Raw genomic sequence first — 80,841 nt, forward strand, 5'->3', positions numbered from 1 at the left:
TCGAACTGACTGACTGTGATCCACTTAGGTTCTAATGCTTTCAAGCCGAAACTACCAAAGGAGATTTCCGCACCACGTTTTGCGTTACCCTTGATGCGGCCTTTATGCATCTTCCTGTGTTTCGTTCTCTTGGGCTGTAACATCTTAAATTATGTTAAATGTTAATGTTAATTGTTAAAAAGATTATCTACGGCCACCACCACGGTTATCTCCACCTCTTCTTTCGCCGCCGCGGTTATCGCCGCCTCTTCTGTCGCCACCTCTTCTTTCACCACCACCGCGATGACCATGACCTTCACCACCTGTGCGGCCTTCGCCATCCTTACCGGAGATAGCATTCGGATTCAGATCGCGCTCACCCAGTACTTCACCTTTACAGATCCATACTTTGATACCGATCTTACCATATACTGTCTGTGCGAACAGAGAAGAGTAGTCGATATCCATACGGAAGGTGTGCAAAGGTACACGACCCTGCTTCATTTCTTCTGAACGTGCGATTTCAGCACCACCCAGACGACCACCAACTTTAATCTTGATACCTTCAGCTCCCATTCTCATTGCAGTAGCAATCGCCATCTTGATCGCACGTTTGTAGTTGATACGGCTTTCAATCTGCTTAGCGATAGTTTCAGCTACGATATTGGCATCTATTTCAGGACGACGGATCTCCAGAATGTTGATCTGAACGTCTTCTTTAGAAGTCAGTTTCTTAATTTCTTCTTTGATGCGGTCTACCTCTCCACCACCTTTACCTATGATGATACCAGGTTTAGATGTATGGATGGTGATGATCAGTTTACCTAAAGTTCTCTCGATCACTACCCTGGAAATGCCACCTTTATTGATACGGGCATTCAGGTAAGTTCTGATCTTGTTATCTTCGATCAGTTTGGTAGCAAAGTCTTTCTTGCCGCCATACCAATTAGAGTCCCAACCTCTGATGATACCTAACCTGTTACCAATAGGATTTGTTTTCTGACCCATGTTCTGGTTTATTTGTCTATTAGATAAATAGTTTAAGTTTCAATTATTTCGCTTCCGCTACTTTGCTGTCTACTGCAATGGTTACGTGGTTGCTTCTTTTACGAACACGGTAACCTCTACCCTGCGGAGCTGGACGCATTCTTTTCAGGATACGACCGCCATCAACGAAGATGGTTTTAACGATCAGATTCGCATCTTCAACGCGTACACCTTCATTCTTCACTTTCCAGTTAGCAACAGCTGATAACAGCAGTTTTTCCAGAGGTACACTTGGGTGCTTAGGATGGAACTTTAAAACATTCAGCGCTTTCTCAACTTCCATACCACGGATCAGGTCTGCGAGCAGACGCATTTTGCGGGTAGATGTTGGATTATTATTAAGCTTAGCTACTGCTTCCATTGTTATTATAAATTTGAGTGTTTGAGGTCCGAAGTCCGGGGTTCGAGGTGTTTCACGCAGCAAACCTCGAGCTTAAAACTTCAAACGAATGACTACATTTTCTTGTTAGCGTGTCCTTTAAAGTTGCGGGTTGGTGCAAATTCACCCAGTTTATGACCTACCATAAACTCAGTAACGTATACCGGAATGAACTTGTTACCATTGTGTACCGCAAATGTATGGCCCACAAAATCAGGTGTGATGGTAGAACGACGGCTCCAGGTCTTGATTACAGTACGCTTGGTGCCTTCATTCATTTTATCTACTTTCTTTCCTAATTTCTGGTCAACGTAAGGACCTTTTCTAATGGAACGACCCATGTCTTTTTATTTTTATTCTACTTTAACCGTTCCGCTCCTGGCTATCCGCCCGAAGCGGAACTGGTAAAAGCTTTATGAATTATAATTTTTTGCCGTTTTTCCTGCTGATGATCAGTTTATCGGAGCTCTTCAGCTTACGAGTCTTCAGACCTTTCGCATATTTACCTGTTCTGGATCTTGGGTGACCTCCGGAAGATCTACCTTCACCACCACCCATTGGGTGATCTACAGGGTTCATGGCCACACCACGGTTACGTGGCTTAATACCTCTCCAACGGTTAGCACCCGCTTTACCAATTGATTGCAGGGCGTGGTCAGAGTTAGAAACGGTACCTACAGTAGCAGCACAAGTGATCAACACTTTACGCAGCTCACCAGAAGGCATTTTCAATACGGCATATTTTTCTTCCTTGTTGCTCAGCTGTGCATAAGTACCCGCACTTCTAGCGATCGCACCACCTTTACCAGGCTGCAGTTCGATATTGTGGATAACGGTACCCAGTGGCATATTCTTCAGCGGCAGCGCGTTACCTACTTCAGGAGCAGCATCAGGACCGCTTACTACGGTAGCCCCAACCTGTAAACCCTGAGGAGCCAGGATGTAACGTTTTTCACCATCTGCATAGCTCAGCAGTGCGATGAATGCACTACGGTTTGGATCGTACTCGATCGTCTTAACTGTAGCAGGAATTGTATGCTTGTCGCGTTTGAAGTCTATGATACGGTAATGTTGCTTGTGTCCACCACCGATGTAGCGCATAGATCTTCTACCCTGTACGTTTCTACCGCCGGTTTTGGACTTAGCCTCCAGCAGGCTCTTCTCAGGAGTATCCGTGGTCAGCTCAGCGAACGCGTTGCCAATTTTCCAACGGGTACCGGCTGTCATCGGTTTAAATTTCTTCAGTGCCATGATCTAGTAATTGTTTAACTAGTTGCTTTATTTATAAATGTGATCTGCATATACATCCATCATGCTGCGTTGCCGCAGCTATGAGCACTATATGTTAGCATACAGATCTATAGATTCTCCTGCAGCCAGGGTTACAATTGCTTTCTTGTAAGAAGGCTTCTTACCAGCAATGAAACCAGCTTTGGTAAAGCGGAATTTGCTTTTACCAGGCATAACGGCAGTGTTCACTTCTGCTACTGCAACGCCATAGAACTCTTCAACTGCTTTCTTGATTTCCAGTTTGTTGGATTTCTTGTCTACGATGAAGTAGTAACGGTTGAATTTATCAGTGGCTTTGTTCACTTTTTCACTTACTACCGGTCTGATTAAAACGTCTGAAAGTTTCATCTTTTATCGCTTTGAGTGGCAGGCTGACCTGCCAGCTGTGTGATTTAAATTTGACAATTAAGCTTCTACCGGCTCTTCAGTGAAGATTTTAGCAGCACTCTCAGTAATGATCAGTGTATTGCTGTTCATGATATCATAAGTGTTGATATCGCTCAGCATTACGCTATCTACTGTAGGAATGTTACGCAGAGACAGGTATACATTATCATTGTATTCTGGCAGAACAACCAAAGTCTTACGGCCATTTACATTTACGTTCAGTTTCTCGAGGATACCCGCAAACTGTGCAGTTTTAGGTGTAGCCAGGTTCAGATCTTCCAGAACGATGATGCTGTTTTCTTTCGCTTTTACAGACAGTGCAGAAATCTTAGCGAGATCTTTTACTTTTCTGTTCAGCTTAATGTCATATTTGTGTGGTTTTGGACCGAAGATGGTACCACCACCTTTATACAGTGGGTTACGGATGTTACCTTTACGGGAACCACCAGTACCTTTTTGTTTGTGCAGTTTACGGGAAGCACCTTTCACTTCAGCACGGGTCTTTACCTTGTGGGTACCCTGACGCTGAGCAGCAAGGTATTGTTTAACAGCCAGGTAGATCACGTGGTTGTTAGGCTCCACTCCGAAAATCTCTTCAGGAAGCTCAATTGTTCTTCCGGTTTTCTTACCTTCTATATTTAAAATATCAAGTTGCATATTACTTCTGGATTAAAACGATTGAACCAATGTGGCCGGGAACGGAACCACTTACCAGGATATAATTTTTCTCAGCGAAAATTTTAACGATTTTCAGGCCTTTAACTTTCACCTGCTCGTTACCAGTCTGACCAGCCATACGCATACCCTTGAACACGCGGGAAGGATAAGAAGATCCACCTACGGAACCTGGAGCTCTGCTTCTGTCGTGCTGACCGTGTGTAGCTTCACCCACACCGCTGAATCCATGGCGTTTAACAACACCCTGGAAGCCTTTACCTTTGGAGGTACCGACTACATCAATTATTTCTCCTTCTGCAAATATTTCGGTGGTAATGGTTTCACCAAGAGCTTTTTGTACATCCGGGTTGCGGAACTCTTTTACAAATCGTTTAGGGGAGGTGCTTGCTTTCGCGAAGTGATTGATTTGTGCTTTGGTAGCGTTCTTTTCTTTTTTCTCGCCAAATGCTACCTGAATAGCGTTGTAACCGTCAGTTTCCTGAGTCTTAACCTGCGTTACTACGCATGGACCGGCTTCGATGATGGTCACAGCAGTCTGCTTACCATTCGGTTCGAAGATGCTGGTCATGCCGATCTTTTTGCCAATAATACCTTTCATGTTGTTATATATTATACCCAGCGCCTGGGGGTGGATCTAGCTATCCCCAGGATAGGCGGTTTAAATGCTTTATTGGGCGGCCACCCAGAAGGCGTGACCTATATTTTTTATGTTGTGGCGTTTACATCTGACAAACGGAGAGTACTTTCCCCTGTGAGATCCTGTTATAAGACCCCACTGCCAGCAAAACTGCAGTCATAAGATTAAATCAAACCAGGCAGGCCTTTTGCCCACCTGCTGATGTCCTACGCTTTGATTTCTACTTCCACACCGGAAGGCAGATCTAACTTACTCAACGCGTCTACAGTCCTTGAAGAAGAAGTGTAGATATCCAGTAAGCGCTTGTGTGTGCACAACTGGAACTGCTCACGAGCTTTCTTGTTAACGTGTGGTGAACGCAGCACCGTAAAAATTTTCTTTTCAGTTGGTAAAGGAATTGGACCTGTTACCACGGCACCAGTGTTACGCACTGTTTTAACGATCTTCTCAGCAGATTTATCTACCAGATTATGATCGTAGGACTTCAGCTTGATTCTAATTCTCTGAGACATATGCAATGAACTTCTACTTTTTACCCTTACAATTTGGGAGGGCAAAGGTAATCAGTATTTTTGTATTCCCCAACAAAATCGGGGAAAAATAATGGGAAATTTTACTGAAATGTAGAACACCGGCGGATTTGAGGCAAATGTTAATTTGTGTAAAAGTATAGGAAAGGGCCGTAACCGGCTGTAATATAATTATTTACTGTGGAAAAATACTCCAGGCCCCCATGTAAACCACTTTTCCCCCCTTCCCTATATAAAAGCCAGCCAGTACCCCCTAAAAAAAACAAGCCGCCGGAAAACCGGCAGCAAGTCCTGTCTGGGAATGCAATAAGCAATATTTCCTAACCTGTCAGCTTCAGAGAGGTAACTTACCCAACAAACGCTGAATCAGACCAAGAACTAAAGCCAATACCTGGTTCAATAAATCCATAGATGTTTTTGAAGGCTTTTCATAAGGTTATGCCTACTCTGTTACTTGGTTTTCGGCAATCCCAAATGCCCCTCACACAGGGAACATTGAACTAAAATTAGCCGCAGCAAATCAATTAGTAATGGTTCATTTCATTCATTTTGAACGGTTTGTTCATTTCGTTCAGTGCTCCAAAACGGCCTATTCATTTTTTCCAGCCCCCTCTCCCGCCAACCCGCTTCAATCCCCTACCATCCCAGCTCACACTGATCAGATAGCCCGTTCATTATGAAAAAAAGCCTCCCCGGTTCTCACCAGGAAGGCAATAAGTTGGAAAATGTCTTTTGTTGCGTTGTACATTTTCCGCGGAATCAGTGGCGTAATTAATTACAGACCACCCAGCAGAGAATTCAACAATGCGATGATTGTTGCCAGTAATTGGTTCAGCAGATCCATGTTGATGGCTTTTCACTGGTTACGCCTACTCTGTTAATGGTTTTCGGCAATCCCATTTCCTAAAATTAATATGCAGTAATTATATTTCATTCGTTCATTTCATTCATTTTCAACCACTTCTACACATCCCGTTCAATCAATTCCCATTCAGTCAGCACCCAAAATGACAATCCCCACATATTCCCCCACATAAAAAAGGCCCCGGTTACTACCAGGACCTTTCAAACTTGTTAAATGCTTCAGGGAATTACAGGCTACCGAACAGTGTATACAAGAACCTGGTCAGCGCTGCGAGAATGGTTGCGGTCATGATCTTAGTTTTTCAGAGGGTAACGCCTACTCTATCTGTAACTGGTTTTCGGCAATCCCAGCAAACGCCCGTGGCGACGTCTTATTTCATAAAGATAATAGTCCCCCCTGTTAAATCAGTCATTCATTCCATTCATTATCAATTAGTTCATTCAAACCATTCAAAACTAAAAGGCCGCCTACAGACCCAAAAATCCGTAAGCAGCCCATTATAATAACTTATCGTGCTTAGTTCATATTACGCTTCTCCTCTCTATACAATTCTCTCGCCTTCGCACTTGGCAGGAAGATCTGGAAACCTACCCCCAGGTTCAACTGCTGTGCTGTTGTAGAGTTTCCCCCACCCACTATAATGTTGTACTTCAGCAGTGTTTCCAACGCTACATTTGGCGTAATGAAATAGGAGATACCAGGCCCTACACCCAGCTCTACACCATTTGTTGAAGCACCACTCGCAGGATTTGTACCACCAAAACCCGCATTCGCTTCTACAAAGAACCTTGCACGCCTGGAGAACTCCAGCTTCTGCACATTCTTATCTGTTGGATAATAACGTGCTAATGCACCAAGACCATAACTTACATCCGATCCAGCCCCCTTACTGGTGGCCAATCCGAAATTCACATAACCACCCACGGCCAGTCCGTCACTGATAAACCAGGCCGCCTTGGGATTGAGGTTAAAATTAAACTGGGTACTGCCCTTCTGAAAGTTCAGTCCAAGATCCGTAATGTCAGATCCAATCAAAATGTTTCCTTTCTGGGTTTGCGCAAATGCCGTGGTGCTAAAAAACAATACCGTCATCAGGGCCAGGGTTAATGCTTGGAGTTTGTTCATGTTCAGTTTTTTGAATTTTTATGATTAATACTTGCCATCGGAGCATCTGAACGATGCCCTATCGAACAAAAAAATACATGCAATCTGAAATGTGTCTCGCTTTGCTAATGAAACTTGAGCCAATAAGATAATAGGATAAATAAGCAGGAACCTTGGGGAACAATTAGGGTATACCAAATTCAGTGCCAGACATCAACAAGATAGTTGCGAATATACTGAAAATGAGTTAAATAAGTATAAAGAAAATGAGAGTAAACGGGGCATTAACTGCAATCGATCACAACTATTAGTCAGTAAGTTGTTCCTGCAGCCACTCAATATGAGGCATAAACTGACCTTTACGTTGAAGATATGCCAACACGCTGTCCAACCGTCCCTCCAATCTGGGGTTCAGCACACGCGATGTGGGGGACACGGCCAATTCACTACTATTAAAACGCAGGGAAATTACGTCCCGGCCACCGGTCAACAACCTGGTTATCCACAACGGACGGATCTTTTCTGCATATATTTCGTACAGCTCGTCCATTATTGTCATAGGACGAACCTGCTGACCACCCGCATGATATAAGTACCCTGCCACCTTCAGTGCCCTGTAATCAGGCGTTGTACCAGCCGGCATCCGGCAACCATATACACGGCTACCTGAAATCTGTTCAATAATGCTTTTCTCCATGCATCCATAAGCCCCTACTTCATGTACACGGGCCACCTGCCGTACGATCAAAGGGTACGCCTGCGCCCAGGTGGACGTCATAAAAAATGTAGCCCTCACCTGGTACCTGTCCAGTAATATCAATGTTTTCTCCAAACCCTCCCGGGCTTGCTGGAGCCCTTCTTCCAGGCCTGGCTGCTGACTAGTTCCTGCCTGCACATGCAGTTCTTCCAGATCGATACTGATCAATATCCGGGGCGTATTCATTCGGCTGTAAGTGAACTTTAGTATATATAGACAGTGTTGGTTGTATGCTACCCTGATAGCTCTGTAGTTAAAGACGGAATGTAGTGACCATTCCCCTATCGGGAAGCGTAAGCATAAAACGTGGTGCCGGTATAGATGTTACAAATCCTTATAAACAAAAAATCCCGTTCCGAGTGACCGGAACGGGACCATATTTCAATCAGATACTAATCATGATGATTATGCATTCACTTTACCTTTAGCTTTTGCCATTTCTTCTTCAGCAACAGCATTTGGAGCAGGTGAGTAGTGAGAGAACTCCATGATGGAAGTAGCACGACCAGAAGACAGGGAGCGCAGCTGAGTTACATATCCGAACATTTCTTTCAGAGGTACTTTCGCTTTAATTACCTGTACACCATTTCTCATTTCCATACCTTCCAGCATACCACGACGACGGTTCAGGTCACCTGTTACGTCACCCATGTATTGGTCTGGAGTCTGTACTTCTACTTTCATGATTGGTTCCAGCAGTACTGGTTTAGCTTTACGACCAGCTTCACGGAAAGCCTGTCTTGCAGCCAGTTCAAAGGATACTGCATCGGAGTCAACCTGGTGGAATGAACCATCGAACAGACGAACTCTCAGGTTATCCAGCGGGTAGCCAGCCAGTACACCCTGGTTCATAGCAGACTCGAAGCCTTTCTGTACCGGAGGAACGAATTCTTTAGGGATGGAACCACCGAAGATATCGTTGATGAACTGGAATGATTTTCCTTCATTCTCTTTCAGCCATTGCTCATCAGCAGGGCCGAGTTCGATCTGGATGTCTGCGAATTTACCGCGACCACCTGTTTGTTTCTTATAAACCTCACGGTGTTCAACCTTCAGGGTGAATGCTTCCTTGAAAGCAACCTGAGGTGCACCCTGGTTAACTTCTACCTTAAACTCGCGACGCATACGGTCAACGATGATTTCCAGGTGAAGCTCACCCATACCGCTCAATACGGTCTGGCCGGTTTCTTCATCAGTTTTAGCCTTCAGGGTAGGATCTTCTTCTACCAGCTTAGCGATAGCCAGACCCATTTTGTCCATATCCGCCTGAGTTTTAGGCTCGATAGCGATGTGGATAACTGGTTCAGGGAAGGTCATAGATTCCAGTACGATAGGATTTTTTTCATCGCACAGGGTATCACCTGTCTTGATATCTTTAAAACCAACAGCAGCTCCGATATCACCAGCTTCGATGAAGTCGATTGGGTTCTGCTTGTTAGCGTGCATCTGCATGATACGGCTGATACGCTCGTTCTTACCAGTACGGGTATTCAGTACATAAGAACCAGCATCCAGTTTACCGGAATAAGCCCGGAAGAATGCCAGACGACCTACGAAAGGATCGGTCATGATCTTGAACGCCAGTGCAGAGAATGGTTCCTTTACATCAGGCTTACGCTCGATTTCGTTACCATTGTCAGGATCTGTACCTTTAACCGCTTCGATATCTACTGGTGAAGGCAGGTAACGACATACGGCATCCAGCATTTTCTGTACACCTTTATTTTTGAAAGAAGAACCGCACAGCATTGGGATGATAGCAATATCGATCGTTGCTTTACGGATAGCTTCGTGAATTTCAGCTTCAGAGATAGTGTTTGGATCGTCGAAGAATTTCTCCATCAGCTTGTCATCGTATTCAGCAACTGCTTCTACGAGTTTCGCTCTCCATTCTTCTGCTTCGTCCTTCATGTCAGCAGGGATCTCGATCTCCTGGTAAGTAGCACCTTTACCTTCTTCATCCCAGATGATACCTTTCATGGTGATCAGGTCAACCACGCCTTTGAAAGTATCTTCAGCGCCGATAGGCAGCATCAAAGGAACCGGGTTAGCGCCCAGCATTTCCTTCACCTGTTTTACCACGTTCAGGAAGTCAGCACCGGCACGGTCCATTTTATTTACGAAACCAACACGTGGTACACGGTAACGGTTAGCCTGGCGCCAAACGGTTTCAGACTGTGGTTCAACGCCGGATACAGCGCAGAACAGTGCTACCAGACCATCCAATACGCGCAGGGAACGTTCTACCTCAACGGTGAAGTCCACGTGACCTGGAGTATCGATGATGTTGAATTTGTATTCTTTTGTATCTGGCTGGAGTTTACCCTGGGTAGTAGGGAATTTCCAGAAACAGGTAGTAGCAGCAGATGTGATGGTAATACCTCTTTCCTGCTCCTGCGCCATCCAGTCCATGGTGGCTGCACCTTCGTGCACTTCCCCTATCTTGTGGGATTTACCTGTATAGTACAGGATACGCTCTGTGGTAGTGGTTTTACCCGCATCAATGTGCGCCGCAATACCAAAGTTTCTCTGAAATCTTAAGTCTGCCATAATATTAAAATGACTGTATAATAATGCAATTTGGGGGGCAAAGGTAAATCATTTTTGCTAATAAATAAAACAGGCAACTTTGCCAAATTGTTATTTCAGCAGCAACTTACTTTTGGTCCCTTTGGTTACAAGGTTTAAAAAATTGGGTATATATGAGAAAAGGAAAAACATCCCCCAGTATAGCCCAGAGGATGTTTCCCTTATATCTTTATAAACCATCTACCGTAAAACGGCAGTAGATTTAGATCCTGAAGTGGGAGAATGCCTTGTTAGCTTCAGCCATACGGTGAGTATCTTCTTTCTTCTTGAAAGCAGCACCTTCACCTTTTGCAGCAGCTACGATTTCAGCAGCCAGCTTCTCAGCCATGCTCTTACCATTCCTTTCACCTGCATAACGGATCAACCATTTCATAGACAGGGAGATCTTTCTGTCAGGACGAACCTCAGAAGGGATCTGGAAGGTAGCACCACCAATACGACGGCTTCTAACTTCAACGGCAGGAGTTACGTTTGTGATCGCTTTCTTCCACACTTCGTAACCATTATCATTAGTGATAGTGCTCACTCTGTCGATCGCATCGTAAAATATCCTAAAGGCAATGCTCTTTTTGCCCTGCTCCATCACGTTGTTAACAAACCGGGTAACCTGTTTGTCGTTAAAGCGAGGATCCGGAGCCAAAGGCATCTTTTTCGCGGCTTGCTTTCTCATTTATTTGGAAAATTTCAAATAGTTATTATAAATTATTTCTTAGCCTTTTCCTTTTTGGTACCATACTTGGAACGGCTCTGCTTTCTGTCTTTCACACCAGCAGTATCAAGGCTACCACGAACGATGTGGTAACGCACACCTGGTAAATCTTTTACCCTACCACCACGGATCAGTACGATAGAGTGTTCCTGCAGGTTGTGTCCTTCACCAGGGATATAAGCGATTACCTCTACTTTATTGGTCAAACGCACCTTTGCAACCTTACGCAGTGCAGAGTTTGGCTTCTTAGGAGTGGTTGTGTACACACGTGTACAAACACCGCGACGCTGTGGACAGCTATCTAAAGCCCTGGACTTGGACTTAGCCCGGATAATTTCTCTTCCTTTTCTTACTAATTGTTGTATAGTAGGCATTCTACCTAGATTTTTTTTCTTGTCGGTTTACAATGACATCCAAATCACCCAGAATGGGAATTTGGGAGGGCAAAGGTAACACGCTCCTTGTTAATAACAAAATGTTTTGAACATTTTTTTGAGGAAATCCTTGTCAGATCCTGCTAAGTACTTCGACGATTTCGCTCCATTCCATGTCCAGTGTAGATTCTGGCATATTTCGACCCGCTCTGCTGTACCAATACCGGGCATTTCCCCGGTCACCTTCTTTCCTGTGGAGATAAGCATGTACCCAGGCTGCTGTATCATCTCCCATATGTTCGATGATGTCATGTGCCTTTTGCCAGTTACCCTTACCATCCCACCACAAAGCCTTCAAATAAGGAGAAATCCCCTCAGGAGGGGCGGCCTGATCCAACGACGAGATAAAAGATGCCATGGTCATAGGGCGCAAAAGTACAAAATTGACGCGTGATTTCATTGAAATAACTCCCGAAAAATATAGATAACCCGTACTCTTCCTGCTTATAAAAGGCAGATATCCCGCAGATATCCCGCCTTTATATAGATGCGGAATATAGGCGGCTTATAGGCGGGTTATCTGCGGGTTATCTGCGGAATATCTCAAAAGAAATACTATGGAAGCACCGAATAGCAGGTATTCAGGAAATAACACAAATAAAAAAGCCTGTATCCAGGATACAGGCTTCAGGTTATATAAAAGAGAAAGACCATCTACTCGCGCAGATGGCCTTCCAATTCAACACAACTAAGACTATTTTGAATAAGTTCCTACCTTGTAATTCCAGTGACGGGTATCTTCCGATTTTCCCGTACGGATCGCATCCAGTCTTTCCAGCAACTCATTTCCTACTTCATACTTTGTAGGATCCAGCCTGATCTGGTGCTCTTTGTAATCCAGTTCCTGTACATATGCCACACTGGCAGCCGTACCCGTACCAAATACCTCGCGCAGCGTACCGGCCTCATATGCCTTTACCAACTCCTCTATACTTACCGGCCTCTCCTCTACTGTCAAACCCATATCTTCCAATATAGACATCACAGCGGCGCGTGTTACCCCTGCGAGAATCGTGCCTTGATTCAAATCAGGCGTTATGGCAGTGTTACCTATTATAGCGAACACATTCATTGTTCCACACTCCTGTAAGTACTTGAATTCCAATCCATCTACCCACAATATCTGGTCATAGCCCTGCTTGCGCGCCTGCATGGTCGGGTACATCGCCCCACCATAGTTACCCGCTGCTTTAGCTGCACCAACACCACCAGGGAATGCACGAATATATTTATCCTGTACCAGTAATTTAATAGGTTTATTAAAATACGGACCGGATGGTGAGTTAATAATAACAAATTTATACGTATCTGATGGCCTTACGCCAATAAATTCATCAGCGGCAATCATAAAAGGACGCAAATAAAGAGAACAACCCTCATTTGTTGGTATCCAATCTCTGTCCAGATCGATCAAAAGCTCCATCCCACCTATGAAAAGCCACTCAGGCACTTCGGGCATCCCCATACGCTCTGCCGACTTGTTAAACCGCGCATAGTTGTCGTATGGACGGAAAATCATCGGGTTCCCCTCCTGGTCTTTATAAGCCTTGATGCCCTCAAATATTGCCTGCCCATAATGCCATGCCGCATTGGACGGACTCACTGAAAGCGGGCCGAAAGGCAGGATCTCTGCATCTTTCCACTCTTTTCCATCAAATTCTGCCACCAACATATGGTCTGCATACTGCTTACCGAAGGTAGGGCTATTGAGGTCTACTTCCCCAATCCTTGAATTTTTTATCCGGGTCACCTTAATTTTTTTTAAGGCGCCTTCTCCTACCTTGTTTTCTATTTGATAATCTACTCCCATCATAAAAAAGTGCTGTTAATTTGTTTTGGATGTATGATATGTTGGCGAAATCTAAAGCCGGAAATCGCTCATCTGAAAATGAATACACTTAAATTTGCGCAAGCCGTCAGATGCAAATAAAGCAAATTTTTCCCCAAAGGGGGCCATTACATTCAATTTAAACTATATATGCATGTCTTTTGATCAAGTACAGCTGGACCCCTATTTCCTGGCCAGGATCTTTACCCAGCCTATCATACCGGGGAAAAAGGCACCTGTTGCCACCACTCCTGCTGTCATTCCGGAGGTGAAATTTTTAGGTGAAAATCAAAAAAACATTGCACTGTTCATACAAAATGAGGGAGGCGCTTACTTAAACGAAGAATTATTCAACCTCCTCACCAATATTTTAAATGCCTGTAAACTAGGCATGCAGGATATAGCCCTGATAAATGTAGCTCATTATCCTGCCATGGCCTTTACATCCTGGCAATCAGCCATCTCTATGAAGCAGGCTGTACTTTTTGGCGTGCCGCCAACCGCCATGGGTATCGAGGATTTTCCTGCTTACCAGATGATCGCTGCCAGTGGCTGCCAGTTGTTGTATTCTGATGATTTACAGTTGATCGCACAGGATAAAATGCTGAAAGGAAGACTATGGAACAGCCTGAAACAACTGCTGGGCATTTAAATATGTAACTTGCATTCATGAAGCTAGTATTCGCTACCAACAACGAAAATAAAGTAAAGGAAATCCGCTCCATGCTGGGCGACGCGTTCGAGATCATCACCCTCCGGGAAGCAGGCATCGACATCGATATTCCGGAACCACACCCTACCCTCGAAGAGAATGCCCGGGAAAAATCGATGACCATCCATAACATGACCCATCAAAACTGCTTCGCTGAAGATACAGGACTGGAAATTCATGCACTGAACGGCGAACCCGGTGTACGCTCCGCCCGATATGCCGGTGAGCAGAAATCCCCGGAAGATAATATTGATAAAGTCCTCTCTGAACTGAATGGCAATACTCATCGCCAGGCACAATTCAGAACTGTGATCTCCCTCATTCTCGATGACAAGGAGTACCAGTTCGAAGGCATCTGCCCAGGTACCATTCTCACCGAACGTAGAGGTGGCAAAGGCTTCGGCTACGATCCCATCTTCGTACCCGATGATGCCGATGTCTCCTTTGCCGAAATGGACATGGCCGGCAAAAATAAGTTTAGCCACAGAGCCAAAGCTTTCCAACAACTAATTGCCTTCCTGAAGGCTCACTGATAATTTAAATAAATGGCCAGAGTAAAAATTGACCTTCCCGAACAACTGGATTTTCACACCCAACTCCCTGTCAGGATTGGGGATATCAACTATGGTGGACATGTAGGTAACGACGCCATTCTCTCTATCATTCACGAAGCACGCCTTCGCTTTCTTGCCAGTTTCGGGTATGGCGAACTGGATAAAGATGGCCAGGCTGGCCTTATCATGGCCGATGCCGCCCTCGTATATAAAGGCGAAGGCTTCCACGGCGATATCTTTGACATCGCTGTAGGTGCCGGCGACTTTACCCCGTTTGGCTTTGACCTGTATTACCGCATCACCACTATCCGTGAGGATAAAACCATCCTGATCGCAGAGGCAAAATCCGGTATGATTTACTTTGATTATAATACCAGGAAAGTAGCCCGCCTGCCCGAAGCATGGAAACAAACTCTTTCACCTGTTAAATAAATATCGCGCATGGACTTTGAGCAATTGAAGAGCATTATCACCAACCGTAGGAATATCAAACCGTTCGCTATGAACGGCAAACAGATTCCGGACGAACAAATTCAGGCCCTCCTTGAACTGGCCGACTGGGCCCCCACACATGGCTACACTGAACCCTGGTATTTTCCAGTGTTTGGCGGCGAAGCCGTTAAACGCTTTTGTGCGGATCATGCCGAGCTTTACAAAGCCAATACTACCCCTGAGAAATTCATTCCGGGCAACTACGAAAAACTGAAAACGCAAGGCGACCTGGCCTCTCATATCATCGTACTCTGTATGAAAAGAGGCAACAAACCAGCGATCCCTGAAATTGAAGAGATTGCTGCGGTATCCTGTGCGGTACAAAACCTTTGGCTAGGCGCTACCGCCCTGGGACTAGCCGGCTACTGGGGTTCCGGTGGTATGACCTTCTCTCCTGCCATGAAAGCATACCTTTCCCTGGGAGAGGAAGATAAGGTACTGGGCATTTTCTACCTGGGTTATACTGATGAACCCCTGCCTGAAGGCAGACGCTTAAAGCCACTGGCAGAGAAGATCAAATGGGAGAAATAATCTTCCTGCTGCTGCTCATGGCAATAACAGAAATTAAAGAGATTGGCATGCACCAGTCTAAATAAATCCCGGTAAAACAAAATCCGGTACTTTTATTGATGTGGCTTTGGATGGATCACAACCGCTCAAAGCCACATTCTTTTTAATCTGCTAATACATGAAGGTCAGATTAACCTCACTACTCCTGCTATGCTTGTGTCATGTGGCTTTGCTACACGCACAAACCCCTGCGACCAAACCCCTGGACAGCGCCACCCTTAGCAAAATCATTTCACAACAGGTGAAAGACAGCACCTCGGGCAAACCCAAACTACATCTTTCCGATACCTCAGTGGCTGTGTTGATCACACGGCTGGAAAGCTATACGCTCATGCTCAATGAGGTGATGAGTATACTGAAGCGGGGACTGGATACCACCGAGATCAGTGAACGGCTGCCACTTATCGATTCTTCGTTGAATGTGGTCAAGCGGGACATTACTGCCCTGGGAAGTACCCCGAATGTAATGGACTTATATACAAACAGGGTCCTGCTCGTACAACTGGAATGGCGGCTCGATAACTGGCAAAACCAGTTATTTAAGTACTACGATAAATTAGTGAACATCACTGATACCTTACAACAATTGCGGCGGGATACTACCATGCGGGATATACCTGCTGAAGATGAACTACGGGATATCTACGTAGGGCAAATGGCCACCCTGATCAACAAATGGCGACAGGTGGACAGTGCCAATAAACGCAACCTGTTATTCTTAGGTCTATTACAGAATAAGGTAGCCAGGCGATATTTAGAATCGACCAACCTGCTGGAAGATATGGATTTCCAGTTGTCACGCTACAGTACACGCATGTTCAACAAAGACTTCAGCTACCTCTGGGAACCACCCCTGCCGGGAAAGAAAGGACCCAAATTCCCCTACGTGCTGCGACGCTCAGTAGCCAAGAACCTGCATGTATTGCAGATCTTTTTTGCCATCAGGAGACCCATGATTACTTTTTGGTTGCTGGCGGCTATAGCCTTTGCATGGTGGGTGATTGCCAACAGACGCCGCATCAGGAGAGATCATGCGGAGCAGGAAGCTGAGACGATCCTGCAACAGATCCGCTATATAATTGTGCATCCGGTAGCAGGTAGTTTATTACTGGTGTCGACTTTTTCAGCGATGTTAAATATTCAATACCCTATACTATTTACGGAGATCACGTGGGGTATTGCAATGGTAACGGCCTCCATCATTGTGAAGAAGTATTTGCCCGGACATTTGTTCAGGAGATGGTTGTTGCTCATCTTGTTGTTAGTAGTCTACTGTGTAAACAACCTGTTGATCCAGGTAACATTCACTGAACAATGGGGCATTTTTACCGGTGCCATCCTCGGGGTAATCCTTGGATATTACCTGTTGCATAGTATTGAGCAGACAAAATTGCCACTACCAAAGTACGCTAAACATGCAGTATGGATCTTTATGATCATGAGTGCCTTCTCGTTGCTGCTGGTGACCCTGGCGCGGGTGACGGCGGCTAAGATCTTTGGTGCTGCAGGTGTGGTGAGTATCGCAATGTCGCTGGCGATCGTGCTGACCGTGGAGATCCTGATGGAAGCAATCTACCTGCATGTAGAGGCAAATAAGCATTCGAGTACGTTCGTGTCGTTTTTGGACTACCAGCACATCAAGTCACGGTTGAAGTCTATCCTGTATGTAATAGCAACGGTAGGATACCTGGTGCTCATAGCCAGGAACCTATATATCTATGATGCCCTGTATGAGCTGGTGGCAGATATGTTGGCAGCAGAAAGAAAGATCGGCAGTTTTACTTTCTCCTTTGGTGGGGTGATTGTGTTCCTATTGATTATCTGGGTATCCTCAGTCGTGAGCCAGTTATTAACATTCCTGTTAGGATATACAGGGAATAATGTGCCTACCCGGAAAGGATGGGGTTCTTATATGTTGCTGTTAAGACTGGCGGTATTGGGAGCCGGTGTGTTACTGGCTTTTGCAGCATCCGGGATACCCTTGGATAAGCTGGCGATTGTCGTAGGGGCGTTAGGTGTAGGTATTGGTTTTGGTTTGCAGAATATTGTGAATAACCTGGTGTCGGGGATCATCCTGGCATTCGAGAAGCCGATAGAGGTGGGTGATACGATTGAGTTAGGCACGCGTACAGGTGTAGTGAAGGAAATCGGGATCAGGTCCAGCAGGATCTCGGCAGGTGATGGCTCGGAAGTGATCGTGCCGAATGGGGAGCTGATAGCGCAGCAGTTGGTTAACTGGACATTGAGCAGCAGGTCGAGAAGGGTGGATATAAGTGTAGGCGTCACATATGGTGCGGATATTAATAAAGTGATACAGGTGATGAAGCAGTGTTTACAGCAGCATGAAGGGGTCATGACGGCGCCGGAGCCCACGGTGTTACTGAGTAATTTCAGGGATGGAGCGATGGATTTCCAGGCGTTCTTTTGGATAAATGACCTGGGACAGGCGGGCAGTATGAAGAGTGCTGTGCTGACGGCGATATATGCATCTTTGCAGGAAGCAGGGATTACGATAGCGCATCCTACTCCGCAGCAGGTACAGATTAATATGGATCCGATGTTCTGGCAGCAGCATCAGCCACCACCACCGCCGGTGGCTTAGGTTAGCAGGTGGCCTGCCGGGATATACCACCCATATTTGAATAGATGATGTGTTGAACACAAGTGACGTGACAAGCATATAACACCTACCTTGCATACATCAGACAGATGGTGTTTTGAATACCAGGTGGCCGACCGGCGTATGTAGTCCCGTATTCCCGTGGATGAATCTACCACGAATATTACCTGCTGATCTCTTTGTACAGGAGCAACTTCAACAGCTGCACCACTAAGAGTGGAAAACCTGCCACGGGAATGCAGGCCAATGCCCTCATTGTACCGCAGAACATCATCTGGGGTCTGCTATCCCCCTTTCCGGTAATTATCCCATCATGCTACTTTTCGTAAATCGGCAATGGTATGCGTTCCACGATCGCCAGGACCAACTGTCGTTCCACACGACCTTTCGACTGGCGCCCCTTTACTATCGCAAGGACCAATGCATAGCCACATCTGGCACACTGTATGATGTACCAGTTGATAAAGCTAAGATTATGAAAAACTTACAACTTGCATTACTGGGTTTTGCCATCATGCTGTTAAGCAGCTGTGAAGTCGTGGGCGGTATTTTTAAAGCCGGTGTCTGGACAGGAATTATTGCTGTAGCTGTGGTGGTGTTCCTGATCATATTCCTGATCTCCCGTGGCCGGAAGTAATGTGCCTGTAGCCAATGCATGCTGGCAGCACCAGGAATAGCAAAGACACAGATAGCACATTCAGTAACATTACTACTTACTGATAGCTTCTACAGGAATGATGCGGCTACTGTTCCCTTCTACAGCAGCAGGTGCCTCGCCGGCAGCTCCATCTGAAGCAACAGGTCCGCTGATATATCCATTGGCATAGAATTCCTCCTTGATGCGGGACCAGATCCATGCACGGCCCTTGCCTGATTTAAGCAGCCATTCATGCTTCATTGCGGAGATCTTATCATCGAAGTTCTCAAGATAGATCACCTCCCAGGGTCTGTATTGCAAGGTACCTTTCTGGCGCCCGTGCACATTGTGAAAGTGAAATCTTTTAACAAGATCAGTGGTGTGTCCGGTATAGATCTTCTGGTACCTACGGGAAAAAAGGATATAAACGGTGTACATATTAATGGTTATGCCATGAAACACAAAAGGTTACCCTGTTTCGGAGGTAACCTTTTGTATTCCTGTATTTCATAGAGCCACAAAGATACTTATTTTATCCGGGCAAGGCGGGCATAAATTTCCATCATACCTGTCTGTCCTAACAAATCTTTGTCAGCCTTACGGCCTACCAGCCCTGTTTTATCACTTTCGGTCGCCCATACTTTGTCGGCATCTTCCTGCATCGCATTGATATACTGCCGGTTACCATCCACAGCATACAAAGCTTCGTATCCTCTGAGCAGCACTGCGTTGAACCAATAAGAATATGGGAACCTACCCTGCCGGAAGAAGTGAGCATAACTGCCGGCTGCTATATGTTGGGCAGCTTCAAGGTAATGTTTATCATGCGTAATGTGATATAATTTAACATTGGCCTCCAGCATCGTCCCCGCATTGTAGGTATACGTAGCGGAATCGATTTTGAGCGATGGCACATGGATCATGTCATAATAATAACCTTCAGGAGCCTGCAGGTATTTGTTCACCCAGTTATATAGCAACAGGGCAGTGTCAAGATAGCTCTTCTGGCGGGTTGCATCGTATAACTGCAAGGCTACCAATACACCCGGGCCATTGGAGCAGGTGTTCTTACCCCCTTTATCTCCTTCTTTCCAGTATAGACCACCACCGGATATGGTATCAAACCCCGTCATCATAAATTTATAAATTTCCGTGGCTTTCTCCAGGTACCATTTTTTCCTGGTGCGCTTGTACGCATCCATGTAAGCGATGGCGATCCACTGATTGTCATCATAAAACCGATCGCCTCCCTTCTCTTTTACAACATAAGAGTCATAGCCAGGAGCCGGTGGCTTTTTGTCGTAATACGCATTAATAGCAGTAATAACGGTAGGCATGTAATGCCTGCCCGGATGAATGGCTTCCATTTCATTGGCGGCCTGGATCAAACCACACAAAGGCCAGAGATAGGAATGAGGATTTTCATTCTTCTCCCTGTTAGTGGTTTCATAATAGAGTTTGTTGGGAGCGTCATACAGGTTTTTAACAACTGCTGACCATAGGGTATCTGCATGTGCTTTGTTGGCAGATGACTGTGCAGAAACGAAAAGGCTGCTATGTAGACATAGCAGCATCATGAGACCTGAGTATTTAAGCATGCGTGTGGATTTTTAGATCTCCGGCCTGGGCCGGAGATCTAAAATTAATTAATCAATTCCAGTTCTTTTAATCAATCAAATCCAATTCCTTTAGCCTGGCAACAGCTTCTATTAACATGGATCCGCTGAGTTGGGTAGTCAGATCTGTTGTGGTAGCCATACCTGTCCAGCTGGTATTAAAGATCACCTGTGGACGGGAGGTGCCCTGCAGCCACATGGTTTGTGCATTCAATAACAATGAATTTGCAAATTTCGCCTGATCGGTGCTGGAGATACTACCATCCGTGATCAACAGCATGAGGTAGCGTACCAGGATCCCTTTGAAGAGGCCACCATCTCCCCCACCCTCATCCTTGAAGATATTATTGTTGGTGAACTCACTGCCCAGCGAGTTATTGGCAGTTCGCAATGCATCGGAGAGATAGGTATTATCTCCTGTGAGTTTATATAATTCCACTGCTGCACCAATGAACACTCCCTGGTTGTAGGTAAACTTCCAGGCCTTGTTTGTACCACTGGCATCCAGGCCATCCCATACCAGTCCCGTCGTTGGATCTACAAGGTTATTCTTTTGCCATTGATAGATCTTCTTTGCCCAGGCCAGGTCATCGCCATTATGATCCAGCTGGTAAAAGCGGGAGGCAATGATACTGGCTGGCGCATTGGCGGGCGTATTCTTATTCTGACGGTCCTTATTCCAATAGATGCCACCTCCGAAGTTATCGTCCCATCCTCCTTTGATATCGTTCCACAGGGTGGTAGCAGCCGTTTTGTACCTGACATCACTGGTCGCTTCGTAGGCACGCAGGCAAGCCAGTGTCATCCATTCCATATCATCATAGAAGTGATTGATGATGGTATTGCCGTTTTTTACCTGTACGCCATCCAGCAATTTGTCCATGCGTGATTTGATTGCAGCATCACCGGTACGCAGGTACGCATCTACCAGCAGATCCAGTGCATGTGCATTGGGCCAGTAGTTAAATGTCTGATCACTGCTATTATTTTTATTAAAATAATTGCCACTCTGATTGTACCAGCCACTGATCAGTGATTTCTCTGTAGAATCAGCGATAGCAGGCCAGTTATATACATAACTCACCGTGCCAGCGCCTGGCCCGGGACCATCGTCCACGGGTTCTTTCAGGCAGGAGGTAAATCCTGTGATGAGTAAGGTGCCAACAATTATCAATTTGCGCATAATTCAATAATTTATTTAATGATCACTTCGTGGGTATACGTCTTGTTTGGGGAGAAGTATACATTCACATCACAGTTTTTAGTATCCACGTCACCACTGAATTTGAAACAGTAGTTGTACTGATCACTGTTAGTGATCAGGTGCATTTCCCAGAAAGACAGGGGTGTTGCAGCTGTTGGACGGCTGTTGTCAGCATTGGAAGAACCCCACCATTCGTAGCCGGCAGTGCCATCAGCAGCGGTTACGCTCAGGCGGAATTTATAACGTTCATCACGGCCCCATGATTCCTGGTGGAAGTTGATCAGTTTATTTTTAAATGACCATACGCCATTGCTCACATAATCCAGTGGATACATGATCTTATTTTCAGGTGCGAACCACAGGCCCATACCAGTAATCTCAGTAACAGTGGCTGCTGCGTTGTTGAAGTCGAGCTGCAGGCGGTACACTTTGGTACCCGTAGTTTGTGTGCTTGCGCCATCTTGTTTTACAGCCCCTCCATCAATATAGAAAGTAGTCGGTGTACCGGTATTCCTATCCGTGAAATGGTAAGTACCATTCTTAAGGGAAGTATAAATTTCGAATACACCTGCTGAAGTAGATTTCAGTTTCATAGCAGCTGCCAGGTTATCACCGGCTTCAGTAGCGGATCCTGTCAGGTATACATCTACCGGGATTTCAGCAAATCCATTAGGTCTTTCCACTTCGATGGTACGTGTTTCGGCAGCCTTCTGGATATTGTATCCTTTTGACGCGTTCACCGTCCATTTCAGTTTACCTACCGCCAGTGACGCAATGCCTGCTTTGGCAGCGATGGAGTTCAGGTCTTTGTGAGACAGGGTCAGTTTGTTGTTCACACCTCCGCCATCAGAAGCGACAGTCGCCAATGGTGCAGAGAAGTCGCCACTTTCCTTATCGAACACTACTTCGTACAGTACCAGTGAACCATCTTCGGCGCGCGCCTGCTCCCATTCGAAGGTAACAGAGGCGCTGGTAGTAGGTTGCAGCTTGATGTATTTATCATCCACCGGTGCGCTCAGCGCAGGTACCGGCTTCATATTCGTATTGAGTTTATAGTCGTCCTTTTTACAGCTCACGGCCAGCAGGGACATGATGGCTAATATATGCAGGAAGTATGTTTTCATGTTTTGCAGCATTTTTAAAATAAGTGGAAATTCTACCAACCCTGGTTTTGCCCGAGGTTACTGTTTTGGTCACGTTCGAATGTAGGCACTGGCCAGAGGTAATGCTTTGGATTGTTGAAGATCCTGTTCTCCACAATGATATAACCATTCGCATCTTTATTGAAGGCACCACCTGACACTTTGATTCCCCTCACTGGTCTGGCCATTACCTGGTCTGCAATTTTCCAGCGACGGATATCGAATGGGCGGAGCCCCTCAAATGCCAGTTCTGCACGTCTTTCGCGGCGTACGATTGTTCTGAGCTGATCAGCAGTTGCTGAAGGAAATTCAGTGGCCCCTGCATCATTAAAACCAGCACGTATCCGCAATGCACGCACGGTGGTATTCCAGACATTTGCATCCAGCTGCCCCAGTTCATTCTTTGCCTCTGCATACATCAGCAATACTTCTGCATAGCGAATCATGATCAGGTTCAGGCTGGAGTTGTAGTTACTGGCGGTAGGATCATAATATTTATAGAAGTAATAACCGGTAGGTGAAGCACCCTGGTCATCCACGCTGTTGGTAGCAGGATTAGATCCCGGCTGTGTAAGAATAGTTTGTACAGTACCGTTAAAATCAGTGATTGTGGAACCATCGTGCAGGATAGTTGCATTAAAACGAGGATCCCTGTTGCTATAAGGATTATTCTCATTGTAACCGGAACCTGATTCAGAGATCCCTTTACCATTCAGCATCACATAATCATCTACGAGATCCTGTGTAGGCACCAGCACACTTCTCAGCAATGCAACGGTTTGTGGCAGGAAGCTACGTTGTGTAGCATAAGTACGGCCGCCACCATATTGCAGATCGAGCATCACTTCGCTGTTATATTCGTTGTTCACACTGAAAATATTCCTGTAGCTGGATTGCAGGCTATACGTGCCGTTATCAGTTCTGTTGATGAGTTGTTCACAATCATCTACTACAGCCTGCCACTCTCCTTTATACAGGTGAACACGTGCACTGAAAGCAATGGCAGCGCCGCGGGTAATGCGGCCTCTGTCCTGGTCTGCATAGGCAGTGTTTACGGGCAGGTCATTGCGAATAGCGGCCAGCTCTGCCTGCACGAAATTGAGGATATCAGCTTTGGGTGTGCGGCCGATGGTTTTGGCATCACTGATGGTGATGAGGTTGGTATAGAAAGGAACATCTCCATACCAGTCAGCCAGCTGAAAGTAGGAATAAGCGCGAATAAAACGGGCTTCAGCGAGTATCCTTTTTTTCAGGGTAGAATCCATCGCCGGCACCTTATCAATGTTCGTGGTCACGATGTTACACTTGCGGATACAGGTGTAGCGGTAAGACCATTCATTCGTGACCCTGGCATTGGAAGGATCGTAAGCGCCATCAGCAATGGCGGTCACATTGTCAAAGCCGATACCGTTTACATAAGCGTTGTCGCTCAGGGCTTCGTTACCAAAGAAATAGCCATCGTTCGACATGTTTTCGTAACAGCTGTTCACTGCTGCGATGGCATCATTGGCATCCCGCCAGTAGGCCTCCTCGGTATATTCGCGTGTGATAGGCTGATCCAGCTTGCGGCAGGAATACAGCGTAGTCGCACTTATGAGTAATATCAGTAGTCTTTTCATACGTTTAAAATTTCAGGTCTATACCGAAAGAGAAGGTAGCTGCATTCGGATAGCTACGTCCTGCAATAGCGTTGTAATTGGAAAAAGACAGCTTGTCGTCGAACTGTGTGAACTCAGGATCTACACCCAGGTCGTGGAAGCGACGTGGTGTGAAAGTGATCAGGTTCTGACTGGTAAAGTATATCCGTGCCCCCTGTACCTTGATGCGATCGGTAAAGCGCTTGGGCAGGCTGTAACCGAATTGCAGGTTCTTGAGGCGCAGGTAGCGGGTGTCGAATAACCAGTAATCTGAATAAGCGAAGTTGTTCGCATCTGCTGCTCCAATTGTAAGACGTGGATAGGAAGCATCCGGATTGGTTGGCGTCCAGCGATCCAGGTGTTGTACAAAAGCGTGGTCTTCATTGTTATGGAAAGCCTCTACGATATCACCACGCAGGAACTGTGTACGTTTACCCACTCCCTGCCAGAACATGGAGAAGTCAAAGTTGCGCCAGTTAGCACTATAATTAAACCCGAATGTATAGCGTGGGAATGGGTTACCGAATACATAACGGTCATTGGCATCGATCACACCATCACCATTGCGGTCTATATATTTAATGTCGCCTGGCATTACCTGTTGGTTATAGGCGAATGGCACTTTAGGTGCATTCTTGATATCGTCCAGGTTCTGGTACAGACCATTGGATTTGTAACCATAATAAGAAGCGATCGGGAATCCTTCTTTGATGATATAGGTGAAGTCAGACCCCTGGATACTCTGTTCGCCGTATTTGATCACCTTGTTCAGGTTGTCAGATAAGTTGGCGCCGATAGTATGATTCACAGGGCCTGTTTTAGCATGGTAGGAAACGGAGATTTCCCATCCGCGGTTTTCCACTTTACCTACGTTCTGGAGAGAGGAACCGATACCTGCTGTACCGGGTACTACCTGGAAGAGGTAGATGCCTGTTGTCGTTTTATTGAAGTAGTCAAAGCTGGCGGAGATCTTGTTATTGAACAGATCCATATCTACACCATAGTTGCTCATGGTAGAAATTTCCCATTGCAGCGTTTCATTGTAAGCGGAGAAGTCGGCACCGGGAGCAGGGGCGTTATTGAACGCATACTTGCCGGAGTTGAGCGTTACGCGGGCCAGGTAGTTGAAACCGCCGATGTTGGAGTTACCCACTTGTCCCCATGAGTAGCGCAGCTTGATATTACCGTACTTATCCCTGAAATCCTGGAAGATCTTTTCATCCGTCACTCTCCAACCCAGGGAGAATGCAGGGAAGAATTGCCAACGGTGGCCGGGAGCCAGTTTGGAGGAACCATCGTAGCGCCAGGTAAATTCAGCGAGATACTTATCGTTGTACACATAGTTTACCCTACCAAAGAGAGAATTCAATGCATAAAGGTTAGGGTTGCTGATATCATTGTACGTACCGATAGTAGAATAATCAAAGCTACCATCGGGTTTAGGGATATAGCCGCCACCGATAGACCATTGGTTATCCAGGTTGGTAGTACCATAGCGGTTGGCTTTGATACCATAAAACTCATTCACCGCATCACTGCGGGCACCTACCTGTGCTTTTACATAGTGCTTGCCAAACGTGTTTTCATATTCAGCAGTGGCATATACGTTGGTATTGTTGTCCTTGTATTCAGATTCTGAATACTGGTTGTAAATCGGTGGGTTAGCAGTGGTGTAGTAAGGTGCGTAGCTATACTTATTCACCCTGTTGATATCGTTGGTAATGGTGTAATTGCCGGAAGCATTGAAGTTGAGCTTCAGGTGTTTTATGGGTGTAATCGTTACATCCAGGCCACCGAGCAGGTTATCTTTTTCTACGAGGTCGAAGCCCTGCAGCGCCAGTTGGGCGAAGACGTTGTTACTGTTCAGCGCAGGAACGACGAAGTTGCCCAGGGAGTCTTTTACAGGATAGATCCTTGGTGTGCGCATAGCATCGCGCATCAGAATACCGATATCGGCAGATTGGCGGCGGAAGAAGGATTTAGTATACGCGATGTTTGCATTTACTTTTACGTATTTGCTTACATCCACGCCGAGGTTAGCTCTGGCGTTGTAACGTTTATAGTAGAAGTCCTGATCGACGTATTTGTTCTGCAGCATGTTGCCCTGGTTCACATACCCGAGGGAGATGAGGTAGCTGCTGCTTTTTCCGCCACCGGTGAGACTTAAGCTATGATTTTGCTGTGGGGTATAGTTCCGGATCATTTCATCCATATAGGAAGGATAGGAGCCTTTACGTTTCCAGTAAGCAATTTCGTCCGGAGAATACTGCGGTGTTTTACCGGAGTTCACCAGTGCTTCGTCTTTCAGGGTCATATATTGCCATGCTTCCACGTTGCGTGGCAGGGTGGTAGGTGTTTGCCAGCCATACATACCGTTGTAGGTTACGGAAGGCTTGTCATCTTTGGAGCCGCGTTTGGTGGTAATATAGATCACACCGTTAGCAGCCTGGGAACCGTAGATAGCAGAAGAGGCAGCATCTTTCAGTACGGAGATGCTTTCCACATCGTAAGGGTTGAGGTTCTGGAGGCCATCCCCACCGGTTTGCACACCATCGATGATGATAAGGGGTGAGTTGCCGGTAAGACTGCCTACGCCACGGATATTGAGTGTCAATTTAGCACCTGGTTCAGCATTCTGTTGTTGCAGGATCAGGTTGGGGGCAGTACCCTGGAGGGCCTGGAACATATTTGTCACAGGGCGGCCTTCAATATCTTTGGTCGAAATGGTATTGATAGCCGCAGTTACCTGGGTTTTCTTTTGTGAGCCGTAAGCTGTGATCACGATCTCTCCCAGGTCCTTGGAATCGGCGGTGAGCATTACGGTAATATTAGTTCTGCCATTGATCCCCACCTCCGATGGGATGTAGCCAACGGAAGAGCAAACTAAGGTACCATTGGCTTGCCCAGCTGGGATCTTTAGCGTAAAAAAACCATCATCATTTGTAGTGGTGCCGAGGCTGGTACCTTGCAGACGTACGTTAACATTAGGAATGCCGACGCCTTTTGCATCTACGACCTTACCACTCAGGGAGATGTCATTAGCCTGGTAGGTAGCGGCTGGCTGGCGGCCCTGGCGGAGGATGATTTTGTTATTGATTTTTTCGAAGCGGATGTCCAGCGGGGAGAGGATGAGTTTAAGTACATCGTCGAGTTGCTGGTCTTTGACATTGAGGGTTACTCTTTGTCCTGCTTTGACTTCGTCGTTGGAGTAGACGAAGACGAAGGGAATCTGTGCTTCGATTTTTTCCAGCACCTGTCCCAGTCCTTCATCATTTACATGGAGGGAGATGCGGTTGTCAGCTGGTTTTTCGGCTGCATTGACCTGCTGTGTGCCTGAGTAGCGGCCGGCGTTGGAGGCAAAAGCCATCTGGGCGCGCAGATCGAGTATGTTCATAACGACCATACAGACGAACATAGGCAGGAAAAGGGAGCGGAAAGTAGCCGGAATAGTAAAACGTAGCGGTCTTTCTTTCATAACGCTATTTTGGTTTATTGTGTATGTGTATCAGTAATACTTATAGTGTAGGAGGCGGCTAAAAAGGGCTGACGTGGAAGCCCTTTTTAGTGATGCCTGTACCTTAACGTGAATTATGAATTTATTTTCTTAGTCAGCTATGCTTTGTTTTAATTGTGTTTGCTACTTATGAACAATGATCTTTTGCACATGCAATTTCATTTATCAGCCGTGTGTATTTACAGTTGTTGATATTTCCAGAACAGCCTTTACCAGTTTATCGGGAATGTGCTGCCGGTGTTGTTTATTGAAATGCCAGGGACAGCATTTACCCGCTAATCAGTAATGTGCTGTGGTTTGTTTATCGAACCTTACCGGGACAGCATTTACTCGCTAATCAGTAATGTGCTGTCGGTTATAGTATAATGGAATGACCTGGACCTGGCGAGATAATACATGATATCCTGCAGGTTGTTGTTCTGGAATGAGCCCGTCAGCCTGTAGTGCCGTGGTGCTTCATCAATAAAGGAGATCTTTTTACCAAAGGTCCTTTCCAGCTCAATGCCTATTTCTTCCATTGTTTTATCTCTGAAAACGAGCCGGCCTTCGGTCCAGGCTTTATCATCTTCAGCAGCTGTCTGTTCTTTAATAATTGCTTGTGCAGCAGCAGGCTGATAGGTCACTTTTTCATCTGGTGTGATGAAGATGGTATCCTTATTATCAGCAGGAATAAAGGCTACTTTGCCGGTTTGTACGGATGTTTGCACCGCTTCATTCTCATAAGCACGGATGTTAAAAGAAGTACCCAGTACATGTACACTTCCTTTGGCCAGATGAATGATAAAAGGTCTTCCCGGGTTGGGTGCGATATCAAAAAATGCTTCCCCGGTCAGGTACACTTCTCTTGAGTTGCTATTGAACACTTCAGGATAGGTGAGTTTACTGTCTACATTGAGCCAGATCTTACTACCATCGGCCAGTTCGATAGAAGCGCGGGTTGCTTTGCCATTCTGGCGATGCAGCCATTGCATAGTGTCGTTAACTGCCAGGTGAGTGACTGGTGTGTGTGCCTTGTCTACATACAACAACCCGGCACCGAATATCAGCATAGCAGCAGCTGCGACACTGAGCCATTTCCACACCTTTACTTTTGGCTGAAGTGTGGGGGTGGTATGTATACGCGCCATCGTTTTCTGCAGGGCGAGTTCAGTATCTGCAGCAGCGTGGTAAGGCGCTTCGGTGAAATAGGATTGTAACAGGTTGAATTGTTCCCGTAGATCGTCGTTTTCGAGCAACAGGCTGTCCAACTCCTGCAGCTCTTCGGCGGTAGCTTCTCCAGCCAGTTTCCTGGCGGCTAGTGTATTAAAAAGTTCATCGTTGATCATATGTGAGAAGCCGGTTGTATAAGAAGGACAGAGATATTTTAAAAACTACTTACAATGCGTTTGATTTTTTTTCTTTTTGTAAAGAATTTCACCTGCATTGCCTGGTGAGTTTTATCTCTCATGGATTGAGGTGAGTTACTTCTTTTTCACTTTTTGCGAGATGAATGGACCAATCACTTCATTTAATCTTTTCATCGCCCGGAATAACTGTGTTTCGACAGTTCGCGGGGAGATATTCAGTATTTCCGCTACATCTTTATACTTAAACCCTTCTTCCTTGATCAATTTAAATACCCGCCGGCACTGATCCGGGAGGCGGTTTACTTCCTGGTCCATTTTGAAGAGGATCTCTTTCCATTCCATATTTTTAGATGGATCGGTCGTAGTGATGCCAGCCAGGCCAGAATCGTCATTGAGTGGAGTGACCCTGAGATTGGAATATTGTTCAAGATAATTGAGTGAATGATTTTTGACTGCCACGAACAGGTATACTTCCAGGTTGGAAATAGTGCCCAGTTCGGCACGGCGATTCCAGATCTTCACAAATACATCGGAAACGATTTCCTCCGCGGCTTCGCGCGTGGATACATATTGCATGCAGAAATGCAGTAATCGTTCATAATAGTGACGGAATAGCGCCGCAAAAGCTTTTTCATCGCCATCATCAGCTATCTGCTGTTGCCATAAACGGATGTTTTCATTGTTGCTCATACCCTGCTGACAGTACCGGATGCGATATACATGATTTTTGCCCCTTTCATAATGTGGAATATGGCTAGTTAGGCCATTTAATATAGGACAGAAAAAATAGGTAAATTACTGACAGAGAAAGAAAATATTTTTTGAGTGGCATTCCGGCTTCCTGCGGAAGCCAGGTGTACTCAGTACAAAAATGAGTATTCCGGCGGCAAAAGAATAAACTCTAAACCCGCTTCCAGTCTACACTGCGGTAGAAATATCAATCATTAATTGAAATGTTAATATAGCAAGAATTATATGTGTGAATCGGGGGAAAAAGCTTAACTTAGTAGTGTTACCCAAGATTATCAAACTTCAAATGATTAATGTCGGCGATATTTAATACCATATTAGCAATTATAGCTGTTTTCAGCTTGCTGGCTACCCTAGCATTACCTATTATTAGTGCCTGGAGGGAATCAGCCAGGCTGAAGAAATACAATACTCATCCTCCGAAGGCTTTGGTATTGGAGGACCGAACAGGAAAGGTAGTAGTACTTGAACTTGAGAAGCAGAATGATGCACAAGAGATTCTTCGCACGATGGATGTACTACTAGGCAAGTGACCCAAATACCAGACATTCAATTCAATCCTATAAAACCATTTTCATTCCTTGGATCAAGCAAACTCATTGGTTGCTAACCCATCCACAGAGGCTCTCAATAACCAGAACCAGCAACCAAGCACTACATCTGCCAGTATAGCTGGCGCAAGCAGTGGTACCCTGCTCGTACTACTAGCTAGTAATCTCCCTGATAATTATCCTTTAAAGTCCTGGCTTGTTATTATAGCTCCAAGTGTTTCTATAGCCTTCTCTTTAATCTGGAAGTTCCTTATACGGGAGAAGAATGCGTATTACAAACGGAAACGGGTAGTGAAATTTAAAAAACTACTCCGGAAGAAAATAGAAGAAGCATTGAGTGATGGGCTTATTTCTTCTGACGAAGCAGCAACTTTGAGAAGAAAAATGATAGAGATCGAGCTGCAAAGCATAGACAACCTTGCTAACAAGATCAAAAACATTGAATTTGAAGAGTAGGCTATTCCGTTTGAATACTTTGGACCGGATTGGTCAGCGCGGCAGTCATTGCTTTATGGCTCACGGTGAGCAAGGCAATGGCTACCGAAGCGACCATCGCGGTCAGGAATACTGTTGCATCAACATCCGTACGCAGGGTGAAGTTTTGCAGCCAGTTGTTCATGAGCCACCAGCCAGCTGGTGCTGCTATCAGGAAAGCTATGCCGACTAAGGCAAGGAACTCTTTCCAGAAGAGATAGAGTATATGTATGACAGATGCACCCAATACTTTACGAATACCAATCTCTTTCTTCTTTTGTACTGCCATGAAAGAGACCATTCCATATAAACCTAAACAGGAGATGAAGAGTGCAATGCTGGCAAAAAGCCGGTAGAGCAGGGAGAGTTGTTTTTCCTGCTGATAATAGTTTTCCATTTGGAGAGAGAGGAAACTACCATTGAAGACATAGCCAGGAAAAGCTTTCATCCATTCATTTTTCAGCACGTTCACCATTTTAAAATCTGTAATCCGTACACAGGTAAGCCAGCAGGCTTCCCGCCATGGCATGACAACTGATGGGCGTACACCTTCTCTCAGAGAATTGTTCGCGAAGTCTTTTATCACACCAACGATCTCGTACCAGTCTTTGTTTTGATCACCAATTTTTATTGTATGACCAATCGCGCCTGCAGGGTCTTGATATCCTAATGCCTTTGCAAAAGTTTGGTTGATGAGCAGCTCACGAACGCTCTTTCCATCCTGGTAATTACGCCCGGCTATGAGTTGCAGGCTGAAGGTTTTTAGATAATCAGCATCCCCACAACGAATGTCGATATTATAACTACTGGGGGTAGCTCCCTGATCAAAATAAAATACATCCATCCAGTTGCTGTTGGCAGCGGGTGGCATGTTGGCCAGGGTAATACTGATGATACCTGCATATTGCCTGAGGCGGTTTTTAAGTGCGTCGGCTCCGTTCAGGTCGTAATTACCAAAACCCGGGACGGTATAGACGGCATCTTTATTAAAGCCCAGGTCTGCGGATTGTAATAAATGTACCTGCGCCATAGAGACAATGACACCAATGATCAGGATCTGAGAGATGGCAAATTGAGTGATGATCAAGCCACGACGCACAGAGAGACCACCGGGTTTGAATGCTTTGAGCGGTTGGTAACCAGATAATATAAAGGCAGGGTAAATACCTGCGCATAAGGTAATAGTCATGAACAATATTCCTGTGAAGAGGAAATTTTCTGTGCTGCATACGGATGTTGGCAGGCTTGTGAACTGGCGTAACCCAGGCAGGGATAATTGAGCAATGCTGAGCGCTAACAGGATGGCGATAGCAACAAGAATAGCAGTTTCAAAGAGGAGGTGGCCGATGAGTTGTATTCTCGTGCCACCCAATACTTTGCGGATACCAATTTCTTTGGAACGGACGGTGCTTTGGGCCGTGGTGAGGTTAATGAAGTTAATGATGGCCATGAGCAGGATGAGTACACCGATAAACGCAAGCGTGAGCAACCTGGTATAGCTGGAAATATGAGGAACAATATAGCCGAAACGGTTATCGAAGTGGTTTTCTTTTAATGGAAGCAAGAGCAGGGTTCTTACTTTGATGGTTTGATTGGCATAATGTTCTTTGCTAAAAGTTCTGAGTCGGTGGCTGATAACAGCAGTGTCTGTATTGGGGGATAATTGTACAAAGACCTGGTGATGACCGCTGGCTCCGCTCCAGTCGTCTTTTACATAGCTATAATCGTCAGGATGCTGAAGGAGGGTGGCGAAGGAGATGGCCATGCGGATAGGGAAGTCAGTGTTTGCTGGGGCATTGTCTAAGATGCCGGTTACTTTCAGGGGGTATTTATTATCTAATTTAAGCAGTTGGCCGAGGGCTTTCTGCCAGGAGCCAAAGTATTTTTCAGCGGTGTTTTTATCTAAGGCAATCGTGTTAGGCGCGGATAATTCCGATGGATTACCGGCAAGCCATTGCTGGTGAAACATATTGAACCAGGCGGGTTCTATGAAGTAGGCCCCGTGGTCTTCTCTGAAGCGGTTACCGTTGGCAGAAAATTGAGTGCCTTCGAGCATTTGGAGTGTAGCGATGGATTGCATTTGGGGGAACTCAGCCTTGAGGGCGTACGGAACACCACCAGATACGCCGGAGTTGTATTGGACGCCAGTGGAGTAGTCGGTTTGAGTGACGATACGGTAAATATTGTGATAGGCGGGTTGTTGGGTATCAAAAGAAGTTTCGAAGCGGATAATCATGAAGACGATAAGGGCAGCTGCGATACCGATGGCAAGGCCAGCGATGTTAAGAGCCGAGGCTTTTTTGAAACGCAGGAGGTGACGGATGGTAATTTTCAGCATGGATGATGGGCAGCGAGAATGGTGCCGGGAAGGAAACTGGTGATAACCAGAGATTTGCAGTAGTGAGATGTTCGTTTTTGGTGGTTGCGATGTCCGGTTTTGAACAGGCCGGTTAAGATCGCTTCCCTACGATATCTGATCCATCATTTCCTGGTACTTTTTTTAAATGACGATCTTTGTCTCCAATAATGGGTTTTTATTTTACAATCCGCTATGATGCAACGATCCGGCATCTTTACATTTAAACGAACAGTCAGCTTTTCTTTGCAAATTTCTCCCGCTGGCCAAGGTACAAGCCCCCTATTACTAAGATCGTTCCGACATATGTAAACCACGTAATTGCTTCATGCAATAAAATGGCCGCATAAATAAATCCAAACACCGGGCACAAAAACAACCACAGTGATGCCCGTACGGCATCCCTTTTTACCAGGTAGAAAAAGAGTTGTAAAGCGGTAACAGAAACAGGGAGCACCAGCCACAGCAAGCCACCCCAGAAATTGATATCGTATCTGGTAGTCGAAAAATCAGCCGTAAAGCAGGTAAACGGCAATAGTAACAAGCCACCTAAAAACACCTGCCAACCATTGATGATAAGATTGGGCAACTCCCATTTGATGCGGGAATAATAGACGGTAGCAGCCGAGACAGACAGCATGCCGGTAAGCAATATAATCAGGCCGGCTGCTGAACCATGGCTTTCCGCCAGTAGCGGATAAGTAGCGACTGCAACACCGGCTAAACCCAGCAGCATACCAGTGACTTCAAACCATCGTAATGGCCGCTTCAGCCATAATGCAGATATCGCCATAATGAACAAAGGGTTCGTTGCAGTAGCCAAAGTACCGATACCAGCAGATACTGACTTCATGGAAATGACATATAAACTCAGGTACAGGGTGGTATTTAAGAATCCAAATATGAGCAGCTGCCCCCACTCCTTTCCCTTCGGCAATCTATGTTTTCCATTTTGAATAAGATATGCAAAGAGCAACATACCTCCTCCTGCGAGAAAAAAACGAAAGTTAGCTAATATTAATGGCTCGGCTGATCTGATACCAATCTTGGTAGCCACGCTGGCACTCGCCCATAGCATGGCGAATAGGATACCGAATACAATTTGACGCATTTAATAAATCCTGGTTACTGTTCAAAGGTAACATCTTTTAGGGCATGGTCATAGACAGGTTGATTCTTCAAGAAGCTTAACCCGGTTGTTATCGCCATTGGTTTTTATATTGTAAAAATAAAGCCGCGGTTGATGACTGCCGCTAATAGCAGTAGCCATCAACCGCGGGAAGAATAGCCTGCGGCGAACTCTTAAAGCGAAACAGGTCATTAACTATCTGTCGTGACCGGAAACATCTGTTGTGACTGGAAACATTTGCCGTGACGGGTTATTCCTTCCCGAACGTCACCCCTTTCCAATCGTCTGTTCTAAACGGACACGCCGGTAGCCCTGCGCCATTATATAAATTTCCCTCCGGATTATTTGCCCAATCATACCTCACCGCCACAGGATGTGGCACCTCATCGCTCCACACCACTACCTGGTTCCCCTTAATCGTGGCCTGTGCCCAATGAAATTGTTTGTCCTCCCCGGCAATTGCAAACCCTTTCAGGTTACCACCTTTTCTAACCTTTAATCCGTCATTGGTATTTTTAAAGTTCAGTGTGACTTTATTTCCAGCCACCTGCTTAGACACATACATAGGGCCGGAATAAGCAACCTTTTCCCCATATACCTGTGCCCGTGCAATCAGTGCCAGCCTATGCCCTACTTCCTGTTTGTTTTTAGGATGTATATCTTTCGCATCGCCGATATCGATCGCCGAAGCCATACCCGTAGCTGGTAATGCCAGTGCTTTGGATTGTGCCTCCCGCAACTCTGCCCAGTCGGACTCCACAGGTTGAGCATCTACATCCTTGTAGTTAGCCAGCTGCACAAAGTAGAAAGGGAAATCCCCCTGCTTCCATTGTTTGCGCCAATCTTTAATCATGAGGGGGAACAATTCGCGATACTGATATGCCCTGCCAGCATTACTCTCGCCCTGGTACCATATCACTCCACGAATTGTATAAGGAATTACCGGATGAATCATTGCATTATATAAAAGCGTGACTTTATTAGGGTTAGATGGGGTTTCGGGTGTGGAAAGTTGTTCGAACTTCTTCACGGAATCTGCAAATGCAGGCATTTTCTTCAAAGATTCCCCACTCGTCCACGCTTCTGCTACAGTACCTCCCCACGAAGTGAGGATGATTCCCACCGGTACCTGTTCGTAACCATTGATTTCACGGGCGAAAAAGTAACCAACAGCTGAAAATTCAGGTACACTTTGCGGCGTACAAGCCTGCCATCCCCCTTCCCATATTGCTGCATCATCCAGGGGTACGGTACTGGTTGTACGTTTTAACATCATGAGGCGGATATCAGGATAGTTCGCAGCCTTTACTTCCTGCTCATTGTTATGCACTTTACCCCAGCCCTGTAGCGGCATTTCCATATTAGACTGGCCGGAAGCAATCCACACTTCACCTATTAATATATTCTCCAGGTGAATGGTGTTCCTTCCTTTTACTAACATTTCATAAGGGCCGCCAGCTGGCATTGCAGGAAATGTAACCTGCCATTTGCCTTTTTCTGTTGCAATAGTTTTGACTGTTTTCCCCTTGAAAGTAACAGCTACCGCCTCACCTTTATCTGCCCATCCCCAGATGTGTAATGGTTTATTGCGCTGCAAAACCATATTGCTTCCAACTAAAGCAGGCAATTTAATATCAGCATAACAAAAAGTTGTAAATAGTGACAGCACCGATAACACAATGGTACTGAGCAACGTGGATGATCGCATGAAATGAGTTTTTAAATGATTGCTACAAGTTAATAAAAGTTTGGCACGAAATTTTTATAACAGGATTTTATAAAATGAAACTATCATGGCAAACGGTATCATCACTTTAGAATTTGACATCAAAGCGCTTCACTATTTGAATTCAAATAGCAGCTTTATCAAAGCAACAGCAGATGCCAATGGTAATATCGACATTGCATCAGCAGCCTTACAATATTATAATACTACCAATACTCATTTCGATATGGAACTGGAGAGCGAAGAAGATGTGGATAGATTTAAACATGTAGCGCGTCGCTTTTTCAGTTGCTTTAGTGAGAACTAATTTATTCTTCAGGTTAGTTCCTGTAAGAGCTAACTGAAACGGCTCCCGTAAGAGCCAGGTTCCCGTAAGAACTACAAACTCAAAAAGTTCCCGTAAGAACTTCCCAAAAAGACATTATTCGTATAGTGCAAGCAGTTTTCATCCCATTGTAACTTCCAAATTTCATCCATTTTACCCCGGATTTTCATCCATTTCACCCTGAAACTTTCATCCATTTCACCCCGGATCTTTCATCCATTTCGCCCTGAAACTTTCATCCATTTTACCCGCATTTTTCATCCATTTACCGCCCCAGGATTCCTTCCGGTAATGATCTTATTTTTCGTCCGGTTGTGCCCCAAAATTTTCATCCGATTGGTCATGCCCCATTATTCATTGTTTCCCCGTTTCGTTCATTGTTCCCCAAAACCCCAAACATTCATTGTTTCCTTATTCTATCCATTTTATTTTCCTCAATAAGCATCCATTCCCAAAAAAGTGAGCAGCCTGCAAAGATAGTTTGCAGGCGCTTTTTTTATATGCAAACAGGGCCTGGCAATCGCCAGGCCCTGTTCATTAAACAATGCAATGTAGGTAAAGGAATAAATAAGATTTTAAAAAGAAAGGTCGCCAGGAATGACAACCTTTTTCTACCATATCCTAATAAAAACCAAGCTCTTAACAGTATATGACCATGCTCATATACATATATATTGAATAAATTATTTCAGATTGCTGTTTAGTAATAGAGAAGTCGTAGAATAGTATAACATAAGTGCACTACAAATATAAACAAGCCCTGTATCGTGACGTGTAGTACAATTACTACACCCTAAAAACAAAGATGGGGAAGCCGTAGAAAGGCCTCCCCACCACAATACAGCTGATTGCTGCTAATTATTTACCTAGCTTTTTTGATAACATTTCCATAAAATAACCTCCTACTACACTTCTCGCCTGGAACCCTACCATCTTTCCATCAGTCGTCTCATGCCAGTCAGAAATAGGTACACGGCTGGTGGTTTCCTGTGCATACCTGTAGATCGGTGTGATCAGTGCTTCGAAGTCAGACTGATTGTCTGTCAAAGTAGCTGTCCATACAATCCAGTCAGATTTAGTGTAAGTCTTACGGCTATCCAGTGGCAAACCATATTTTTTCTGCTGTGTCAGGTAATACTTAATCTCCTTATCATATACCGCTTTAGGGAACAGATCCAGCCCCAGCACTTTATCCCATACCAGATTGTACTTCTGGCTCCAGCTACCTTTGCGCTCAAACGCCAGTGTGTAATGGTCACCGTCATCTGCCAGCTTCATCCAGGCGGGCACCATGTTTTTTGCCGCAGTTCTGAATTTCTCAGCGGTTGTTTTATCGCCCAGCTGATCTGCCAGTGAGGCGTAGCAACCCAACCCTACAATGGCCTTTACGGAGAGATTAGCGTTCCTCGCCAGGTGACCTGCAAAGTCATCCGTACACAGCTGGTTAGCAGGGTCGAAACCTTCTTTCAACAGGTATTCAGCCCAGGTGGTCAGGGTTTTCCAATGCTTTTTCGCGTAGTCTGCATTGCCTTCGGCCTTTGCGATGGCAGCAGTCAGAATAATCATGTTACCAGATTCTTCAACAGGCATCCCTTCGCCATATACCTGCCCATTGGCGAGGGGATATGTACCCAGGTCATGCGCGGCATAAGGTTCCGTGTATTTGCCACTTTCGCTGAAATAGAAGATACCATTGGTCATTCCCTTCATCAGATCCGGGTTGTAGATGAGGAACAAAGGAGCTGATGGATAAGTTACATCCACCGTATTGATACATCCATTGCTGAAGTTCTCTTTGGACAGGAACAGGATCTCACCTTCAGGACTCTTCACCAGTTTGTGCGCAGCGATACTCTGGCGATAGCCGAGTACACACATCTTAGCATAAGTGTCACCACCAGCTTTCGTGGCATCGGCGTACATCTGTTTATCAAAAGTGTTGCAACGCTCCAGTATGGATCCGTAGTCTTTGCTGGCGGCAGCCAGTTCTTTTTCGATGGTAAAGGTATCATCCTTTTTCCACCATGGACGCAGGTTGTTACCAAAGTACTGAATGCTGTAGATATCATCGTAGCCAATCAGTATTACCTGTTCTTTCGTTGCTGCGCCTACTTTGCCCAGGTTCACAACTGTGTTCAGTGACAGTTGCTTACCGGAAGTCACTGTTTTGGGCTTGCCTGTACCAGCGAAGGATGCAATGGCGTCGGCATCAGAGGTCACCGTCTGGACAGCATTTGCTTCTTTAGGTACTGCTACATACAGGTACCCCCAGTCTATGCGAAGGTCATCACCTTTCTTCGCGAGGATTGCCTGCTCTTTTGTACCTGTTTTCAGGATAGAGAGGCCATTGCTGGTGAACTGTTGTGCAGTCACTTCCTGACCTGCAGTGTTGGTAGCCAGCGTGGAAGCAGCCCCGAAGTACACCTGTACATCGTGCGCTGCGCCATCATTTGACTGCACTTTGTAGCTAATGTAAGATACCGGACGAGACATCAGGTCCAGGTCATTTAGTAATAAAGGAGAAAGGAAGTTCAGTATGAGATCTACTTTACCACAGGTAAAGGTATAGGTCGTCTGTGTAGCGGAGAGCTGCACACTCTTTTGAACTGCCGGCTGCACCGCATCTGCCAGTGCGTTCTTTGGTTGTATGGAGATTCCTGCGTCGAGATAAGCGCCTCCCTGTGTGTTGGTAACATGTATGGCCATTACATTTTTACCTTTTTTCAGGAGCTTCTTTACATCATCGCTGATCGGGAAATATTGCATATGATTCAACCAGCCTTCATAACTATACGCCTTTGTACCGTTAATATATACTTCAGCGTTATCATCATGATTGACCTTCAGGAAGAGGGGCGCTGACGGAATGTTATTCAGGTTGAATGTGCGGCGTACCCATATATCCCGGGTATTCCATTGAGTACCGGGCATATGCTTGTCGTTGGTAAACGGCGCTTCGCCTGTCTGCCATCCTTTTTCAATGAAAGCAGGAGACATCCAGTCAGCAGCAGGGGCTGTTTCGGTAAAAGAAGCCGTGTATTTCCTTTCGTCTGCTGCAGGTACAATACCGTCAAAGTGTTCCCCCTGACGACCCAATACACGATAAGTGGTGCCATCTACTTTTATCATCCCTACTATTGGCTGCTCTGCACCAGTCCAGTGACGGGTAGCAGAGGCAGTCAGGTCATCTGTTGCAGACCAGATGCTGAAATAAGGATCATGTGTGACCAGTGGATAGGCAGGTGCCTGTTGTTGCTGCGCGTGAAGTTGCTGAGCGAGCAACAGCGCGGCAATACCCAAAAATTTGTTCATGGTTTTGTGGAGCTTTATATTGATTAAAATATACGCGAACGTGGACGCAAAGCCATTGCTGGCTGCGGAAGTGTTGAGACGCATGGACCTGACTTTGAATAATGACGTGGATCTATCTTCTTCGTTTTTCATTCACACAGGGTGAAAAATAGGGATTTTATTCTAAATAAAAGGTAGGTTGTACGCTTATTTTTTTGTTGCGTAAGCTAAAAGTGCACTTCTGCAAAAGACAGAAGTGCACTTTGACAAGGGCCGTGTACCGGCTAACTATTTTAATTTATACATCTCGCTACCTGCCAGCAGGAAACATCCCAGTCCGTAATCTTCAAAATCCGGGATCTTATCAAAGGTAACCGGCTGACCATCTGAAGGCTGCTTACCTGTGCTTTGCACAAATCCCAGCATTCCATTGTCATGTACACAATCTTTTACCAGCGTATTCCATGCCTTCACCACTACCGGGTAATAAGTTTTTTTATCCAGGTAACCTTTACGGATGCCCCAGGCCATACCATATATAAACAAGGAAGTACCTGTCAGCTCCTTACCTCCATAGTTGCCCGGATCGCGCAGACTTGCATTCCAGCAACCATCCTCCCTCTGTAAGGGTAACAGGGCCGCTGCCATGTCCTGAAAGTCATGCAGGAAGATCTTATGGTATGATGTATTTTCAGGCAGTTGTTCCATTGTTCTCACCAGCGCAGCCAATACCCAGCCATTACCCCGGCTCCAGTAGCAGTTTTGTCCGTTCGGTTCTTTGTAAGGCGGGATGAAGTCTTTATCTCTCCACCACAGGTGCTCTTCGCTATTGTACAATCCATCTTTTGTCCATTCGTACATCTCATACATACGATGATAGTAAGCGGTGTCTTTGTATATTTTTCCCAAACGGGCCATCACCGGCATTGCCATCTGTATGGCATCAATCCAATGCCAGTCATCAATTTTAGCTGTTTTCAACATTGTATCAATAGAAGCTTTGATATTGGCAATGCGTTCCGGCTTTTTATCTATCAGGTACAGATCGATGTACGTTTGCCCGCAATCCTGATCATCCGCATTACGGGTTTTTATGCCGTTACGCAGGTTCCAGTTGTGCTTCTCCCCCCACTGAACGGCATAATCATAGTAAGACTTTTTAGGGTCTATACTATACAAAGCCATGAGCCCTTCATAGTACACACCACGGGTCCAGATATTAGAAGGCCATGTTTTATTCAATACGATCTCTTTCCCGGCATCCGGCCACTTGTCCATAAAATACTGGTTTGTCTTCGTCATTGCTGCCAGCGTCGTTTTCTTTGGAATGAGGGTTTGCTGTGCCTGGGTATTGACGGCCAATAGCATGGTAAAGAACAGAAAATACTTTGTCATTGTGGATTTATTTAGATTTATCAGGGCATAGGCTGCAGGCCTTCCCATTTTACTTTCCATCTGCCATTTTTAGGAATACCGGGTTCTTTGACGGTACACCCATCGTATCCTGCACACATGAGCGCTACAGCTGTTAATAACCCACCATTGCCGGGCAGGTACAGGCGCAACCTGTCATCCTGGTAATTGTGTCCGTTGCGTAGCCAGGTATTTGTTTTGATCTGCATGAACAGGGCATCAATCGCCCTTTCGGGTTGCCCCAGCCTTACTGCCGTCATGCAGGTAAGGGGGAAGTCCCACCCCCAGGTATCTTTCCAATCCCAGCTGGTCCATATTTTATCGAGTGTATGGCGCATGACAGCGGTATCCAGCGCAGGGCTTGCAGGCAGCATGCCCAATGTACCCAGTACTGCGGGATGATCCGTCATGTAAGATGGCCGGGTATAGCTGTCAGGCGCACTTTCTGCCGCGAGGTATACGCCCTCCTGCCGGGGAAGTGACGACAGATCCTGTAATACTTTATCCCATCCAGGATGGCGGGGCAGGCCGGCTCTTTCCCGCCATCGCTGAGCAGTTTGTAGTCCCCACCGCCAGTAGGCCAGTTCGTATGTCGGGTTATAAGTTTCTTCGGGTTTAAACCTTTCCTGGGCAGGAATGAGCCCTTTGCCTAATATATAGCGATGGGTGGCACTGTCATACCAGGCATAGGACGCCATGAAATCGGCCGTGGCAGCGACCAGCGACTGATACCTGGCTAGTACTTCCGGATGCTGGCGGTATAATAGCTCTGCCATGTAAATGAAATGTGGTTGCTGCCAGATGAGGAAAGCACCTACAGAAGAGGGGCTTTCATTTCCTGCAGGATCTGTCATCTTCTGCCAGCGAATACCTTTATATCCCTGTCTTTGAGCGATCGCCCGGGCTTTGTCTGCCACTGTTGCGTACCATTGCAGGCTCTTTTCCATGAGATCAGCCCTGCCCCAGAGGGGAAAATGAACCTCATGCCACCAGTACATTTCAAGATGGGGCTTACCATACCAGCTGTTGTAAGTCAAACCCGTTTCCTGTGGTGGCATAGTACCTGCACATTGTATGGCCATGAGGTACTGTGAAAGGATCACTCTCCGTTCCAGTTCAAAAGCGCGGGGGTCTGTACTTCCGCTAAAATCAACTGCTCCTCCCCTTTTCCAGAATGCCTGCCAGTATTGGCGGCTGTCATTTTCAGTTTGGGTAAAAGAAGGAAGGGCCGGTGCTTCATGGGGAGAAAATTGAATGGTGATCTCCCTGTCGGGGGTCAGCAGGAACTCATGGGGATGTGGGTTGGCTATGCTTGCAGGGGAATAATTCAGGTAATAACGGGTTGTATCTAACTGGTGGATGATCAGACCGGGTTTAATGACAGATGACAGGTGCCTGTCGGGATGTTGGTAGTTAGTACCAGCATCTGCAAACCCGCCTGTAGGGTACGGCAGGCGAATACGAATTTTCAGTCGCCCCTGCTTTACCAGCGGTGAAATGACTTTGACAGCTATCACGTCTTTGCGGGGATGCACGACTGTGCGGACTTGTACGGGTACGCCTTCTACTGTAAAAGCACTGCGGATCTCGCCGTTCCAAAGGTCTAACACCTGATTTACCTGCCGGATGTCAGTGAAGGTAGCAGGTTGTCCATTCTTTTTCAGGATCAGCAACCCCACATTTCCCAATTGCAGGCGGTGTACATTCTGGCGAAAGTAATCGACAGCCGGTGTATTCTTTTTCTGTACTGCGTAGGTAATATCGCGCCCGTGCAGGTGATAAGACTGGTAAGTATCTTCAATTTTAGCCCCTGCGATATTGGGGAAGCTATGCCATCCCCAGCCGGATTGGGTGCCCAGGGGGATACCGTTGCTGTAAGTTTCAGGAAAAGTCTGTAACCCTGTAACGTCTACGGTAAAGGCGAAATTGCCATTGCCCAGGGAGAGTGCAGCCAGGGTATCTGCCTTGTGCAGGATCACATTATGCCGCGCTACAAGCGCCTGTCGATTGATAGGCGTTTGTGCACATACCATAAAGTATGTACAGGTCAACAGGAAAGTAAGGTAGTTTTTCATTCGTGGAATACTTAAAAATACGTCTTTATGAAAACGTTTGCATAAAAAGTTGACTTTTCAAATATGCGAAATGAAGAGAGTAAATGTATCCTATGCTGTCTTTTTACTATTTTAGCTAATATGAAAAAGTTACTCTTTTGCTGCCTTATGCTTAGCCTGAAGGCGGTTTGCTATGCCGAAGAAGGTACCCCACCACAGGAAAGATATATTTTAGTGATTCATGGCGGTGCTGGTACTATTACCAAACAAAACATGACCCCTGAAAAGGAAGCCGCTTACACAGCCGTGCTGAAAGAGGCCCTGATTACGGGTTTTAAAATGCTGAAAGCCGGAAAAAGCAGTGTGGATGCGGTAGCAGCTACCATCAAAGTCATGGAAGACTCTCCCCTCTTCAATGCGGGCAAAGGTGCTGTATTCACCCACGATGGTAAAAACGAAATGGATGCGGCTATTATGAATGGTAAAAGTCTGCAGGCAGGTGCTGTAGCCGGGGTGACGACTGTAAAGAATCCGATCGCTGCCGCAAAAGCAGTGATGGAGAAATCTGAGCACGTGATGCTGGCAGGCCGGGGAGCTGAGCAGTTTGCCAAAGATGCAGGCCTGGAGATCGTCGATCCCAAATATTTCTGGACCCAGGATCGTTGGGATGCGCTGCAAAATGCACTGAAAACTGATACAGCCAAAACAAAACCAGACCACAGTTATACACCGGCAGGAAAGCTGGGTATTGAAAATGTGGATAACAAGTTCGGTACGGTAGGTGCAGTGGCGCTGGACAAAAACGGTAACCTGGCAGCAGGGACATCTACAGGCGGCATGACGAACAAAAAATATGGTCGTATAGGTGATTCGCCCATCATTGGTGCTGGTACTTATGCAAATAATAAAACTGCGGCGGTGTCCTGTACGGGTTGGGGTGAATATTATATCAGGGATGTTGCTGCGTATGATCTTTCTGCTATGATGGAATATAAAGGAATTGGTCTGGACCAGGCAGCGAAAGCGGTGATTGAAAAGATCGGCGTGCTTGGTGGCAGCGGAGGATTGATTGCCCTGGATCAGGCAGGTCATGCAGTGATGCCGTTTAATACGGAAGGGATGTACAGAGGTACGATTACTGAAGACGGACAGATTGATATTGAGATCTACAAGCAGCAATAAAGGGTAATGACTCAGTGTGAATATTAAAAGCCAGCATTCAACGCCTGCTTTTTATGCAACACAACCTGAGTCGGGACTTATATATGCAGAAAGACTGACTAACAGGCCACCATCTTTGTAGGGGAATGGTAATAATACCTTGTTAGTCAGTCTTTTTATGCTTTCAAAAGGATAGTTAATCCGGGTTTTTCAACAATGATATTGGGTTTAATATTTTCTGAAAACATTAGTTCAGAAAGCTGAATTTGTTTTCGAAGACTTTCCCAATAACTGGTACTGGTCTTTGTGCTTCATTAGAAGCGGTTATTATTCCAAATATCAGCAGAATCAATGGAAGAAGGCCGGCAATACTCAAGAGCATTCCTAAAGAAGGGATGACACTCGCGACGATGTTTACAATAATTCCAATAGCAACCCCGGCGATAAACACCCCCAAGGCTTGCGCAAGATGGTAACGAACCAACGGTGACCGTTCAGGCGTTTCCTTATACTTGACGTATGCAATTACCCAACCAATAATTGTACAATAGGCGACGATAGCTAATGTTTTGTCCTTCATGATATGATCAATTTTTTCGTGATTGATGATGTCACAAAAGTATTCCCCCCAGGTATGTGCAGCTATTTTTGTGCTACTACGGAAGTACTACAAGCGAAAAAAACAGCGTCTACGAAACATCTACAAACAACACAATCAATTCAGGATCATACTATTAAAACTACTCCCCTTTATTAATATTATGACTTTCAGCTTTGGCAGCCTGGTTATCGCGTGTATTTTTCTGCACTGCGATAGCACCAAAAATGCTCAGTAAAAATGCAAATGCATAGAATCCTTTTTCGCTTGGCAGCAAGGTGGCGTTCCATAAACCAACGGCCAAAAGCACTAAACAAAGCAATGTAGAAAACCAGCTAATACCATAATAAATATCAGTAACGGGAATTCCTTCTAACCTGTCTCGTACACATTTTTGTACAGAAACCCCGGCAAAAAGGCCATACATCAGTATCGTGAAATAGTATCCTTTTTCGTTAAGTTGCATTTGGGCATTCCACAGGCCGACAATGTAGCCCAATATGCCAATAAGCAGCGCAACCCAGGATGCGGCAATAAATGCCATCGATGGTTTTTGTTTCATTATATCAGTAAGTTTCTATATAAGATACAAATTAACCCTAATTATCAGGGGCCTGAAATAGCTGATTTCAGGGATAAAATCTGGGAATTTTATAATATCATGAAAATCATGCCTCTCTAAAGTGACGATTTTAAATACTCATTCTATTTTGATAATTTTATATCAATACAATTATCCATGCATCAGGAAACACACGTAAACAGTTCGAATTTTGTAAGAGATGTAATCATCGGCATGTCCGACGGACTCACTGTACCCTTTGCCCTGACTGCCGGATTGAGTGGGGTACTGGACACCAACCATCTCATTATCGTATCAGGCATTTCTGAAATTGCAGCTGGCTGTATTTCGATGGGATTGGGTGGATTTCTGGCGGGCCAAACGGAGATAGAGCACTACGATTCTGAACTGAAACGGGAGTATGAAGAAGTGGAAAGGGTACCCGAAACGGAAAGAAGTGAGGTGGAAGCCATCTTTATAGATATGGGTGTGGATAAAGAGCTGAGTAAACAGGTCACTCTACAGATCAGCCAGGATAAAGACAAATGGGTGGATTTCATGATGCGCTTTGAGCTGGGGCTGGACAAGCCTGACAAGGACAGGGCCATTAAATCGGCATTGACCATTGCGTTCTCTTACCTGGCCGGTGGGTTTATTCCCTTATTCCCTTACCTGGTCACATCCAATAATCAGCAGGGGTTCTATTTTTCCTGTGTTATTACGGTGATGGCCCTCGTCGTATTCGGCTATTTTAAATCGAAAGTAACCGGGCAACCATTATTAAAAGGCACATTGAAGGTAGCGTTCACAGGCATTATAGCCGCTGTGGCAGCTTATGCACTGGCGAAAATCGTAAGCTGATTTACATCACGACTTTGCCCACTGACCGACTGTTTGACCCCATTGAACTACATCGCATGATTTGGTGTTCTTTCTGGTTTTAGTTTTGTATTGAAACATGGTAATGACTCGTGTAGACTGTTGAAAAATTGAATGAGCGTCAGGATCATGTAGTCAACTAAACAAGAAAGAGAATGTTATTCATTTAAAATCACCCAATCATGAGACGTATTGTTTTAGCCCTGTGTTCGTGTTTGTTCTTGTTGAATAGTTGTACCACGACAACGACTGTACAGGGTACCACCTCATATGATAATGGTTCTATCACTTACCAGACTTTTTACGATGACCTCTCTCCTTATGGTAGCTGGATAGATTATCCTGGTTACGGCCATGTGTGGAGTCCGGCTATGGATGGTGATTTCCGTCCTTATGCGACCAATGGTCACTGGGTATATAGCAATGAAGGCTGGATGTGGGCATCTGACTTCCGCTGGGGATGGGCGCCATTTCACTATGGCCGCTGGTTCTACGATGATGGCTACGGATGGCTGTGGATTCCGGGATATGAATGGTCGCCGGCATGGGTTACCTGGGGATCTGTGGATAACTATTACTGCTGGGCTCCCCTGGGACCAGGCGTGGGTGTAGGTGCTGCCTACGGCTCCTGGAGACCACATGACTACTATTGGAACCAGGTGCCGAGAGATCACATTTATGATAATGATCTTTCAAGAGTAGTGTCTCGTCCTAATGCTGCTGACAGGATTTCTGTGATTAACAATTTTGCTACCACACACGGTCATAATTTATATTATTCACAGGGACCTAATGTGGCAGAGGTACAACGGTATACTAACAGGACCATCACACCGATGGCTATACAGAATACCCGCGTACGGGGCAATGCTGTACAGACAGGCAATAATATGCAGGTATACAGACCACAGGTACAAAACCCGCTACCCAGACAGTATAGGAGTTTTGAAAACAACAGCACTCATCCTGTTATGCAAATGCAGGACAGACCAATGATCCAACGATCTGAACAGATCAGGAATGTGAATAGTCTGCCAATGCGTACAGCGCCGATGATGTCTTTTCCATCTTCTCCATCGGGCGGCAGGGTGAGAAGGTAAATAAAAGAGCCTGTATCTTTTCTTTTTCAGATACAGGCTCTTCTTATTGCAGGCGTTTTATAGAATTCTCAGTATGTAGTTAAATCGTGATACACTTTCCTGATGACCTATCGTAACAACTTTCTGTCTTCGTCGCTGAGCGGCACTACATGACTCACCAACGCTACTATTTCTTCCTTCATTCCCGCTTCCAGCAGTAGTCCCAATAAACCCACATTGATACGTTGCTGCTCTTTGTTGAGTCCCTGGAACAGGCGGGGCTCTATGCAATACAGATTCTTCACCACTTTGAGCAGTGCCTTTTTCTTCCTGCCATCGTTCAACTTAGGAATGATGCCATTCTTCTCATAGTTATCCAACAGCTTCTCTGCCGCTTCGCCATCTACAAATGTCTTTTGACGCAATCTTACCAGTTCATGCAGGTGATTCATCAGTGTTTTGAATACGCCATGCTGACGGGTACGTTCAAACAGGTTCTGAGACAATTCATTGTCCTGTGGATTAAACGCATCGAAGTAGCGGGATTCTACATATACACTATGATAGAAGCCGATTGCATTATTATTGAACGAAGTGAGGTCTTTGAATAACTCCTTCTGGTGAGAATTGAGAAAGTAAAAAAAGAATTTGTCGCCAATACGTTCAGACCACCTTACAAAGGTAATCTTGAAAAAGTGGTCCTTGCCCTCTGCATCCTTTAGTGGTAATGTCCCGATATCTGTCTCAGCAATCAGCTGTTGATAAGGCAAGGGGGCGCCATTGATGCGGATCTGGTATTCTTTCTCCCGGTTCAACATCAGGAACCAGCCAAACTCTCTCTCAAGAAAGGTTCTGAATTCATCAGACTGAAAGGAGAACCCTGTTACATCAAACAGGTCTGTGAAAGTAACGATCGTACCGGTAGTGCCTTTTGACAACTCCCGCTTATTGTGTGGATCGAAATAGTCTTTCGTATTCCTGCTGATTGTGATTTCGTAGGCATTGAGCTTACCGGTGGTCTGGTCTTTATAGACCGTTTTCCACAATGCTTTCCCGCTAAAGGCAGAAAAGGAGAACCGACCGCGACCTTTGTTTCCTTTGATAACGGAGGAGGTCTTCTGAAAAGTGGCCTTTTTAATAGAGTCGTTGAAATTGCCGAAGGTCTCTTTCAGCTGGTCGTAGTCGATACCAGTGCCATTGTCGGTGATTGACAGACTATGGATGGTATCTATTTCATTTGTTTCAAAAGTGATATCGATAACGGATGCTGCTGCGTCAAAACCATTCCAGATATATTCTGCCACCGCCTCCATATAGTCCCGGGGAAGGCCGGAAGACTGAATACCGGTATCTGTAACAGACACTTTTTCTTTCATATTACGTGCGCATTTAAGTGGGCAAAAGTAACATAAAAGCCTTATTCATTTACTAATATAATCTTTCCGATATGTTGGCTGCTTTCCATGAGGGCGTGGGCTTCCGGCGCTTTATCATATGAAAAAGTCGCATATATAACTGGCTTATATTTCCCCGTGTGTATAAGTGGCCATACTTTCTCCAGCAGCTCCTGTGACAGGGCTTTTCGAAAGGCATAATCGCGTGGGCGGAGGGTGGTGCCTGTGATAGTCAGGCGCTTTTGCATCATACTGGCAATGTTCAGTGCTGCCATGTTGCCCCCCATGGCATTGATATAAACCAGCCGGCCTTCGGTGTTGAGGAGCTGGATATTCTTGTCCAGGTAGTCCCCTCCCACCATATCGAGTATGACATCCATACCTGTACCGGCGAAAGCTTCTTTAAAATCCTGTTCCTTATAGTTGACATAACCGGCGGCCCCAAGTTCCAGGCAGGCCCTGCCTTTTTCTTCAGACCCAACGGTGACATATACATTTGCATCAAAGGCGTGCCCCAGCTGGATAGCGGCGATACCGATACCGCTGCTGCCACCATGTACCAGCAGGTTCTCTCCGGGTTGTAGGTGTGCCCGCTGAAATACATTGGTCCATACCGTTGCAATTACTTCGGGCAGGCTTGCGGCTTCTGCAAATGAGAGTTTTTCAGGTATGGGCAGACATTGTCCTTCCTTAGCGGAGACGTAGGTAGCGTATCCACCACCTGCAATCAGTGCACATACTTTATCGCCGGGTTTCCACATCGTTACACCGGGGCCGCATTCTTTTACAATGCCAGCCACTTCCATTCCCAGAATTTCCTGTACAACGCCTGGAGGAGCCGGGTATTTTCCCTTGCGCTGAGAAACGTCTGCCCTGTTGAGACCAGCCGCTTTAATCTCAATCAGCACTTCTTCTGCACCCGGAATGGGGGTAGGGTATTCCTGTAACTTTAGTACTTCTGGTCCTCCAGGTTGGGTAATAACGATGGCTTGCATAAATTACGCATTTAAAATAGGTGCATCTTTCAATTTCTCTTTAATTGCATCGGGCAGGAAAGGTCTGCCGCCACTTGCGGGTACACAGGTACCTGTAAATACTGCCTTGGTAACTACCTTGTTATTGAGCATGATCTTCTGCTCAAAATGGATCTGTGGCTTGCCACTTCCATCTGCCATCAGCTGACAGGTAACTGTAAATTTATCATCTCTCTTCAATGAGCGGACAAACTGAATGGTATACTGAGACAGGACCATATTGATGCCTTTCTGCGCTTCTTCTTCCAGACTGAAGCCTAATACATCTTTTATAAAGTCGTGCCTGCAATATTCCATGTAGAAAGGATAGTATAACCCGTCCATGATGTTCTGCACGTCGATGTGTTCTGGTTTAACGGTGTATTCTTTTACGTATTCCATTGTGTTGGTCCTTTTTCAGTTATAGGCAAATCTACATGAAGGATTCTGATAATATTTCCTTTCTGTCAATATTTGTTTTTGTAGAATTTTTACTAAACTTTTATTCAATCGGTTTTGTTAAATTTAGTGCACTTACTATACCTATCTCTTCCCTGGTCTTTTCCTATATCGACAGCAGTGACACCACAATGAGAATATTATGAGAATGGCCAACATTATCGTGCTGCATCAGTATCCGGCTATGGCAGAGAGATTGATAAAGACACTTTACCACCGGCAGTTTGATTTTTATGTACACCTCGACAAAAAGGTAGACATAGGTCCTTTTCGTTTTTTAGCCACCCTGCCGAACACCTTTCTTGTACAGGAACGGAAAACTGTAAATTGGGCAGGGTACAGTCAGCTTGAAGCGATAGGGGCCTCTCTGCGTGCTATATTTTCCAGTGGCAGATCCTATGACTACGTAAATTTGCTGAGTGGGCAGGACTATCCCATTAAACCTGTTGGTTACATATATGATTTTCTAAATACTTATACGGGGCATTCTTTCCTAACTTCCGAAACGCCGCCCAGTGCCTGGTGGGAGCATGCCCATCAGCGATATACCCGGTATCACCTTATTGAATATGGGTTCAGGGGGAAACACCGCCTGGAAAATCTGCTCTCCGCTATCTTACCTACCCGGGACTTCCCTTTGCCTTATCAATTATATGGAGGGCCGTATGCCGCCTATTGGACACTCAGTGGAGAGGCTGCTTTTTACCTCAGTCATTTTTTGTCGGAAGGGAAGTTTCACTCATTTTTTAAACATACCTGGGCACCGGATGAGTTCCTGGTGAACACCTTATTGATGAACAGCCCGTTTTCAAACATGATTATCAATGACAATTACCGGCATATAGACCGGTCGCCCGGCGGGTCTCATCCCAAAATATTGACGATGGCAGACCTGGGTAGTCTACAGCAAAGCAGCCGCTTATTTGCCAGGAAATTTGATCCGAATGTCGACAACCAGATACAGGACAACATTGATGAAACAATCCTCTATTCAAAAAATTGGGTGTAACAGATGAAACATGAAGAAAGCTGGGACTGGGAGATTAATGCCAACACAAAATGGTTTGACTGGAATCTCCGCGAAATTGTCAGCTACAGGGATCTTTTATTCCGCTTTGTAAGGCGCAACCTGATTGCAAGTTACCAGCAAACCATCCTGGGGCCTTTCTGGGTATTTATTCAACCGGCCCTGACCACGCTTGTTTATTATATCATTTTCGGGAAGGTAGTAAAGATTTCTACAGGCGGAATACCGCCTGTTCTGTTCTACCTGTCAGGCATTCTTTTCTGGAGCTTCTTCTCTGATTGTCTGAATGGAACGATGTACACGTTTCTGCAGAATGCCAATATTTTCAACAAGGTTTATTTTCCGCGGTTAGTAGTACCGGTGAGCAATGTCATTTCCCATAGTATCAGGATAGGGATTCAATTGTTGCTTTTCATTGCTATTTACCTGTATAATGCCGCCACGATAGGACTGGCAGGCAACTATTACATATTCATCACCCCATTTCTGTTATTGCTGACCGCAGGATTTGGGCTGGGTGCAGGCCTTATCATCAGTGTATTTACAGCGAAGTACAGGGATCTGGATTATGCACTGCAATTTTTGCTTCGACTCTTCATGTTTGCAACGCCAGTGGTATATCCGGCATCGATCGTTCCTGAAAAGTACCAGTTTCTGTTCTGGCTAAATCCACTTACTGTGATCATTGAAACATTCAGGGCGGCTTATTTTTCCAATGAACCCGTGCATTATCTCAGGCTGGCACTTGGAACGATAGTCGTGCTGGCTTTACTTGTAGTGGGCATTACGCTTTTCAAGAAGAAGGAACTCAAAATAATGGACGTAGTATGATTGCTATAAAGGTTGAAAACATCTCTAAGCTGTATCGCTTAGGTAATACGGGCACCGGCCGGTTGCGGGAAGATATCCGCTTTTGGCTAAAGCGCCCCAATGCCACCAAACACCTGCTATGGGCACTAAAAGATATCAACTTTGAAATCAGCCAGGGAGAGGTAATGGGCTTCATTGGTAACAATGGGGCAGGAAAATCCACCTTGCTAAAGATCATTTCCTCCATCACGACCCCTACTACCGGAAAGATCTCAGGCAAGGGAAGTATAGCCAGCCTGCTTGAGGTGGGATCAGGGTTTCACGGGGATCTGACCGGGCGTGAAAATATCTTTCTCAACGGTAATATTCTGGGGATGAAAAATCATGAAATAAAAAAAAGTTTCGATGAGATCATTGCCTTCTCAGGTGTGGAGGAACTAATTGATACACCGGTCAAGCATTATTCAAGCGGAATGTATATGCGGCTGGCATTTGCAGTGGCAGCGCACCTGAACCCGGAAATATTGATTGTAGATGAAGTACTGGCAGTGGGGGATGTAGAGTTCCAGCGCAAATGCCTGGGAAAAATGAAAGAAATCTCTGACCGGAAAGGGAAAACAGTCTTATTTGTAAGTCACAATACGCAGGCATTGCAAAACCTTTGCGATCGCGTCATCACTCTACATAAAGGGCATATCATTGATGCGGGCAGGCCAGCGGAGGTGATCACCAATTACTTAAAAAGTACAGACAACAATTTCCTGGAGCAAAGTTATGATACGCCTGAATCGGCGCCCGGCAATGATTATATCAGGATCAGGAAGATCGCCATTCAGTATGATACTGAGATATTCGACATCCGTACGCCTTTTTCTACAAAGTTCGAATTCTGGTATAATGATCCTGCTCCCGGTAGCCTGATTGTAGGTATTCATTTATTCAACATGGCCGGGGAGTGTATTTTCGATGTCGCCTCAAAAGGTGCGCAACTTCATCCAGGGCTAATAACCGGCGAATGCCAGATACCCGGCAATTTCCTGAATAATGGTGCTTATTATCTATCCATAGTATTCGTCAAAGATACTACGCAGCGGCTCTTCTATTTTGAAGGATGCCTGTCTTTCAACGTGGAAGATTTCAGAGAGAACACCGCCTGGTTTGGGAAATGGATGGGATACGTCCGGCCAGCATTTCCAGTAGTTTTAAATCAGCAGCATGTACTATAAAATACACCATATACAATTAGCAGCGGTAGACGACTTTGCTGTTGGAAAGGGCCGGCATTATGTTGTTGTATGGTCCGGACAAATTCCATTAGGACATGTCTGGCTTACTTCGCCGGCAAATATTGCTGAAAAGATCAGGGATGCCATTCAACCTGCACTGAATTATTACAATGAGCATGGATCTTCATTAACGCCACCCCATAAAGGAGTCAGGTTATCTGTTATTATTTGTACCCGTCACCGGCCACAATCCCTGAAGAATTGCCTGGAAACATTATTGAATGGACCTGACCGGGACTTTGAACTGATTGTGGTGGACAATGCACCGGGAAATGATGATACCCTGCTGGTAGTGCAGCAGTTTCCACAGGTACGCTATGTTCGCGAAGACAGGCAAGGGCTGGATATAGCCCGCAATACGGGGGCGAGAACCGCCACAGGGGATATTATAGCCTATACAGATGATGATGTGCGTATTCCACATAACTGGATCACGAACCTGAAGGCCTCCTTTGCAGATCCACTGATTATGGCTGTGACAGGACTGGTGATTCCCCTTTCGCTGGATACCCGGGCACAGTATATATTTGAAAAGAAGTGGGGATTTAACAAAGGATATCTTCCGCGGCGATTTAATCACCAGTATTTTATTGACAATCTTGCATATGGCGTACCGGCATGGGATATTGGAGCGGGAGCAAATATGGCATTCAGAAGGGAAGCCTTTCTGGTAGCCGGATTATTTGACGAAAGACTGGATGTAGGTGCTGCGGGCTGTAGCGGAGATTCGGAGATGTGGCACCGCATTCTGGCAGAAGGATGGGATTGCCGGTATGTACCGGAGCTGTATGTATTACATGAGCATCGTTCTACTGGTGCAGGTTTGCGTAAACAGCTTTTTGGATATATGCGCGGGCATGTGAGTGCATTGCTTGTACAACATGAAAACTACCGGCATCCGGGAGAGTTAAAGCGATTGCAGGAAGGTCTGCCTCATTATTATAAACAGCGCATACTGTCGTGGATAAAAGGTAACAGGGAAGAATATATCCGGCACATTATTACGGAGATCAGGGGATGTCAGTCTGGTGTCCGCTTTTATAAAGCCCATCAACATCTGCGACGACAGGATATACAGACGTTTCCTTCTTTATTGTTTCAACCTGTCGAAATCACAGCAGCAACGCTTGTGTCGGTAGTGATCCCCTGTTATAACCATGGTCAGTATCTGCGGCAGGCCATTGATAGTGCATTGGGGCAAAGCTGGTCACATATGGAAGTAATAGTAGTGGATGATGGTTCCAGCGATGATACAGCAGCTATCTGTAAGGCATACGAAGGCCGGGTGCAGTACATTCGTGTTGCACGTGTGGGGTTATCTGCCGCCAGGAATATTGGTGTGCAACATAGTCATGGCGCATTTGTAATCTTCCTGGATGCGGATGATTATTTACTTCCGGGTGCCACGGAAATCAATCTCTTTTATTTCAGGCATTATCCGCATCTCGCATTTGTATCGGGTGCACATATCAGAGTAGATAGTAGTGGGGATCTTCTTTCGGAGGAGTATCAAAGTGGTAGCGGCTATCTCTCCTTATTGCAGGGAAATTTCATAGGGATGGAAGGCTGTATTCTATACAGGAGAGATCTGTTCTTTCATTTTCATTTCGACACACAGCTGAATGCGTGTGAAGATTATGACATCAATCTAAAAATAGCAAGGGTGTTACCCACCTTTCATCATAAAGATAAAATTGCCGCATACCGGATTCATGGGCGGAATATGTCTGCCAACAGGCAAATGATGTTGACACTGGCTCAGGAAGTATTAAGCAGGCAGATACCAGTATTATCAAATGAAGCAGAGCGCTGTGCTTTGCAGGCAGGACTACAAAACTGGGTAACTTATTATGAAACAGCTTAACAGGATTCCAGCGGAGCCGCCTGCTATTAAGCCACTGGCAGCAGCAGCGCAAAGACCTCTGTGGTCGGTGATGATACCTACTTACAATTGCAGCCAGTACCTGGAAGCTACCTTAAAGAGTGTGCTGGAGCAGGATCCGGGGCCGGCGCTGATGCAGATAGAGGTAGTAGATGACTGTAGTACAGATGGGGATATTGCGGCATTGGTAGCCACTATCGGGCAGGGACGGGTATCATTTTACCAGCAGCCGGAAAACAGGGGGAGCCTGCGCAACTTTGAAACTTGTCTGAACAGGGCAAAGGGCCACTTTGTGCATTTGCTGCACGGTGATGATCTGTCAGGGCCGGGCATCTACGAGCAAGCGACCCGGTTATTTGAAGCATATCCTGATGCAGGAGCTATTTGCACGGGCTTCTCCTACATCAATGAGCAAGGGATAGAGATAAATAAAAGTCCTGCTTTACAGGCTGAAGCGGGGATTATTCACGATTGGCTCGCGCAGATCGCAACAGGACAGAAAATGCAGCCTCCGGCGGTATTGGTAAGAAGGAGTGTATATGAGCAACTGGGTGGGTTCTTTGGCATTCATTATGGCGAAGACTGGGAAATGTGGGTACGTATAGCGGCACATTTTCCGGTGGTCTATACCCCTGACAGGCTCGCCTTTTACAGGGTGCATACGACTAACATCACCAGCAGGTATTTTTTGTCTTGTCAGCACATCCTGGATATAGCCAAAGTGATTGAGCTGATACAACCTTATTTACCTGCCGGGGAAAGGGCACGATTGAAAAGGCAGGCACGTTATAACTGGTCGCTGTATTTTGCGCGTACCAGTGATATGACGTATCATAAATATAAAGCGCCTGTGCAGGCGCTTAACCAGGCAGGCAAAGCTTTCAGGATGCATCAGAATAAAGTGACGTTGTTTTTTTTAGGTAAGATCCTGTTGAAAATAATGCTTCGGTACAAGCAGTAAATTTGGTATTTTCCTGATATGAAATTATTGACAGAAGCAGAGTTAATCTGGTCTCCCATTGTAGCAAATAACAGGATGAATCGCAAACGGGTAGCGAATGGGGTGAATAGTTATGAGAAGGAATTGTTTTTTAATCCAACAACATACCTGAATGATTGCCTGTCGAAACGCGGTGTAGTAAAATGGCTGGATCTATGTTGCGGCGAAGGCAATGCACTGATTCAATATGCTCAGGGCCTGACACAGCAAACAGGCGTTACATTGAAAGGGATTGACCTGGTAGATCAATTTCAGGAGATTCCTGAAGCTGTCAATTGTCTGACATTCGAAGTCAGATCATTGCTGACCTGGGAGCCGACGGAGCAATACGACTTGATTTCTTGTGTACATGGTATTCATTACGTGGGCGATAAGCTACTTGTGTTAGCGAATATATTAGCGGCATTGCAGCCAGCAGGGATATTTGTTGCAAATATTGATCTGAATAATATCCAGGGGATAGATGTAAGGCAGTTGTTTGCACACAATTCAATTGATTATCATGCCAGAAGAAAGCTCCTGACCTGTAAAGGACCCCGCCATATTGATATCACCTGGACCTATTTAGGTGCTGATGATCAAACCGGGCCGAATTATACAGGTCAGGAAGCAGTAACCTCTTTCTATTCATTGGCTACATAAGGCTGCTTATCGATCTTTCTGTAAGCCCATCCAAAAATGAGCGGGAAGACCCACAGCGAAAAAATCATGGCACAGAGTATACCACCAATCACCACCCTTGCCAATGGCCGGGAACTTTCAGAGCCAATACCGTGGGAGATGGCAGCGGGGAATAAACCTATTGCTGCCATGAGGGCTGTCATCATCACAGGACGGATCCTGGAATTCACCCCCAGTTTGATTGCGGTGTAGAGTGACTGATGCTGCCCTTTCATGACCTCGAGATTGTGTTTAAAAATGGTGATCAACAATACCCCGTCCTGTATACAGATTCCGAATAAGGCAATAAAACCAATACCGGCAGAAATACTGAAATTGGTACCTGTAACGTGCAGGGCGATGATGCCCCCCATGATGGCAAAGGGTACGTTCAGGAATACCAGCCCGGCATCTTTCAGGTTACCAAACATGGCAAACAGCAACAGGAAGATCAGTGCGAGGCTAACAGGTACCACCTGTGCAAGCCGCCGGGTAGCACGCTGCTGGTTCTCAAAATCCCCTTGCCAGACCATACTGTAACCGCGTTTCAGGTTGACTACCCTGGCCACTTTCTCTTGTGCTTCTGCAATGGTACTCCCCATATCGCGTCCTCTGACGGAGAACTTAAGGGCCGAATAACGTTCATTGTCATCCCTGAAGATGAGGCAGGGTCCGGTTTTTTCGGAGATATTGGCAATTTCCTTGACAGGTACTTTTGAACCGGAAGCTGTAGGGATGAGCAGGTTACCGATATCTTCTGGCGTACGCCGGAACTGTTCATTCATGCGAATACGGATATCGAACTCGCGAATACCTTCGTATAAACTGGTGACGGCTTCACCGCCGATAGCCATTGCAATCACGGCATTGGCATCGGCTGCAGCAATACCATATACAGCCATCTTGCGCTGATCAAGGTTAATATCCAACTCCGGTTGCCCGATGTTGCGGATCACGCCGAGATCTTCTACTCCGTTTACACTGCGCATTACATTGTACGCCTTCATCAGCTGGTCTTCCATATAATTGAGAGAGTCCCCAAAGATCTTGAGACAAATAGATCCTTTTACACCGGATACAGCTTCTTCCACGTTGTCCATGATTGGTTGGGAAAAATTCAGCTCCGCGCCGGGTATAACCGATAATTTATCATTCATCTGGTCCACCAGTTTTTCGTACGACACTTTGGGATTCCAGTCTTCTTTGGGATACAGGATCACGTCGAATTCATTATTGTAAAAACCTGCTACATCCGTTCCATCGTCCGGCCTGCCGGTCTGGGATACAACATATTTTACCTGTGGAAAACCCTGCACTATTTTCCTTGCCTGGTTAGCAATCTCCACCGATTTATCCAACGAGATACTGTAAGGCAACTGGATCCTCAGCCAGATAGACCCTTCGTTGAGTTCAGGCAGGAATTCTGTACCCAGGAAGCGGAAGGAGAAGATGCCAATGCCCATGGCAATGAATGCCCCTACCACCACGATTTCCTTTCGTTTAAAAGCAGCGACAAACCCACCCAGCATTATCTTCGTGAGGAAATGCACCACAGGGTTATGTTTTTCGTGTACATTCTTCCTGAGTAATAAATGGATTAATACAGGCACCAGCGTTAGTGTGGTAATCAATGCTCCCAGCAAGGCGAACCCCAGGGTATAAGCCAATGGGGAAAACATCTTGCCTTCTACTTTCTGAAAGGAAAAGATGGGTAAGAGGCCTGTTACAATAATCAGTTTGGCGAAGAAGATAGCTTTTCCCAGCTGTGCACCATTCCGCCTGATCAATCCCATCTTCGCCACTTTATTAAATCGCGCCATTCCCATTTCACCCGCCTTGTGATCAAGGACGACGAACATGCCTTCGACCATGACGACGGCACCATCAATGATGATCCCAAAGTCTACCGCCCCCAGTGACAGCAGGTTTGCAGACATGCCCATGAGGTGCAGGCAGATAAAGGCAAACAATAATGCCATGGGGATGATGATGGACACGATCAACGTGGTCCGCCAGTTGAACATAAAGATGGATACAAGCAGGGTAACTAACAGGATACCTTCCACGAGGTTATGCAGCACGGTATCTGTTGCATAATGAATCAGGTCTTCCCTGTCATAATAGGGTACGATGCGGGTATCAGCGGGAAGAATACTGCTGTTCAGCTTATCAATTTTTGCTTTTACGGCCTGCACTACCTGTGTAGGGTTCTCTCCTTTCCGCATGATGATAATCCCTTCGACAATATCTTCTTCATTGGTCAGGTGGCGCTTACCGGTAGAATCAACCAGGCCATCAGAGCGGGATACATATCCCAGCCTGGGCACATTGGAAATCACAACGGCTGCCACGTCCTTTACCAAAATGGGCACTCCATTGATATTCTGCACTACGATATTCCTGATTTCGTTGATATCATTCAGGATACCGATGCCCCGTACCACATATGCCTGGTTGTTTTTCACCAGCACATCTCCGCCGATATTGATATTGTTTTTCTGAACTGCGCTAAATACATCGAGTGCAGTGATACCCAGGTTCGTGAGTTTACCCGGATCTACCTGAATTTCGTAGGTTTTGGTTTTACCCCCGAAAGCTACGATGTCGCCTACGCCGGGTACAGACCTGAGTTGCCTGTCTATTACCCAATCCTGTATGGTTTTGAGTTCTCTTGCATCCCTGAAGGTACTTCTGATGCTATAGCGATAGATCTCGCCTGTAGGGCCGGTAGGTGGTTGTATAACGGGTTGGACACCGTCAGGCAGGTTCACATTGCCCAGCTGGCTGAGCACCTGTGCACGGGCATCTTTGTCTACTACTTTATCATCGAAGATAAGTTTGACATAAGAGAGGCCAAAGATACTGGTAGAGCGCAGGCTGATTTTTTGTTGTACGGGATTCAAGCCTATTTCGATGGGAATAGTCACAAATTTTTCCACCTCTTCCGCACTGCGACCGGGCCATTGTGTAATGATACTGATCTCAGTATTGGTCACATCCGGGAAAGCCTCGATGGGCATATTTTTGAATGTGATGATACCACTTATGATCAGTAACACGGAGAGTGCCAGAATGAAGTATTTATTCCGGAGCGAAAATGCTATGATGCCGCGAATAATTTTGATCATCTGAATAGGTTTAGTTGTTTAAGGCACCATATATCAGGATGGCCTGTGAAGAAATCACCAGTTGTCCGGGCTGCAATCCGTCGGAAATATAAGTATGCTGTCCTGTAGTGTTGAGCACCTGCACCGGGGTAATCTGTACATGTGCTTTGTCTTTGAACACGAGTACAAAATTCTGGCTGTTATCAAACACGAGTGCGCTGGATGGGATACACAGGGCTTGTTTGCCGGTGGGATTTGTCACTGTGATGCTGGCAAACATCTGAGGTTTGAGCAGGTAGTCAGGGTTGGGCAGTATGACTTTTACCTTCATCACTTTGTTGGTAGGGTCCAGTACATATTGCATTTTATCTATAGAACCTTTGAATACCTTGCCGGGATAGGAGAGTGTGGTTACATCTGCGGCGTCGCCGGTGTGGATATTACTGATATCGGATTCATATACGTTGGCCTGTACCCAAACCTTTTGCAGGTCTGCGATGCTAAAGAGGTTGTTTCCATTATCTGTACGGATCTGGGTATTGTTGCTGATGTTCTTCTGTACCACCACGCCGCTGATAGGGGCCTTGATCAGGTAATCGCCCTGTGTGCTGCCACCGTTGATGTTAACGACCTTCTTTACCCGGTTCAGTTCAGACTGTGCCTGGTCAAAGCTGGCCTGGGCAGTGATCTGATCCACCCTGGATGCAAGACCACTTTGAAACATATCATTTGTCTTTTCGAGGTTCTGCCGGGCCACGATCAGATTAGTTTCGGCAGTGGTGAGGTCATTGCTGATACCGGCCATTTCCGCACTTTTCACCACAGCCAGCAATTGTCCTTTTTCCACATGATCACCCAACTCCACTTTTACATCCTGGATAGTACCACTGACCATTGGATAGACACTGACCTGATTGTCCTGATTAAAATCGACCATACCTGAAAAGGTAAGTGCCCCTACTAATTCACAATTCTTAACGGTATCAATACTGAGCGTGCGATACAGGGAATCTGGTATCACATAGGCTGTCCTCTCAGCCGGGGCATGGTCATTACTGTTACAGCCCTGTAAGGTCCAAATTACAGTCAGTATGCAAACAAAATGTTTTAGCATATTAGATTATTGAAACTTAAAAAAATTAGTACCTGTATAGTAATTAAGATCTTCGAAAGCACTGACCCTGTTAAAGCGGACTGTATTTTCTGCCAGCACATTTTCCTTGAATGAATCGTAGAAGTCGAGGAAATCCAGGAGACTGATATTCCGCTTCTGGTAATTGCTGACTACTTCGCCCAACAGCCGGTTGAATTCGCGTGAAAATGCAGGGTCAATTTTTTTATACAACTGGTCCTGTGCAAATGCTTTCTGTAAAGCAGTGACTACATTTTCCTGTACCATAGCTTCAACACCTTTTTGTGTGGTGCGGTTCAATTCACTTATCAATTTTGCAGACTTTACATTGCCCTGGTTGCGGTTCCAGAAAGGCAGGTCCATTTGGATACCGATACTGTAAAAGTTATTGAGATAGCTACCCTGTTCATCAAAACCGGTATACACAGTCAGATCTGGTACAGCGAGCGATTTCTGGTAACTATAGGTGAGGTCACCAATGCTGGTATTGGCCTTTGAGATAAGCAGGTCTGTGCGATTCTGATAAGCGGAGTCCAATAGTACATTGAGGCTATATGCGGCCGGACTTAATCCGGCAACGGTTGTAGTATCGATGACTGGTCGCAGGTAGGTACCTGGGGTTGCCTGTAATATCAGCCTTAACTCACTTTGTACATCATGGATCTGGTTAATGAGATCAGAATATTCATGTTCAAGGCTGTACAATTGTGCTTTGATACGGATCATTTCCTTCTGGGAGATATAACCTTTGCCGGAAGTAGACTCAAAAGCGGTCACTACCCGTTGAAGGGAATAGATCTCTTCATCGTACACCTTAGCAGATTGCTGCAGGTAGTAGATGTTCAGGAAGTCGGTATGGAGGGTATACTTAAGTGTGCGGAGCAGATCATAGAACTGGTATTCCGCCAGTCGGGTATTGGCTTCGGCCAGCTTAATCTGTTTGTTACGCTTGCGTGCCAACAGGAATAGTTGTGACACCTGGACGGTTGTCTGGTCATTATTGCCGGTGGGGAAGAATTGGTTCAAGGTACCGGAGTAAAGGCCATGGGATACATCCAGATTTGGATTGGGCCATAGTCTGGCCTGGATGATCAGGGCTCTTTCGGCATCGATATTATATTTCTGCGCCAGCAGCTGAAAGTTTCGCTGCAAAAAATAAGACTCTGCACTGTCCAGTGTAAGCGTAAGGGTGTCTACAGGGAGGCGGGTCTGGGGGTAGGCATGTAAGGGAGCGCATGACATTGCGATCCACGCTGCCAGCAGGGCTATTATTTTCATTGTACTATTAGATTAAACAATCAGCTACTAAGGTTGTTCTTAGTCTATAAAGGCTGTTCCCAAACATTCCGTCATGAATTTAAAGAAAATTTCCGGAGTTTTAATTATCTCAATATTAGCAACTTATTCACTTTATGCCCAAACCTCAGACTGGTCTTATCATTTCCAAATAACCGTCATTAATCAGAAACACGCAGGGTTTAAAACCGCCTATAGCGGGAGTAATAGTCTTGCAGATAGTGTGGAACCTGGTGCCACGAGTGTAACGGCCACTGTTTTTCTGGGCAGGCGTTTATGGAAAGGTGCGAGCCTTTATTTCAATCCGGAATTATCCGGAGGGAAAGGGTTGAGTTATGCACTGGGTGTAGCCGGAGCATTGAATGGAGAGACCTATCGGATAGGCGATCCGGAGCCGGTGGTATCGGTAGCAAGGGTTATTTTCCGACAGGTGATCCCGTTGGGTAGTAAGCTGGTGGATCAGGAGGATGATCTTAACCAGTTAGCCGGCAAAGTGCCTGCCCGTCGTATTGAAATCAATGCCGGTAAATTTTCTATGAATGACTTCTTTGACCAGAATAGTTATAGCCAGGATCCGAGAACACAGTTTTTGAACTGGAGCCTCATGAGCAACGGGGCATGGGATTACCCCGCCAATACAAAGGGTTACACGATGGGAATAGTGGTGGGAATGATTACTCCCAAATGGGAGTTAAGGATATCTAGTGAGGCGGTGCCAAAGATAGCAAACCATCCGAATATGGAGTACAAGTTTGGGAAAGCGCATTCAGAAACGATAGAAGTAGCGCGTAACTTCATATCCTCGAAGTTATCATTGCTGGTGAGTTATACGGCTAACAGGGCTCCTTCTTATAAAGATGCGATGACGTTTGATACAACCCTGCTCAATGTGATTGAGGGGAATGCCACGGGGCAAAAATTCGGCGGACATAAGGCGGGAATCTGCCTGAATTATGAGCAACGGATTACAGACGATCTCGGCGGCTTTGCCAGGGCGGGCTGGAATGACGGGAAATATGCAACATGGGCATTCACAGAAATAGATCAGACCTTACAGGCAGGGTTGTCATTGAAAGGAAACAAATGGAAAAGACCGGGTGATGTACTTGGATTAGCGGGCGTGGTGAATGGCATTTCGACTGCGCACCGGAATTTTCTAAAGGCGGGGGGGCATGGATTTATATTGGGAGACGGCGGACTAAATTATGGACATGAGGCGATTATAGAATGTTATTATAGCGCATTATTGTTCAAGTCATTATGGCTTTCGGGAGATTATCAGTTTGTGCATAACCCGGGTTATAATAAAGATAGAAAGGGGCCTGTGCATGTCTTTGCAGTAAGGGCACACGTGGCGTTCTGATTTTGTGTTTTCCCCGGAGGAGCGACCATGCTTCCTGACATGTACTGATGATACAGGGCAGGAAGCGGTATAATTAGTTGCCTCTTTTAAATCCTAATACGATCCTTATTTTTTCGCCCACGTTGTCGTAAGTTTTCCTCACTACAAAGTACCATTTCTTATCAGGTACATCTACTGTGAAGATATCCCCCTTCTTATGTCTGGCTACAGCGTCTTCGAAAGGTTTTACCATCATGCCGGCAGTGAAAGGCCCTGTATCCCCGTTCTTTTGATTGGGGTCCATGTTATATTTAGCATTCAGTTCCTCGAATGATTTGCCGGCTGCGTATTGCTCCTGTATGAGGGTACGTAGACTATCTATATGAGCACGTGTTAAAACAGCACCATCCAGGTGAATATATTGCGCCCGGAAAGTATAATTGCCGGTATCGGCTATTACCTTATAGTAAGTACCCTGGATCGTTGCAGTATCTCCCACATTCAGACTAAACAGTTTTTGATCTACGGCAGTCGTATCCTTTTCAGAGCTTAATGGATACAGTTTGATAAAAGGATATTTCTCAGCTACTTTGTAAGCTTGTTCGATATTACCTGCCCGGTCAATCATGAGTTCCAGGGAGCGGTTGTCAGCTTTCTGGCTGCAGGCTGTGAGGGTCAGTAAAAACAGACTAGCGTATGTGTATTTCATGGGACTCAAGATAAATAATTATTACCAGGTAATTGCGATGAGCATGATTCCGGCATCGGACAGGGGCGTTCGTCTTTCCGGCCTGAAAGTGTGTCTGTTTGTGATCTCCCACTGCAGCACTATTAAATGATGTAAAAAATCCGGAAATCTCTTATTTTAGTAACAGCTATCGATTGAATGAAGTTACATTGTTTCAAGAAAAGAAAAGCCAGATAATAACCTATAAATTTAGTAGACTAAAATATTTTATATTACTTTTGCCTCTCCTATATTCTTTTAGCATGTCCCACCAATATGCATAGAGAACCCGTAGAGAACCCATAGATAACCTTTTAGCCTAAGAGTAATGCTATAATATCTTAAACCCATGTTCAAACAAAATCTAATCCTGGTGCTCGCACTTTTTGCAGGCACGGGGCTGTATGCGCAGCAAAGACAAGTAGAGGGTCAGGTCCTCTCTGCTGAAAACAAACAACCATTGCCAGGTGTAACTGTTAAAATTAACCGTACATCTATTGGTACCACAACAGATCCGGAGGGTCATTTTCAACTGCATCTTCCGGCCAGTAAATCAGTTATTACGGTTTCCTACCTGGGGCGGGAAACGATGGAGACAGAGGTACATGAAGGAGATGCCAATGTGCTGATCCTGCTAAAACCGACTAACACTACGCTGGATGAAGTGGTAGCCGTTGCTTACACGAATGTAAAACGTTCAGGATACCCGGGAGCGGTATCTACGGTAACTGCTGAAAAGATCAACAACCGGCTTACGCCCAATGTTACCAATGCCCTGCAGGGATTAGTAACAGGTTTACAATCCTCCCTGTCCAATGGTCAACCTGGTAACAGCTCTACTATCAGGATCCGTGGGGTAGGCTCTATCAATGCATCGAGTGCTCCTTTGTTTGTAGTGGATGGAGCACCTTATGATGGAGATATCAATGCCATCAATGCCACTGACATTGCTGCTATCAGTGTGCTGAAAGATGCAACTGCTGCCAACTTGTATGGTTCCCGCGCGGCCAATGGAGTGATCATCATCACGACCAAGCAGGGTCAGAAAGGAACTTCTCATGTAGACGCCGTATTCAACCAGGGTTGGAGCAGCAGAGCAGTGAAAGACTATGATAAGCTGAATACTGATCAGTATTTTGAGCTTTACTGGGAAGCGCTGCGAAACAAGCAACTGACCAATGGCCAGACAGCAGATCAGGCAGCAGCTACGGCCAGTGCAAGAGTGGTATCCGACCTCGGTATCAATCCTTATGGTACAGCTTATCCACAGCCAGTAGGTACGGATGGAAAGATCGTAGCAGGTGCCCGGCCATTATGGAATGATGACTGGGAAAAAGGTGTTCAGCAATCAGGCGCTTACACACAGGCACAGCTGAATTTTAGTGGTGGGAGTGATAAATCTACGTATTATGTAGGTGGTGGTTATCTCAACAACGAAGGGGCCTACCTTGCATCCGGATTTAAAAGATATAGTTTCAGGAGCAATATTACGCTGCAGGCAAAGCCCTGGTTAAAGACAGGATTTAACCTGACCGGTGTAAGCACTGTACAGGATTATCCCCGTTCTTCTGACTCACAGACGGATAACGTGGTGCTGGTAGGCAGAACGATTCCAAGCTTCTACCCTATTTACCAGCGCAATCCTGATGGTAGTTTCCTGCTGGATGCGAATGGCAACAAACAATTCGATTATGGTGCCTACCGTCCTTCGGCAGCACTGGCCAGAGAAAACCTGATTGGCTCTCTCCCACTGGATAAAAACAGGTATACGAATGAAGTGGTATCTGCAAGAACTTTTGTAGAAGCCTCTATTACAAAAGCATTGCATTTCAAGACCAGCTATAATATTGACTATGTGAATCAAAACTTCCTGTTTTACAATAATCCGCTGGTAGGCGGCAGTGCAGAGATAGGTGGTTACGTTAATAAAGGTAGTAGCCGTAAACTTGCTTATACCTGGAATAACATCTTCACATATGATGCAGATCTGCTGGGTGGTCATCACCTAAACCTGCTGGCCGGACAGGAATATTATTATTACAATACCACCGATCTGAGCGGTGACCGGCAGAAATTTGCATTACCAGATCTATATGAACCGGCAGCGGCATCACAGTTAAATGATTTCACGGGTACAACTGATAACTATACCAAACTAAGTTTCTTTGGACAGGGGCAGTATAACTACCTGAACAGGTATTTCTTTACAGCATCTGCAAGAAGAGATGGTTCTTCCCGTTTCTCTCCTGCATCCAGGTGGGGTACATTCTGGTCAGCAGGTGCATCCTGGCGTATATCAGAGGAGGAATTTCTTCGTAGCAAAAGCTGGCTGAATGCATTGACACTGAAGGCAAGTTATGGTTCATCAGGTAATGATAATCTGTCTTCCTACTATTCATACCTGGCACTCTTTGCTATTCAGAATAACCTTGGTAATGGCGGGGTAATCACTTCCAGACTGGCGACACCGGGTTTGAAATGGGAAAGTAACCTGAACCTGAACATTGGTCTGGATTATGGTTTCCTTGATAACCGCGTGTATGGTAGTATCAATTATTATGACAGGACAAGTAAGGACCTGCTGTATGCAAAGCCAATGGCTTTATCAACTGGTTTCAGCTCCATCAGCGCCAATATCGGTGCACTGAAGAATACAGGGGTGGAACTGGAACTGAATGTAGTACCAGTTAGCACAAGGACCTTCAAATGGACGGTAGGACTGAATGTAGCACGGAATAAAAATAAAATTACGGAGCTGCCACAAAAACAGATTATCAGTGGAACCAAGAAGCTGATGGTAGGTACTTCTATATATGATTTCTTCCTGCGGGAATGGGCCGGTGTAGATGCCGCTACAGGCAATCCGCTCTGGTACCAGACAGGTACAGATGGCAAGAAAGTGACCACTAACAATTATGCGAATGCTACCCAATATTATGCGGGTTCTGCATTGCCTGATGTAACGGGAGGTTTCAGCAATACTTTCAACTATCACAATTTTGAATTGTCTTTCCTGTTAGCTTATAGCCTGGGCGGTAAGGTACTGGATCTGGATTATGTATCGCTGCTGAGTGGTGGTACAAGCCCAGGCCGTAACTGGTCTACAGAGCTGGCGGATCGCTGGACGCCGGCACATACTTCTACTGATGTACCAAGGCTGACAACTGACAACCTGAACTGGACTTCAACATCTACCCGCTTCCTCTACAGTGCTACATATGCACGTTTGAAGACATTGTCTTTGGGGTATTCAGTTCCATCTAAAGTGTTATCAGGAATAGGTATCAGGAGTGCAAGGGTATATGCACTGGGTGAAAACCTGCTGACCTTCTATGGACACCAGGGCATGGATCCGGAGCAATCAATTGATGGTACCACCTATTACCAGTATCCGGCAATGAAGACATTTTCATTCGGTATCCAGGTAGGTCTGTAATTTTTTAATGGCTATTAATTTTTCAAAATGAAACTATATAAATATGTGATCGTAGCAGTGGTGGCGCTTTCCGCTTGTAACAAACAGCTGGACACAGCGCCCTCTGATGCAGTATCAGAAGATATTGTATTGAAAAATATTTCAAATTTATCTACCATTTCTGAGGGTACCTGGGCATCGATGATGGACGACTTTTATGGTGGTACCTATAGTAACCCGGGGTTCAAAACCATTGCGTTAACCAGTGATGCAATGGCAGATGATGTAGCCCTGATCACGACTAAATATGGTTTTCCGACTGCTTATCGTTTTACCCAGATGAATGATAAGACGCAGTCACGTGTGAGCGCTATCTGGTCACAGTTGTATAAGATTATCAACAACAGTAATATCATTATTGCCAATGTAGATAAAGTAGAGGGGGATGCAACTGAGAAGAAATTTCTGAAAGGACAGGCACTTGGCTTGAGGGCACATACTTATCTTATCTTTGCGTCTTTCTACCAGTTTTCCTATCTGAAAGATTCACTGGCGAAAACAGCACCTATTTATACCACGCCTACCACTTCGCAGACGCAGGGAAATCCCAAGGCTACCCTGAAAGAGATCTATGAGCTGATCTTTGCCGATCTGCTGGCTGCAAAAGATCTGCTGGATGGTTATGATCGCCCGGCGAAGTATAAGATCAATAAAGATGTGGTGAATGGATTGCTGGCACGTGCGTTCTTAAATACCGGCAGATGGGATCTGGCGGCAGCAGCGGCAGCTGAGGCGCAGCAGGATTATCCGCTGATGGCACAGAGTGACTACAGCAAAGGTTTCAACGATGTGAATAATTCAGAATGGATATGGGGGCATCCGGAGATTCCCAGTCAGAGTGATGGTAGTTATAGTTTTCATTTCCTGGATGTATCATCTACGACTTCTTATTACTATAGTTTTATGGCAGATCCTTTCTTTAAAGAATTATTTGAAGATGGAGATATCCGTAAGACGTTGTTTTCATGGGATGGATCAGCTACTTCGAGAGAAGGCTATCTGCAGTATAAAAAGTTTAAGTTTAAATCTGACCAGACGGCAGACCTGGTGTTGATGAGAAGTGCAGAAGCGGTACTGATAAAAGCAGAAGGTTATGCACGTTCCGGTAACCTGACGGAGGGTATTAACGCATTGAATGAATTACGGGGAGCAAGAGGTGCAGGGTTGTTTACCGGTGGAACGAAAGAGGAGTTGATCAATGCTATCCTGATTGAAAGGAGGAAAGAATTATGGGGAGAAGGATTTGGGTTGTCCGACATCATTCGTAATCAGCTGGCGGTAGTGCGTAAGCCCTACGTGGATGCGAATGGCAATGATATTAAGGTTACTATTACGAGACCTGATGGCAGTACGGCACAAGTAAATGCCAGGTACCATACGGCACTGAAGTTCTCGGATGGTAGCAACTTTGTACCGAATAGTCCTTACTACCTATTTGTGATACCGCAGGCGGAGGAACAGAATAATCCTAATTTATAGTTTATGCGAGGGGCCGGACAATGTCTGGCCCTTTTTATTTATGGAAATATTTATTGCTATCGGGTCATTTACTCAGCAAGGAAATTACTTTGTTTCCATTTGTTGATGGTGTCAGGTTGTACACCACATTCCAGAAAAATTCCTGTTAACTCTTCGGTGCTGTGGCCTTCAATGGACCAGTCGATCGCAAAAGCGGTAAAGTCGCCGGTAGTTGCTATTTTCCCGAATAACTTAGTTTCGGTGAGGATGGCAGCAGTTCTTCTAAGTGCTTTTACACCGATATTCATGTCATCCTGTTCTTCCATCAGTGATTCCATTTGCGCGAAGAGGTCTTCGAATGGCGTAATGTCAATCAGCGCGTCAATATAATTGTCAGTGATAAAAGCGAATTCTCCTTTCAGGTGTCTTTGTTCCACTTCCTGTTGAGATTGAATGCCCAAAAGGGGAAGGTAATTATCGGCATAATGGAATCCAAGTTCCAGGAGTGCCAACGGGAGCTCCATTTCGTATTGCTGCAAGGTGTGGGTAACAGATTGCGCCATGGACTGTGCAAGCTTTTCGATCAGTGCCTCGGGCGACAGATTTGCACTGTTGCGGCTGTAGGTTAGGCGGCTGTTGCCTTCAGCGTCGAAAGTTCTGATTTTATCAAGTTGTTTGTCGACGTAGGTGTATTCATCATGAGAAGTGTATTTGCCTATACCTGGGGTGACATGGGTACTTTCAGCACGCATAATTTTCCCATCCTGATCGTATATAAAGCTGGTCGCAGTGAGGAAAAGCGCGTTGGTATCTTCTTTTATTTTATTGATCAGTGCTGTCCTCTGGGATTTAAGATGGCCATAAATGGTTCCTCTACCATTTACTACCAGGCGTTGTGTGGCGATCTTACGGCCCTTTTCAAACAGGACTCTCGTGACGGCAGAAGGTGTACCTGTGTTGATATTAAATTCAATATACTCAGCGAGGTTATCGCTATATTTATAATATCCTTCCCAATAAGTCTTATTATGTTCATGACTAAAGGCAACGTAGCAAGGTACCCCCTGATCGCTGAAGCCGTATTCATGGTTGTCCTTAAGGGAAGACAGGGGCCCATCGGAGGGGAAGGTTTGCTGGTCGAATTTTTCAAGATTATAACGGGCACCGCTGGCATATTGAGTGGTCTTGATCTGTGCTTTGAAAACCGGAAGGTTTTGTATATCATCAAAAGCTTTCTCCCAACGGATGATGAGCTGATCTATTAAATTGTCCATGGAATAAAATTAAAGAATATATATGTCCTACGAATATTTTTTGCAGGCACACTTAAACCAGGGAGCGCAGGAAGTACCAACGGAGCGGATTTTGTCCATATTCAGCGATTATATAATTGTGAAGGATAAGACTTTTATAGATGTAAGGTTTGATGAAAGTAATAGTTGTACGGTCTATATGGATACGGAAGAAGCTTATAATACAGGTTTGATGGTAAGCAGGCCATGTGGAGGGAAGTTGGGAGCGTGTTTGTATGCGGTGATGCGATTGGGAAATTTTGTCTTTTATGAGCCGGATGGAGTGCACGTGCTCGTGGTGAATGCAGCCGTGATACCCCACTTGCCTGAAGATATGATAACGGCGTTGGGGATGCCTGTAGTGGGGGAAACATTGGATAAGTTCCTGGAATTATATAATAACAATCGGTAGTGTATGCAACAACAATTTAGAGGTATACAGTGGGTAGTACAACGTAATCTTACTCATCGCGCTGACTTTGAGGCGCTCCGGCTCGCGTGTGCAGAAGCAGGTGTTACATTTATTCCATTAGATATTATTCCATTTACATCGGGATTACCATCATTTGACAGGAGCCGTCGGTCTGTCATTTATGGTTCTACAACATTTAATGCACTTGCAAGGGAGGATAGTTCTTTACGGGAAGGGATATTCTTTGATGAGGAGCAGTTTTCCATAGAGAATTATTTTCATCACTGGGGCAGATATATGCTTAATTATGGCGCACGGATAATGACTTTTCAGGAACTGATTTCGGGCAATGAATATGCTGGTGACCAGTTGTTGTTTATTCGTCCGAATGATGATAACAAGTCCTTTGCGGGAGAAATGAAGCGATATGATGAGATAAAGGAGTGGTATACACAATTGGCCGGTGTAAACATAGAAAATAGCAGGATAGTGGTATCTGAGCCGTATAATATCGCATATGAATGGCGGCTTTGGATCGTGAATAAGCAGGTAGTAGCGGCCTCGAAATACAGGCATTATTTCAAACTGACGAAAGAAGAAGGTTGTCCGCGCTGTGTAGTAGATTTTGCGAAGGCCAGGTGTGCGGAGTATACACCGCATGATGTATTTGTAATGGATATCTGTTTGTGTGGGGACGAATATTTTATAGTAGAATGTGGAGGTATGAACGGGGCGGGTTTCTATAACGCAAGGGTAAATGATATTGTAAGGGAGGTGTCAATATACTTTGCTGGAATAGGAAAGATGTAAACAATACTTGTCATTCACTGCAATAAAAAGGAGGATTTAACTATCATCAATCCTCCGTGGCATGCCACATCTTTAAAATACGAATGTAAAACAATATTGAAGCATGGATAGAATTCAATGCGGCTTCACCTTTTGTTTTTGCGGCAATTCGTATTTTAATAAAAAAAACAGAAAATGATTGCTCCTATGATTGCAAGCAAGAGCCCCAATATCGGTAAGACAACATAGGCAATCATCTTTGCTAACAAGTGGTGTTTTTGATCTTCTTCGTATTCCATAAGCAGGTTTTATATAAATAACAATACGCCTTATACAGGGGAAATTTTACGGTTTTATAGAGTCTCTTTCTACAGAAAGCCTGTAATCATTGCTGTTGATACCTCTCACTCCTTTCCGTTTCTTTTGTGGCGGATATACTGCTACAGTATCAATGATCTGCTGCCTTACAGCAGGGGAATCGGCGATTAAGGGCGATATCTTTTCTTCCGCCTTTTCTTCCGCCTTTTCTTCCTCAGGTATCGGGTCGTTGCTGATGACAGTATTAATAGTGTCTTTTTTAATAATTACAGGTACTGGCTTCCGGGTTATTCTTTCAATAGATACAGGACTGTCTTTAGATGGTATTATTACCTGTACTGGAGGAACGATTTCGTTTCCGGGCATCGGTTGCTTGTTATGATAGAACCACCAGCACAATGTAACAACAACAATTAAAGTGATTATTCCATACCAGGCATTACCTGTCTCTCCCCCGGAAGATTTCTCTTCGGGAGCGTCAGGTAGCTCATCTAACTGCATTTCAATGTTGGCCCAGATGCTGTCGGACATATCCGGCACAGCGATCTGATCCAGCTTTGCTGCTATTAAATCTTCGTATGGAGTAGTTTTATTCACTAAGTATTTATAGCTGTTAATTTTTTCTGAAGAATTTTTCTTGCCTCACTTAAATGCCATTTACTGGTGCCTTCACTGATATTTAATTGTGTTGAAATTTCTTTGTGTGTATAGCCGTCGATAGCGTATAGCAGGAATACAGCATGCGTAGCCGGCGGTAATTGTCGGACCAGCTGTAAGATAGCGGCTGCATCTGTTTTCTCTATTATACTATTATTTACAAACGGTTCTTCTACTGTATCTACTTCCAGGCTGACAAAACGGCTGCGTTGTTTAATCTGGTCTAAAGATTCATTAATAATTATTCGCTTTACCCAACCATGGAAGTTGCCTTTAGTAGCATCAAATGTATGGATGCTTCTGAACATTTTCACGAAGGCATGCCCAAGGATGTCGGCAGCCTCGTGTTCGTCAGTAGCATAGCGCATAGCAATAGTCATAGCAAAGCCATACAGCAGCTTGTAAAGCTGGGCCTGTGCTTTTCTATTGCCATTGCGGCATTCAATGATAATATTATCTAATTCCTGTTCCAGTGGTTATTATAATAGGTATTGGCGATTATCACCAGTTTACATTGTGTACTCTTCTTGCGAACAAAGCCGTGCCAATGGCGCTGATCTGCATGCGTTCCATCTCATCCAATTCATTGTAAAACCAGATGTTCTTGTCAATCATGTCAATCACTGCAATGACGCCGCCGCTGGTGCTTAACTCATAACCCGACATGATCGTAAATGGCAGGTTTTTAATTTTACCATTTGATTCTGTTTTTTCAAGGCTGAGTGGTTTTACATAAATAGTATCTTCTCCATTGGTGGCCATTCCGTGGTCTGATCGCTTTATAATGGTAAAGGGGTTGGTATCCTGTTCCCTAAACCTGTCATAATTGTTGGTCATGAACAGTTCCCAATCCTTTGTAGTATTACTTTTGATTACTGCCGAGAAGAAATAATTGTACTCCTGTACCTGTTCAATACTATTAAAGATACTTTTACTGTTATATGCTTCGTAACCAAGCTTCCTCACCATCTTCTTTTCGTTGGCAAATATCTCCATGTTATTTTTCCCATCAGAAAGAGAGTAGCGGAATTTCCCTTTTTCGCTTGATACTGTTTCTGATTTCTCGATCCCGAATTGATTCAGTAGATAATTTTCAGGGAAAAAGTAAGGTTCTTTCCAACCGGAACTTGATACATGCCAACCTCTTTTTATCCGGGAGGTGCTCACATTTCCGAATGACATTCTATTGGCTCCTGTCCCCTTTACATGTTGCATAGTGGCCTGTTCCTTAAACACTTCGGGTATCGTCATTTTTATGGTTGTTTTACAACTTACCAGGAAAATGGCCCCAATAATTAGTCCTGCATTTTTCATTTGCCAGTTATTTCTCTTATCAATACCCTTGATTTTAAACAAAGGTTGGGTACCTGCAAAAAAAAATATTTTTCTGGTTTTACCCAACCCTTTCTATTTCGGGGGGAGTATTACTATCAAACAAAAGCTGAAAAACATGAAAACAAAACAGATTTTACTGATGATGGTATGCTCTTTTATATTTTTCTCCTGCAAAAAGGAAAAGGATGAAACTCCCGCATGTGGTATTAGCATGGATGGTCTTGCAGGATCCTATAAGCTTATCAAGATGCAATATAAAGCGTCTGCAGGGGCAGCGCCTGTCGATTTTATGAATTATCTGGAAGAATGTCAGTTGGATGATATCACCACTTTATATAGTAACGGAACTTATAAATATGATGATCGTGGGTCAGTGTGCGATCCTAGTGAAAGTGAAGATGGGGTTTGGGTGGTAAAGGACAAGACAATTGCGAGTGAGGGGATTATTAACGGGACGGTAGAGAGTTATGACTGTAAGACGTTGGTGTATTATATGGCGGATGTGCTGGTTGAGGGTGATAAATTAACGTTTACGGCGGAAAAACAATAAATTACCGGGATTATATAGAATAGTCGAAGTATGCTTCGACTATTCTATATAATCCCTAAGCAGTTTCTATTTGTGTAGCCGCCGATTATGGATATATATAGGTAGCGCAGATCGTTTCTATACTAAATAACTGTACTTTACTTACTATCCGGAGCGCTAAGATTCGGGATATTGATTTGAAATAGCATTATTTTCCATTTGATTTCGACCCCATACTTTCATTGCATCAATAATAGGTAATAGCGTATTTCCAAAGGGTGTTATCCTGTATTCTACACGGGGCGGCACTTCTGCGTAGACAATTCTTTCAATAACGCCATCCGCCTCAAGTTCCCGCAGTTGATTGGTCAGTGTCTGTTTACTTGCTTCAGGCATTCCTTTTTGCATCTGACTATACCGGGTTGAGTCATTACGAATGAGGTGTATAATAACTGGCTTCCATTTTCCTCCTATAATATTCAAACAATACGTTACAGCACAGTTTGTCGGGTTAAAATTCTTTGTCTTTCTAATACCTGTATTTGCCATTAGTCTAAAATTTTAGCCCAGGTTCCAAATTCTGGTCTGATCTTGCATTTGAGGGGAAAGAAGTTATTTGCCACAAATTTATAAACTATGCTGCAATCTTTGACAAGTTCGCTACCTGGCAGTAACAAAATGTACAGTTCGGTCAATATTGATATTTTTGTGGTATCTGACGGCGAAGTATCATATGATAAAAGTTGTTTTGCACCTGGCATTGACAGAACAGATGTAGACGCTGTAAGTAAGAATACAACCGACTATATTAGCTTAACACATAATGTTCTGGTATTTCTTCGGAATAATAGCATCATACTGATAGATGCCGGTAATGGGAAGACTAATTCCGGCGAGGGCGGCCACCTCATTAGTAATTTAAAAGCTATTGGTATTGAACCGGACATGGTGACTGATGTTGTGCTGACACATGCTCATCCGGATCATCTCGGGGGATTAATAGATAGCAACCGACAATTGGCATTTCCCAATGCATCAATTCTTATATCGCAGGAAGAATATGACTTCTGGCAATCCGACACACCTGATTTCAGTAAAAGTAAAAATACACCGCAGGTGTTAATAGATGTTCAGAAAAACATTCAACAAATGCTGGTGGTGATAAAAGATAGACTTCAGTTCTTTCATGGGACTGATTTACTATTTGACTTTTTACAACCTATTCCGGCAATGGGGCATACACCTGGGCACTACATGTTTATTGTAAATACTGGCAATGAAAAATTTGTGCACATGGGAGATATCTGCCACGAAGAATTGATGTTGTTTAATAAGCCTGAATGGGGGACTGTTTTTGATATTGACTTTGATCTTGCTGTGACAATGCGGGTGGCGGTCTTAAATGGGTTTGCTGCGTCGAAGGAGTTGGTATTTGGGTATCATATGCCATGGCCGGGATTTGGAAAAGTGGTAAAGAACAGGACTGGACTTAAATGGGAGGCTAAAGGTTCATTTGAGGAATAACTGATACAGTTAATTTAGATGTATGTAAACAAGTGCCTGTATCTTTCTTTGTATACAGGCACCTTTCTGTTTGCTTTGTTTTTATCTTTTGGGCAGATCATCTACAACGAAATCGATCCACTTACCTTCCGGGAGTCGAATAGGCACATCCGGAGTAAAACCTGTTTGGTCAATCGGTTTAGTGTCAGTCCAATTTGATTTCGCTATGGGTATGGTCAGGATAAATTTACTATATGGCAATGTTGTTGGATTTGACATCCCTTCATAATCCATCATTCCGATGGTATTGGCTCCATAAGTGATCACCTTTTTGCATTGGTCAGTGAGGGAGATAAAATATTCAGTTGAGCTACCGCAAAAGTTATTAACTATTACGGCTATTTTTTCAGGTTGTTTTGTTACCGAGTCCAGCGGAAAGGTAACAGCGGGGATTGGATAGAAATGTTCTTTTGTTGTGGGTAGTTCGGCATAAGCTTTCTTATATGCGTTTAGCACCTGCTCCGGGAAGTACTTCTGGTAGTCAGCATCGATGGGATTTTTCACAAAGTATTCCAACTCGGGTAACTTGCGTTTAATATTGTCGGGGGTTACGCGCATCATTGCGGGCTGCTGAATGATTGGATTGGTCATAAGATAGGGTAGAAAATATACCCATCCTGTATTACCGCCACCATTACCTCTCAGATCTACAATGAGATATTTGGTATTCCTGATGGTGGAATCACTTGCTGCTACCAGCTGCTGAATTTTGCTATCGTTGTTATAAAAACTCGGGATCCTTAAATAACTTACTTCGTTGTTTAATTTTTTAAATGCAAGACCATTGTTATTATTTCTCCAGGTGGACAATTCTTCTTTTTCTGCTTTTGTCATTTGTTGAGGAGATATTTTCCCCCACACGGTATGATTCCAGATACGTAATAGATTGCCGGTTTGTTTAGCGGGGAAATCCGTGCTGACAAATGCGTCATATTTTTTCACGATGTATTGATCTCCTTTAGGTGTAAGCGTGAAATAAACAAATCCTTTGGGTAAGCTATCGGTAGATGATTCGTATTTGATGGCTTCGAAATTACCGTTATCAGACTTTTGAATGGCGATTTTAGTGGTACTATCCGGGCTTATCCAGATTCCTTCGATTGGTAAATTTGGTTTTCTTTGGAAAGTTGTAACCGCACTATCGACATCCTTTGTGTTAGTATAAGAAATGATAAAGTGCTTGTCTTTAAAAAACCTTACATACTCACGAATAAGATAGTAACATTGTTTAGGTGCCGTTAATGTCTCGGCTTTTGCCTGCAGATTTGAAACCAGTAGTTTATAACTGGCGTTCACTTTTGCAGGATAGCCTGCGTAGTTGAGTTCGGTTTCCTGGATAGTTTTGTTCAAATTATCAAGGCAATTACATGTTTCGGTTTGAGCTTTACCTGCGTTTGTTGTCAACAGCAAGGTAAATACTAAGATTAGTGAAAGTAGTGGTGATTTTATCATAGTTCGCTACAATGGTTTATAGATTGGTATTAGTCGCATTTCTTCAGGTGCAGGGAGTAAAATAATGTAATATTTATGAAGTTGCAAGGTGAGGGGAAGTTAGCTATTGTTTATTTCAACGCAGATAGGGGCCGTGTTATGCGTGTAGTTTTGTCAAACAATATTATTTGACATGACATTTGCATCTATTGATTTGTTACGCGCCACACCTCCTCAATCAGGCGAAATTTATGACGTTTTAGGGTACTACACGCCAGGTGATGGTGGTGGCGGAAGCTTTTACTGGGATTCCACTTCAGGAGAAAATCCGGAGCCAGGAATGATCGTTGCCAGCGGTCAACATGTGTTTGGTAATCTTGCTGCTACAAGGTCTTTTGTTAAGATTTATTTCACAGAATGTACTGTAAAAGGTACTACCTCCACGAGTCTGTTTAATACAATGTATGCTGCCTATCAGGGGCTGGATGTTGAAGTGTATAATATTCGTTCTACTTTTACGAATGTTATGGTTAACGCTCAATCACCTTTACTTGAAATAAAGTATAAGAACTTTTAGTGGACTGATTTCTGGTTGCATTACAATTTTCATAACCAGAGAAGTGCTGGCTTGATGTACTCTTTTCATTGGAATTGGGACTTCTGCTGTTATGGATAATGTAACTGGTATTTCGGTTTGCGAGGTATTTTTGTGAGTGAGGGTTTTAGATCTTTTAAAGGATAACTTGCTTTTGTTTGAGTGTAGAAGATTTTTTGTATTGTTCTTAAAATCGGTAGTATAAAATTCTTTGTATGAAGAGCTGGTAATTGCGCAAAAAAGGCCTAGAATAACTCAAAGTCTTTTTGCTATTTGTAGCGAGAAAGGAAGAAATGTTGAACCAGTTATTTCAAGATCTGATTCTTCTGATATTTCATTGATTTAAGCAGATTTTACTTTCAAGGGAATCAACAATAAGCGTACTCGCTTATGGGCCTAAAAGTTCTTATTTACAATAATCGTCAAAATCAGCACGAATATTTTCATTATCTCTTATAACCCAGCGCTTAAATGCAGTAAAATTTGAAGCAGGACGTAAATGGCGGATTATTTTATTCTTTATGCTTTCTTTTTCTTCTGCAGTATATGTTTCATCATAATAATCAAACAATAAACCCTGAAATAATCTTATTTCTTTTAGTAAAAGGCTCCTAAGATTAGCAGCTTCAATAGTTTTTAGCGTTGTTGTGCCATTATAAACTGCATCCAACAATACGACGGTATTATTTACAATTTCTGTATTTTCCATCGGCTGAAACTCCGCATTTTCTTTCGGATATGGGTTTATATGATACCTAACCTTTTTGTCAGCCTCATGATTTGCATTAGTAACATCCAAAATATCATCAAACATTGGCCTCGCCAACTTGGTATTGTTACAATGCCCACATGCATAGTACAGATTTGCCCACTCGAACTTTAGATCATGGTTACCTCTATGTGGGACAAAATGTTCAATATTTATTGTTATTGGTTCACTCTGTTCACATATATAACATTTATTATAAAAATCTTTCTTAATCGTATCAAGAACATCATCACACCTGTAACTACCAGAAGCCTTTTTCTTTTCTGTTGCAAGAGAAGGAGGTGGTGGCTGAGATTTAGCGGAGAAAATCATTACTTCTTTTTGTTAAGTGTCTTTAATTGGATTTGTTGAATTTTAACTGCTAATTCATCAGCTATAAACTTGGGAGCATCTTTTATATACCGTTTTAATTCTGATAGTTTTTCGACGTCACCTTCATTCAAATCTTCTTTAGACATTAACTTTTCATATTCATCAACCTTTTGCTTTAAAACGATGGAATATTTATCCGCTCCAAAATAACTTTCAATTAAAGTATCATAAGAATATCCTGATAAATCTTCTGTTACTATTCTTTTCTCCAAATCACAGATGACTGCGTTTTCTATAGAATTAATTACAAATGGAGAATGTGTTGTTACTACAAATTGTAACTTTGGAAAAAAGTTTGTTAAAAATGGGAGTACCTTTTTCTGGAGTTCAAGATGAAGATGAGTTTCAAGTTCATCTATTAGTACAATACCTTGTACATCATAACTTTTTACACCTGAACTCTCCATTCTTAACAGCAATTCTGTTATAATACTTAAAATTGCAGAATACCCATCAGAGAGTTGGTTTAGATTATATGGTTCCTTTCCTGTTTCAAGTATGTTGAAATTATAGTTCTTCCTATCGAAAGACAATTGGAGATTAGGATCGTTAAATAATTCAGCTAGACTTTGTTCAAAGTTAGCGAACCATAAATCAACCTCTTTTACAACATCTGTTTCATTCTCATCTCTGGCAAATGATCTGTCAGCTTTTAAATTTACAATATATTGAATGAAATTTGATCCCACGTTTGCACTTAGATTATAATACTTTTTAAAATCAATTTTATTAATTCCCTTAGGAATCTTGAATTTTAAATTTCTCTTTGAATCAAAATATGCTATTATAAATTCTCCTGCATTAAAGCTTGATAAGATTTTATTATAATGACTGAAGCTTATTGAGACTCCTGTAAGGTTTCTTATTTGATTGTTAATTCCTTCTAATTCTGTACTATATGAGAGTAAACTAATTTCATTGTGACTCTTTACACGATCCATATTCTGGATAAGTGCATCTCTATGCGTTAGATTAAAAGGGATCAAGTTGAATTCTTGGGGGGAATGCTAAAAATTTGTTGCTTTGCAACTCATTAAAGAAGCAACAAACTTGGATCAGAGCTATAGACAGTTGATGGAATTTCTACTCCCAAAGGGACTTTTAGA

Annotated in this window: 72 protein-coding genes; 25 read left to right on the plus strand and 47 right to left on the minus strand. The window is 44.7% G+C overall.

Annotated elements, in window-relative coordinates; genetic code table 11:
* The 16 genes from ABDW33_RS26505 to ABDW33_RS26580 all read right to left on the minus strand — a co-directional run.
* Positions 1 to 143: ribosomal protein L16 (locus tag ABDW33_RS26505; RefSeq protein WP_343693193.1), on the minus strand; the 143-nt coding region annotated here is incomplete at its 3' end.
* Between the two features lie 40 nt (positions 144 to 183).
* A complete protein-coding gene (rpsC, locus tag ABDW33_RS26510; RefSeq protein WP_343693129.1) occupies positions 184 to 987 on the minus strand; it encodes a 30S ribosomal protein S3 in 804 nt (267 codons plus the stop codon).
* Between the two features lie 43 nt (positions 988 to 1,030).
* The gene (gene rplV, locus ABDW33_RS26515; protein ID WP_116851442.1) at positions 1,031 to 1,387 is read right to left on the minus strand and encodes a 50S ribosomal protein L22; all 357 of its coding nucleotides are present in this window, start codon (positions 1,385 to 1,387) and stop codon (positions 1,031 to 1,033) included.
* Positions 1,388 to 1,479: 92 nt separating this feature from the next.
* Positions 1,480 to 1,746, minus strand: a complete 267-nt coding sequence (gene rpsS / locus ABDW33_RS26520; RefSeq protein WP_072360589.1) for a 30S ribosomal protein S19 — start codon at positions 1,744 to 1,746, stop codon at positions 1,480 to 1,482.
* Positions 1,747 to 1,825: 79 nt separating this feature from the next.
* Positions 1,826 to 2,656 carry a 50S ribosomal protein L2 gene (gene rplB, locus ABDW33_RS26525; protein ID WP_343693130.1) on the minus strand — a complete coding sequence of 277 codons (831 nt, stop codon included), beginning with the start codon at positions 2,654 to 2,656 and terminating at the stop codon, positions 1,826 to 1,828.
* Between the two features lie 87 nt (positions 2,657 to 2,743).
* Complete coding sequence (gene rplW / locus ABDW33_RS26530) at positions 2,744 to 3,043, minus strand: 50S ribosomal protein L23 (RefSeq protein WP_116851440.1); 300 nt, start codon at positions 3,041 to 3,043, stop codon at positions 2,744 to 2,746.
* Between the two features lie 57 nt (positions 3,044 to 3,100).
* On the minus strand, positions 3,101 to 3,739 hold the full coding sequence (gene rplD / locus ABDW33_RS26535; protein ID WP_343693131.1) for a 50S ribosomal protein L4: 639 nt from the start codon (positions 3,737 to 3,739) through the stop codon (positions 3,101 to 3,103).
* A 1-nt stretch (position 3,740) separates the two neighbouring features.
* A complete protein-coding gene (gene rplC, locus ABDW33_RS26540) occupies positions 3,741 to 4,358 on the minus strand; it encodes a 50S ribosomal protein L3 (protein ID WP_343693132.1) in 618 nt (205 codons plus the stop codon).
* A gap of 245 nt (positions 4,359 to 4,603) precedes the next feature.
* On the minus strand, positions 4,604 to 4,909 hold the full coding sequence (rpsJ, locus tag ABDW33_RS26545) for a 30S ribosomal protein S10 (protein ID WP_012789286.1): 306 nt from the start codon (positions 4,907 to 4,909) through the stop codon (positions 4,604 to 4,606).
* A gap of 1,399 nt (positions 4,910 to 6,308) precedes the next feature.
* A complete protein-coding gene (locus tag ABDW33_RS26550; RefSeq protein WP_343693133.1) occupies positions 6,309 to 6,917 on the minus strand; it encodes a hypothetical protein in 609 nt (202 codons plus the stop codon).
* A 286-nt stretch (positions 6,918 to 7,203) separates the two neighbouring features.
* A complete protein-coding gene (locus ABDW33_RS26555; protein ID WP_343693134.1) occupies positions 7,204 to 7,839 on the minus strand; it encodes a polysaccharide deacetylase family protein in 636 nt (211 codons plus the stop codon).
* A gap of 219 nt (positions 7,840 to 8,058) precedes the next feature.
* On the minus strand, positions 8,059 to 10,203 hold the full coding sequence (gene fusA, locus ABDW33_RS26560; RefSeq protein WP_343693135.1) for an elongation factor G: 2,145 nt from the start codon (positions 10,201 to 10,203) through the stop codon (positions 8,059 to 8,061).
* Positions 10,204 to 10,444: 241 nt separating this feature from the next.
* Positions 10,445 to 10,912 (minus strand): 30S ribosomal protein S7, encoded by a 468-nt coding sequence (gene rpsG / locus ABDW33_RS26565; protein WP_146966821.1) that lies wholly within the window; start codon positions 10,910 to 10,912, stop codon positions 10,445 to 10,447.
* 32 nt (positions 10,913 to 10,944) lie between these two features.
* Positions 10,945 to 11,325: a 30S ribosomal protein S12 gene (gene rpsL, locus ABDW33_RS26570; protein WP_012789278.1), complete on the minus strand. Its 381-nt coding sequence runs from the start codon at positions 11,323 to 11,325 to the stop codon at positions 10,945 to 10,947.
* Positions 11,326 to 11,458: 133 nt separating this feature from the next.
* Positions 11,459 to 11,749 (minus strand): hypothetical protein, encoded by a 291-nt coding sequence (locus ABDW33_RS26575; RefSeq protein ID WP_343693136.1) that lies wholly within the window; start codon positions 11,747 to 11,749, stop codon positions 11,459 to 11,461.
* 330 nt (positions 11,750 to 12,079) lie between these two features.
* On the minus strand, positions 12,080 to 13,198 hold the full coding sequence (locus ABDW33_RS26580) for a branched-chain amino acid aminotransferase (protein ID WP_343693137.1): 1,119 nt from the start codon (positions 13,196 to 13,198) through the stop codon (positions 12,080 to 12,082).
* Positions 13,199 to 13,367: 169 nt separating this feature from the next.
* On the opposite strand from ABDW33_RS26580, the gene ABDW33_RS26585 reads away from it, so the two are divergent.
* The 6 genes from ABDW33_RS26585 (at position 13,368) to ABDW33_RS26610 (ending at position 18,798) form a co-directional block, all read left to right on the plus strand.
* Positions 13,368 to 13,865, plus strand: coding sequence for a hypothetical protein (locus ABDW33_RS26585; protein WP_343693138.1), 498 nt, complete (start codon positions 13,368 to 13,370; stop codon positions 13,863 to 13,865).
* Positions 13,866 to 13,882: 17 nt separating this feature from the next.
* Positions 13,883 to 14,458: an RdgB/HAM1 family non-canonical purine NTP pyrophosphatase gene (rdgB, locus tag ABDW33_RS26590; protein WP_343693139.1), complete on the plus strand. Its 576-nt coding sequence runs from the start codon at positions 13,883 to 13,885 to the stop codon at positions 14,456 to 14,458.
* A gap of 12 nt (positions 14,459 to 14,470) precedes the next feature.
* Entirely contained in the window at positions 14,471 to 14,911 is a 441-nt protein-coding gene (locus ABDW33_RS26595) for a thioesterase family protein (protein WP_343693140.1), read from the plus strand.
* A 9-nt stretch (positions 14,912 to 14,920) separates the two neighbouring features.
* A complete protein-coding gene (locus ABDW33_RS26600) occupies positions 14,921 to 15,502 on the plus strand; it encodes a nitroreductase (protein ID WP_343693141.1) in 582 nt (193 codons plus the stop codon).
* A 157-nt stretch (positions 15,503 to 15,659) separates the two neighbouring features.
* Positions 15,660 to 18,143, plus strand: a complete 2,484-nt coding sequence (locus tag ABDW33_RS26605) for a mechanosensitive ion channel domain-containing protein (protein WP_343693142.1) — start codon at positions 15,660 to 15,662, stop codon at positions 18,141 to 18,143.
* 331 nt (positions 18,144 to 18,474) lie between these two features.
* Positions 18,475 to 18,798: a hypothetical protein gene (locus ABDW33_RS26610; RefSeq protein WP_343693143.1), complete on the plus strand. Its 324-nt coding sequence runs from the start codon at positions 18,475 to 18,477 to the stop codon at positions 18,796 to 18,798.
* 72 nt (positions 18,799 to 18,870) lie between these two features.
* Here the strand turns inward: ABDW33_RS26610 and ABDW33_RS26615 are convergent, their stop codons facing one another.
* The 8 genes from ABDW33_RS26615 to ABDW33_RS26650 all read right to left on the minus strand — a co-directional run bounded on the left by ABDW33_RS26615 (position 18,871) and on the right by ABDW33_RS26650 (position 29,947).
* Positions 18,871 to 19,236, minus strand: a complete 366-nt coding sequence (locus tag ABDW33_RS26615) for a GIY-YIG nuclease family protein (protein ID WP_343693144.1) — start codon at positions 19,234 to 19,236, stop codon at positions 18,871 to 18,873.
* An 89-nt stretch (positions 19,237 to 19,325) separates the two neighbouring features.
* Positions 19,326 to 20,396: a glycoside hydrolase family 76 protein gene (locus tag ABDW33_RS26620; protein ID WP_343693145.1), complete on the minus strand. Its 1,071-nt coding sequence runs from the start codon at positions 20,394 to 20,396 to the stop codon at positions 19,326 to 19,328.
* A 67-nt stretch (positions 20,397 to 20,463) separates the two neighbouring features.
* Entirely contained in the window at positions 20,464 to 21,597 is a 1,134-nt protein-coding gene (locus tag ABDW33_RS26625) for a glycoside hydrolase family 76 protein (RefSeq protein WP_343693146.1), read from the minus strand.
* Between the two features lie 11 nt (positions 21,598 to 21,608).
* On the minus strand, positions 21,609 to 22,742 hold the full coding sequence (locus ABDW33_RS26630) for a SusE domain-containing protein (RefSeq protein WP_343693147.1): 1,134 nt from the start codon (positions 22,740 to 22,742) through the stop codon (positions 21,609 to 21,611).
* A 32-nt stretch (positions 22,743 to 22,774) separates the two neighbouring features.
* A complete protein-coding gene (locus tag ABDW33_RS26635; protein ID WP_343693148.1) occupies positions 22,775 to 24,379 on the minus strand; it encodes a RagB/SusD family nutrient uptake outer membrane protein in 1,605 nt (534 codons plus the stop codon).
* Between the two features lie 4 nt (positions 24,380 to 24,383).
* The gene (locus ABDW33_RS26640; protein ID WP_343693149.1) at positions 24,384 to 27,872 is read right to left on the minus strand and encodes a TonB-dependent receptor; all 3,489 of its coding nucleotides are present in this window, start codon (positions 27,870 to 27,872) and stop codon (positions 24,384 to 24,386) included.
* Between the two features lie 365 nt (positions 27,873 to 28,237).
* Complete coding sequence (locus ABDW33_RS26645; RefSeq protein WP_343693150.1) at positions 28,238 to 29,236, minus strand: FecR domain-containing protein; 999 nt, start codon at positions 29,234 to 29,236, stop codon at positions 28,238 to 28,240.
* A gap of 135 nt (positions 29,237 to 29,371) precedes the next feature.
* Positions 29,372 to 29,947, minus strand: a complete 576-nt coding sequence (locus ABDW33_RS26650; RefSeq protein WP_343693151.1) for an RNA polymerase sigma-70 factor — start codon at positions 29,945 to 29,947, stop codon at positions 29,372 to 29,374.
* Between the two features lie 641 nt (positions 29,948 to 30,588).
* On the opposite strand from ABDW33_RS26650, the gene ABDW33_RS26655 reads away from it, so the two are divergent.
* Complete coding sequence (locus tag ABDW33_RS26655) at positions 30,589 to 31,014, plus strand: hypothetical protein (protein WP_343693152.1); 426 nt, start codon at positions 30,589 to 30,591, stop codon at positions 31,012 to 31,014.
* A 1-nt stretch (position 31,015) separates the two neighbouring features.
* Here the strand turns inward: ABDW33_RS26655 and ABDW33_RS26660 are convergent, their stop codons facing one another.
* The 3 genes from ABDW33_RS26660 to ABDW33_RS26670 all read right to left on the minus strand — a co-directional run bounded on the left by ABDW33_RS26660 (position 31,016) and on the right by ABDW33_RS26670 (position 36,225).
* A complete protein-coding gene (locus ABDW33_RS26660; RefSeq protein WP_343693153.1) occupies positions 31,016 to 33,370 on the minus strand; it encodes an ABC transporter permease in 2,355 nt (784 codons plus the stop codon).
* A gap of 253 nt (positions 33,371 to 33,623) precedes the next feature.
* The gene (locus ABDW33_RS26665; protein ID WP_343693154.1) at positions 33,624 to 34,499 is read right to left on the minus strand and encodes an EamA family transporter; all 876 of its coding nucleotides are present in this window, start codon (positions 34,497 to 34,499) and stop codon (positions 33,624 to 33,626) included.
* Between the two features lie 268 nt (positions 34,500 to 34,767).
* Positions 34,768 to 36,225: a sialate O-acetylesterase gene (locus tag ABDW33_RS26670; RefSeq protein ID WP_343693155.1), complete on the minus strand. Its 1,458-nt coding sequence runs from the start codon at positions 36,223 to 36,225 to the stop codon at positions 34,768 to 34,770.
* A gap of 85 nt (positions 36,226 to 36,310) precedes the next feature.
* Here ABDW33_RS26670 and ABDW33_RS26675 point away from each other — a divergent pair, with 85 nt between their 5' ends.
* Positions 36,311 to 36,550, plus strand: coding sequence for a hypothetical protein (locus ABDW33_RS26675; protein ID WP_343693156.1), 240 nt, complete (start codon positions 36,311 to 36,313; stop codon positions 36,548 to 36,550).
* A gap of 876 nt (positions 36,551 to 37,426) precedes the next feature.
* Here ABDW33_RS26675 and ABDW33_RS26680 read toward each other — a convergent pair.
* The 3 genes from ABDW33_RS26680 to ABDW33_RS26690 all read right to left on the minus strand — a co-directional run bounded on the left by ABDW33_RS26680 (position 37,427) and on the right by ABDW33_RS26690 (position 43,347).
* A complete protein-coding gene (locus ABDW33_RS26680; RefSeq protein WP_343693157.1) occupies positions 37,427 to 39,880 on the minus strand; it encodes a DUF4965 domain-containing protein in 2,454 nt (817 codons plus the stop codon).
* Positions 39,881 to 40,147: 267 nt separating this feature from the next.
* Positions 40,148 to 41,254, minus strand: a complete 1,107-nt coding sequence (locus tag ABDW33_RS26685; protein ID WP_343693158.1) for a glycoside hydrolase family 88 protein — start codon at positions 41,252 to 41,254, stop codon at positions 40,148 to 40,150.
* A gap of 20 nt (positions 41,255 to 41,274) precedes the next feature.
* Positions 41,275 to 43,347, minus strand: a complete 2,073-nt coding sequence (locus ABDW33_RS26690) for a hypothetical protein (RefSeq protein WP_343693159.1) — start codon at positions 43,345 to 43,347, stop codon at positions 41,275 to 41,277.
* A 120-nt stretch (positions 43,348 to 43,467) separates the two neighbouring features.
* Here ABDW33_RS26690 and ABDW33_RS26695 point away from each other — a divergent pair, with 120 nt between their 5' ends.
* Positions 43,468 to 44,508 (plus strand): isoaspartyl peptidase/L-asparaginase, encoded by a 1,041-nt coding sequence (locus tag ABDW33_RS26695; RefSeq protein ID WP_343693160.1) that lies wholly within the window; start codon positions 43,468 to 43,470, stop codon positions 44,506 to 44,508.
* 226 nt (positions 44,509 to 44,734) lie between these two features.
* Here ABDW33_RS26695 and ABDW33_RS26700 read toward each other — a convergent pair whose 3' ends face one another.
* Both ABDW33_RS26700 and yiaA read right to left on the minus strand, forming a co-directional pair.
* Positions 44,735 to 45,067 carry a DUF4870 domain-containing protein gene (locus ABDW33_RS26700; RefSeq protein ID WP_343693161.1) on the minus strand — a complete coding sequence of 111 codons (333 nt, stop codon included), beginning with the start codon at positions 45,065 to 45,067 and terminating at the stop codon, positions 44,735 to 44,737.
* Between the two features lie 160 nt (positions 45,068 to 45,227).
* Positions 45,228 to 45,647: an inner membrane protein YiaA gene (yiaA, locus tag ABDW33_RS26705; RefSeq protein WP_343693162.1), complete on the minus strand. Its 420-nt coding sequence runs from the start codon at positions 45,645 to 45,647 to the stop codon at positions 45,228 to 45,230.
* Positions 45,648 to 45,824: 177 nt separating this feature from the next.
* On the opposite strand from yiaA, the gene ABDW33_RS26710 reads away from it, so the two are divergent.
* Positions 45,825 to 46,508: a VIT1/CCC1 transporter family protein gene (locus tag ABDW33_RS26710; RefSeq protein ID WP_343693163.1), complete on the plus strand. Its 684-nt coding sequence runs from the start codon at positions 45,825 to 45,827 to the stop codon at positions 46,506 to 46,508.
* Between the two features lie 200 nt (positions 46,509 to 46,708).
* Complete coding sequence (locus ABDW33_RS26715) at positions 46,709 to 47,626, plus strand: DUF6600 domain-containing protein (RefSeq protein ID WP_343693164.1); 918 nt, start codon at positions 46,709 to 46,711, stop codon at positions 47,624 to 47,626.
* Between the two features lie 107 nt (positions 47,627 to 47,733).
* Here ABDW33_RS26715 and ABDW33_RS26720 read toward each other — a convergent pair whose 3' ends face one another.
* Genes ABDW33_RS26720 through ABDW33_RS26730 form a run of 3 tightly spaced genes read right to left on the minus strand, consistent with a single transcriptional unit; the run spans position 47,734 to position 50,414 of the window.
* Complete coding sequence (locus ABDW33_RS26720) at positions 47,734 to 48,981, minus strand: ATP-binding protein (RefSeq protein WP_343693165.1); 1,248 nt, start codon at positions 48,979 to 48,981, stop codon at positions 47,734 to 47,736.
* Between the two features lie 41 nt (positions 48,982 to 49,022).
* Positions 49,023 to 49,994 (minus strand): NAD(P)H-quinone oxidoreductase, encoded by a 972-nt coding sequence (locus ABDW33_RS26725; protein ID WP_343693166.1) that lies wholly within the window; start codon positions 49,992 to 49,994, stop codon positions 49,023 to 49,025.
* Positions 49,995 to 49,997: 3 nt separating this feature from the next.
* On the minus strand, positions 49,998 to 50,414 hold the full coding sequence (locus ABDW33_RS26730; RefSeq protein ID WP_343693167.1) for a thioesterase family protein: 417 nt from the start codon (positions 50,412 to 50,414) through the stop codon (positions 49,998 to 50,000).
* Positions 50,415 to 50,619: 205 nt separating this feature from the next.
* Between ABDW33_RS26730 and ABDW33_RS26735 the strand changes: the two genes are divergently transcribed.
* Genes ABDW33_RS26735 through ABDW33_RS26760 form a run of 6 tightly spaced genes read left to right on the plus strand, consistent with a single transcriptional unit; the run spans position 50,620 to position 57,118 of the window.
* Positions 50,620 to 51,480 carry a beta-1,6-N-acetylglucosaminyltransferase gene (locus tag ABDW33_RS26735; protein WP_343693168.1) on the plus strand — a complete coding sequence of 287 codons (861 nt, stop codon included), beginning with the start codon at positions 50,620 to 50,622 and terminating at the stop codon, positions 51,478 to 51,480.
* Positions 51,481 to 51,483: 3 nt separating this feature from the next.
* Positions 51,484 to 52,329, plus strand: a complete 846-nt coding sequence (locus ABDW33_RS26740) for an ABC transporter permease (protein ID WP_343693169.1) — start codon at positions 51,484 to 51,486, stop codon at positions 52,327 to 52,329.
* Positions 52,326 to 53,534 carry an ABC transporter ATP-binding protein gene (locus ABDW33_RS26745; protein WP_343693170.1) on the plus strand — a complete coding sequence of 403 codons (1,209 nt, stop codon included), beginning with the start codon at positions 52,326 to 52,328 and terminating at the stop codon, positions 53,532 to 53,534. The genes ABDW33_RS26740 and ABDW33_RS26745 overlap by 4 nt, the downstream gene beginning before the upstream one ends.
* Positions 53,524 to 55,458 carry a glycosyltransferase family 2 protein gene (locus tag ABDW33_RS26750; RefSeq protein WP_343693171.1) on the plus strand — a complete coding sequence of 645 codons (1,935 nt, stop codon included), beginning with the start codon at positions 53,524 to 53,526 and terminating at the stop codon, positions 55,456 to 55,458. The genes ABDW33_RS26745 and ABDW33_RS26750 overlap by 11 nt, the downstream gene beginning before the upstream one ends.
* The gene (locus ABDW33_RS26755; RefSeq protein WP_343693172.1) at positions 55,445 to 56,437 is read left to right on the plus strand and encodes a glycosyltransferase; all 993 of its coding nucleotides are present in this window, start codon (positions 55,445 to 55,447) and stop codon (positions 56,435 to 56,437) included. Before ABDW33_RS26750 ends, ABDW33_RS26755 begins: the two co-directional genes overlap by 14 nt.
* 18 nt (positions 56,438 to 56,455) lie before the next feature.
* Positions 56,456 to 57,118, plus strand: a complete 663-nt coding sequence (locus tag ABDW33_RS26760) for a methyltransferase domain-containing protein (RefSeq protein ID WP_343693173.1) — start codon at positions 56,456 to 56,458, stop codon at positions 57,116 to 57,118.
* Here ABDW33_RS26760 and ABDW33_RS26765 read toward each other — a convergent pair.
* From ABDW33_RS26765 to ABDW33_RS26775, 3 genes are read right to left on the minus strand one after another with little or no spacing between them, the layout of a single operon-like run.
* A complete protein-coding gene (locus ABDW33_RS26765) occupies positions 57,100 to 60,264 on the minus strand; it encodes a CusA/CzcA family heavy metal efflux RND transporter (RefSeq protein WP_343693174.1) in 3,165 nt (1,054 codons plus the stop codon). The genes ABDW33_RS26760 and ABDW33_RS26765 overlap by 19 nt on opposite strands.
* A 10-nt stretch (positions 60,265 to 60,274) precedes the next feature.
* Positions 60,275 to 61,357 carry an efflux RND transporter periplasmic adaptor subunit gene (locus ABDW33_RS26770; protein WP_343693175.1) on the minus strand — a complete coding sequence of 361 codons (1,083 nt, stop codon included), beginning with the start codon at positions 61,355 to 61,357 and terminating at the stop codon, positions 60,275 to 60,277.
* Positions 61,358 to 61,363: 6 nt separating this feature from the next.
* Positions 61,364 to 62,653, minus strand: a complete 1,290-nt coding sequence (locus tag ABDW33_RS26775) for a TolC family protein (protein WP_343693176.1) — start codon at positions 62,651 to 62,653, stop codon at positions 61,364 to 61,366.
* A gap of 73 nt (positions 62,654 to 62,726) precedes the next feature.
* On the opposite strand from ABDW33_RS26775, the gene ABDW33_RS26780 reads away from it, so the two are divergent.
* The gene (locus ABDW33_RS26780) at positions 62,727 to 64,034 is read left to right on the plus strand and encodes a carbohydrate porin (RefSeq protein WP_343693177.1); all 1,308 of its coding nucleotides are present in this window, start codon (positions 62,727 to 62,729) and stop codon (positions 64,032 to 64,034) included.
* Between the two features lie 73 nt (positions 64,035 to 64,107).
* On the opposite strand, the gene ABDW33_RS26785 is transcribed toward ABDW33_RS26780, so the two are convergent.
* On the minus strand, positions 64,108 to 64,722 hold the full coding sequence (locus tag ABDW33_RS26785; protein WP_343693178.1) for a peptidylprolyl isomerase: 615 nt from the start codon (positions 64,720 to 64,722) through the stop codon (positions 64,108 to 64,110).
* Between the two features lie 367 nt (positions 64,723 to 65,089).
* Here ABDW33_RS26785 and ABDW33_RS26790 point away from each other — a divergent pair, with 367 nt between their 5' ends.
* The gene (locus ABDW33_RS26790) at positions 65,090 to 68,176 is read left to right on the plus strand and encodes a TonB-dependent receptor (protein ID WP_343693179.1); all 3,087 of its coding nucleotides are present in this window, start codon (positions 65,090 to 65,092) and stop codon (positions 68,174 to 68,176) included.
* A gap of 27 nt (positions 68,177 to 68,203) precedes the next feature.
* Positions 68,204 to 69,694 carry a RagB/SusD family nutrient uptake outer membrane protein gene (locus ABDW33_RS26795; RefSeq protein WP_343693180.1) on the plus strand — a complete coding sequence of 497 codons (1,491 nt, stop codon included), beginning with the start codon at positions 68,204 to 68,206 and terminating at the stop codon, positions 69,692 to 69,694.
* 68 nt (positions 69,695 to 69,762) lie between these two features.
* Here ABDW33_RS26795 and ABDW33_RS26800 read toward each other — a convergent pair whose 3' ends face one another.
* Positions 69,763 to 70,947 (minus strand): hypothetical protein, encoded by a 1,185-nt coding sequence (locus ABDW33_RS26800; RefSeq protein WP_343693181.1) that lies wholly within the window; start codon positions 70,945 to 70,947, stop codon positions 69,763 to 69,765.
* A 22-nt stretch (positions 70,948 to 70,969) separates the two neighbouring features.
* Here ABDW33_RS26800 and ABDW33_RS26805 point away from each other — a divergent pair, with 22 nt between their 5' ends.
* Both ABDW33_RS26805 and ABDW33_RS26810 read left to right on the plus strand, forming a co-directional pair.
* Complete coding sequence (locus tag ABDW33_RS26805) at positions 70,970 to 71,377, plus strand: hypothetical protein (RefSeq protein ID WP_343693182.1); 408 nt, start codon at positions 70,970 to 70,972, stop codon at positions 71,375 to 71,377.
* Between the two features lie 3 nt (positions 71,378 to 71,380).
* Complete coding sequence (locus tag ABDW33_RS26810) at positions 71,381 to 72,187, plus strand: ATP-grasp domain-containing protein (protein ID WP_343693183.1); 807 nt, start codon at positions 71,381 to 71,383, stop codon at positions 72,185 to 72,187.
* Positions 72,188 to 72,511: 324 nt separating this feature from the next.
* On the opposite strand, the gene ABDW33_RS26815 is transcribed toward ABDW33_RS26810, so the two are convergent.
* The 3 genes from ABDW33_RS26815 to ABDW33_RS26825 are packed head-to-tail and all read right to left on the minus strand — an operon-like array spanning position 72,512 to position 74,392.
* Complete coding sequence (locus ABDW33_RS26815) at positions 72,512 to 73,081, minus strand: hypothetical protein (RefSeq protein WP_343693184.1); 570 nt, start codon at positions 73,079 to 73,081, stop codon at positions 72,512 to 72,514.
* Positions 73,081 to 73,614, minus strand: a complete 534-nt coding sequence (locus ABDW33_RS26820; RefSeq protein WP_343693194.1) for an RNA polymerase sigma factor — start codon at positions 73,612 to 73,614, stop codon at positions 73,081 to 73,083. Before ABDW33_RS26820 ends, ABDW33_RS26815 begins: the two co-directional genes overlap by 1 nt.
* 28 nt (positions 73,615 to 73,642) lie before the next feature.
* Positions 73,643 to 74,392 carry a hypothetical protein gene (locus ABDW33_RS26825; protein WP_343693185.1) on the minus strand — a complete coding sequence of 250 codons (750 nt, stop codon included), beginning with the start codon at positions 74,390 to 74,392 and terminating at the stop codon, positions 73,643 to 73,645.
* Between the two features lie 31 nt (positions 74,393 to 74,423).
* On the opposite strand from ABDW33_RS26825, the gene ABDW33_RS26830 reads away from it, so the two are divergent.
* Positions 74,424 to 75,026 carry a hypothetical protein gene (locus ABDW33_RS26830; RefSeq protein WP_343693186.1) on the plus strand — a complete coding sequence of 201 codons (603 nt, stop codon included), beginning with the start codon at positions 74,424 to 74,426 and terminating at the stop codon, positions 75,024 to 75,026.
* A gap of 156 nt (positions 75,027 to 75,182) precedes the next feature.
* Here the strand turns inward: ABDW33_RS26830 and ABDW33_RS26835 are convergent, their stop codons facing one another.
* Complete coding sequence (locus ABDW33_RS26835; RefSeq protein WP_343693187.1) at positions 75,183 to 75,554, minus strand: helix-turn-helix domain-containing protein; 372 nt, start codon at positions 75,552 to 75,554, stop codon at positions 75,183 to 75,185.
* A gap of 87 nt (positions 75,555 to 75,641) precedes the next feature.
* On the opposite strand from ABDW33_RS26835, the gene ABDW33_RS26840 reads away from it, so the two are divergent.
* Positions 75,642 to 76,529, plus strand: a complete 888-nt coding sequence (locus ABDW33_RS26840) for an MBL fold metallo-hydrolase (RefSeq protein WP_343693188.1) — start codon at positions 75,642 to 75,644, stop codon at positions 76,527 to 76,529.
* 81 nt (positions 76,530 to 76,610) lie between these two features.
* Here ABDW33_RS26840 and ABDW33_RS26845 read toward each other — a convergent pair whose 3' ends face one another.
* The gene (locus ABDW33_RS26845) at positions 76,611 to 78,020 is read right to left on the minus strand and encodes a S41 family peptidase (RefSeq protein WP_343693189.1); all 1,410 of its coding nucleotides are present in this window, start codon (positions 78,018 to 78,020) and stop codon (positions 76,611 to 76,613) included.
* Positions 78,021 to 78,192: 172 nt separating this feature from the next.
* Here ABDW33_RS26845 and ABDW33_RS26850 point away from each other — a divergent pair, with 172 nt between their 5' ends.
* Positions 78,193 to 78,576, plus strand: coding sequence for a hypothetical protein (locus tag ABDW33_RS26850; protein ID WP_343693190.1), 384 nt, complete (start codon positions 78,193 to 78,195; stop codon positions 78,574 to 78,576).
* Positions 78,577 to 79,000: 424 nt separating this feature from the next.
* Here the strand turns inward: ABDW33_RS26850 and ABDW33_RS26855 are convergent, their stop codons facing one another.
* Both ABDW33_RS26855 and ABDW33_RS26860 read right to left on the minus strand, forming a co-directional pair.
* Positions 79,001 to 79,675 carry a hypothetical protein gene (locus tag ABDW33_RS26855; protein ID WP_343693191.1) on the minus strand — a complete coding sequence of 225 codons (675 nt, stop codon included), beginning with the start codon at positions 79,673 to 79,675 and terminating at the stop codon, positions 79,001 to 79,003.
* Positions 79,675 to 80,676 carry an AAA family ATPase gene (locus ABDW33_RS26860; RefSeq protein ID WP_343693192.1) on the minus strand — a complete coding sequence of 334 codons (1,002 nt, stop codon included), beginning with the start codon at positions 80,674 to 80,676 and terminating at the stop codon, positions 79,675 to 79,677. The genes ABDW33_RS26855 and ABDW33_RS26860 overlap by 1 nt, the downstream gene beginning before the upstream one ends.
* Between the last annotated feature and the right edge of the window lie 165 nt (positions 80,677 to 80,841).

The sequence above is a fragment of the Chitinophaga sp. genome, assembly GCF_039596155.1.
Classification (GTDB): Bacteria; Bacteroidota; Bacteroidia; order Chitinophagales; family Chitinophagaceae; genus Chitinophaga.

Bases quoted from the DNA above. Each gene is read 5' to 3' on its own strand.
- ABDW33_RS26740 (WP_343693169.1), top strand. From the start codon at position 51,484: ATGAAACATGAAGAAAGCTGGGACTGGGAGATTAATGCCAACACAAAA.
- ABDW33_RS26845 (WP_343693189.1), bottom strand. From the start codon at position 78,020: ATGATAAAATCACCACTACTTTCACTAATCTTAGTATTTACCTTGCTG.
- ABDW33_RS26580 (WP_343693137.1), bottom strand. From the start codon at position 13,198: ATGATGGGAGTAGATTATCAAATAGAAAACAAGGTAGGAGAAGGCGCC.
- yiaA (WP_343693162.1), bottom strand. From the start codon at position 45,647: ATGAAACAAAAACCATCGATGGCATTTATTGCCGCATCCTGGGTTGCG.
- ABDW33_RS26640 (WP_343693149.1), bottom strand. From the start codon at position 27,872: ATGAAAGAAAGACCGCTACGTTTTACTATTCCGGCTACTTTCCGCTCC.
- ABDW33_RS26620 (WP_343693145.1), bottom strand. From the start codon at position 20,396: ATGCTTAAATACTCAGGTCTCATGATGCTGCTATGTCTACATAGCAGC.
- rplC (WP_343693132.1), bottom strand. From the start codon at position 4,358: ATGAAAGGTATTATTGGCAAAAAGATCGGCATGACCAGCATCTTCGAA.
- ABDW33_RS26745 (WP_343693170.1), top strand. From the start codon at position 52,326: ATGATTGCTATAAAGGTTGAAAACATCTCTAAGCTGTATCGCTTAGGT.
- fusA (WP_343693135.1), bottom strand. From the start codon at position 10,203: ATGGCAGACTTAAGATTTCAGAGAAACTTTGGTATTGCGGCGCACATT.
- ABDW33_RS26550 (WP_343693133.1), bottom strand. From the start codon at position 6,917: ATGAACAAACTCCAAGCATTAACCCTGGCCCTGATGACGGTATTGTTT.
- ABDW33_RS26630 (WP_343693147.1), bottom strand. From the start codon at position 22,742: ATGAAAACATACTTCCTGCATATATTAGCCATCATGTCCCTGCTGGCC.
- ABDW33_RS26825 (WP_343693185.1), bottom strand. From the start codon at position 74,392: ATGACGATACCCGAAGTGTTTAAGGAACAGGCCACTATGCAACATGTA.
- ABDW33_RS26780 (WP_343693177.1), top strand. From the start codon at position 62,727: ATGAATTTAAAGAAAATTTCCGGAGTTTTAATTATCTCAATATTAGCA.
- ABDW33_RS26610 (WP_343693143.1), top strand. From the start codon at position 18,475: ATGCTACTTTTCGTAAATCGGCAATGGTATGCGTTCCACGATCGCCAG.
- ABDW33_RS26650 (WP_343693151.1), bottom strand. From the start codon at position 29,947: ATGAGCAACAATGAAAACATCCGTTTATGGCAACAGCAGATAGCTGAT.
- ABDW33_RS26750 (WP_343693171.1), top strand. From the start codon at position 53,524: ATGTACTATAAAATACACCATATACAATTAGCAGCGGTAGACGACTTT.
- ABDW33_RS26680 (WP_343693157.1), bottom strand. From the start codon at position 39,880: ATGAACAAATTTTTGGGTATTGCCGCGCTGTTGCTCGCTCAGCAACTT.
- ABDW33_RS26675 (WP_343693156.1), top strand. From the start codon at position 36,311: ATGGCAAACGGTATCATCACTTTAGAATTTGACATCAAAGCGCTTCAC.
- ABDW33_RS26660 (WP_343693153.1), bottom strand. From the start codon at position 33,370: ATGCTGAAAATTACCATCCGTCACCTCCTGCGTTTCAAAAAAGCCTCG.
- ABDW33_RS26575 (WP_343693136.1), bottom strand. From the start codon at position 11,749: ATGACCATGGCATCTTTTATCTCGTCGTTGGATCAGGCCGCCCCTCCT.
- ABDW33_RS26605 (WP_343693142.1), top strand. From the start codon at position 15,660: ATGAAGGTCAGATTAACCTCACTACTCCTGCTATGCTTGTGTCATGTG.
- ABDW33_RS26725 (WP_343693166.1), bottom strand. From the start codon at position 49,994: ATGCAAGCCATCGTTATTACCCAACCTGGAGGACCAGAAGTACTAAAG.
- ABDW33_RS26790 (WP_343693179.1), top strand. From the start codon at position 65,090: ATGTTCAAACAAAATCTAATCCTGGTGCTCGCACTTTTTGCAGGCACG.
- rpsJ (WP_012789286.1), bottom strand. From the start codon at position 4,909: ATGTCTCAGAGAATTAGAATCAAGCTGAAGTCCTACGATCATAATCTG.
- rdgB (WP_343693139.1), top strand. From the start codon at position 13,883: ATGAAGCTAGTATTCGCTACCAACAACGAAAATAAAGTAAAGGAAATC.
- ABDW33_RS26775 (WP_343693176.1), bottom strand. From the start codon at position 62,653: ATGAAAATAATAGCCCTGCTGGCAGCGTGGATCGCAATGTCATGCGCT.
- ABDW33_RS26850 (WP_343693190.1), top strand. From the start codon at position 78,193: ATGACATTTGCATCTATTGATTTGTTACGCGCCACACCTCCTCAATCA.
- ABDW33_RS26670 (WP_343693155.1), bottom strand. From the start codon at position 36,225: ATGCGATCATCCACGTTGCTCAGTACCATTGTGTTATCGGTGCTGTCA.
- ABDW33_RS26800 (WP_343693181.1), bottom strand. From the start codon at position 70,947: ATGGACAATTTAATAGATCAGCTCATCATCCGTTGGGAGAAAGCTTTT.
- ABDW33_RS26770 (WP_343693175.1), bottom strand. From the start codon at position 61,357: ATGCTAAAACATTTTGTTTGCATACTGACTGTAATTTGGACCTTACAG.
- ABDW33_RS26840 (WP_343693188.1), top strand. From the start codon at position 75,642: ATGCTGCAATCTTTGACAAGTTCGCTACCTGGCAGTAACAAAATGTAC.
- ABDW33_RS26690 (WP_343693159.1), bottom strand. From the start codon at position 43,347: ATGAAAAACTACCTTACTTTCCTGTTGACCTGTACATACTTTATGGTA.
- ABDW33_RS26795 (WP_343693180.1), top strand. From the start codon at position 68,204: ATGAAACTATATAAATATGTGATCGTAGCAGTGGTGGCGCTTTCCGCT.
- ABDW33_RS26700 (WP_343693161.1), bottom strand. From the start codon at position 45,067: ATGAAGGACAAAACATTAGCTATCGTCGCCTATTGTACAATTATTGGT.
- ABDW33_RS26685 (WP_343693158.1), bottom strand. From the start codon at position 41,254: ATGACAAAGTATTTTCTGTTCTTTACCATGCTATTGGCCGTCAATACC.
- ABDW33_RS26615 (WP_343693144.1), bottom strand. From the start codon at position 19,236: ATGTACACCGTTTATATCCTTTTTTCCCGTAGGTACCAGAAGATCTAT.
- ABDW33_RS26695 (WP_343693160.1), top strand. From the start codon at position 43,468: ATGAAAAAGTTACTCTTTTGCTGCCTTATGCTTAGCCTGAAGGCGGTT.
- ABDW33_RS26595 (WP_343693140.1), top strand. From the start codon at position 14,471: ATGGCCAGAGTAAAAATTGACCTTCCCGAACAACTGGATTTTCACACC.
- rpsC (WP_343693129.1), bottom strand. From the start codon at position 987: ATGGGTCAGAAAACAAATCCTATTGGTAACAGGTTAGGTATCATCAGA.
- ABDW33_RS26585 (WP_343693138.1), top strand. From the start codon at position 13,368: ATGTCTTTTGATCAAGTACAGCTGGACCCCTATTTCCTGGCCAGGATC.
- ABDW33_RS26860 (WP_343693192.1), bottom strand. From the start codon at position 80,676: ATGGATCGTGTAAAGAGTCACAATGAAATTAGTTTACTCTCATATAGT.
- ABDW33_RS26555 (WP_343693134.1), bottom strand. From the start codon at position 7,839: ATGAATACGCCCCGGATATTGATCAGTATCGATCTGGAAGAACTGCAT.
- rpsG (WP_146966821.1), bottom strand. From the start codon at position 10,912: ATGAGAAAGCAAGCCGCGAAAAAGATGCCTTTGGCTCCGGATCCTCGC.
- ABDW33_RS26810 (WP_343693183.1), top strand. From the start codon at position 71,381: ATGCAACAACAATTTAGAGGTATACAGTGGGTAGTACAACGTAATCTT.
- ABDW33_RS26855 (WP_343693191.1), bottom strand. From the start codon at position 79,675: ATGATTTTCTCCGCTAAATCTCAGCCACCACCTCCTTCTCTTGCAACA.
- ABDW33_RS26735 (WP_343693168.1), top strand. From the start codon at position 50,620: ATGGCCAACATTATCGTGCTGCATCAGTATCCGGCTATGGCAGAGAGA.
- ABDW33_RS26625 (WP_343693146.1), bottom strand. From the start codon at position 21,597: ATGCGCAAATTGATAATTGTTGGCACCTTACTCATCACAGGATTTACC.
- ABDW33_RS26645 (WP_343693150.1), bottom strand. From the start codon at position 29,236: ATGATCAACGATGAACTTTTTAATACACTAGCCGCCAGGAAACTGGCT.
- ABDW33_RS26785 (WP_343693178.1), bottom strand. From the start codon at position 64,722: ATGAAATACACATACGCTAGTCTGTTTTTACTGACCCTCACAGCCTGC.
- ABDW33_RS26715 (WP_343693164.1), top strand. From the start codon at position 46,709: ATGAGACGTATTGTTTTAGCCCTGTGTTCGTGTTTGTTCTTGTTGAAT.
- ABDW33_RS26835 (WP_343693187.1), bottom strand. From the start codon at position 75,554: ATGGCAAATACAGGTATTAGAAAGACAAAGAATTTTAACCCGACAAAC.
- ABDW33_RS26805 (WP_343693182.1), top strand. From the start codon at position 70,970: ATGTCCTACGAATATTTTTTGCAGGCACACTTAAACCAGGGAGCGCAG.
- ABDW33_RS26720 (WP_343693165.1), bottom strand. From the start codon at position 48,981: ATGAAAGAAAAAGTGTCTGTTACAGATACCGGTATTCAGTCTTCCGGC.
- rplB (WP_343693130.1), bottom strand. From the start codon at position 2,656: ATGGCACTGAAGAAATTTAAACCGATGACAGCCGGTACCCGTTGGAAA.
- ABDW33_RS26730 (WP_343693167.1), bottom strand. From the start codon at position 50,414: ATGGAATACGTAAAAGAATACACCGTTAAACCAGAACACATCGACGTG.
- ABDW33_RS26765 (WP_343693174.1), bottom strand. From the start codon at position 60,264: ATGATCAAAATTATTCGCGGCATCATAGCATTTTCGCTCCGGAATAAA.
- ABDW33_RS26710 (WP_343693163.1), top strand. From the start codon at position 45,825: ATGCATCAGGAAACACACGTAAACAGTTCGAATTTTGTAAGAGATGTA.
- ABDW33_RS26830 (WP_343693186.1), top strand. From the start codon at position 74,424: ATGGCCCCAATAATTAGTCCTGCATTTTTCATTTGCCAGTTATTTCTC.
- ABDW33_RS26760 (WP_343693173.1), top strand. From the start codon at position 56,456: ATGAAATTATTGACAGAAGCAGAGTTAATCTGGTCTCCCATTGTAGCA.
- rplD (WP_343693131.1), bottom strand. From the start codon at position 3,739: ATGCAACTTGATATTTTAAATATAGAAGGTAAGAAAACCGGAAGAACA.
- rpsS (WP_072360589.1), bottom strand. From the start codon at position 1,746: ATGGGTCGTTCCATTAGAAAAGGTCCTTACGTTGACCAGAAATTAGGA.
- ABDW33_RS26665 (WP_343693154.1), bottom strand. From the start codon at position 34,499: ATGCGTCAAATTGTATTCGGTATCCTATTCGCCATGCTATGGGCGAGT.
- rplW (WP_116851440.1), bottom strand. From the start codon at position 3,043: ATGAAACTTTCAGACGTTTTAATCAGACCGGTAGTAAGTGAAAAAGTG.
- ABDW33_RS26600 (WP_343693141.1), top strand. From the start codon at position 14,921: ATGGACTTTGAGCAATTGAAGAGCATTATCACCAACCGTAGGAATATC.
- rplV (WP_116851442.1), bottom strand. From the start codon at position 1,387: ATGGAAGCAGTAGCTAAGCTTAATAATAATCCAACATCTACCCGCAAA.
- ABDW33_RS26635 (WP_343693148.1), bottom strand. From the start codon at position 24,379: ATGAAAAGACTACTGATATTACTCATAAGTGCGACTACGCTGTATTCC.
- ABDW33_RS26755 (WP_343693172.1), top strand. From the start codon at position 55,445: ATGAAACAGCTTAACAGGATTCCAGCGGAGCCGCCTGCTATTAAGCCA.
- rpsL (WP_012789278.1), bottom strand. From the start codon at position 11,325: ATGCCTACTATACAACAATTAGTAAGAAAAGGAAGAGAAATTATCCGG.